The sequence below is a fragment of the Kangiella japonica genome, assembly GCF_039523535.1.
Classification (GTDB): domain Bacteria; phylum Pseudomonadota; class Gammaproteobacteria; order Enterobacterales; family Kangiellaceae; genus Kangiella; species Kangiella japonica.
On record NZ_BAAAFM010000001.1, the window covers coordinates 115343 to 230685 of the forward strand.

At 42.2% G+C, this 115343-nt stretch carries 100 protein-coding genes, 2 tRNA genes and 1 pseudogene (2 of these 103 running past the window's edge); 34 read left to right on the forward strand and 69 right to left on the reverse strand.

The genetic code is table 11. The features are described 5' to 3' along the window. The 12 genes from ABD128_RS00520 to ribF form a co-directional block, all read right to left on the reverse strand. Nucleotides 1-618, reverse strand: the 5' portion of a protein-coding gene (locus tag ABD128_RS00520; protein WP_343985149.1) for an AAA family ATPase. 93 nt of this gene lie to the left of the window's left edge; only the first 618 of its 711 coding nucleotides appear in the window; it begins with the start codon at nt 616-618; the stop codon falls past the left edge of the window. A 126-nt stretch (nt 619-744) separates the two neighbouring features. Continuing rightward, nucleotides 745-1164: a type IV pilin protein gene (locus ABD128_RS00525; protein ID WP_343985151.1), complete on the reverse strand. Its 420-nt coding sequence runs from the start codon at nt 1162-1164 to the stop codon at nt 745-747. Between the two features lie 3 nt (nt 1165-1167). Next, nucleotides 1168-4371, reverse strand: coding sequence for a PilC/PilY family type IV pilus protein (locus ABD128_RS00530; protein WP_343985153.1), 3204 nt, complete (start codon nt 4369-4371; stop codon nt 1168-1170). Between the two features lie 15 nt (nt 4372-4386). Next, the gene (locus tag ABD128_RS00535) at nt 4387-4932 is read right to left on the reverse strand and encodes a PilX N-terminal domain-containing pilus assembly protein (protein ID WP_343985155.1); all 546 of its coding nucleotides are present in this window, start codon (nt 4930-4932) and stop codon (nt 4387-4389) included. A gap of 2 nt (nt 4933-4934) precedes the next feature. Next, the gene (locus ABD128_RS00540) at nt 4935-5669 is read right to left on the reverse strand and encodes a PilW family protein (protein WP_343985157.1); all 735 of its coding nucleotides are present in this window, start codon (nt 5667-5669) and stop codon (nt 4935-4937) included. Nucleotides 5670-5681: 12 nt separating this feature from the next. Beyond that, nucleotides 5682-6293, reverse strand: coding sequence for a type IV pilus modification protein PilV (pilV, locus tag ABD128_RS00545; RefSeq protein ID WP_343985159.1), 612 nt, complete (start codon nt 6291-6293; stop codon nt 5682-5684). After that, nucleotides 6293-6772 carry a GspH/FimT family pseudopilin gene (locus ABD128_RS00550; protein ID WP_343985161.1) on the reverse strand — a complete coding sequence of 160 codons (480 nt, stop codon included), beginning with the start codon at nt 6770-6772 and terminating at the stop codon, nt 6293-6295. Before ABD128_RS00550 ends, pilV begins: the two co-directional genes overlap by 1 nt. Before the next feature lie 139 nt (nt 6773-6911). After that, nucleotides 6912-7862, reverse strand: coding sequence for a 4-hydroxy-3-methylbut-2-enyl diphosphate reductase (ispH, locus tag ABD128_RS00555; protein WP_343985163.1), 951 nt, complete (start codon nt 7860-7862; stop codon nt 6912-6914). Nucleotides 7863-7990: 128 nt separating this feature from the next. After that, nucleotides 7991-8434: an FKBP-type peptidyl-prolyl cis-trans isomerase gene (gene fkpB / locus ABD128_RS00560; protein WP_343985165.1), complete on the reverse strand. Its 444-nt coding sequence runs from the start codon at nt 8432-8434 to the stop codon at nt 7991-7993. A gap of 34 nt (nt 8435-8468) precedes the next feature. After that, nucleotides 8469-8990 (reverse strand): signal peptidase II, encoded by a 522-nt coding sequence (lspA, locus tag ABD128_RS00565; protein ID WP_343985166.1) that lies wholly within the window; start codon nt 8988-8990, stop codon nt 8469-8471. Between the two features lie 163 nt (nt 8991-9153). Continuing rightward, a complete protein-coding gene (ileS, locus tag ABD128_RS00570) occupies nt 9154-11961 on the reverse strand; it encodes an isoleucine--tRNA ligase (protein WP_343985168.1) in 2808 nt (935 codons plus the stop codon). A gap of 35 nt (nt 11962-11996) precedes the next feature. Further along, the gene (ribF, locus tag ABD128_RS00575; protein WP_343985170.1) at nt 11997-12965 is read right to left on the reverse strand and encodes a bifunctional riboflavin kinase/FAD synthetase; all 969 of its coding nucleotides are present in this window, start codon (nt 12963-12965) and stop codon (nt 11997-11999) included. Between the two features lie 189 nt (nt 12966-13154). Here ribF and ABD128_RS00580 point away from each other — a divergent pair, with 189 nt between their 5' ends. Further along, nucleotides 13155-13742, forward strand: a complete 588-nt coding sequence (locus ABD128_RS00580) for a hypothetical protein (RefSeq protein ID WP_343985172.1) — start codon at nt 13155-13157, stop codon at nt 13740-13742. A 44-nt stretch (nt 13743-13786) separates the two neighbouring features. On the opposite strand, the gene murJ is transcribed toward ABD128_RS00580, so the two are convergent. After that, a complete protein-coding gene (murJ, locus tag ABD128_RS00585; RefSeq protein WP_343985174.1) occupies nt 13787-15322 on the reverse strand; it encodes a murein biosynthesis integral membrane protein MurJ in 1536 nt (511 codons plus the stop codon). 225 nt (nt 15323-15547) lie between these two features. Here murJ and rpsT point away from each other — a divergent pair, with 225 nt between their 5' ends. Beyond that, the gene (gene rpsT, locus ABD128_RS00590) at nt 15548-15808 is read left to right on the forward strand and encodes a 30S ribosomal protein S20 (protein WP_110200786.1); all 261 of its coding nucleotides are present in this window, start codon (nt 15548-15550) and stop codon (nt 15806-15808) included. Nucleotides 15809-15870: 62 nt separating this feature from the next. On the opposite strand, the gene ABD128_RS00595 is transcribed toward rpsT, so the two are convergent. Next, nucleotides 15871-16302, reverse strand: a complete 432-nt coding sequence (locus ABD128_RS00595) for a MarR family winged helix-turn-helix transcriptional regulator (protein WP_343985177.1) — start codon at nt 16300-16302, stop codon at nt 15871-15873. A 202-nt stretch (nt 16303-16504) separates the two neighbouring features. On the opposite strand from ABD128_RS00595, the pseudogene ABD128_RS00600 reads away from it, so the two are divergent. Next, a pseudogene (locus ABD128_RS00600) lies at nt 16505-17844 on the forward strand (DUF1329 domain-containing protein). Between the two features lie 96 nt (nt 17845-17940). On the opposite strand, the gene cgtA reads toward ABD128_RS00600, so the two are convergent. The 3 genes from cgtA to rplU all read right to left on the reverse strand — a co-directional run bounded on the left by cgtA (nt 17941) and on the right by rplU (nt 20232). Further along, nucleotides 17941-19149 carry an Obg family GTPase CgtA gene (gene cgtA, locus ABD128_RS00605; RefSeq protein WP_343985179.1) on the reverse strand — a complete coding sequence of 403 codons (1209 nt, stop codon included), beginning with the start codon at nt 19147-19149 and terminating at the stop codon, nt 17941-17943. A 255-nt stretch (nt 19150-19404) separates the two neighbouring features. Beyond that, complete coding sequence (gene rpmA / locus ABD128_RS00610) at nt 19405-19659, reverse strand: 50S ribosomal protein L27 (RefSeq protein WP_110200791.1); 255 nt, start codon at nt 19657-19659, stop codon at nt 19405-19407. A 3-nt stretch (nt 19660-19662) separates the two neighbouring features. After that, complete coding sequence (gene rplU, locus ABD128_RS00615) at nt 19663-20232, reverse strand: 50S ribosomal protein L21 (RefSeq protein ID WP_110200792.1); 570 nt, start codon at nt 20230-20232, stop codon at nt 19663-19665. Between the two features lie 389 nt (nt 20233-20621). Between rplU and ispB the strand changes: the two genes are divergently transcribed. Together ispB and pckA are read left to right on the forward strand one after the other, a co-directional pair. Continuing rightward, on the forward strand, nt 20622-21590 hold the full coding sequence (ispB, locus tag ABD128_RS00620; RefSeq protein WP_343985182.1) for an octaprenyl diphosphate synthase: 969 nt from the start codon (nt 20622-20624) through the stop codon (nt 21588-21590). Between the two features lie 313 nt (nt 21591-21903). Then, the gene (gene pckA, locus ABD128_RS00625; protein ID WP_343985184.1) at nt 21904-23505 is read left to right on the forward strand and encodes a phosphoenolpyruvate carboxykinase (ATP); all 1602 of its coding nucleotides are present in this window, start codon (nt 21904-21906) and stop codon (nt 23503-23505) included. A 107-nt stretch (nt 23506-23612) separates the two neighbouring features. Here the strand turns inward: pckA and ABD128_RS00630 are convergent, their stop codons facing one another. Then, nucleotides 23613-24518, reverse strand: a complete 906-nt coding sequence (locus tag ABD128_RS00630) for a TolB-like translocation protein (RefSeq protein ID WP_343985186.1) — start codon at nt 24516-24518, stop codon at nt 23613-23615. After that, nucleotides 24519-26249, reverse strand: coding sequence for a pentapeptide repeat-containing protein (locus ABD128_RS00635; protein ID WP_343985188.1), 1731 nt, complete (start codon nt 26247-26249; stop codon nt 24519-24521). Between the two features lie 140 nt (nt 26250-26389). Here ABD128_RS00635 and ABD128_RS00640 point away from each other — a divergent pair, with 140 nt between their 5' ends. Then, nucleotides 26390-26758, forward strand: coding sequence for a carboxymuconolactone decarboxylase family protein (locus ABD128_RS00640; protein ID WP_343985190.1), 369 nt, complete (start codon nt 26390-26392; stop codon nt 26756-26758). An 18-nt stretch (nt 26759-26776) separates the two neighbouring features. Here the strand turns inward: ABD128_RS00640 and hda are convergent, their stop codons facing one another. The 3 genes from hda to ABD128_RS00655 form a co-directional block, all read right to left on the reverse strand. Next, a complete protein-coding gene (hda, locus tag ABD128_RS00645) occupies nt 26777-27472 on the reverse strand; it encodes a DnaA regulatory inactivator Hda (protein ID WP_343985192.1) in 696 nt (231 codons plus the stop codon). A gap of 76 nt (nt 27473-27548) precedes the next feature. After that, nucleotides 27549-28166: a CDP-alcohol phosphatidyltransferase family protein gene (locus tag ABD128_RS00650; protein WP_343985194.1), complete on the reverse strand. Its 618-nt coding sequence runs from the start codon at nt 28164-28166 to the stop codon at nt 27549-27551. Nucleotides 28167-28188: 22 nt separating this feature from the next. Further along, on the reverse strand, nt 28189-29310 hold the full coding sequence (locus ABD128_RS00655) for a DUF2066 domain-containing protein (protein ID WP_343985196.1): 1122 nt from the start codon (nt 29308-29310) through the stop codon (nt 28189-28191). A 307-nt stretch (nt 29311-29617) separates the two neighbouring features. Between ABD128_RS00655 and ABD128_RS00660 the strand changes: the two genes are divergently transcribed. From ABD128_RS00660 to ABD128_RS00695, 8 genes are all read left to right on the forward strand, one after another. Beyond that, nucleotides 29618-30184 carry a hypoxanthine-guanine phosphoribosyltransferase gene (locus ABD128_RS00660; protein ID WP_343985198.1) on the forward strand — a complete coding sequence of 189 codons (567 nt, stop codon included), beginning with the start codon at nt 29618-29620 and terminating at the stop codon, nt 30182-30184. Between the two features lie 171 nt (nt 30185-30355). Further along, nucleotides 30356-31021, forward strand: coding sequence for a YiaD family glycine zipper/OmpA-like lipoprotein (locus ABD128_RS00665; protein ID WP_343985200.1), 666 nt, complete (start codon nt 30356-30358; stop codon nt 31019-31021). A gap of 187 nt (nt 31022-31208) precedes the next feature. Beyond that, nucleotides 31209-32246 (forward strand): phosphoribosylformylglycinamidine cyclo-ligase, encoded by a 1038-nt coding sequence (purM, locus tag ABD128_RS00670; protein ID WP_343986529.1) that lies wholly within the window; start codon nt 31209-31211, stop codon nt 32244-32246. Nucleotides 32247-32287: 41 nt separating this feature from the next. Then, on the forward strand, nt 32288-32902 hold the full coding sequence (gene purN, locus ABD128_RS00675; RefSeq protein ID WP_343986532.1) for a phosphoribosylglycinamide formyltransferase: 615 nt from the start codon (nt 32288-32290) through the stop codon (nt 32900-32902). Beyond that, on the forward strand, nt 32847-33641 hold the full coding sequence (locus tag ABD128_RS00680; RefSeq protein WP_343985203.1) for a DUF3108 domain-containing protein: 795 nt from the start codon (nt 32847-32849) through the stop codon (nt 33639-33641). Before purN ends, ABD128_RS00680 begins: the two co-directional genes overlap by 56 nt. Before the next feature lie 42 nt (nt 33642-33683). After that, nucleotides 33684-34091, forward strand: a complete 408-nt coding sequence (locus tag ABD128_RS00685) for a hypothetical protein (protein WP_343985205.1) — start codon at nt 33684-33686, stop codon at nt 34089-34091. Nucleotides 34092-34172: 81 nt separating this feature from the next. Continuing rightward, the gene (locus ABD128_RS00690; protein ID WP_343985207.1) at nt 34173-34721 is read left to right on the forward strand and encodes a LemA family protein; all 549 of its coding nucleotides are present in this window, start codon (nt 34173-34175) and stop codon (nt 34719-34721) included. Beyond that, a complete protein-coding gene (locus tag ABD128_RS00695) occupies nt 34714-36504 on the forward strand; it encodes a DUF2207 domain-containing protein (protein ID WP_343985209.1) in 1791 nt (596 codons plus the stop codon). Before ABD128_RS00690 ends, ABD128_RS00695 begins: the two co-directional genes overlap by 8 nt. A 75-nt stretch (nt 36505-36579) precedes the next feature. Here the strand turns inward: ABD128_RS00695 and ABD128_RS00700 are convergent, their stop codons facing one another. The 4 genes from ABD128_RS00700 to apbC all read right to left on the reverse strand — a co-directional run bounded on the left by ABD128_RS00700 (nt 36580) and on the right by apbC (nt 39757). Beyond that, nucleotides 36580-37167: an outer membrane beta-barrel protein gene (locus tag ABD128_RS00700; protein ID WP_343985211.1), complete on the reverse strand. Its 588-nt coding sequence runs from the start codon at nt 37165-37167 to the stop codon at nt 36580-36582. Nucleotides 37168-37613: 446 nt separating this feature from the next. Then, nucleotides 37614-37907 carry a hypothetical protein gene (locus ABD128_RS00705; protein ID WP_343985213.1) on the reverse strand — a complete coding sequence of 98 codons (294 nt, stop codon included), beginning with the start codon at nt 37905-37907 and terminating at the stop codon, nt 37614-37616. Nucleotides 37908-38039: 132 nt separating this feature from the next. Then, nucleotides 38040-38606, reverse strand: a complete 567-nt coding sequence (gene dcd, locus ABD128_RS00710) for a dCTP deaminase (protein ID WP_343985215.1) — start codon at nt 38604-38606, stop codon at nt 38040-38042. Between the two features lie 62 nt (nt 38607-38668). Further along, nucleotides 38669-39757 (reverse strand): iron-sulfur cluster carrier protein ApbC, encoded by a 1089-nt coding sequence (apbC, locus tag ABD128_RS00715; RefSeq protein ID WP_343985217.1) that lies wholly within the window; start codon nt 39755-39757, stop codon nt 38669-38671. A 184-nt stretch (nt 39758-39941) separates the two neighbouring features. On the opposite strand from apbC, the gene metG reads away from it, so the two are divergent. Next, complete coding sequence (gene metG, locus ABD128_RS00720; protein ID WP_343985219.1) at nt 39942-41999, forward strand: methionine--tRNA ligase; 2058 nt, start codon at nt 39942-39944, stop codon at nt 41997-41999. Nucleotides 42000-42104: 105 nt separating this feature from the next. Beyond that, a complete protein-coding gene (locus ABD128_RS00725; protein WP_343985221.1) occupies nt 42105-42617 on the forward strand; it encodes a hypothetical protein in 513 nt (170 codons plus the stop codon). Between the two features lie 87 nt (nt 42618-42704). Here the strand turns inward: ABD128_RS00725 and ggt are convergent, their stop codons facing one another. Beyond that, nucleotides 42705-44429 carry a gamma-glutamyltransferase gene (gene ggt / locus ABD128_RS00730; RefSeq protein WP_343985223.1) on the reverse strand — a complete coding sequence of 575 codons (1725 nt, stop codon included), beginning with the start codon at nt 44427-44429 and terminating at the stop codon, nt 42705-42707. A 210-nt stretch (nt 44430-44639) separates the two neighbouring features. Between ggt and rsxA the strand changes: the two genes are divergently transcribed. The 8 genes from rsxA (at nt 44640) to ABD128_RS00770 (ending at nt 52797) form a co-directional block, all read left to right on the forward strand. Further along, nucleotides 44640-45221: an electron transport complex subunit RsxA gene (rsxA, locus tag ABD128_RS00735; RefSeq protein ID WP_343985225.1), complete on the forward strand. Its 582-nt coding sequence runs from the start codon at nt 44640-44642 to the stop codon at nt 45219-45221. A gap of 9 nt (nt 45222-45230) precedes the next feature. Beyond that, complete coding sequence (gene rsxB, locus ABD128_RS00740; protein ID WP_343985227.1) at nt 45231-45797, forward strand: electron transport complex subunit RsxB; 567 nt, start codon at nt 45231-45233, stop codon at nt 45795-45797. Then, the gene (rsxC, locus tag ABD128_RS00745) at nt 45797-47392 is read left to right on the forward strand and encodes an electron transport complex subunit RsxC (RefSeq protein ID WP_343985229.1); all 1596 of its coding nucleotides are present in this window, start codon (nt 45797-45799) and stop codon (nt 47390-47392) included. The genes rsxB and rsxC overlap by 1 nt, the downstream gene beginning before the upstream one ends. 9 nt (nt 47393-47401) lie before the next feature. Then, complete coding sequence (rsxD, locus tag ABD128_RS00750) at nt 47402-48517, forward strand: electron transport complex subunit RsxD (RefSeq protein ID WP_343985231.1); 1116 nt, start codon at nt 47402-47404, stop codon at nt 48515-48517. Further along, entirely contained in the window at nt 48517-49167 is a 651-nt protein-coding gene (gene rsxG, locus ABD128_RS00755; protein WP_343985233.1) for an electron transport complex subunit RsxG, read from the forward strand. The genes rsxD and rsxG overlap by 1 nt, the downstream gene beginning before the upstream one ends. A gap of 165 nt (nt 49168-49332) precedes the next feature. Then, entirely contained in the window at nt 49333-50034 is a 702-nt protein-coding gene (locus tag ABD128_RS00760) for an electron transport complex subunit E (protein WP_343985235.1), read from the forward strand. Next, the gene (nth, locus tag ABD128_RS00765) at nt 50027-50662 is read left to right on the forward strand and encodes an endonuclease III (protein WP_343985237.1); all 636 of its coding nucleotides are present in this window, start codon (nt 50027-50029) and stop codon (nt 50660-50662) included. Before ABD128_RS00760 ends, nth begins: the two co-directional genes overlap by 8 nt. A gap of 263 nt (nt 50663-50925) precedes the next feature. Beyond that, a complete protein-coding gene (locus tag ABD128_RS00770; RefSeq protein WP_343985239.1) occupies nt 50926-52797 on the forward strand; it encodes a M6 family metalloprotease domain-containing protein in 1872 nt (623 codons plus the stop codon). Between the two features lie 461 nt (nt 52798-53258). Here the strand turns inward: ABD128_RS00770 and ABD128_RS00775 are convergent. The 23 genes from ABD128_RS00775 to uvrB form a co-directional block, all read right to left on the reverse strand. Further along, nucleotides 53259-53335 (reverse strand) — tRNA-Val (locus ABD128_RS00775). A gap of 175 nt (nt 53336-53510) precedes the next feature. Further along, entirely contained in the window at nt 53511-54749 is a 1239-nt protein-coding gene (locus ABD128_RS00780; protein ID WP_343985241.1) for a glycosyltransferase family 4 protein, read from the reverse strand. A gap of 1 nt (nt 54750) precedes the next feature. Next, entirely contained in the window at nt 54751-56382 is a 1632-nt protein-coding gene (locus ABD128_RS00785) for a heparinase II/III family protein (RefSeq protein ID WP_343985243.1), read from the reverse strand. A gap of 49 nt (nt 56383-56431) precedes the next feature. Further along, nucleotides 56432-58543 (reverse strand): bi-domain-containing oxidoreductase, encoded by a 2112-nt coding sequence (locus tag ABD128_RS00790; RefSeq protein WP_343985244.1) that lies wholly within the window; start codon nt 58541-58543, stop codon nt 56432-56434. 17 nt (nt 58544-58560) lie between these two features. Continuing rightward, the gene (locus ABD128_RS00795; protein ID WP_343985246.1) at nt 58561-59700 is read right to left on the reverse strand and encodes a glycosyltransferase family 4 protein; all 1140 of its coding nucleotides are present in this window, start codon (nt 59698-59700) and stop codon (nt 58561-58563) included. Further along, nucleotides 59697-60314 carry a CatB-related O-acetyltransferase gene (locus ABD128_RS00800; RefSeq protein ID WP_343985248.1) on the reverse strand — a complete coding sequence of 206 codons (618 nt, stop codon included), beginning with the start codon at nt 60312-60314 and terminating at the stop codon, nt 59697-59699. The genes ABD128_RS00795 and ABD128_RS00800 overlap by 4 nt, the downstream gene beginning before the upstream one ends. After that, on the reverse strand, nt 60311-61504 hold the full coding sequence (locus ABD128_RS00805; protein WP_343985250.1) for a hypothetical protein: 1194 nt from the start codon (nt 61502-61504) through the stop codon (nt 60311-60313). Before ABD128_RS00805 ends, ABD128_RS00800 begins: the two co-directional genes overlap by 4 nt. A gap of 131 nt (nt 61505-61635) precedes the next feature. Continuing rightward, complete coding sequence (gene asnB / locus ABD128_RS00810) at nt 61636-63528, reverse strand: asparagine synthase (glutamine-hydrolyzing) (RefSeq protein ID WP_343985252.1); 1893 nt, start codon at nt 63526-63528, stop codon at nt 61636-61638. A gap of 1 nt (nt 63529) precedes the next feature. Continuing rightward, complete coding sequence (locus ABD128_RS00815) at nt 63530-64765, reverse strand: oligosaccharide flippase family protein (RefSeq protein ID WP_343985254.1); 1236 nt, start codon at nt 64763-64765, stop codon at nt 63530-63532. 9 nt (nt 64766-64774) lie between these two features. Then, nucleotides 64775-65839, reverse strand: coding sequence for a DegT/DnrJ/EryC1/StrS family aminotransferase (locus ABD128_RS00820; protein WP_343985256.1), 1065 nt, complete (start codon nt 65837-65839; stop codon nt 64775-64777). Between the two features lies 1 nt (nt 65840). Beyond that, nucleotides 65841-66431 carry an acyltransferase gene (locus ABD128_RS00825; protein ID WP_343985258.1) on the reverse strand — a complete coding sequence of 197 codons (591 nt, stop codon included), beginning with the start codon at nt 66429-66431 and terminating at the stop codon, nt 65841-65843. 2 nt (nt 66432-66433) lie between these two features. Then, the gene (locus ABD128_RS00830; RefSeq protein WP_343986535.1) at nt 66434-67378 is read right to left on the reverse strand and encodes a Gfo/Idh/MocA family oxidoreductase; all 945 of its coding nucleotides are present in this window, start codon (nt 67376-67378) and stop codon (nt 66434-66436) included. A 10-nt stretch (nt 67379-67388) separates the two neighbouring features. Further along, nucleotides 67389-68669: a Vi polysaccharide biosynthesis UDP-N-acetylglucosamine C-6 dehydrogenase TviB gene (tviB, locus tag ABD128_RS00835; RefSeq protein WP_343985260.1), complete on the reverse strand. Its 1281-nt coding sequence runs from the start codon at nt 68667-68669 to the stop codon at nt 67389-67391. After that, nucleotides 68669-69955 (reverse strand): UDP-N-acetyl-D-mannosamine dehydrogenase, encoded by a 1287-nt coding sequence (wecC, locus tag ABD128_RS00840; RefSeq protein WP_343985262.1) that lies wholly within the window; start codon nt 69953-69955, stop codon nt 68669-68671. Before wecC ends, tviB begins: the two co-directional genes overlap by 1 nt. 95 nt (nt 69956-70050) lie before the next feature. Beyond that, complete coding sequence (wecB, locus tag ABD128_RS00845; protein WP_343985264.1) at nt 70051-71172, reverse strand: non-hydrolyzing UDP-N-acetylglucosamine 2-epimerase; 1122 nt, start codon at nt 71170-71172, stop codon at nt 70051-70053. A 10-nt stretch (nt 71173-71182) separates the two neighbouring features. Further along, nucleotides 71183-72202, reverse strand: a complete 1020-nt coding sequence (gene wecA, locus ABD128_RS00850; RefSeq protein ID WP_343985266.1) for a UDP-N-acetylglucosamine--undecaprenyl-phosphate N-acetylglucosaminephosphotransferase — start codon at nt 72200-72202, stop codon at nt 71183-71185. A gap of 2 nt (nt 72203-72204) precedes the next feature. Next, on the reverse strand, nt 72205-73170 hold the full coding sequence (locus ABD128_RS00855; protein ID WP_343985268.1) for a Wzz/FepE/Etk N-terminal domain-containing protein: 966 nt from the start codon (nt 73168-73170) through the stop codon (nt 72205-72207). Between the two features lie 89 nt (nt 73171-73259). Continuing rightward, nucleotides 73260-74717, reverse strand: coding sequence for a capsule assembly Wzi family protein (locus ABD128_RS00860; RefSeq protein WP_343985270.1), 1458 nt, complete (start codon nt 74715-74717; stop codon nt 73260-73262). 126 nt (nt 74718-74843) lie between these two features. Continuing rightward, the gene (locus ABD128_RS00865; RefSeq protein WP_343985272.1) at nt 74844-77552 is read right to left on the reverse strand and encodes an SLBB domain-containing protein; all 2709 of its coding nucleotides are present in this window, start codon (nt 77550-77552) and stop codon (nt 74844-74846) included. After that, entirely contained in the window at nt 77549-78358 is an 810-nt protein-coding gene (gene cysQ, locus ABD128_RS00870) for a 3'(2'),5'-bisphosphate nucleotidase CysQ (protein ID WP_343985274.1), read from the reverse strand. Before cysQ ends, ABD128_RS00865 begins: the two co-directional genes overlap by 4 nt. Nucleotides 78359-78541: 183 nt before the next feature. Beyond that, nucleotides 78542-79048, reverse strand: coding sequence for a transcription/translation regulatory transformer protein RfaH (rfaH, locus tag ABD128_RS00875; protein ID WP_343985276.1), 507 nt, complete (start codon nt 79046-79048; stop codon nt 78542-78544). Further along, nucleotides 79041-79676 carry an MlaC/ttg2D family ABC transporter substrate-binding protein gene (locus tag ABD128_RS00880; protein WP_343985278.1) on the reverse strand — a complete coding sequence of 212 codons (636 nt, stop codon included), beginning with the start codon at nt 79674-79676 and terminating at the stop codon, nt 79041-79043. The genes rfaH and ABD128_RS00880 overlap by 8 nt, the downstream gene beginning before the upstream one ends. Nucleotides 79677-79859: 183 nt before the next feature. Beyond that, nucleotides 79860-81848, reverse strand: a complete 1989-nt coding sequence (gene uvrB, locus ABD128_RS00885; RefSeq protein ID WP_343985280.1) for an excinuclease ABC subunit UvrB — start codon at nt 81846-81848, stop codon at nt 79860-79862. A gap of 125 nt (nt 81849-81973) precedes the next feature. Between uvrB and ABD128_RS00890 the strand changes: the two genes are divergently transcribed. The 4 genes from ABD128_RS00890 to ABD128_RS00905 all read left to right on the forward strand — a co-directional run bounded on the left by ABD128_RS00890 (nt 81974) and on the right by ABD128_RS00905 (nt 84804). After that, complete coding sequence (locus ABD128_RS00890; protein ID WP_343985282.1) at nt 81974-83155, forward strand: pyridoxal phosphate-dependent aminotransferase; 1182 nt, start codon at nt 81974-81976, stop codon at nt 83153-83155. A gap of 85 nt (nt 83156-83240) precedes the next feature. After that, nucleotides 83241-83316, forward strand: a tRNA-Asn gene (locus ABD128_RS00895). A gap of 75 nt (nt 83317-83391) precedes the next feature. Further along, complete coding sequence (locus ABD128_RS00900) at nt 83392-84165, forward strand: hypothetical protein (RefSeq protein ID WP_343985284.1); 774 nt, start codon at nt 83392-83394, stop codon at nt 84163-84165. Between the two features lie 249 nt (nt 84166-84414). Then, the gene (locus tag ABD128_RS00905; protein WP_343985286.1) at nt 84415-84804 is read left to right on the forward strand and encodes a helix-turn-helix domain-containing protein; all 390 of its coding nucleotides are present in this window, start codon (nt 84415-84417) and stop codon (nt 84802-84804) included. Nucleotides 84805-85024: 220 nt separating this feature from the next. On the opposite strand, the gene ABD128_RS00910 is transcribed toward ABD128_RS00905, so the two are convergent. The 4 genes from ABD128_RS00910 to ABD128_RS00925 form a co-directional block, all read right to left on the reverse strand. Continuing rightward, nucleotides 85025-85417, reverse strand: a complete 393-nt coding sequence (locus ABD128_RS00910) for a hypothetical protein (protein ID WP_343985288.1) — start codon at nt 85415-85417, stop codon at nt 85025-85027. A gap of 648 nt (nt 85418-86065) precedes the next feature. Further along, nucleotides 86066-86224 carry a hypothetical protein gene (locus ABD128_RS00915; protein WP_343985290.1) on the reverse strand — a complete coding sequence of 53 codons (159 nt, stop codon included), beginning with the start codon at nt 86222-86224 and terminating at the stop codon, nt 86066-86068. Nucleotides 86225-86621: 397 nt separating this feature from the next. After that, nucleotides 86622-87014, reverse strand: a complete 393-nt coding sequence (locus ABD128_RS00920; RefSeq protein ID WP_343985292.1) for a hypothetical protein — start codon at nt 87012-87014, stop codon at nt 86622-86624. Nucleotides 87015-87507: 493 nt separating this feature from the next. Further along, the gene (locus tag ABD128_RS00925; RefSeq protein WP_343985294.1) at nt 87508-87666 is read right to left on the reverse strand and encodes a hypothetical protein; all 159 of its coding nucleotides are present in this window, start codon (nt 87664-87666) and stop codon (nt 87508-87510) included. Between the two features lie 223 nt (nt 87667-87889). On the opposite strand from ABD128_RS00925, the gene rrtA reads away from it, so the two are divergent. Then, nucleotides 87890-88507 carry a rhombosortase gene (rrtA, locus tag ABD128_RS00930; RefSeq protein ID WP_343985296.1) on the forward strand — a complete coding sequence of 206 codons (618 nt, stop codon included), beginning with the start codon at nt 87890-87892 and terminating at the stop codon, nt 88505-88507. On the opposite strand, the gene ABD128_RS00935 is transcribed toward rrtA, so the two are convergent. The 11 genes from ABD128_RS00935 to gyrA form a co-directional block, all read right to left on the reverse strand. Further along, a complete protein-coding gene (locus tag ABD128_RS00935) occupies nt 88504-88803 on the reverse strand; it encodes a ComEA family DNA-binding protein (protein WP_343985298.1) in 300 nt (99 codons plus the stop codon). The two genes, rrtA and ABD128_RS00935, sit on opposite strands and share 4 nt — an antisense overlap. A gap of 86 nt (nt 88804-88889) precedes the next feature. Next, a complete protein-coding gene (gene pyrF, locus ABD128_RS00940; RefSeq protein ID WP_343985300.1) occupies nt 88890-89585 on the reverse strand; it encodes an orotidine-5'-phosphate decarboxylase in 696 nt (231 codons plus the stop codon). 22 nt (nt 89586-89607) lie between these two features. Then, nucleotides 89608-90777, reverse strand: a complete 1170-nt coding sequence (gene lapB / locus ABD128_RS00945; protein WP_343985302.1) for a lipopolysaccharide assembly protein LapB — start codon at nt 90775-90777, stop codon at nt 89608-89610. Further along, on the reverse strand, nt 90778-91077 hold the full coding sequence (locus tag ABD128_RS00950; protein WP_343985304.1) for a LapA family protein: 300 nt from the start codon (nt 91075-91077) through the stop codon (nt 90778-90780). A 71-nt stretch (nt 91078-91148) separates the two neighbouring features. Continuing rightward, complete coding sequence (locus tag ABD128_RS00955) at nt 91149-91451, reverse strand: integration host factor subunit beta (protein WP_343985306.1); 303 nt, start codon at nt 91449-91451, stop codon at nt 91149-91151. 174 nt (nt 91452-91625) lie between these two features. Then, complete coding sequence (rpsA, locus tag ABD128_RS00960) at nt 91626-93299, reverse strand: 30S ribosomal protein S1 (RefSeq protein WP_343985308.1); 1674 nt, start codon at nt 93297-93299, stop codon at nt 91626-91628. Nucleotides 93300-93430: 131 nt separating this feature from the next. Next, entirely contained in the window at nt 93431-94123 is a 693-nt protein-coding gene (cmk, locus tag ABD128_RS00965; RefSeq protein WP_343985310.1) for a (d)CMP kinase, read from the reverse strand. A gap of 48 nt (nt 94124-94171) precedes the next feature. Then, complete coding sequence (gene hisC, locus ABD128_RS00970) at nt 94172-95272, reverse strand: histidinol-phosphate transaminase (protein WP_343985311.1); 1101 nt, start codon at nt 95270-95272, stop codon at nt 94172-94174. 202 nt (nt 95273-95474) lie between these two features. Next, entirely contained in the window at nt 95475-98330 is a 2856-nt protein-coding gene (locus tag ABD128_RS00975; protein WP_343985312.1) for a TonB-dependent receptor, read from the reverse strand. A gap of 622 nt (nt 98331-98952) precedes the next feature. Beyond that, nucleotides 98953-100038: a 3-phosphoserine/phosphohydroxythreonine transaminase gene (gene serC, locus ABD128_RS00980; RefSeq protein ID WP_343985314.1), complete on the reverse strand. Its 1086-nt coding sequence runs from the start codon at nt 100036-100038 to the stop codon at nt 98953-98955. A gap of 47 nt (nt 100039-100085) precedes the next feature. Then, on the reverse strand, nt 100086-102695 hold the full coding sequence (gene gyrA / locus ABD128_RS00985; RefSeq protein ID WP_343985316.1) for a DNA gyrase subunit A: 2610 nt from the start codon (nt 102693-102695) through the stop codon (nt 100086-100088). Between the two features lie 228 nt (nt 102696-102923). Here gyrA and ABD128_RS00990 point away from each other — a divergent pair, with 228 nt between their 5' ends. Genes ABD128_RS00990 through ABD128_RS01000 form a run of 3 tightly spaced genes read left to right on the forward strand, consistent with a single transcriptional unit; the run spans nt 102924 to nt 105677 of the window. Beyond that, nucleotides 102924-104279 (forward strand): TRZ/ATZ family hydrolase, encoded by a 1356-nt coding sequence (locus tag ABD128_RS00990; protein ID WP_343985318.1) that lies wholly within the window; start codon nt 102924-102926, stop codon nt 104277-104279. A gap of 10 nt (nt 104280-104289) precedes the next feature. Then, on the forward strand, nt 104290-105018 hold the full coding sequence (gene ubiG / locus ABD128_RS00995; RefSeq protein WP_343985320.1) for a bifunctional 2-polyprenyl-6-hydroxyphenol methylase/3-demethylubiquinol 3-O-methyltransferase UbiG: 729 nt from the start codon (nt 104290-104292) through the stop codon (nt 105016-105018). 2 nt (nt 105019-105020) lie between these two features. Then, nucleotides 105021-105677: an HAD family hydrolase gene (locus ABD128_RS01000; RefSeq protein WP_343985322.1), complete on the forward strand. Its 657-nt coding sequence runs from the start codon at nt 105021-105023 to the stop codon at nt 105675-105677. Here ABD128_RS01000 and ABD128_RS01005 read toward each other — a convergent pair. Genes ABD128_RS01005 through pdsR form a run of 3 tightly spaced genes read right to left on the reverse strand, consistent with a single transcriptional unit; the run spans nt 105674 to nt 111415 of the window. Next, nucleotides 105674-108676, reverse strand: coding sequence for an EAL domain-containing protein (locus tag ABD128_RS01005; protein WP_343985324.1), 3003 nt, complete (start codon nt 108674-108676; stop codon nt 105674-105676). The genes ABD128_RS01000 and ABD128_RS01005 overlap by 4 nt on opposite strands. Nucleotides 108677-108709: 33 nt before the next feature. Next, nucleotides 108710-110710, reverse strand: a complete 2001-nt coding sequence (locus tag ABD128_RS01010; protein ID WP_343985326.1) for an ATP-binding protein — start codon at nt 110708-110710, stop codon at nt 108710-108712. 12 nt (nt 110711-110722) lie between these two features. Further along, nucleotides 110723-111415 carry a proteobacterial dedicated sortase system response regulator gene (gene pdsR, locus ABD128_RS01015; RefSeq protein ID WP_343985328.1) on the reverse strand — a complete coding sequence of 231 codons (693 nt, stop codon included), beginning with the start codon at nt 111413-111415 and terminating at the stop codon, nt 110723-110725. Nucleotides 111416-111540: 125 nt separating this feature from the next. Between pdsR and ABD128_RS01020 the strand changes: the two genes are divergently transcribed. After that, on the forward strand, nt 111541-112296 hold the full coding sequence (locus ABD128_RS01020) for a YciK family oxidoreductase (protein ID WP_343985330.1): 756 nt from the start codon (nt 111541-111543) through the stop codon (nt 112294-112296). A 22-nt stretch (nt 112297-112318) separates the two neighbouring features. Next, nucleotides 112319-113872 carry a Ppx/GppA phosphatase family protein gene (locus ABD128_RS01025; protein ID WP_343985332.1) on the forward strand — a complete coding sequence of 518 codons (1554 nt, stop codon included), beginning with the start codon at nt 112319-112321 and terminating at the stop codon, nt 113870-113872. Here ABD128_RS01025 and ppk1 read toward each other — a convergent pair. Then, a protein-coding gene (gene ppk1, locus ABD128_RS01030) for a polyphosphate kinase 1 (protein WP_343985334.1) crosses the window boundary here: on the reverse strand, nt 113866-115343 show its 3' portion. Its footprint extends 583 nt past the window's final position; 1478 of the gene's 2061 nt are visible here — the last part of the coding sequence; its start codon lies off the right edge, out of view; its stop codon occupies nt 113866-113868. The genes ABD128_RS01025 and ppk1 overlap by 7 nt on opposite strands.

Sequence of the window (115343 nt, forward strand, 5' to 3'; positions counted from 1 at the left end):
TGCCCAAATTTCAAGCTTAGCAGCGGGATCATGCCATTCGGCAACCGTTAAGCCATCAGCAAAAGAGTCCAAATAGGCTACTCTGTTCCCAAGCTTGGTGGAGAAATCATCTAATCCCAGCTCTTTTTTAGCATTGGAAACAACATCCTCAGCAGAATTGGTTCTAACTCGGTAACGATTCCAACAAATTTTAGCATCTAAGTATTTATTAACTTGCTTAGCTTCCTGAACGATGTCCGAAAGGTGTTTAGTTGACCAAACTTCAACTTGTGAAGGCGCCATAGGAATAATTGCTAAATCAGATAATAAGACGACTGCACGACTTAGGTTCGTGATCCGAGGATGTCCATCAATCAGTATGAATTCGTAATTCGATGTGTTGTCACGCACAAGCTTTTGTAAGTGTGCTACATTCTTAGCTACACAAACATCTAGGTTTTCAATGACATAGAGTTCATTACGAATATCAAACCATGTTTTGAGGGAACATTGAGGAACATCAGTATCGATCATCAGAACACGACCGGACTCCGATAAGGTTGAAGCAATATTAGCGCATAAGGTCGTTTTCCCCGCCCCACCCTTCATCTGGACAAAACTTAATACTTTTGCTCGCATGACAGCCCCAAGTTCCTTTATTTAGATAGCAATATTCTACATGAGGTAGACTATTGATTCTAGTGGCTTGATTTTCAAGGCGAAACGACAAAAAAGAAGCCGCATGTAGCGGCTTCATATTTGCTGTTAACAAGAATCTCCCGACTCGGGCCAACATGGATTCCCCTTCCAACTTTTCACTCCATTTTGGTTAATAGTTAGAGTACCATCGGAAGCTGGTTGCGAACCTGTTGGAGTAGCCACAAGTGTATAAGTGGTAACTGTTGGGTCTGCCTGAAAATCAATCGTATAATAAGCATCCCCACCATCGGCAGGTACCTGAGCAGGGATAATGCCTGCGGCTCTAGCCCCTTCATAACTAAAATTATTATTAGACTTGTAACGCTCTACGGCTTGTACAGCAGTAATCAATGTTCCCATCGCATCGGCACGTTTAGAGCGTACTACATAACGGTTATAGGAAGGAATCGCTATAGCTGCAATAATTGCAACTATAGCTACTACTATCATTACTTCAATTAATGTAAAACCTTTATTTTTCTTCATATTTTACTCGTGCTGTTTCCATTTAATGATTCTTGCATTTTTGCGGAAGAAATCACACTCATCGCCAGTACAGATGGTCTGTGTACCAACGAGCAATGCTGCATCCGTATCTTCAGGGAATAATACCGAAACCCCTGGAGCAATACCAACATACTTTACATTGGTATATCTATCTTCCATATCTGCAATATCACCCACTGCGAATCGGTCATAGTTTGGCTTACCATCCAACAACCCAACCCCGTATAGACGGTTTACACCTGAGGTTACACCACACCCTGGAGGGCCTGGTATATAAGTTGTAAACAAGGTTGTAAAGTCAATGGTAGTGGCCCCAGCTAGTACTTTCTCTTTTGGTTCTAAGTTAAAGTACCACCCTTTCTTTTGTTCGCCTTCTTTAAAGACATCTGCAACAGTTGCAAATCTAGTTTCACCGGTATCTGGGTCTGTCATTGCGTTAGTGACGTCTAATAGGTCGCTAACTTTTAGTGGATCATAGTCACCAGATTTTTCATGGCCGCCAACTTCTAAATCAAAGAACGCGTAATATCTATCGCTGGTAGTCGTTGCTTTTGGGTTTGGTCTATGACCACTACCTAAATTGACAACTGCAAATGGAATACCGTTGTATACCGCAAACGCTACATCAGGCTTGCTATAAAAGCGGTACGGACCATCTATGTCACTACTCGAAACATCTGCAAGTAACTCTACGCTTGCGCTAGTTGAGTTCTTTTTAAAGTCGACACGGTAAATTTTACCACCGACATCAGCAGCGTAAATATGGTCCAGTATCGAGTCATTATCAATATCAATAAAAGTAAGGTCTCCAGCAAAGCTGTTATAAATATCACTCTCACCTGCTACCGTGTTGTAGCCACTTGAGCCCTTGTAAGGTATAGAGTAAATTGCATCGCCTTTGATTACATTACTAGCAGGGTCTATTGGATTATTTCTATCGTCATAATAAGTATCATAACCACCCGCTATTACCAGTCGTTTCTCATAACCCTTAGCATTTGTTGAGTGCATTTTTACTACAACTGGCTTTGTCCAACTCTGACCTAGGTTTGGTATTTCAGTTCTAACTTCATCGTTATAACCAAGCTCTGCTTTCGTGAACTCAAAATCATCAGCAACCGTAAACATCATGCTCGGCTTGTTAACATTGGTAATATCTAGGGCATACACATTACTACCACCACGACGCGAAGCTACATATAGATAATGCTTTTTGTCGCCGTTTGAATCTACTTCGGAGTGGATAGTAATACTTCCATCAACACCGTACTCTCTAGATTCAGTTTCATGGTTAACGCCTTCGTTGTTATACCACTCGGGAACATTCTTCATCATCTGACGAGGGAAGAAAGCCCAGCGCTCTTTACCAGTCGCTATGTCAATAGCGTGTATGTAACCTTGGTTTGTGGCAACAAACGCAGTAGCATTGCCACTACCATATTCTAAAATTTCTGGCTTCGAGTGTAATACATCTCCAAATCGTTTAATCTCTTTACCGTCAAGCTCAGTAACTCGATGTTTGATCCACTCATAATAGTTTCTTAAAGTATCAGGTAATATATCTGGAGCAGCTGTAGTTCTGTTCTCACCAAACAAACGATCTTGATGGTCAAGCTTTAATGCGTGGTCAGCAATATACCCTGCAATAAAATCTTCAGTTAACTGATTAAGACTATTTGAGTTCAAGTTCGTGTAAACCACGGGCTCCGGTCCTACCGAAATGTGTGGTAAAGCTCCACCGGCTTCTACTTTATTGCCGTCTTCAACATCGCCCCAGAAACTTTTCGTCTCCTTAATAAAGGTACCCGTATCCGCATCAACTGCTAAAACCCCGTCTTTATCTACAATACGGCCTTGTGAAAGTTGATACTTTTTGAGATTACCAAACCACGTCTCTTTAGCCGCCGGCTTGAACATCCCCATGTAAAGGTTATTACTATGACGTAAGCGGTTTGATTGACTTAATGGAATACTAGGCGCAACAAACGAGGTTGTGTCTTGTACGGCATTTAGAGACTCATCAAAAGAACGAACCAATGAGTCAACATCAGTTGGTTGATAATAAAGCTTCTTACCGTCAACTGTTGAAGCTGTATTCTTTAAAAAGTCTGTAGCAACCTTGTCGTCAAGAGCAAATGCAACTGTTGATGTTTGAATCGTAGAGCCAGGGAAGTTGCTTTTTACATCATTGACAAAGTAATAAGCTGACAGTTTCTCCGTACACTGCTTACCGTTATTCGTTGAATTTTGTGTATTCGAAGTTGAGGCATCACAACTATCTACAACTTTATCCATGTCATTGTATGTACCTGTTTCAAATACAGTGGGCAGACCATCTGTTAGCAATAATACTGAACTGTTATAACCACAGGCACCTTCTAATATAGGAGATGGTTGCGCACTACCATTTTGTGTATAGGCCCCCCCCATGTACTGAGTCGCTTGATAATAAGCCTCAGCAGTTGGTGTGCCATAACTCGGATGGAGATCGTAAATTTTTTCAATCAACCACTCACGGTGAGTTTTGCCACCAGTTACCTTGTCCAAGCGTCTAACATTCTCATGTAAGATAGTCGTATTTTTTCGACCACTGGAATAAGACATCATACCTATTTGGTTGTTATCTTTAGTTTTCTCAGAAGTGAAAAAAGTATACAAAGCCTCTTTCAGGCGAGTCATTCTGTTGTCTATATGTACCCAGCGATAATAATAACCACCCGCTAAAGTTGTTCTAATGTCCTCATTCCAACCATAAAGGTAGTTTTGAGTGTGGAATGGAATATAGTTTACCCAATAATAATCATCAGACCTATCTCGGCACCTACCACCCCAAGCTTGCCAACACGGTTTCATATATACCTGTAAAGTTGGGAATCGAGCCTTTGACGTTGTATCTTCATAAGGTAGCGGCGGTAACCTTTTTCTGGCATCAGAACGCTTGCCTTTATTTCTTTGCCACCAATGACTCACAATTAAAGTATCTTCATCTGCGCCGTCATCTTTAAAGCTCATCGAGCCCGATTCATCAAGCACAAATAACATATTTGCGGTTTTTGCTTCACCAAAGAAAATCTCTGTGTCATCTGCATAGACATTACTCGGAGCAGCTGACAATCCTAAACCAATGGCTAAAACCGTCATTAAAGACGTTCCAGCAACTTTTAGTTTTTTATTCAATATATTCACACTATTCTCCTCGAATTAACTATTGCCACATGCAGCGACAAGCAAAGACCATTGTTCGATCTCTGTTTTTGCTTCATTTGCATCTTCAATACCGTCACGATTTGAGTCTACCCAAGCTTCACCATAATGTTGGAAGACATTACAACCGACAGTATTTTTGTTGTTCATTCCCGATGAATTTCCTACGCATTTAAAAGCTGAAGGACATCCTCTATATGTTGTATCCGTACCACCCTTTAATACCCCTGTTGAGCTATCAATAGTCGGTGTAACGTCACAATCTGTTGTGACGTTACCGGTATAGTCGACACAAGTTTTAATGGTTAAATCTTTTGCGTTTAAAGTTTGAGCCAGAATTGCTTGATCATAACGGTACGACTCTACGATACTATTGTTTGTCGTTTGCGCTCCATGGAACGAAACACTTTTTTCCTGAACGTTCGAAGCTTGCTTCTCGGACAGAATACTGGATCGCATTATTGCCAGACCAATAATGGTTAAGGTCATCAACAATAACAAAGATATAATTAAAGAGAAGCCTGACTGTTTATTTCTATTCATGATCAAATCCCACTTGGGCGGTTGTGCAATACAACCGTCGTTTCATACTTAAAATGTAACTTTTTATCGTTAACGCTAATGTCTTTACCCAGCAAATTAATATTCCTCGCAATAGTTGCATCAGAAGTATTTTGCTCGGATGTAAGTAGTAAACCAAAACGGATACTACGCACGTTTGTCGCATTAGTAATATTATCTGCCGTGACATAGTTTAAGTTAGTACCTACAAGTTCACCGTATAGAACCTGAAAGTCTTCTACATTACTAATTAACGGCTCACCATTACAGGTTAGAACACCATCGGTGACTTGGTATATGTTCTCAATAATATCCCCTGGTGTGACCGCTTGTCCGTTGCAGTCAGCGTCATCAATTCCAGCACCAACGCAGTCATTATCAGGCTGCGAGCTGTCACATGATTCAAAGTGAATTTTTAAAATGTCAGGGCCTGCTCCACCTTCGTAAGTACTATAATCCAACGGTACTGGACTTGGTAAACTATAGCCTAAAGATGAGTTGTTTACCCAACCGGCTTTAGCGATATCTTCTTTCATAAAGCTTAGAGCTAACTGAGCATCGCTCTGTGCTCCTAAAACGCCTTGAGATGTGTTATTCGTCTTTTTGCTAGATAAATACACGGTGAACACGCCAGCAATTAAAATTAATCCCAGCACCATACCCACCATCAATTCAACTAACGTAAAACCTTGTGTTCTTTTTTGAATACTAGCTTTCATTATGATTCAGTCCTATGGAATAATTTCAACAATAGCGCACGAATAACCTAAGTCTAGATCTGTTCCTGGTGGCAAAACCTCTTGGCACCTTGCTGTGGTTACCAGTTGATCGCCACTATCGGCTCGTTCTATTTGAGGCCATGCTGCGTAAAGTGTTAGTTTTGAACCTGCGCTACAGGCGTCACCATCTCCTATGTCTCGATCATTACATGTAATCCCTGCTTGAGCACCTTGAATCCCAGAACTGCTCATACTCATGCAGATCGCATCGATATCAGCTTGAGCAAGCTGTTCACCAGAACACGAGCCTGAAGTGCAGGTGTTCTTTTCTTCATAAGGAGTTGCGCCGACCTCACACCATTGATTGATTTCACCAGAAGCTTTTTGTCCGGTGTAAAATGAACCAGGATCATCAGCAAAAAACTCTCTGTTAGCCATAATTCTTGAACTGGCATCATTAAGCCATGCTACAGCTTGTGATCTAGCGTAGCTTTCTTGAGTTGAAGTTAATGTTTTCATCTGCAATGCGGCCATCCCTAACATCCCAATTGCAATTACTAGGATAGTGATGAGAACTTCTATCAAGGTCAAACCTTCAATTTTTTGTTTATTTTTGATCATCATTAGCACTCAACCTTTTCCACCTTAGAAGAGCCCGATGGAGCTACATCAATCTTACGCCCAACATTATTTTTATCGCAAAAAACCACGCCACTGGCTCCCCAGTGATTATTTTTACTATAACCTGTTCTATCGAAGATAACTGAGTCGCTTGATGAGCTTCCGCTTAAACTAATATTCTTGGCGATTTTCCCCTCATTCAAAAGCTCAACAGTAGAACCACCATCAACATAACTAACAACCCACCCATTGGCCCAGGAACCACTGACTGGCGCCACGGTCACATCCGTTTTTAACTTTACGGCTTCCGCTCTTGCACTGGTCAAAGTTGCATTCAAGTTATTCGCAATTCCCGTTAATCGGTTGCTATTGATGAAGTTACTGAGAGATGGGACTGCTATTGCAGCAACGATCGCTAGAATGGCAATGGTGATCATTAATTCAATCAGCGTCATACCTTTGTTAAATTTTGAACCGAGCATTTATCTTTTTACCTTAATTTTTGTCGACTCATAACTTATACGATATGTACAAATCAATTGCATACTATCTCGGACAAACGGTACAAAAAAGCCGATAAGCGGTAACTTATCGGCTTTAAGTGGTTAATTTTTAAGAATTTTAATGCAAATTTGACTCGCTAGGACGGAGTTCACTGGGTAGGACAAAAACGATGTTTTCTTCGACACCATCAGATTCTTGGGTGTTGGTGCCGCCTTGAGACTCTAAGTATTGAATAACGTCTTTAACCAAGACTTCTGGTGCTGAAGCTCCTGCTGTGACACCCACTTTTTCTACGCCTTCAAGCCACGCCGGGTCAATTTCACCGGCATTGTTGATTAAGTATGAACGCGTGCCTTCGTTTTCCGACAGTTCCTGCAAACGACTTGAGTTTGAGCTGTTTTGCGCGCCTACTACTAAGATTAAGTCACACACCGCAGCTAGTTGTTTAACAGCATCTTGACGGTTCTGGGTGGCGTAACAAATGTCGTCTTTTTTAGGGCCTTGGATATTTGGAAACTTATCTTTTAAGACTTCAACGAGACGCTGAGTATCGTCAACCGACAAAGTGGTTTGAGTGACGTAAAACAATGCGTCTGGATTCTTTACCTTTAGTTTTGCTACGTCTTCTTCGTCTTCGACTAGGTAAATTCCTGACTCTGGATTGTCATACTGTCCCATGGTGCCTTCAACTTCTGGGTGGCCTTTATGACCAATCAGGATACATTCTTCATTGCGACGGCTATGGCGTGCCACTTCCATATGCACCTTGGTGACTAACGGGCAAGTAGCATCAAAAACCTTTAAGTTACGAGCTTCTGCGTCACGACGAACTTGTTGTGAAACGCCATGCGCGCTAAAAATAAGCGTTGAATCTTTCGGCACATCGTTGAGATCTTCAATAAAGATGGCGCCTTTTTCTCGTAAACCATCAACCACAAACTTGTTATGCACCACTTCATGTTTGACATAAATCGGTGCTCCGAAAATTTCAATGGCACGATTAACGATCTCAATGGCGCGGTCAACACCGGCACAAAAGCCACGAGGGTTTGCTAATATGATTTCCAAGATAATACCTGCTAAATACTTAAGTTGTGGATACCAGATAATTTTAGCGTTTGCTAAAGTCAGTTAGAAAACTAATACTTTAATCTCTATAACTCAACCTAGTATCACAAACATAGTGTGGTTACTGACTATTGTCTCACTTCGACAATTTCGATTTCAAGGATTATATCCTGATCGGCCAACGGGTGATTAAAGTCTACTTTAACAGAATGCCCCTGAATTTCACGGATCATGCCCGGAATTGTGCCCCCCATCATATCCTCGAAAGCTATGATAGAGCCTTCTTCAAGCTTAACGTCTGCGGAGAACTGGTTAATATCCATAAAATGAACATCATCAGGGTTTGCTGGCCCGAAGAACTCAGAACCATGAACTTCCAGTTTTTTCTCATCACCCGCCTTTAAGCCCATCAGAGACTTCTCAATAACCTCAGTTAAACTACCATCACCAAAAACAAACCACACAGGTTTGCCGTTGACTCGGGTACTGTCAGCCGCTGAGCCGTCTTTTAGTAAGACGTTAAAATGTACTAATGCTTTCGAATCAGCATTAATTTGTAAATCAGTAGTCATAAAGTCACTAGAATTAAGAAGTTGATGACGAAAATTAAGATGTTTTCTTTTCGTCTTTATTGTCTGGATTCTTGAAGGTATCAATAACTAATAGACCAACACCCATCAAAATAACGCTGTCTGCGATATTAAATGTAGGCCAATGATAACCGTCCTTCGACACATACCAATCAATAAAATCAATCACATAGCCATAGGCTAGGCGGTCATAAAGATTTCCAATAGCGCCACTTAAAATAAGCGCCATGCCAACGTTGGCCAGCTTTTGACTCTTAGGCGTTTTATACATCCAAACTAACAAAACGACACTAATTGCAGCTGCGATTGCCGTAAAAAGCCAACGCTGCCAGCCGCCAGCATCACCAAGGAAGCTGAAAGCTGCGCCATAGTTATAGGCTAGGTTCAAGTCAAAGTGTGGCATGACTTCAATAATAGGCCCGCCATAAACTGGTGCTAAGTTATTATCGGCCCAAATTTTTGTTGCTTGGTCGAGGATCAATAAAGTTACAGTGATCCACAGCCATACCAAACCCGATTCTTTTATTTTATTCAACATTTATACTCTATGTTTATCTGTCATTGTAAGCATAGCGAAGCAGTCTTATTCTCCATATACCCCTAAGAGAATATCCCTAAGAGAATCCCCCTAAGAGAAGACCGCGTCGCATTTCATGCTCTTAATAATGACGCCTTATTACTATTAAGTGTTAAAGTATCTATTAAGCGTAATGGCGGGTTTCACCATCACCAACCACGTTTTCCACACAGCGACTACAAATCGTCGGGTGGTCGCTATTAGAGCCCACATCTTCACGGTGATGCCAGCAACGCTCACACTTTTCAGCGTCAGACGCACTAATGGTAAGTTTTAAGCCCTCTACATCAGTCGCTTCACCAGCTTCGTCTTTCGCTAGCTTGGCTTGAGAAGTAATAAAGACAAATCGTAATTCGTCTTCTAACTTGCTTAACACGGCGTATAACTTTTCATCAGCATGAATTGTCACTTCCGCTTGCAATGAACCACCAATAGATCCGTCTTTACGTTTTACTTCAATGGCTTTGTTAATAGCGTTTTTAACCGTTGAGATTAGCTCCCAATCTTGCGCGGTGATCTCAGCATTCTCCATAGGGAACAAGCCTTGATACCACTCTGAAATAAAGACGCTCTTCTCACGCTCACCATTGGCTGGTTTTGGCAATAATGGCCAAATTTCGTTAGCCGTAAAGCTTAAGATTGGCGCCATCCAGCGCACGAGCGCTTCAACAATATGGTATAAAGCCGTCTGACAAGAGCGCTGTGCTTTTGAGCCACGCTTAGCCGTGTACTGACGATCTTTAATGATGTCTAAATAGAAGCTTCCCATGTCGATCGAGCAGAAATGGTGAATCTTTTGCGCCACGATCCAGAAATTATAGTTTTCATAGGCATCGATAATCGCTTCTTGCGCTTGGTAAGCAGCGTCAACAGCCCAGCGATCTAGCGGTAAAAGGTCTTCTTTTGCAATCATGTCATCTGCTGGTTCAAAACCTTCCAAATTCGCCAATAAGAAGCGTGAGGTATTACGCAAACGTCGATATGTATCGCCGGTACGTTTTAAGATTTCCTCTGAAACCGCCATCTCACCGCGGTAATCTGACGATGAAACCCACAAGCGAAGTACATCAGCACCTAGCTTATTAATCACATCGTTAGGCGCCATGACGTTGCCTTTCGACTTCGACATCTTCTCGCCTTTACCATCAACCACAAAACCGTGTGTTAGACAGTGCTTATAAGGCGCATGGCCATGAATACCGACTGACGTTAATAGCGACGACTGGAACCAACCGCGATGCTGATCCGAGCCTTCTAAATACAAGTCTGCTGGCTGGCGTAAATAATCACGCGCCGACAAAACACAATAATGTGTCACACCAGAATCAAACCAAACGTCTAGGGTATCATCAATTTTTTCATACTTATCAGCATCAACAAGCTCAGAAGCATCCAGGTCATACCATGCCTGAATACCCTTCTCCTCAATCAATACTGCTACTTTTTCCATTAGTTCAGCTGCGTCTGGGTGTGGCTGACCATCTTTTTTATCGATAAATAAGCAAAGTGGCACGCCCCAGGTGCGTTGACGTGAGATACACCAATCTGGACGGTTGCCGACCATTGATTCGATTCGCGCCTCGCCCCACTCAGGAACCCACTTAACCTTTTTAATCTCCTCCATCGCCTGTGGCTGCAAGTTATTTTGCTTCATCGAAATGAACCACTGCGGCGTTGCACGGTAGATCAATGGCGTCTTAGTTCTCCAACAATGCGGATAGCTGTGACGAATTTTATCTTGGTGTAACAAGCGACCTTTTTCGATCAAATGCTCAACCACAGGTTGATCGACTTTATACACATGCTGTCCGGCAAATACCGGCGTATCATCAGAGAAAACACCGTTCGCCATAACATAGTTTAAAAGGCCAATGCCGTATTTCTTAACCACCTGGAAATCGTCTGGGCCATGGTCTGGTGCGGTATGAACTAAGCCGGTACCCGCATCAGTCGTCACATGCTCACCAACAATGATCGGTAGCTTTTTATCGTAGAACGGGTGATTTAGACTTAAGTTTTCTAAAGTGTCACCAGTGGTTGTAGCGACTACTTCGTAATCGGTAATTTCAGATTCAGCCATGACTTGTTTATACAAGTCTTCGGCTAAAATAAACTGTTCTTCGCCAGCCTCAGTTTTAGCTTTTACCAAAACGTAATTAAATTCAGCATGTACCGTGACCGCTTGGCTTGAAGGCAGGGTCCAAGGGGTTGTGGTCCAGATAACCACCGAGGTGTTATCACAAGAAGCGCCATCGAAGGCCTTTTCAAACGCAGCCACATCCGCTAAAGGATAACGCACATAAATCGAGTAAGATGTTTTATCTTGATACTCGACTTCCGCTTCCGCCAGCGAGGAACCACCAACCACACTCCAATAAACCGGCTTTTCGCCTTTGAACATGTGACCGTTTTTAACCAACTTAGATAACGCACGTACAATGTTCGCTTCAAAGCTGAAATTCATGGTTTTATAAGGATTGCCCCATTCCCCCAAGACACCTAGACGTACGAAATCCTTCATCTGCCCCTGAACTTGCTTTTCTGCGTAATCACGACATTTTTGACGGAATTCCGCATGCGAAATCTTTTGCCCAGCTTTACCGACTTTTTTCTCAACTACGTTTTCAATCGGCAAGCCGTGACAATCCCACCCAGGCACATAAGGACTGTCAAAACCGCTAATGGTTTTACTCTTAACCACGATGTCCTTAAGGATTTTATTTACAGAGTGACCAATATGAATATTGCCGTTGGCATAAGGAGGGCCATCGTGCAAAATAAACTGCTCACGGCCAGCTCGTGCTTTGCGGATCTCACCATATAAATCGTTCTTTTCCCACTCGGCCAACATTTTTGGCTCACGATTAGGCAGGTTACCGCGCATTTCAAATTTAGTTTTCGGTAAGTTTAAGGTGTCTTTATAGTCACTCATCCAAATGATTACTCTGTTGTAGTTAATTCAATCGATTAAAATTCATTAAAATGGTCTTTAGCAGACTCGGTATCGGCTGCAATTTGCGCTTTCAGCTCGTCTAACGACGCAAATTTCTTCTCGTCTCGCAATTTAGCGATGGGCTCAACGCGTAGGCGCTCTCCGTAAAGGTCACCAGCGAAGTCTAAAAGATGTACTTCAAGTCGCTCAGGGCTTTGCTTTAACGTCGGCTTATTGCCGATATTCGCTACCGCTGCCCAGCGTTTATGGCCTTTACCATGCACCAAGCTAGCACTTATACCATACACCCAAACCGCATACACCCCCTTTAAAGGACTTTTCAATCTTTTCAGTGGGATATTGGCGGTGGCAAAGCCAATTTGTCGGCCTTGTTTATCGCCGTGACTTACTTTGCCCTCGATCTGAAAGGGTTTATTGAGGTAACGTTCGGCTAGCTGAAACTGGTTATTAGCCACCGCTTCTCGCACCAGACTGCTACTGACCCGAAGAGACTTGTCATTGACTTCTAGCGTGACGGACTGATTCGCTTCGACCGAAAAGCGCCCTGAACCACGACTTTTCAGCATTTCAAAATCGCCTTGACGCTTATAACCAAAGCGGAAGTCATCGCCTATAAATAGATGTTGTACATTGAGTACATCGATCAAAACGCGCTGAATAAATGCCTCAGCAGTCAATTCAGCAAACTCTTGGTTAAAGCGAAAACATAAGACGTAATCAACGCCCAATGCTTCTAGGGCTTTGACTTTATCAGTCAATTTAAAGAGTCGTGCAGGAGCCTTTTCAGGACGGAAATATTCTTGCGGATGTGGCTCAAAAACAATGACCACACTGGGCAAATTAAAGTCCTTTGCCTTGCGGGTTAAGCGCTCAATAATGGTTTGATGACCCAAGTGTACGCCATCGAAATTACCAATAGTCGCCACGCAGCCCTGCTGAAACAGTGCTTTCGGACAATTATAGAGACCACGCAATAGACGCATTTTGTACTAAGATTCCAGTGAGGCTGAGGCCAAAGCCGGCAATTATAGCGGACTATGGGCCAAGAATTAACCACAAATCGTTGATTGGGCTAATAGAAACTCTAAATCCCAACTGAATCACCTGCATGTGGCTTGCTAACCGTCTTCAAATCGGTGACTATATCTCAAATCAATAACATAGAGAGCGACATGAAAAACACCTTAAAACTCTTAACCAGTTTCGTTTTAGCCACTTTAATTACCGCTTGTGCCTGTAGCAGTTGTGCGCCTGCACCGAACTTTGATGAGATTTTATCCCCTCAAGAATCTGAGTTTTTCAGTTTAATCCAATCGATGTGTGGCAAAACATTCGTTGGCGAGTCTGTATATCCTGAAGATCCAGGTCATGATTTCGCCGGTAAAAAGTTAGTAGCTACGATTGATTACTGTGATAACCAACATATCGCAATTCCCTTCACGGTAGGAGAAGACGAGTCTAGAACCTGGCACTTGAACAAAACATACCAAGGTTTATTATTTAAACACGAACACCGCCTAAAAGACGGTTCACCTGATCCGGTGACTAATTATGGTGGCTACTCAGCAAGCTACAAGGGCGAAGCCGTTACGGCAACTAAGCATTTCTTCCATGCTGACGACTTTACCGCAGAGCTCATTCCTGATGCTAAGACAAACGTGTGGATGTTAGAAGTTGATCCTGAGAATCAAGAACTGACTTATTACTTAGAAAGACATGGTAAGCCACGTTATAAAGCAGTCTTACAATTAAAAGAATAAATTACTATCAAACATCCCTGCTTTCGCGGGGATTTTTCTTCCAGCTATCGTTGAATTTTAAAGTCTCTAGGTCTTAACCCCATCAAGACCAACAAAATCCCATACACAGCTACAGTGGCGACAATAATAACGCTTATCATGCCAATCGCTTCGAAACGCGTCCACGACTGCCACTGTTCAATACTAAAGTCTGTGTACCACAAGCCTAAGAGCAACAAGCTACTAGCAACGACTAATTTTAGAATCCAAATCTTACTTTTGCGCGACAGCTGCAACTGACCGTTTTTGTGCAAATAGCGGTACAAAAATATCGCATTGATAAAGGCTGAAACACTCGTAGCAATAGCTAATCCAACATGTCCAAACGGCTTAAATAACGCCAAGTTCAAAATAATGTTGCTAGCGATGGCAAACAAAGCAATTTTGACAGGAGTTTTAGTATCTTGGCGCGAGTAATAGCCAGTTAAAAAGACTTTTACCATCATAAAACCGATTAAACCAATCGAATACGCCTGTAGACTTTGACCTGCTTTAAACGAATCATCAGCAGTAAAGGCACCATGTTGAAAGACGCTAATCATGATTGGTTCAGCGAGCCAGAAAAGGCCAATACCCGCAGGAATACCGATCATTAATACCATGCGCAAGCCCCAATCTAGGGTGCCTGAAAAGTGCTTCATATCTTTTTTCGAGAAGTACTTAGATAGAGTTGGTAATAAAACTGTGGCAATGGCGATGCCGAAAATACCTAGAGGAAACTCCATCATACGATCTGAGTAATACAACCAAGCGATACTGCCCTCTTCCAGGAATGATGCGATCTGAGTATCAATCAACAAGTTGATTTGACTGGCTGAGGCGCCAACTATGACAGGAACCATTAACTTAATGATGCGCTGAACTGCTGAATCTTTCCATGCCCATTGCGGTTTTGGCAGATATCCCGCTTTCCACAAAAACGGAAAGTGTAAGAGTAACTGTAAAGCACCAGCTATAAATATAGCCCAAGCCAAAGCAACGGTTGGACGCTCCATAGTCGGCGCCCACACAATCGCCGCCGCAATTATTGATAGATTTAACAAGATAGGCGCGAATGCTGGAACCGCGAACTTATCCAAAGTGTTTAGCACCGAGCTGTACATCGCCACTAGGGATATAAAAAAGATGTAAGGGAAGGTGATTTTTAAAAGGTCGCTGGCTAACTGAAACTTTTCAGGAGCGTTTATAAAGCCTGCGCCAAACAACGCAATAACGCCTTGCGAGCCAAGTACACCTATAACCGTAATAATGGCTAAGAAGCCGCCCAGCGTTCCTGAGACCTTACTCAGCAAAGAAACCGTCTCGGCCTTGGTCCGGTTCGAATAATATTCGGAAAACACAGGCACAAACGCTGTGGCGAAGGCACCTTCACCGAACAGGCGCCTCAGGAAATTAGGGATTTTCTGTGCAACAAGGAAAACATCAGCCTGGCCACTGGCACCTAGTAAATTCGCCAAAACCACGTCTCTGGCGAGCCCCATAAAGCGCGAAATCATGGTCCAAAAACTGACGATGGTGCTGGATCGTAAAAGACTGCCCATATTGCTGAAGTATCTTCCTAAAAGGTGTTATAATGTCGCTCTTATTGTGCGCAAGTTTAAGCGATTAAAGGCTTAGTCACCATAGAAAAGACTAAAAAGCCTTAATTTTGACAGAATTATACTGATTTTAGCTGTTTTCGCTTGATACAAAACTCGAAAACAGGTATATTTCGCGACCTTAAATTTGTGATTATTGTTTTATTAACCAGTTGTTAGGAGTTCACCTTGGCTAACATTAAATCTGCCAAAAAACGTGCTCGTCAAGCTGAAGCTCGTCGCAAGCACAACGCAAGCCGCCGCTCAATGATGCGTAGCTACCTTAAGAAAGTCGTATACGCTATTGAAGCAGGCAACAAGAAGGATGCACAAGCTGCATTTGAACGTGCTATTCCAGTGATTGATGCGGCCACTACTAAAGGCCTTATCCACAAGAACAAAGCTGCACGTCATAAGAGCCGTTTAAACGCTCGAATTCAAGCCCTATAATTTAGAACTTGAAGTAGCAAAGATTCTTGAAGCCGCTATCGCAAGGTAGCGGCTTTTCTTTGTTATGCTGACTTTTCATCTTTGTATAGCATCGTTAGAGTCGTAACGCCATTAGCAATCAACTCAAGTTCGTCCTTACTCGCAAGCTCTAGAATCTCACTAATTAACTTTTGTTGCTGTATTCTCACGGCATCCACTACTTGTTGGCTTTTTCGCGTAGGCGCAACAAAAACCACCCTTTGATCCGTTTTCGAGCGTGATTTAATCACAAACCCCTGCTTCTCTAAGGCTTTGATTGTACGCGTAATCGCTGGTGCGCTGACCGATTCATACTCGGCTAATTGATTGATGGTCTTAGGTCCCTGCATAACGAGCTGAGTGATAATACCGAGTCGCTCTTGAGTTAAGCCTATCGATTTTTCGACCTTCTTAGACTTATCATGAAACATTGATAACAAATCATATAATTGTTGTGCGGTATCTTGTTGAAACAAAACGCTTTTGTCCTTATTCAAACTGACTAATTTCACCTTAGTTATTTTATTTAACCATAGTTAACTATGTTCGTCATTAATAAAAACAACTTGCTTGTTCAAATTATAGGTTTGTTCAATTAGCGCGCTGTGGTCTAACCAGTTGGCAGCGGTTGTTTCTCCAGTAAAATGCGCACCACTTAACACCATTTATAGCACCTATATGGGAATTTCCATCTTAATATTGCTTATTGCCAGTCTGGCAGTAACCACTCAAACACAGGCCAAAGTTGCTGCCGAGCAAGCAGCTAGGTTGACTCAAGATCTAACGCCAATGGGCGCGGAGCGTGCTGGCAACGCGGAAGGCACAATCCCAGCCTGGACAGGCGGAATACAGCAGGTTCCAGAAGATTACGAGCCTGGTGAGCATCATGTAGACCCTTATGCTGACGAAGAGCCACTTTTGGTTATTACCAGTAATAACTACCAAGATTATGCAGTAAACTTGTCCAGTGGACAGATCGCACTGTTAAAACAATACCCTGACTATAAAATCAAGGTATTCCCAAGCCATAGAAGCGCCTCATTCCCTAAAAAAATCTATGACTTTAGTATTAAGAATCCTTCAAGAGCAGAGCTAACGCCAGATGGCGCTGGACTAAAGAATGCTGGTGTTGGCGTCCCCTTCCCTATACCAACGAGTGGTTTAGAAGCGATTTGGAACCACTTAACCCGTTACCGTGGTGAATCCATTAACGCCAGTACATCCAGGTTACTCCACAGGTTGACGGAAGCTACAACCCTGTAAAGTTTGAACAGGAGTCTTTGCAGTACTATGCGCAAGAGCATCCTGAGAAAGATAATTTCCTATTCCTTTACAAACAGCGTATTACCTCGCCTTCTAGCATGGCTGGTGAAGTGTTATTGGTGCACGAAACCGCGAACCAAGTTAAAGACCCACGTCGCGCATGGCGCTATGATCCAGGTCGTCGTCGCGCTTTTAGAACGCCCACTGTAGCCTATGACGCACCTGCATTAGCTTCTGACGGCTTATCGACCATTGATAACTTTGACATGTTCAGTGGTTCGCCAGACAAGTACAACTGGGAGCTTAAGGGCAAAAAGGAGTTGTTTGTTCCTTACAACGCATACCATTTACATAGCGATCAGCTGAGTTATGACGATATTGTTCGACCTGGCCACATCAACCAAGAAATTGCACGCTATGAACTCCACCGTGTATGGGTAGTGGAAGCAACACTTAAAGAAACTAAAGACAACATCTATAGTCGCCGTACCTTCTATCTTGACGAAGACAGTTGGCAAGCACTTTTAGTAGATCACTATGACGAACAGGGTGAGCTATGGCGCGTCGCTGAAGCGCATGCTCTTAACTACTATGAAGTGCCGGTACTTTGGACAACGTTAGACGTTATTCACGACCTAAAAGCAAAACGATACATCGCTTTTGGTCTAGATAACCAAGAAAGTATGTACGACTTCTCAAAAAGCATGAACTATCGCCAGTTCACCTCTTCAGCATTACGCCGAGAAGGACGCTAAAAAAAGAAATCCAAGATACAAAAAAGCCACTCTGATGAGTGGCTTTTTTTATGATTCAAGATTAAATCGCTAGAATAAACGCTAAGTAATCTAGCCTTAACTATTTTTATCCTCTGGTACATCGCTAGGATCGACGTATACAACTTCAACGCCATCATCTTCAAAGTCTTCAACCCATTCAGGCTCCAAACCTTCAAATGGGTCAACTTGAACTTCATCCATTGAACCAGGTTCAGGCCAGTGGAATTTAGTTTGGGTCTTCTCAGCTTCAAACTTACGGATCTGAGGATGCTCAATTAAATAATCCATAATCGCATTACAAATTTCACGAGTACCTTCTTTTTGGATTGCCGACATCTTAAACACAGGGCCATCCCACTGAAGGCGCTCCAGCATATCGTTCATCTTAGCTTGATTTTCTTCTTCACTCATCAAGTCCGTTTTGTTAAAGACTAACCAAACCGGCTTATCCTTAAGAGAGATATCTTTGCTCTCACTGTATTTATATAGCTCGTTCATAATATCATTGAAGTTCTCGACAGGATCGGACTGATCAAACGGTAGTAAATCAACGATATGCAATAAAATACGTGTTCGCGCTAAGTGGCGTAAAAAGCGAATGCCAAGACCCGCACCTTCTGCGGCTCCTTCGATAACACCAGGGATATCAGCGACAACAAAACTTGACTCAGTATCAATACGCACAACACCAAGATTAGGAATGAGCGTGGTGAAAGGATAATCAGCAACTTTAGGTTTAGCAGATGATACCGCACGAATAAAGGTCGACTTACCAGCATTTGGTAATCCAAGAAGTCCCACATCGGCAAGTACTTTGAGCTCCATCCTTAGCTCACGAAGCTCGCCAGGAGTACCGTGAGTGGCTTTTCGAGGAGCACGATTTATCGAGCTCTTGAAACGAGTATTGCCCAGACCGTGGAATCCGCCCTTCGCTACCAGTAGCTGTTCTCCGTGCTTGGTTAAATCACCAACAATTTCGCCAGTTTCTTTATCCGTGATCTGGGTACCAACAGGTGCTTTTAGGATTAAATCTTCACCTTTAGAGCCAGTCATATTACGGCCTTGACCATTCTCACCACGTGTCGCTTGATAAAAACGCACATAACGATAGTCGACTAGCGTGTTCATTTCTTCATCAGCAACAATGTATACATTACCACCATCGCCGCCATCACCGCCGTCCGGGCCACCCCGAGCAACGTATTTTTCACGGCGGAAACTGACGATACCGTTACCGCCATCGCCTGCTTTAACTTTAATGGTTACTTCATCTACAAATTTCATAAGACTATTTCATCGTATTACTGAGAGTCATTGTCTATTGACTCAGAAAGTGAACAGCTAACAGATCTTTTAACAATCAAAAGCAATCAAGTTAACCTATATCATATCAGTTTAAGCCGTCGCACCCTTTGAGTTCAATCATTGGGGAGAAAACTTAACAATACTTAAACTTCAACATTGTTAAAGAGACTTTAACGTTTCTTTAACAAAAAAGCCCCAGCGATGGCTGAGGCTTTTCCTAAAACTCAAGTTTGATTAAGCTTCGATAGAAACAGTACGACGATTGTTTTTACCTTTAACTTCAAACTTAACTTTACCATCAACTTTTGCAAAGATTGTATGGTCACGGCCAAGACCTACACCGTTACCAGGGTGGAACTTAGTACCACGCTGACGAACAATGATGCTACCCGCGCTTACTTGCTCACCACCAAAGCGCTTAACACCAAGGCGTTTACTTTCGGAATCGCGGCCGTTACGAGTACTACCACCAGCTTTCTTATGAGCCATCGTTTACTCTCCTTTCATCAATTCTTTAGCTTGATCGATCCAGTTTTCACGCTCGATACGACCTTTGAAGCTTAATTCTTCGTCAAAGTGCTCTACGTCTTTCGCAGTCCACTCAGCGATTTGTTTAAATGTAGTGATACCAGCTTCGTTTAATTTCTTAACGATAACTGGGCCTACGCCTGATAATTTAGTTAAATCATCACCGTCAGTTTTTGCTGCAGCTTTTTTCGCTGGAGCTTTCTTAGCTGGCTTTTTCGCGCCATCTAGAGCAATACCGTTAATTTTCACTTCTGTGAACCATTGACGGTGGCCTTGACGTTTCATGTGATGTTTACGACGCTTGAACTTAATGATGTTCACTTTCTTAGCACGACCGTGGTTAACGACTTCGCCTGAAACCACAGCACCAGCTACAACTGGAGTGCCTAGAGTTACATTATCGCCGTCAGCGACCATTAAAACGTCTTCAAAATCGATTGTTGCACCAGTTTCCGCCTCGATTTTCTCAAGACGCACTACCTGGCCTTCTTTTACGCGGTGTTGCTTACCACCACTTTTAATTACTGCGTACATATTGATTCTCCGGTTATAGACCCTCTTATATATCTCAACAAGAAGGTTAATATGTATTGCTCAATGGCTTTCATATTTGAGGGCGCGAATTTTAAGCGAAATACGCCCGTAAAGCAAGGATTTAAGCCGATAAAACCTTGAATAATGGATTTAAAGCCTAAATCGGGCTGAATCATACCAAAAGCCTAACGGTTCAGCGACTCTTATCCCAAAATATCGCCATAAAAGCTTGACCCAAGGCGCTAGCCTCACTAGGATTGCCAAGCAATTATTGTAAAGCCGTTGGCAGTATTGCTGTGATAGATGTCCGATTGGTTACCACTACGACCTCTATGTTTTTAAGGCAATCATTAAAAAATACCAGCTACAATTTAATTTTAAGGTAGACAATGACACTCGACAATATCCGTGCCTTGGTAGAATCGGACTTCCAAGCAACTAACCAAATGATTCTTGATCGCCTCAAGTCGGACGTGGTTTTGGTGGATCAAGTGGGACATTATATTGTTGCAGCCGGTGGCAAGCGATTGCGCCCTATGCTGGTACTTTTAGCTGCGAAGTCAATGGGTTATACAGGTACCGACCACTCAAAGTTAGCCGCTGTCATCGAGCTAATTCATACTTCTACCCTGCTCCATGACGACGTTGTTGACGAGTCAAGTATGCGCCGTGGTCGCGAAACGGCAAACGAGCTGTTTGGCAACCAAGCGTCGGTACTTGTTGGAGACTTCCTTTATAGTCGCTCATTCCAGATGATGGTTGAAGTGGACAATATGAAGGTTCTTAATATTCTTGCAGATACCACTAACGAAGTGGCGGCTGGCGAAGTCTTGCAGCTGATGAATATTAACGACCCAAAAGTCAGCGAAGAGTCTTACTATCAAGTCATTAAACGTAAAACCGCGATTCTTTTTGCGGCAGCCACCCAGCTTGGAGCGGTTCTCTGTGATGCCTCAGATGATATCGAACAGGGCCTTCGCGAATATGGCTTACAGCTAGGCATAGCATTCCAATTGATTGATGATGCACTCGATTATGCTTCCGATGCTGATGATATGGGTAAAAATGTGGGTGATGATTTAGCCGAAGGCAAGCCGACTCTGCCGCTAATTTATGCACTCGCACAGTCTGATGAATCTGATCAAGCGCTTATCCGCAAAGCGATCGAACAAGGCGGTTTAGACGACTTAGATGAAATTTTGAGCGTCGTTAAAGCTACTAATGCTATTGAATATACCTACCAAGCGGCTGAGAAAGCGGTTGAACGTGCTATCAATGCATTAGTACCTCTGCCGGATTCTGAATATAAAACAGCTTTAATAGAGTTAGCAAAGCTTTCACTGGCGAGAAACTCTTAGTGTATAAGAGCAAACTAGTTATTAAGCACGAGTCTCTGATAGCAGAGGCTCGAGTATTTTCCAGCAGACCTGAACAAGCACCTATCTTTCCCTAAGACCCGACAAACTTGGATTAAATGAATTCATCAATTCACTGCAAGTTTGTCAGAAAAATCAATCCCGTAAAAATTTCTGACGAAATAATTCAAATAAGTTTCATTTAGCCTCGCCACTACCAATATTTTTTGGCATAATTACGTGCAATTTTCAAATAGCAAATTGTTATTAACTACTGCACTGCAAAGTAGAGCTTTGCGAACGAGGAGTAACTCACATGTCCCGCGATGTTGACCTGAGCCAATACGGCATTCATTCAGTCCACGAAATCGTTTATAACCCGTCCTACGATACTTTATTCGAAGAAGAAACCCGAGATGACATTAGCGGCTACGAGCGCGGCACTGTCACCAACATGGGCGCTGTTTCGGTAGACACTGGTATTTTCACTGGTCGTTCACCAAAAGATAAGTATATCGTCGAGGATGATATCACTCGTGATACTGTTTGGTGGTCAAAAAACGGCGTTAACGATAACAAACCCATCTCTCCAGCCATTTGGAGCGACTTAAAAGAAACGGTTACTGAACAATTATCAGGCAGTCGTTTATTCGTTGTCGATACGTTCTGTGGCGCAAACGAAGATACCCGCTTAAAAGTTCGCTTTATTACACAAGTTGCTTGGCAGGCTCACTTTGTTAAAAATATGTTTATCCGCCCTACTGACGAAGAGCTACAGGACTTTGAACCTGACTTCGTAGTCATGAACGGCTCTAAAGCTGTAAATGAGAAGTGGCAAGAACATGGCCTAAACTCTGAAAACTTTGTTGCTTTCAACCTTACTGAAAAAATTCAGTTGATTGGCGGTACTTGGTATGGCGGCGAGATGAAGAAAGGTATGTTCTCAATGATGAACTACTTATTGCCGCTAAAAGGCATTGCTTCAATGCACTGTTCAGCGAACGTTGGCAAAGATGGCGACGTTGCAATCTTCTTCGGTCTTTCTGGTACAGGTAAAACAACTCTTTCTACGGATCCAAAGCGTGCACTAATTGGTGACGACGAGCATGGTTGGGATGACAACGGCGTCTTTAACTTCGAAGGTGGTTGTTACGCAAAAACCATTAACCTTTCTGAAGAAAACGAGCCAGACATCTTTAGAGCTATCCGTCGTGATGCTTTGCTTGAAAATGTTGTGGTCGATAAGAAAGGCAATATCGACTTCGATGATAACAGCAAAACTGAAAACACTCGTGTTTCATACCCAATTTATCACATCGATAACATTGTTAAGCCAGTATCTAAAGCTGGTCACGCAAACAAAGTGATCTTCTTAAGTGCTGATGCTTTTGGTGTGTTACCGCCTGTTTCTAAACTAACGCCTGAGCAAACTCAATACTACTTCTTGTCGGGCTTTACCGCTAAGCTAGCCGGTACTGAGCGCGGCGTTACTGAGCCGACTCCAACTTTCTCATCGTGCTTTGGTGAAGCTTTCCTAAGCTTACACCCAACTCAATACGCAGAAGTTCTAGAGAAGCGTATTAGTGACGCTGGCGCGGAAGTTTACTTGGTGAACACGGGTTGGAACGGTACTGGTAAGCGTATTTCTATCAAAGATACTCGCGGTATCATCGATGCCATCATGGATGGCTCTATCGAAAACTGTGAATTCGCTAACTTGCCTTACTTTAACCTAGCGATCCCAACTAAGCTTAACGGTGTAGACACAGGCATCTTAAACCCTCAGGATACTTACAAAGATCCTGCTGAGTGGGAAACTAAGGCGAAAGAACTAGCAGCAATGTTTATCAAAAACTTCAATCGTTTTGCTGATAACGAAAAAGCTGAAGAGCTGATTAAAGCAGGTCCTAAAATTTAAAGGCTGTAATAATCTAAAGCTTGATATTAAAAAAGCCGCTATTTAGCGGCTTTTTTAATGCTTCGATAACAATAACAAAATGCTAACGAGTCAATTGCCCATAACCTTTAAGGGCGCTGGTAGACCAACGCTAAACGGGATTTATCAGGGCTTAGGGCGAGTCGAGTGATGCCATCAACATCGAGTGATGATAAATCTGCTAATTCTCTTGTTTCAGCAGAGCTTACCATTAACAACTTAGAGCCTTTACCAACGATAAGACGCTGGCTATCAACCCATACATAATCTTGCACGCCTTCTGGCAAACTAAGCTCTAAAGAGCTAATAGCACCCTCAGAGGTTAGGGCGTATAACTGATGGATTCCATCTTCTTCTTTTGAAAAGGTGATGACGTTATTAGCAACGGTTTCAAAACAGCGACCAATATGCTCTTCTAAAACCAGTGGTTGCTGCTCTGACTCAGTGTCCAAGATCTGCAAAGTCATAACATCACCTAAGACAAAAACTGCAGCTTTAGTCGGCTGAAGCCATGAAAAATAGCCAACAGGCTCAATATCGCTTCGTAAGACTTCGTGAACTTTTGCTTCAGTATTAAACAAACTTAAGTGCTGCTCACCTTCTGGGTTTACTCTAACGGTAGACAAAAAGTCGGCATTGTAAGGCGTTGGAGAATACTCGCTAAAATCTTCAGTCTGAGTGACGTTAATTACATCCTTACTGTCGATATCGAATTTAAAAATATCCGTCTGCTGTCCTTCGCCATCGGCCTTATCTAACTGGCGCGTAAAATAGAGACTGTTTCCATCAGGCCCAAATTTTGGCTGATTATCATAACCATCACGCTGAGTAACATGCGAAGGCTTGAGCTCGATTCGATATTTCGCATCGATGCCTTTATGTAACGGCAACATCATTATGTCTTCAGAGTAAGCATTACTGGCTCCCGCAAGAGCCAAGCTGACTGTTATTCCAAGAGACAAGCCGATTGTTTTTTTGAATTTCGTACTAAACATTTAGCTCTCCTCAAGCGCACTGCTTGAGCTATAACACACAATAGTATCGCCCGCCTGCTTGTCGCCGACTGCTTTTTGTAAAGCCAATCTATGCTCTGTAAAGTTGAATGGAGCGTCTGATTGAATGGCATAATGGCGAACATTTTCAGAGACTAAAACTTGGCCGGAGTCCGCCATCGCCTCTAAGCGCGCTGCAAAATTAATGGCATCACCTTCAATGTCCAGCTGTTCGGTAATTTCATTGTGAGTAATTTTAACTTCACCAATATCTAAACCGATACGCAGAGTAAAGCCAGCTCCAGCCAATACACGTTGCATCATAGCTGCGCAGTGTAGCGACTGCTCAACAGTCTGGAAGGTTGCTCTTAAAGAGTCGCCTTCCATGTTTGGATAACTGGCATTCCACTTTTTAAGCACTGGCTTTAGAAGCCCTCTGAACAATGATAATTTATCGGTACGTTCCTCTTCACTCCAGTTGGAGAACCCTTTTAAATCGGTGAACAATACCGCCAAACGGCGTGTTTTTGCGTCACTATCGATCTCCGAGAGCTCTAATAATTTCGGCCAGTATTTATCTTTTATCGCCTGCAAAGACTCTCGAATTTCAAATTGAAGGCGGCGCTCTGACTGCAAGCTGATTTGTATCGACTGCAGTTTATCGGCTTCTTGTTGCAGGCTGGACTCGAGCACGGATGGATTTAAGCCACCTGTATCTTCTACCACTAGTATCGCTCGAGTGTCACCGGGTTCATTGCGAATGTCACGAATACGAAGCTTACAGCCCCAGTAACTCGCTTCAAGATGTTCAATAAGGAATGGTAAAGTCGCTAAGTCTTGGTAGGACAACATTCGTTGGTATCGTAAAGTAAAGGTTATCTTGTCAGAAAATAGCTTCTCAAATTGGTGCGCCGAATAGTGAGTAAAGTCTCGGCCACGTTGATCCCAGCTAGCGTGTGAGCACTCAATATTTCGAATTGACCAGCCCTTAGTTTGGACTTGCCATAACTTACTTGAACTAAGCTTGGCACCATCTAAATTTGCTTTGCTCAAATTGGCGCCACGCAAGTCAGCACCTTGGAAGTTGACTTTCGAGAGGTTAAATCCAGTAAGATTCTGTGAGGCTAAATTCACATTACTAAGGTTTGCGCCTTTCAACGCCACCCCATCGATACTGCAACTAGAGAGATCCACATCAGAAAGGTTCGCCCCAATAAGGTTTGTATCACGCAAATTAACTCGCTCCATCTTTGAGCCAATTAGCTTTGCCCCCTGCATATCAAGACCTTCCAGATTTTGACCACGTAAATCGGCGCCACTTAGGTTTGCTTCACGCAAATCCTGACCTCTGAGGTCATGATCGCGCAAGTCCACGTTCGACAAATCGGTTCTGTAACAGATAGCTGTCAGTAAATTGGCATGCAACAAGTTAGCATGACTAAGGTTTGCTTGGTTTAAATTCGCAGCGATTAACTTTGCATTCGATAAATTACAATAACAAAGGTTTGCATCAGTTAGATTACTGGCGATAAGAACGGCGTTTTTTAGATCCGCATAGGCAAGGTTTGTTCCAACAAAACTCGCTTCCGACAAGTCACAATCAGACAAGTCTAGACCGCGCAAATCTAAACCATCAAAAACAACACTTTCTTTGGGGTTATCTTTGCGCCAGCGATTCCAAGCATCGGCGCCTTGCACCAATACATCATAGAGTTCTTCGTTTGCTTCACCCATACGAGCATTATCCTCATAGCTCTTCAGACCACTCTTCTTTATACCATAGTTAAGTCATTGAAAACAGTACACCTGAGGCTTTTGCTTGTACTTCAGAATCTTATTTGTACAATAACTTTTTTAGCACAGGATTAGGAATTATGACAGATCAAAATAAACACCCGTTTGAGCAGTTTCGGGCTGAGCGTGAAGCGGGAAATGCCAAAGCTTTAGACACCGACAGTTTGCTCATCAAGCGCTTTTTTGGCTTAGACAAAACGGCCTACGGTGAAGGCAAACTTGATAGTAAAACGAAGGAGTTACTAGGCTTAGTCGCGTCAATGGTTTTGCGTTGTAACGACTGTATCGATTACCACTTAGAGCAAGCGGTTAAACAGGGCTGGAATAAAGCAGAAATTGATGAGGCTATGGGCGTTGCCATGCTAGTTGGTGGCTCGATTGTTATTCCCCACCTGCGTCACGCTAAAACAAGCTTAGAGTTTCTGTTTAACGAACAAGCTCAACAATAAGCTCGAATTAATAGTCCATTATAATTCTAACACCTGCTTAACGAAGGGAATCGTTAGGCGACGTTTCGCTTGCAACGAAGCGTGATCCAATTGCTCAAGTAGCTCAATCAAGTGAGGCAAATCTCGCTGTTGACGTGACAACAAATAAGTCGCAACATCTTCACTAAGTTCCAAACCTCGTTCTTTGGCTTTGGTTTGTAAGAAGCGCCTCTTGTCATCGTCCGATAAAGGCTGAATCGCATGAATCAACATAGCACTAAGGCGAGACTTCAAATCAGCCAAAGTAAACTCAAGATTTTGTGGAGATTGATTGGCAGCAATGAGAAACGTCTTTCCTTGTTCTTTCAATTGGTTGTAGAGATTAAAAAAAGCGGTTTCCCACTCCTTATCACCTAAACAGTGCTCAATACCATCAAGACACACAGCGTCAAAGCCCGCAAGACCATCTACCATTGTTGGCACAAGCTGTTGGTTATCTAATGGTAAGTAGGCAACCAGTTTTTGCGGGAAAGCTTCAGAAAAGTTGTGGGTAAAGGCTTGTAGCAAGTGTGTACGACCGGTACCCGGCTCACCATACACATAGATAAAATCGCTCTGCCCCTGCGCAGTTTGCTGTAATATTGATACTAATTGCGAGTTGGCCTCACCACCAGCAACAAAATTACCAAACGTTGATTCAGCTTTAATTTCGATATCGAGAGGTAATTGCTGCATTTAATCGTTATTATTCCGTTGTCAAATTAAAATCTAGACGTTTAATGGTTAAGAAAGCTTGTTGTTAGCTACATAATTAACTTTTTTCAGCGGCGCCTTTATCCGTCACTTTGCCCGATTTAGTGCCATGCGACTCCGAGCCCACCGCTTTATTTCGAGCTCTGTAATGACAAACGCCCAACCAAGAATAGTGAAGGCCACTGATAATACAGGTCAGTATTACAGAAATCTCAAGCGTATCAATCAAAGCGAGGGGTAATTTAAACCAAGCCAAGTGAACCAGCACTAAAAGTACTAGCAAAATCATTAATGCTGTGTTCCATTTAGAAATAATGCTTGGGCGCATTTCATAAGGCCCTACGAGATAATGATAACTCGTGGCACCGCCCACAATGAACAAGTCACGAGCAGTAGATACCCAGAACAAGGTCCAAGAAAGCTGCCCTTTCATTACCAGTAGCAATAACGCCACGAATAATAATATTTTATCAGCTAACGGATCGGTTATAGAGCCAAAACGACTCTGCCAGTCAAAACGCTTCGCTAACAAGCCATCCAACCCATCAGAAATACCCGCAATCAAAAAAATCACGAGTGCCGCAACATAGTCTTGGTGCCATGCAAAGTATGCGAATGGGATGATTAACACCACCCGCATCACAGTAATAATGTTCGGAATCGTACTTAAGCTCATGTTTTATTAACTTATTGTTATATTACGGCGTGCCCCACACAAAGTGGAAATCACCCCTTAATTGTCGGGCATTATTCTCATTATAACCGTCACCGTATCCCTCGTCATAACCAAAGCTAGACTCAGACCGCTGCAGATTATTCCCTATTTTTATTGCTTCGATCAAGTTTTGCGGCGAAGTTAATGACTCAACCTTAAATAACACCGTATCTCTAGAAACCTCAACCGCACTAGCAGACTTCACCATGCTCAATGAATTAAGGTGTTTTTGGATTCGTGCAAAAGTCGCAAAATCCGTAATATTTTCAACAGAAACAAAGACTTCCTGAGCCTCTTCGGAAAGCACAACGGCCAGCTTAGAGGATAAAGAGTCTGCCACACGGTTTACCGCGGCTTGAATAGCCTCGAAAGACGTAAGACCACTGGTCGAAAAGCTCTCAGTACGACCATTCATACTCAACAACCACCGACCTTGCCACTTATTGCTCGTTTCCTGTAACTGACCAGCAACCCAGTAATCTCTTGCATAACGTTTGCTTGCTTCGGTAATAGGTGTTTCAAACCTCCCCCAGACGTCAGAGATTTCTATGGCCATCTGATCATCGATGTCCATCATCGGCAAAGTCACCGGCAAGCCTCGACTTTCAGCAGCGATCATTAAGCCTGCTTTAATAAATTGACTTTCTTCGTTAGCAATTTGGCGGTTAGACTCGTCACCAAATGCAATCCAAAATAAACCCGACGGCCTTTCCTCTCCCCAAATAGGCAGTGACGCTGACTTTAAAAGACTTAATATCGACTGACGGTCAAAAGTGGCCTTCAATAATAGCGGCTTCTCATAAATCATCTGCTCAGCGGCTGACAGTCTTTGGTACGAGTAACGACGCAGATAATCCTCGGCATTGGCTAAAGCCGACTGAATGACGGGCGAGCGAGAAACATCACGACTGCCACTGGCTCTAACCAGGGCTTGCAAAAGGCTTTCAGCGATCGCCTGATGTCGAGCGGCGCTAGATTGATCTTGCACAGGCCATGAGCCTGTATATAAATTTTGTACTCTCTCAGCCTTGGCTGGAACAATAAGCCCCATCACGGCGACAGCCAAAAGCACAGCAATTATCGCTTTAATGCGCGAATTCAACATGTTCGTTTCCTACTGATGATTATTGAATTATTATCTATTGTGTAGAAATTGGGTTGGCCCAATTTTCTCGATGCTTTGTTAGACTATTCCTAGGAGCACTAACACCTAGAAGCTCTAATCACTTGAAAATCCTATAAAACTTACTTACGACATTCTTAAATCTGGCTATTTTATCAGCTTTTGAGCCAGAGGCTACATGTTGCTACTCAATCTTTAACTTTATTACGCTTATCTAACAAATTGCACTCGAAGCCATCACCATGATTAATTATACTTTCAGTACATTAACCAGCGACGAATAATAACAATGTCACTTATGACTCTTGATGATATTAAGCAACAAACTGACTTATTGATTGGTGAATCTCACATCGATCAAGCAATCCAGGCTCTTGCACAACGACTGAATCAATTCTATTCAAATGAAAAATTCGCCGGAAAATCCATAACCGCCTACTGTGTGATGAATGGTGGCTTGTATTTTACAGGGCAATTAATGCGCAACCTCACCTTTCCGCTCTCTCTTAAGTACTTACACGCTAGTCGCTATGGTGATGAAACACAGGGAGCAGAGCTTAACTGGCGAGTTCGCCCATCTCCAGCCGAACTTCAAGGAAAAGACATCCTTTTAATCGATGATATATTCGATGAAGGCTTAACTCTAGAAGCCATCTACCAAGAATGTACGGAACACAAACCCAATAGTATTAATTCTGTAGTCCTCGTAGACAAGCAGCACCTGCGCAAACCGAAAAGTGGCTTTACCCCCAACTTTATCGGCTTAGAAGTAGAGGATAGATACATTTTTGGTTGTGGCATGGACTACAAAGGATTATGGCGAAACCTCCCTGCTATCTACGCTTTCAAACGATAACTTATTGAAATTCTGTAAATTATGCCGATCTAAGTGTGACATAAATCACATAAAGTCAGCTACCTGCCAGAAATCATATAATATATTGTTATGATGTTTTCAATTCAGTTTGTATTCAAGTTCAGTACTTATAATACAAAAACACTTTGGGGAAATTTGAGGATTTTAAACATGAAATCATTAACATCAATTAAGAAAACGTTTACTGTCGCAGCGTTAGCGGCATTAGTTGCATCAGGTTGTACCGTACTAGACCCTTATACTGGCGAAGAAAAAACCAGTAAAGCTGTTAAATATGGTGCCGTAGGCGCTGTGGTGTGTGGTCTTATTGGCGCAACAGAAAACAGTAAGCACGCTCGTAACGCCGCCTTAGGTTGTGGTGCTATCGGTGCTGGTGTTGGTGCCTATATGGACCACCAAGAAGCAGAACTACGTGAAGAACTGGCAGGAACTGGTGTTGGCGTTCAACGTGATGGCGACAAGATTCAATTAATCATGCCTGGCGATATTACTTTTGATACCGACCGACACGATGTAAGCGCGAGCTTCTATCCTGTGTTAGATTCGGTTGCGAAGGTTTTGTATAAATACGTCGACACAGATTTGGAAGTTGCAGGCTTTACTGACTCAGTTGGTGCAGAAGCATACAACCAGGGTCTATCAGAGAAGCGTGCTGCAAGCGTAGCGAGCTACTTACGTCAACGCGATATCCAAGCCAGCAGATTACACGTTAAAGGTTTTGGTGAGCGTTACCCAATCGCATCCAACGAATCCGCTAGTGGTCGCGCAAAAAACCGTCGTGTTGAGCTAACCATTATTCCACAAGAGCCTCGTTAATCGAGCTTGAGCGTCGATATTCCATAAGAAAGTCTCTCCTACCCCTGACTTTCACCCCTAAAAGCGGCTTCGGCCGCTTTTTTCTTGTATCTTTCTTCTTATCTGGCTTTCTATAGTTGCCTGCATCTAGTAAAATTCGGCTTTAACTATTAAGCCATCAGTTTTAGGAAATTCCATGAGTGACAACATGAGCGATAAAAAGTCCCTTAGTTACAAAGATGCCGGTGTTGATATCGACGCGGGTAACGCCCTTGTTGACCGCATCAAAGATGTTTGTAAGAAAACACACCGCCCAGAAGTATTAGGAAACATTGGCGGCTTTGGCGCTCTATTTGATCTACCACAAGGCTACGAAGAGCCTGCGTTAGTTGCCGGAACTGATGGTGTCGGTACAAAACTGCGTTTAGCACTAGATTTGCAAAAACACGATACAGTCGGTATTGACCTGGTTGCCATGTGTGTCAACGACTTGATTGTACAAGGTGCTGAGCCACTATTTTTCCTAGACTATTATGCTACAGGTAAGCTTGACGTGGATGTTGCAAGCGATGTGGTGACAGGTATTGCGGAAGGCTGCCTACAGTCGGGTTGCTCATTGATTGGCGGTGAAACTGCTGAAATGCCGGGTATGTACGAAGGCGATGATTACGACTTAGCAGGCTTCTGTGTCGGTATCGTCGATAAAAAGAAAATTATTGATGGTAGTAGAGTAAAAGCAGGAGACGTATTACTTGGCTTAGCCTCAAGCGGCCCGCACTCTAACGGCTACTCCCTAATTCGCAAAATCCTTGAAGTGAGTGGTGCAGATGTCAATCAAGAGTTTGAAAACGGTAAAACTCTTGGCGAAACCTTGTTAGAGCCTACCAAAATTTACGTTAAACCGTTACTCCGCCTATTTAAAGAGGTCGAGATTAAAGCGCTGTCACACATTACTGGCGGTGGTTTACAGGAAAATCTACCGCGCGTATTACCAAAGAGCGCTAAAGCAGTGGTCAACACTAACGCTTGGAGCATGCCAAAAGTATTCCAATGGTTACAGCAAGAAGGCAATGTCGACCGTTTAGAAATGTATCGCACTTTTAACTGCGGTATAGGCATGATCCTTGTGGTCAGTGAAGATAATGCTGAAAAAGCTAAAGACATGCTCGAGATGATGGGTGAAACGGTTTACACCGTCGGTCACATTGAATCTCGAGTCGATAACGAAGATCAAGTCATTCTATAACGGACAAGCTCTTGTCAGAAAACACTACTCAAGCACCAGAAATGAAGCGCATCGTCGTTCTCATTTCTGGTAGCGGATCAAACCTTCAAGCCTTGATTGATGCTGCCGAAATGGGCGGCATCAACGGTCATATAGTCGCAGTCATCAGCAATAAACCCGATGTATATGGACTGACTCGCGCACAAAATGCCAAGATTCCAACTGAGGTTGTGGATCATACCGCCTTCGACGGTCGCCAAGCCTTTGAAGTAGAGTTAAGCAATGTTATTAACCGTTACTCCCCAGATCTCATCGTCCTCGCCGGGTTCATGAGAATCTTGAATTCAGAGTTTGTTCAGCCTTACGAAGGTAAGATGCTCAATATCCACCCTTCTCTACTTCCTAAATATAAAGGCTTGCATACCCATAGGCGTGCGTTAGAGAATGGTGACACAGAACATGGAGTTAGCGTACATTTTGTCACCTCTGAACTAGACGGTGGCCCAGTGATCGCACAACGAACGGTAAAGGTGGAAAAAAGTGATACTGAGCAAAGCTTACAAGCAAAAGTCCAACAACAAGAGCACCAACTCTACCCAGAAGTGGTCGCTCGATTCTGTAATGATCGTCTCGAATACAAAGACGGCAAAGCCTATATGGACAAGAAACCTCTATAAAGCCTTCTTGTTACCCTTTGTAGCCCTTGTCTTATTATTAACTAACTCCGCTCAAGCCGCTGAAAGCTCGTTCTCTGAAGCAAAGACTGCTGAGCAAAGCTTGGCCGCTTTACAACCCTACTCTATTCAATACGAAGTTATTCATGATGGCGATAATGTCGGCACAGCCTCACGCAACCTGATTCAACTCAGTAATGGTCAGTGGCAACTGGCAATGGAATCTGATATTAGTTATTACTTCTTATCTGACAAGCGACAAGAAACCAGTCGTTTTACGGTTGAAGATAAGCAAATTTTACCTTTAGTTTACCAGCGTTATTCACAAACCAGCATGCGCTCGGACTCTACCTTAATGCAGAACTTTGACTGGATTAACAAGGTTGAACACGGTTCATACAAGAAAAAAGAGTGGAGTCAGCCTCTTAAGCCAGGCTATCTCGATCAACTGACTCAATTAACCCTAGTCAGGGAGAACCTGCTGACGCAAAAGCCAATACCAGCTATCGACATTAGCTATCGCGGTAGTGTGCGCCATCATGAGTTTAAAGTCCTTGGGCAAGAAACCCTTAACACCAAAAAAGGGCCAATAAAAACGGCTAAAGTTCAGCTAAAAGAAACACAACGTGAGCGCCAGACAAACTTCTGGTTTGCCCTAGAACACAATATGATTCCGATACAGATCCAACGTATAAAGGAAGGCGAAGAACAAGCGAAACTTGTCGCCACCGACTGGAAATAGCATTACAAATAACACCAAGTTGAAATACAAGGAGATAAGGAAATGAAAAAATTGCTACTGCTAACCACTTTATTATTGGCTAGCCAAGCCAGTCAACTTAGCGCTAACGACCGCAATGCGCTCAGCATTGACCGAGCGATCAGCAGTGATATCGAGTTTAACTTTCCCAATGACGATAATATTTACCCGGACAAAAGTGACTTTAAAGTGGTCAACTATGTGACCATGAGCAACGAATACGGACAGCGCAAAGTCACGGTTACGCTTCAAAACACTTCATCTGGGGATCGCATATTCGTCAGTGAGCAAATCATGGCGCTTTACGCAAACGGCCACCGAAGCTCTCCTTTGGAAAAGAAGATTAGATTTAAAGGCAGAGAAGTTCAAACCTTAACTTTGAGCTTTAGTACTAGCGAGTTTCCCATCCTACAGGTCTACACCCGCCAATAATTAGTTAGGGCTGATTCAACAAGATTGAAATCAGCCCTATATCGCCCTATGATAATTTCAAATAATTAGGGATATATAATAGTGGTCATTACCTTTAGCATCATCGCAGCAATCTTACTGTGGGGTTTATTCACATATAACAAAATTATCGGTCTCAAAAACCAAGTTAGTTCGGCTTGGAGTGATGTAGATGTGCAGTTAACCCGCCGTCACGATCTCATACCACAACTGGTAAAAACTGTAAAAGCTTATAGAGACTACGAAAAGGAAACCCTAGAGTTAACAACTCTCCTCCGTAGCGCAGAAGCCAATATCTCGCCTTCTTCTCAGGAGTCGATTGAAAAACAAATCAACCAAAAACTGGGTAAGCTACTGCTTTTACAAGAAAGGTACCCAGAGCTAAAAGCCAACCAGTCTTTTCTTAAATTAATGCAGGCACTCGCTGAAACTGAAGACAAACTTCAATATGCACGTCGATATTACAATGGCAGCGTCAAGGTTTATAACATTAAGATCCAGCAGTTCCCCGATAGCCTCGTTGCAACAATATTCAAATTTCAAGAAGCCGACTTCTTTAAAGTGGTGTCACCCAATATTCGATCAGCGATTAAGGTTAACACCAATGCTTAAACAGATAATCTTGGCGCTAGTAGCCTGCTCAGCACTCATTACATTACCAGCGCAATCGGCTGAAGAAATTCTAAGCTACCATAGCGATATTGATATCCATAAAGACTCGAGCCTAACCATCACAGAAACCATAACCGTTAAAGCAGAAGGTCAGAACATAAAAAGAGGAATCTATCGTGAGTTCCCGACGAATTACCGTGACAGGTTTGGAAATAATTATGAGGTGGATTTCGATATTGAGTCAGTCACCCAAGACGGAGAGCCTGTTGACTGGATGACCAAGGATTTGCGTAATGGCGTCAGGCTCTATATCGGCGACTCTGATCAATACCTCAAGCCAGGTGTTTACGAATACAGCATACGCTATAAGACCAACAATCAGCTCGGCTTCTATGAGGATGTTGACGAACTCTATTGGAATGTCACCGGAAACGACTGGAAGTTCACCATTATAGACGCTTCCGCAACTGTGAATTTCCCTGAGACAATCCCTCAGAATGAAGTTAAGTATCAAGCATTTACAGGCTATTACGGCAGCAGGAGCAGCCATGTTGCGCTCAGCTCTTTGAGCGATAACAGTATTAGCTTGAAAACCACAAAAGTACTTTATCCGAGTCAAGGTTTTACCATTCAAATCGGTCTACCAAAGGGCTACATAGAGCCACCAACCAAGCTCGATAAGTTCATTACACTGCTTTCTCATAATAGACACTTACTGGTTTTTCTAATCGGCATTCTTATTACTTTCGCTTATTACTACTACTTTTGGTCAAAGTATGGGCGTGATCCAAAACCAGGAGTCATCATCCCGCTTTACGATCCGCCGACAAAAGAATCGCCAGCTGCCATGCGTTTTGTTTTGAACCATAGCTATGACTCAAAAACCTTTACCACAGCCCTGTTATCACTCGCTGTTAAAGGCTACCTGACGATTGAAGAAGTCAAAGATAACCACTATTTAATCAAGCGGCACAAAAAGAACCGTTATGTAAAGTTTGCTGCTGGTGAGTCTCGATTAGAGCAAACGCTCTTTAGAAATAGAGATACATTGAGTACACAATCAGACAATGATAAACCAGAGTTTAGAGCGGCTATGGTTGCCCATAAAAGCTCTTTAGAAGCAGACTATAAGTCAGAATACTTTAAAACAAACAGCCAATACATTACTTGGGGGGTTATCTTATCCGCAGTGACGATTTTACTCGGGATTAACCTTAAACACCCTTTTGCATCAATTGGCGTTTCGTTCTTTATTGCTGGTGCGATTCTTATGGTATTGAATATCGTGTTTGGCATACTCCTTAAAGCCCCTACCGCTTTGGGTAGGAAATTTATGGATAAAGCCGAAGGCCTAAAACAGTATTTAACCATTGCCGAAGGCGATGCACTTAGAAGTCGTTACCCTTTGACCAAAACCCCTGAAACTTTCGAGCGCTACCTACCCTACGCTTTCGCACTTGATATCGAAAAAACTTGGGGCGACATGTTTAATCATGTGCTTTCACCTCAATTGGCGAAAGACACGCCGCAAAGCACCATGACCAACATGATACCCGCTTGGTATCTTGCTTCCTCTAGCAGTAACGGACTCAGCTTCAGTGGTCTAACACAAAACTTAGGGGAAAGCTTCACCAGCAGCGTGTCTTCTGCAGCAACACCACCAGGCTCTAATTCGAGTAGTGGATTCTCTGGAGGCGGCGGTTTCTCTGGAGGCGGTGGTTTTTCTGGGGGTGGCGGCTTCTCCGGTGGCGGCGGAGGTGGCGGTGGTGGTGGCGGTTGGTAAACCCACCCACTGGCTACGATCGTTAAGTACAAAAAAAGCGGCAATTAAGCCGCTTTTTTGTTATCAATATACTAATTAGAAGTCGAAACGAGCTTCAAGTGCATAAATGTTGATATCGCTTTCAAACTTACCCGTTAAACCTAAAGAGAAGTTATCAGCTAGGTAATAGCGACCTTCTAAGTTTAAGAACGTAGTCGAGTCATCAAAATCCATGTGTTGAACAGATGCGCCCCACTCAAAGCTATCAGTTGCCATACCTCGGAAACCTAATACTAAGTTTGCAGCAGACTCATCATCCGATACTGTGACACCAGCAAATGTTGCTTCACTATCAGCTTTAGCGTAACCAAGTTCAGCGATAAAGTCCGTGTTGTTTGAAATCGGGTTGTGGAAACCAAAGTTTACTGTTGAGATATCCAAATCTGCGTCAACACCACCTTCGTTACCACTTAACATGGTTGTATCTAGAGCCATGTACCAGTTCTTGTTCAAGCTGAATGATACACCAGCGCCAAAACCGTCAAGATCTAAATCGCTACCACCATCACCATCAATCGTAGCGTCGTTCCAGCTTAAAGTAAGGTTGTCATACGACACATCACTCGCCGATACAGAACCAACTAATGATGCAGCCACTAAACCAGCAATAATTCTTAATTTCATTCTTATCTCCATTTGTTTAAATTTTTAATAACTGAGTGATTGTTATTATGCAGATCTAAGATGAACAAGAACTGAATTTCACTCTAGTGAAACTACATCAGTACTAAAGCCAGAATTAAGCCTAAAACTAGAAATACAGCGACAATTAAGACAAAGGCTAAAACAAGGTTCCCCAAAGTAACCCAAGAGGAGAACCCTTGAACTTGAGCAATCCCTTTAATGAGTATGACAAGAGCCCAAATTGCAAGTGTTAGCTCAAGTAGCATAAACCCCATAAATGAATAATACATCGGATAACTAGAGACAATCGAGCTCATTTCCGTAGTGAACAAATCTGGGCCGTAAATCAAAAGTTTAGGAATGAAGAGAACCAAAACCATGATGACTGGAACATTAGCCCAGGCAATCGCTGTCCTTAAGTGCTCGGTGCTCGCTTGCCCACCTAACTACTTACCAGTCAGTCCAATGAGCCACGCTCCAAGATACAGTCCAATCACTCCAAATATCGGCCCCAGAATCACGGCCAATATAAGTAACAGTGTTACATCGTAGGTATCTCCTAAGCTCTTATTACTATACTCTCCAATTAGATTAACAATCCCCGCCAAACAAGTAATCAATAAAACTTTGTGTTCAGGATCATGATCGACAATACGCTTTATGGTATCTCGTGGGCTTGTCCAGATTGAAACAAACGGGTTAGGAACCAACACTCCCTCGTTAGATTTAATAGCTTCCATAGCTCTTCCTTTTTATCTTGTGTGGTACGTTAAATATTATTTAATAACTTATAGTGTTTTATTAAAACAGGTTGTCGGGAAAGTGGCGGAAAAAGCCACCACTTATCACAAAGACTAAAAACTGTGCTGACCTTATGTTTTAGGCAATGTAACACCGCGCTGACCTTGGTATTTACCACCACGATCTTTATACGAGGTTTCGCAAACTTCATCTGATTCATAGAACAACATTTGCGCAACGCCTTCATTTGCATATATTTTTGCTGGTAATGGCGTTGTATTCGAAAACTCTAGGGTGACGTGCCCTTCCCACTCAGGCTCAAGTGGTGTTACGTTGACGATAATGCCGCAACGTGCATAAGTGGATTTACCTAAACAAACGGTTAACACACTGCGTGGGATTCTGAAGTATTCGACCGTACTCGCGAGCGCGAAAGAGTTTGGTGGGATAATACAAACGTCGCTTTGCACATCGACAAAACTTTTTTCATCAAAGTTTTTAGGATCAACAATACTAGAGTGAACGTTTGTGAAGATCTTAAAATGCTCCGAACAGCGAACGTCATAACCATAGCTTGATGTGCCGTAAGACACGATTTTTTGATCGTTGATATGTCGAACCTGACCAGGTTCAAACGGATCGATCATCCCCTCATTCTCCGCCATGCGGCGAATCCATTTATCTGATTTTATGCTCATAATGTATGTTCTCTATTTCTAATATTATCTTTTTAAACGCTTTGCAAAAAAATGCGCTTTCCCTACGTATTCTCAATCGAGATTGACGGAAAACTAGCCTTAAAATCTTTCGCTTCTAACGACAATTTGGCAGCCATTCGTTGCGCTATATCCAAGTATCGCTGTGTAATCTCCGACTCCGGCTCTTTAGCTACTGTCGGCTCACCAGCATCAGTCTGCTCACGAATATTAAGCGATAATGGCAAACTGCCGAGCAGCTCGACACCAATCTCTTTAGCCAGAATATCACCACCACCTTGCCCAAAAATATGCTCTTCGTGGCCACAGTTTGAACAGGTGTGCATCGCCATATTTTCCACAACGCCTAACACCGGCACAGATACTTTATTAAACATGGTTACCGCTTTTCTAGCATCCGCCAGAGCGATATCTTGTGGCGTCGTCACCACAACCGCTGCGGTAACAGGAATCTTCTGCGCCATGGTCAACTGAATATCACCAGTTCCTGGAGGTAAGTCAATGATCAGGTAGTCTAAATCTTTCCACTGCGTATCATTAATCAGCTGTTGTAAAGCACCGCTAGCCATCGGGCCGCGCCACACCATGGCTTGCTCAGGCTTAACTAAATAGCCTATCGACATAGATTGTAAACCATGGCTAGTAATTGGCAATATCGACTTCTTATCGATGGTTTCAGGATTCTTACCCTGCATCCCAAGCATAATCGGCATACTAGGACCGTAAATATCCGCATCCAAAATACCGACATTAGCGCCCAAAGCTCTTAGTGCTAACGCTAAATTTACCGATGTCGTCGATTTCCCGACACCACCTTTACCAGAAGCCACCGCGATGATGTTCTTAATATTCGGCATCGCTTTAACTTTCGCCGGGTGAACATGGGCGTCCACGCGCCAGCTGATATTTAGCTCAACTTTTAACGATGGCGCTTTACTGTTTAAGAATTCCGTCAGTTCTTTCTTCAATAGTTCTTGATATTGACCAAGAGGGAAGCCAAGTTTCAATGAAATAATGGCGACATCACCTTTTATTTCAATATTTTTCAATACCTTAGCATCGACTAAGTCTTGTTTAAGAAAGGGATCTCGGTATTCAGAAAGGTATTCGCGAATCTGTTCTTCAGTGACCATATAATTTAGAAATTAGAGGTTTCTAGGGGATGCCTCAAAGTCTAAGTCTTTTAGCGCATAAAACCAAGGGCTGATTGCCCTTGACCCAACTTAAAGCTTAATTAGTTAATGAAAAATTGGGCCAAAACCAGTAAGATTCACCGCTATAACTGAAATAAACCTCTCTAACCACGAAGTATTGTTCATGACTGCTGAAAATCAACAGACCCAACGCAAAATTTTAGTCACAAGTGCCCTGCCTTACGCCAACGGCGACATTCATATTGGCCACTTGTTAGAATACGTTCAGACCGATATTTGGGTTCGCTTCCAAAAGTCACGAGGTCATCAGTGTTTCTACGTATGCGCTGATGATACCCACGGTACGCCAGTGATGTTGCGTGCGCAAAAAGAAGGCAAAACACCTGAAGCCTTTATTCAAGAAAGCCAAGAAGCGCACGAAAAAGACTTCGCCGATGCTTTGATTGGTTTCGATAATTACTACACGACACACAGCCAAGAATCTAAAGAGCTGACCCAGAGCATTTACCTTAAGCTCAAAGAAAAAGGTCATATCAGCTCGAAAACTATTAACCAGCTATATGATCCAGAAAAGAACATGTTCCTGCCGGATCGTTTTGTTAAAGGCACTTGCCCAAAATGTAAGTCTGACGATCAGTACGGCGACAACTGCGATAACTGTGGCGCCACTTACACCACCACCGAGTTGATTAATCCTAAATCTGCAGTTTCGGGTGCGACGCCTATCACAAAGGAGTCTGAGCACTTCTTTTTTGACTTAAAAGGCTTCGAAGGCTTTTTGCGCGATTGGTTAAGTTCTGGAACCATAGAGGGCACACCTCACGTTCAACCTGAAGTTCAAAACAAAATGAACGAATGGCTGGATGATTTACGTCAATGGGACATTTCACGCGACGCGCCTTACTTTGGCTGGGAAATCCCAGGCGAAAAGGACAAATACTTCTACGTCTGGCTAGACGCGCCGATTGGCTACATGGCGAGCTTTAAGAATTTGTGCGACAAACGCGACGATATTAGCTTCGATGACTTCTGGGGCAAAGATAGCGACGCCGAGGTTTACCACTTTATCGGTAAAGACATTATTTACTTCCACACTCTATTCTGGCCATCAGTTTTAAATGGTGCTGGCTTCCGCACTCCTAGCGCTGTTTGGGCTCATGGTTTTGTCACAGTCAATGGCAATAAGATGTCAAAGTCTAAGGGCACCTTCATTAAAGCCAGAACCTATTTAGAGCACTTCCGCCCTGAATTCTTGCGTTATTATTATGCGGCCAAGCTATCAAGCCGTATCGATGATTTTGACTTGAATTTGGAAGACTTTGTACAGCGTGTAAACTCAGATCTAGTCGGCAAATTAGTTAATATTGCGAGCCGTTGCGCAGGCTTTATCACCAAGCAGTTCGATGGCAAGCTAAGCGATACAGTTATCAAGCCAGCATTGATGCAAGAGTTTACAGAAGCGTCTGAAGTACTTGCTCAACATTATGAAAACCGTGATTTTGGCCGTGCTGTTAAACACATTATGATGCTTGCCGACAAAGCTAACGCCTACATCGCTAGCGAAGAGCCTTGGAAGCTGGTTAAGAACGACGATACTAAAGAACGCGCACACCAAGTGTGTAGCCTTGGCATCAATATGTTTAAAGCCCTGACCACTTACTTAGCGCCAGTGTTACCAGAGCTTGCAGGTAAAGTTCAGGACTTCCTAAAGCTCGACAGTCTTAACTGGGCGAGTGCTCAAGAAGTGCTCACCGGCCACGAAATCAATAAGTTCAAACCCATGATGCAGCGCATCGACATGAAACAGGTTGAAGCCATGATTGAAGATTCTAAAGAAGACTTGCAAGAAGAAGCAAAGTTGGACGAACCTCAATTGGATGATCCAATTAAAGATGAAATTGAATTTGGAGATTTCGATAAAATTGATTTAAGAATTGCTAAAATTGCTAAAGCTGAACATGTTGAAGGCGCTGACAAGCTTCTAAAATTACAGCTAGACCTTGGCAAAGGCGTGACGAAACAAGTATTCGCCGGTATTAAATCTGCCTACAACCCAGAAGACCTAGAGGGTAAGATAACCGTTATGGTTGCTAACCTAGCGCCACGCAAAATGCGTTTTGGTATGTCGGAGGGCATGGTACTGGCAGCAGGTCCAGGCGGCAAAGACCTGTGGATCATGAATCCAGACGAAGGCGCTCAACCAGGTATGCGCGTAAAGTAAGCTCGCTAAAGCGTTAGCAGCCTAATGATTAAGATATTGATTTAATTAGCCTGCTAACGCACAATACCTAAACATATCAATAAGTTAGCAAGAAGATAAATAACCATGATTACTGATTCAACCGAACCCATGCAGCTTGAAGCTGACGCCGTTATTTCTACTTTCGAGAATTACGGAGCAGCTTGGGGGCTTTATATTGGCTTAACACTATTGCTGGCAGGTTTGGTCTGGTTTACCTTTAGGAAGCAACACTTCCTACTGAAATGGTTTTTATCTTCTGTAGTACTTGCTGGCGCTTTATGCTTCGGTCATCCTGCTGAAAATATCGATACCTACTCCCCCCTTATCCTTAACACCATGGTCGAACTGTTCGATGGCAATAAAGAGCAATTCTTCAGCGACGTTAAGTTTATTGCCCTTGTCTGGGGAATTTTGTTTATCACTGGTGTCGCTATCTGGCTACTCATCCGCTTTTTACGAAAAGACAAAGCAGACACGAAAAAACCCCAGAACAAACAGAACAAGCCAGCAACAGAGGAAAAAGAAAAGCCCTCAAAGGTTAACAACAAACCTCGTGGTGCTACACCTGTCGAACCGACCATGGGTGATGATCTTTAAAAACGCTTAATACTGAGGAGCGTGTACGCAGTAATCTCTTGTATCAGACCACTCCTCTCTATTTCAAAACATCGAACGATAGCAACTTTAAAACCCCGCAGCCTCTGCGTTTGGTCTCCTTGGATCCGCTGAACCGTAAATATAGTCTTCAATTTGTATCGACTGAGTAGCACCAATAGTTCCGCTGCGTTTGACTTTGTAGCCCATGTTTTGTAAAAGCTCTACCGTATCTTGATTTAATTCTGGCTCGACAAATAAAACGTCTGGTAGCCATTGATGATGAAATCTTGGGCTGTGGGTGGCTGAAGCGATGTTCATATCATGATCAATGACGTTAACTAGAATTTGCAAAACAGCGGTAATGATTCTGCTTCCCCCTGGACTACCAGTTAATAACTTTAACTGCCCATCTTTAAACACCATAACTGGAGTCATCGAGCTTAGTGGACGCTTATAGGCTTCAATGGCATTGGCTTCACCACCAATCAAACCATAGCCGTTAGGCGCACCAGGCTTGGCTGAGAAGTCATCCATCTCATTATTGAGTAAAATGCCAGTGCCCTCCGCCACTAAACCGGAGCCAAATGAGTAATTCAGAGTATAAGTATTAGAGACTGCATTACCCCACTGATCGACCACAGAGATTTGCGTGGTTTCTGGGCTTTCTGGCGCAACTGGGGTGCCGGGCTGAATTTCAGTAGAAGGTGTGACGGTGTCTAAACGGATCCTTTTGGCAATTTTTGCGCCATACTCTTTACTGATCAGCCACTCCACTGGAGCATCATAAAAATCACTATCCCCTAAATGCTTACTTCGATCAGCATAGGCATACTTCATGGCCTCAGCCATCAGATGAATGGTTTTTGCAGTATTTGCTCCAAAATCAGCAAGCGGAAAATGTTCTAAAACATTGAGCATTTGAATAATATGTAAGCCACCCGAACTCGGTAGCGGCATCGCTACAATGTCATAACCACGGTAAGTTCCTTTAACAGCTTCACGCACTTTTGGCTGGTAATCCTTTAAATCCTGCATAGAAATTATGCCACCATGTCTTTCCATAGCAGCAATGATTTTTTTACCGACCTCACCGTGATAGAAAGCTTTAGCCCCATGAGCCTGAATCTGCTTGAGCGACCAAGCTAAGTCTTTTTGCACAAACAATTCGCCTAACTGATAGCTTGAGCCATCCTTTTTATAATATGCCTTCTTAGTTGCTTCAGACTGGCTTAGATGTGTGCGACGCTGCTCAAGCTTGCTCGCTAAGTCCCAGTTCATGACAAAGCCATCTTCGGCTAGACGAATTGCTGGCTCAACCAAGTCTTTCCAAGGCAGCTTGCCATATTTTTTATGCGCTAGTTCAAAACCAGCAACCGTTCCAGGTACACCTACGGACAAATAGCTAAAACGTGCTTTTTGTCGGTCGACATTCCCTTCTGAGTCCAAGTACATATCTTTGTGAGCTTTGGCGGGCGCTTTTTCACGGTAATCAATGGCAATAGTTTCACCCGACTCAGCATCGTGAACCAACATAAAGCCGCCGCCACCGATATTACCCGCTACAGGTAGCACCACCGATAAAGCAAAGCCGGTAGCGATTGTTGCATCGACCGCACTACCACCCTTTTTTAAAATATCTCTACCGACACGACTAGCCAAGTATTGTCTCGACACAACCATACCATTCTTGGCTACGGTTGGGTGATGACTGCTTTTGTAGTCAATAATGCTTGGCAAGCTGCTTTCTGCCACCGCTTGAGAGCTGGCGAAAACGAACATAGCACTGCTTAAACAAAGTAATAGCTTTTTCATAAAAATATCGTTGGCTTCAGTTTTGACCTTAGTCTAACGAGCGTACTGAAAAAATTCATCCCTAATATTCGTAATCCGAATATTCGACGTAACCCGCTTTAGATACGGTTGTTTATACCCCCGCTATCTAGCATAATATAGGGAAGTTTGAGACCTCTAAATTTTTAGTAAAATTCTTGCTAAAACAAGACTTTAAGGCGATCACTTTTCATGGGCGACTATTTACTGCTCTTTATTGGTACCGTTTTGGTAAACAATTTTGTGTTGGTTAAGTTTTTAGGACTTTGCCCATTCATGGGCGTGTCTGGAAAACTCGAAACCGCCATCGGTATGTCTGTCGCCACCACTTTTGTTCTGACCCTAGCTTCCGCTCTGAGTTATATCGTCAATACTTATATTTTGGCGCCAATGAATATGGAGTATTTGCAGACACTGTCCTTTATTCTGGTTATCGCCGTGATGGTGCAATTAACCGAAATGGTGATTCATAAAACCAGTCCTATTCTGTATCGCCTACTTGGAATATTTTTGCCTTTAATCACCACCAATTGTGCGGTTTTGGGCGTTGCCCTACTTAACGTCAACGAACAGCATAATTTCATACAGTCAGTTGTTTATGGCTTTGGTGCAGCAGTTGGCTTTTCTTTAGTTTTAGTTCTTTTCGCAGCCATGCGCGAGCGCTTAGCTGCGGCCGACGTGCCAGTTCCGTTTAAAGGCGCCTCTATTGCGATGATTACCGCTGGCCTAATGTCACTTGCCTTTATGGGCTTTTCTGGCTTGGTTAAGTTGTAAGGGGTTGGCGTGGACTTAATAACCGCAGTTATCATTCTCGCTGTACTTGGCCTTATATTTGGCGGGGTGCTCGGTTTCGCCTCGATTAAATTCAAAGTCGAAGGCGATCCAATTGTCGAGCAAATCGACGATATTTTACCGCAAACCCAGTGTGGTCAGTGTGGTTATCCTGGCTGTAAACCTTACGCAGAAGCAATCGCCAATGGCGATGAAATTAACAAGTGTCCTCCTGGTGGCGAAGCGGGCGTTAAAGCCTTGGCTGACTTGTTAGGTCGAGAAGTAATTCCGCTTGATGAAGAGCGCGGCGAAGAAAAACCACCAAGCGTAGCTTACATACGAGAAGACGAATGTATCGGCTGCACTAAATGCATTCAGGCTTGCCCTGTAGACGCGATTCTTGGCGCACCAAAATTAATGCACACGGTTATAATTGACGAATGCACTGGCTGTGATTTGTGCGTCGAACCTTGCCCGGTAGACTGCATCGATATGATTGAACTGCCGCAAACTATTTCTACTTGGAAGTGGCAACAACCCGAGCAAATGATCCCGATCAAACAAGTGGAGGCGAACTAATGGAACGTTCAAACTTCACGTCTGAAATACCAATTTTTGAGATTCCGGGTGGAATACATCCTGAAGAACACAAACTTCAATCCAATCAAGCAGAAATACGTCGCATACCTTTGGCTGATGAGCTCGTTATCAACTTAAAAGGCCAAGCAGGCAATCGTTCTTTACCCGTAGTTAATGTTGGCGACAAAGTTCTCAAGGGCCAAATGATCGCTGAGTGTGACGGTGTTTTTAGTGCCTATCAACACGCTCCAACATCCGGCGAAGTGATCGCTATTGAAGAGCGTACCATTGCTCACCCCTCTGGCCTCGACGATTTATGCATCGTGATAAAGCCAGACGGCGAAGACACATGGACAGAGTTATCGCCTGTTGAAAATTTAGAAGGTTTATCAGGTAAAGAGCTGTCTCGTGAAAAAATCCTAGCGCAAATATTCGAAAAAGGTATCGTCGGCCTTGGCGGAGCTTCCTTCCCAAGCCATATCAAGCTTAAGCAAAAAGACAATATTCATACGCTAATCATCAACGCAGCTGAGTGTGAGCCTTACGTCACTTGCGACGATAAGCTACTGCAGGAACACGCCGAGGAAGTCTTGAAAGGCGCAGAAATCATCAGCAAGCTTTACCATGATATTAAAATCATTGTCGGTATCGAAGATAACAAACCTAAAGCCATCGAAGCCTTAGATTTAGCTCGAAAAAACTTAGAGCTCGACAATATTAAGTTAGCCGTTGTGCCGACGAAGTACCCCAGCGGCGGTGAAAAACAACTGATTCAATTATTAACCGGCCAAGAAGTACCTCATGGAAAACTTCCTGTAGACCTCGGCTTGGTCATGCATAACGTTGGAACTTGCTTTGCGATATACCAAGCACTAGCCTTAGGAAAGCCCTTGGTCGAGCGCCTTGTAACATTAACCGGTGAAGCATGCCAACAACCTGGTAACTACTGGATACCCTTTGGCACTCCGATTCATCACTTAGTAAAAGCAACCGGCTCTACACAGCCAAAACGCTTAATCATGGGTGGCCCCATGATGGGTTATGAATTACCGAGCGACCAAGTGGGTATCGTCAAGGCGACTAATTGCATCATCATGTCGGCTGACGGTGAGCTCGGCATGGACCAAACTGCTTTGCCATGCATCCGCTGTGGCAAATGTATGGATGCTTGTCCTGCGTCATTACTGCCGCAACAGCTTTACTGGCACGCTCAAGCAGACGAATTCGATAAAGCGGAAGAGTATGACTTGTTCGACTGTATCGAGTGTGGAGCTTGTGCCTATGTTTGCCCGAGCCACATTCCGCTGGTGCAATATTATCGTTACGCCAAATCGACTATTCGTAATAACAGAATAGAAAAAATTAAAGCTGAAAAGGCTCGTGAGCGTCACGAGGCACGCCAAGAACGCTTAGAACGTGTAAAGCGTGAAAAAGCAGAGCGTCATCGCAAGGCTGCCGAAGCACGCAAAAAAGTCGCCGCCGAAGCAGGTAAAAAAGATGCCAAGAAAGCCGCAGTACAAGCTGCACTTGCTCGCGTTAAAGCTAAAAAAGAAGCACAAAAATCGACTGATGATAATCAAGAAGGGGAGCTATAAGAAAACGCTATGAGTATATTATCATCACCATTTGCTAAGAAGCCAAATTCAGTTACCCAGATGATGCTGTGGGTTGTCATCGCTACCCTGCCAGGCCTTTTCGCCTTACTGTATTTTTTCGGCTATGGCGTACTTATTAACTTAATAATAGCCTGCTCTGTCGCATTATTAACCGAAGCGTTTATCCTAAAGATACGCAAAAGACCAATCGCCCCCATTTTGTGGGATGGCAGTGCTTTCGTTACAGCTTGGCTCTTAGCTTTAGCCCTGCCGCCATTGTTACCCTGGTGGATGACGGTGTTAGGCACAAGTTTTGCCATCGTCTTCGCTAAGCACGTTTACGGTGGTCTTGGTAACAACATCTTTAACCCTGCTATGGTTGGGTATGTTTTATTACTGATCTCCTTCCCACTTGAGATGACGACGTGGTTACCGCCACAAGAGCTAGCAGCAAACCCTGTAGGATTTATTGAAACTATCGCTATTATTTTTACAGGTGCGGCATCCGACCCAACGACGGTGGATTCGTTAAAACAAGGGGTCGACGGCTTCACTATGGCGACGCCACTCGATCACGTTAAAACTGAACTAGCCCAAGGCTACCGCATCCCCGAGGCGGAATCTGCCGCTATTATTACGGGACTTTCTGGCGTCGGTTGGCAGTGGGTCAATCTAGGCTTTCTAGCGGGCGGTTTAGTGTTGTTATTTAAGCGTATCATCGGCTGGCAAATTCCGATCGCGGTTTTACTTGGCATGGGACTAGTATCGCTTCCGCTATTTTTTGCCAACAGCGATCACTACTTGTTCCCTATGTTCCATGGCTTCGCTGGCGCGACCATGCTCGGCGCTTTCTTTATCGCCACAGATCCTGTAACCGCTTCGACCACACCAAAAGGCCGTTGGATTTTTGGTCTTGGCATTGGGGTTATCACCGTTTTAATTCGCACCTTTGGCGGCTACCCTGATGCCATCGCTTTTGCAGTACTCCTTATGAATATGACGGTACCGATGATCGACTATTACACAAAGCCTAGAGTCTATGGCCATAAAGCAAATAAGGGTCATGGAACAAAAAAAGGTCATGACGAGAAAGTACACGTAATCAAAGCAAAAGGAGCCAACTAATGTTAGGTAAAGTCATTAGTAAAAACGCTTTGATTCTTGCTGCTTTTGCCGCTGTCTGCGTAGGGCTTATTGCCATCACTTATTATATTACTCGTGACACTATTGAAGGCGAAATGAAAGCTGCGCTCGCTCGCACTTTAGATCAGTTAGTCCCTGCCGATAAATATAATAATGACGTGCACCACGACTGCACACTAATCCCAGCCAACTCGAATCTCGATAATAAAAGCCCGCTGCAAGTCTATAGAATGTTTTATGATGACAAGCCAGTAGCACTGGTCATGGAAACGGTCGCTCCAAATGGTTACAGTGGCAAAATCAGTATGGTACTCGGTGTTTACTATGATGGTACCATTGCTGGGCTTAGGGTCACTGACCACAAAGAAACCCCTGGGCTTGGCGATAAAGTCGATGTGAATAAAAGTGACTGGATTCTCGCCTTTGAAGGAAAGTCGCTCTCTAATCCGGCGATTGAGCAGTGGAGTGTCAAAAAAGACGGTGGCAACTTTGAAGCGTTTACGGGCGCAACCATCACACCGAGAGCCGTCGTCGGCCAAGTATCGAAAACCTTGCAGTATTTCGATAAACACAAAGACGAACTGTTTGGCGCACCTAAGAACTGTACAGCTAATGATGAGGACGACAAATGATGCTGAATCTTACAATCAACTCGTCATTACGAGGAGTGCGGAAGCAAGACGTGGTAATCTCACAAGGTAAGTTAAACACTCTATGCCGAAAAATGTCTTCATCAAACCTGTTTTATAAGAATGGTTGCTTCGCACTTAGAAAAAGTATTTGGGTAAGCTAGTATTATGACCGATATAGATAACAAAACGATTATTAAAAACGGTTTATGGGACAATAACCCAGCATTAGTGCAACTGCTAGGTCTGTGCCCTCTTCTTGCCGTTAGTAATACCTTCATCAACGGCTTAGGACTTGGTCTTGCGACATTATTGGTATTAGCTGGCTCAAATGCTTCAGTTTCACTGGTTAGAAACTACACTCCTAAGGATATCCGTATTCCTATCTTTGTCATGATGATCGCGAGTTTTGTGACAAACGTTGGCCTTTTGATGCACGCCTTCACCTACGATTTATACCTAACGCTTGGTATTTTTATCCCACTTATCGTAACCAACTGTGCCATTATTGGACGCGCTGAAGCGTTTGCTTCCAAAAATGCTTTCTTCCCATCCTTGCTCGATGGCTTGATGCAGGGTTTAGGCTTTACCGCGGTACTCTGTACGCTAGGGGCGTTACGCGAAATCGTGGGGCAAGGCACGCTTTTTTCAGGCGCGGAGCAATTGCTCGGTAGCTGGGCCAGTAGCCTCGAATTATCATTCTACATTACGGACGCTAAATTCCTTTTTGCCATATTACCACCAGGCGCTTTCGTCGCTTTAGGCGTGTTGATAGCCCTAAAGAACATTATCGATAGCAGAGCAGCCGAGAAAGCCAAACAGCGAACCAATAATCAAAACATTAGCGGAGACGTAGTCACTAATGAATAAAGCTAAGCGCCAAGAAATATTTCAACGTTTGCATGACCAAAACCCAAACCCAGAAACCGAATTAGAATATAACTCAACTTTCGAATTGCTGATCGCTGTAATCTTATCGGCGCAAGCAACAGACGTTGGCGTTAATAAAGCGACGCGTAAACTATTCCCTGTGGCGAACACGCCAGAAGCAATTTACGCGCTTGGAGAAGAAGGCTTAAAGGAATACATCAAAACCATTGGGCTTTTTAATAGTAAAGCCAAGAACGTCATCTCCTGCTGCAAAGACCTCATTGAAAAGCATAACTCGATCGTCCCAGATAATCGTGAGGATTTAGTGGCTTTAGCGGGCGTCGGCCGAAAAACCGCGAACGTAGTGCTGAATACTGCATTTCGCCAGCCTGCCATGGCTGTCGATACTCATATCTTCCGCGTTTCAAACCGCACCAAAGTTGCAACTGGAAAAACGGTGCGCCAAGTAGAGGATGCATTATTAAAGTTCGTACCTAAAGAGTTCTTATTAGACGCACACCACTGGCTTATTTTGCATGGTCGCTACACCTGTGTGGCTCGAAAGCCTCGCTGTGGCTCTTGTATTATCGAAGATTTGTGCGAGTTTAAGGAAAAAACATCAGACTAAAGCACCCCATATCAAAGCGATCAAAACTGTACAAATTGATACATAATGCCTCACAAACAAAAACGATTGATTAATTAATAATCAATCCGTGATCTTTCCGAATCGTCTGATATACTAAGGCGCTTAATGTGATAAATCTCACATAATTTGACCGGTATTAGTTACGTATAGCTTGCGTAAAAACAAAGATAAAGTGAATCAAAATTCGCTATAACACTGGTCAAATCGTACTGAATTCATATTCTAACGATAGGAATGACATAATGATTAGAAGCATGCTACTGGGGGTAGGCTTTCTGGCATGGAGCTTGGGAGCTATAGCAAGCAAACCCTATATCGAACATAAATATCAATATACACAGCCAAATGGCAACGTCGTTACCATTATTCTTAATGGCGATGATTACTTCGGTGAGCAACACAGTCTTACCGGCGAACTGGTCATGTATGACCCAGCCGTAGGTGGCATGGTCTACGCCGACACAAACGCCGATCGGACCCAGCTCATATCCACGGGCGAACTGGTAAAGTCGAATGACTTTAACCCATCCTCCGATCGCTATATTCGACGAAAAGGCCTAACACCACCCACAAAAGAAGAAGGATCAGGCGAAAATAAAGAAAACAAGATGGGTGAAGAAACACAACAGCAAAGCATCATCTTAAAAACTCGAGAGCAAGAACTACAAGAAAGAGCCGCACAAATCACAGGCTCAGTTAAAGGGTTAACCCTAATCATCCAATTTCCTGATGAACTAGGTACAATCACACAGACCCAAGTCGACAACTTCCTAAATGGCACCAATTATTCTGAGTTCGGTAATGCAACATCTGTCCGCGGATATTTCAGCGACATCTCTAACGGACAACTTGATTACACCAACACAGTCACTCAGTATTACACAGCACAACACAACAAAGCCTATTACACCGATGATAATTTTAACTCAACAGTTCGCTCAAGAGAGCTTATCACTGAGGCTTTAAACTGGTTAGAGAGCAGCCAAAACTTCGACTTCTCAATGCTTAGTACAGAAGCCAATGGCAAAATCATCGGCTTAAATATTCTCTATGCTGGTGGCATAGATAGTTCATGGGACAAAGGGTTGTGGCCACACATGGGTAAGCTCATCCCCTCTTTCTGTGCTGATGGCGTTTGCACCGACAAATACCAAATCAATAACATGGGCGAACAATTAGCACTAGGTCCATTTGTTCACGAAACAGCCCACCAGCTCTTCCACTGGCCTGATTTGTTCGACTACGACGGCTCGTCTTATGGCTCAGTTGCGGGTTTTGGCCTTATGGGACTCGGTATTGCCGAAGCTGAAACAAAGCTAAATCCAGTACAACCTAATGGTTATTTCCGTTATTTAGCTGGCTGGCTATCTCCGATCGAATTAAACACACAGTCAAACCCGGATGCAGTGAGCGGCACTCTTACTCATAATCCCAACGACAGTTTTATTTATCGCTGGTCGAACCCAAGCAATCCAGGCGAAGCTTTCTATTTAGAAAGCGTTCAACAGTCAGGACAAAACCAACAGATGCCTGGTTCTGGCTTAGCCATTTGGCATATAAATCCAGACGGAAATAACAATGATGAAACCCTACCCTTCGTTCAGCTTGAACACGCTGATGGAAATAGAGATCCAGAAAACAAAGTAAATACGGGTGATGCAGGAGACTTGTTTACATCTGGCTTATTTGACTTTAATGCCCCCAACACAAGCGCAACCAATGCACGCTGGGTAGATGGCACTGACTCCTCGCTAATAGTTAAAGATATTAGCATTAACGGAGATACAGCTAACTTCACGATAGGCAACGAAGAACAGCAAACTAACCAGTATCAGTACTCTGGCTATATCAGCCACCAAGACGTGAAAATAGAGCCAAATGGAAGCTGGTTTTACACCTACGGCGGTAACTTTACCTTCGAACTCGAAGGCTCAGCCTACACCGACTTCGACCTCTACTTACAGTATTGGAATGGCCAACAGTGGATTTATATCGCAGCCTCACAAAGCTACTCCTCCAGCGAAAGCATCCTATACAACCTCTCGGCCGGTTACTACCGACTTCTAGTCCACGCCTATCAAGGCTCTGGATACTACGAAGTAACCATCTACTAAACCAATACCTTAACCAAATAAAAAGCCTGCAACCGCAGGCTTTTTTTTATGAATATTGCAGATGTTTTTATCACCGCACCACCTCAAGAGTTTAAACACTTAATGGCATGTCATACTTCATTTAACTCAGCATCTTATCGAGACTAGATAACATATAAAGCAAACGCCCGATCAACAGCAAACGGCAGGAGATTACTTCGTCGTGCTCCGCACTCCACGTAATGGCGTGTACCTCTTAATTACTAACTAGAAAACTTCTAGCAACCTCGAACGACTATCAAAAGTCACATTATGGAGAACGCCCTTGAATGCCCCCTACTCGTCGTTGCGAGACTACGCAGTAGTCGAAGCAATCTCGCTCTTCATTACGCCAACGACAAGTTCTCGAACAACATAAGTACTTTGCTGCTCTATTTCCTGTAGACACAAAAAAAGCCGCACAAGTGCGACTTTTTTAAAACTGGTAGTCGCGAGTGGATTCGAACCACCGACCCCCACCATGTCAAGGTGGTGCTCTAACCAACTGAGCTACGCGACTATTTTGAGTTCGGGAATTCTACCACAAGCTTATTCACTTGCAAGTACTAATTTATATCATATTTAATGTTCCCTATTCTTTTTTAGCGTACACATTAAAAGAGTAAAAAGTACGCCCTTGAAAGGTTCGATCGCTTTAGCTTAGAGCCTAGGCTCTCCTTGAGAATCACACATTTTTATGCCACTTGGTTATTGTCTAGGAGTTTTTCCAAAACACTTAGCATATCTGCCGCTTGCTTTTCTCTAGAATAATAAGTTGCATTTTCGGTTGAGCTATCACTATATGCTTTCAAAACCTTACGATTTTGTTTTAGGAACTGAATGGCCTCAACCAAACGTTTAGGGCTTTCTGGGGGTATGACCACACCTGCTTCTTTACTTTCAACAAGTTTAGTTGCCTCACCTTCTGGTGCGGAAATAATCAGTGGCAGCCCCATCCCCATAGATTCGAATATTTTTGATGGGATAACAGTTTTAAACAAGGGTGTATTTTTCAAATGAACAAGTGAAATATCGCACAAACTCCAAAGTTGAGGCATTTTTTCCTTTGGTTGGCGCGAGATCAAAGCTATATTTTTCAGGCCTTTTTCTTGCACCAAACGTTCAATCCGAGGTTTATCCGCTCCTCCTCCCGCAAATACAAATTTTATTTCATCATTGTCAATAAGCAGTTCTGCTGCCTCAACGACTTTATCAAGTGCATGAGCTAAACCGTGCGTACCGATGTAGCCAATAACGAATTTATCCTTTAAGCCATAAGCTTTAGCTAACCTTGTATCCTTATGTGTCACCGGTTTGTAGGTAGTAAGATCAACCCCATTCAGCACAACTTCAATTTTTCGCTTGTCAACGCCACGGTGTATAAGTTCTTTTTTGAAACTGTGAGTAACTGAAACAATGGAGTCAGCTTGACGATAAAGAAACATTTCCACTTTCTCTAAAACAGAAATAACTCTGCTTTTTTGCATAGCTCCTACAGCCGTTATTGATGCGGGCCAAATATCTCTTAGCTCAAAGACAAAAGGAGCACGCTTTAGCTTGGCGAGCGCCCACGCAGAAATAACAGTAAAAAATTGTGGGGATGTACCAATCACAACATCTACTTTTTTAGTAAATAATCCGAAAAAGAAACTGCTTATCATAAAGGACAAAAAATCGAGAGTACGCTTGAAAAAACCCTCATTTGCCGTAATGTAAGTTTTGACTCGCCACACATTGATGCCATCTAACACTTCCTTTGAAATCCATTTATTCTTATAGCCATTGAACACTTTCCCATCTGGGAAATTAGGAGCACAGGTTATAATAGTCACCTGATGCCCTTGTTTCACCCATTCACGCGTATGCTCGTAGGTTCGAGTTGCAGGAGCGTTGCCTTCTGGAGGGAAATTGTCAGTTAAAAATAAAATATGCATACTACTTTTCAGTCCATTTAAATTCGATTGTACTCTCAGAGGTGGTAAACCACACTTCTAGGCATTTGTTATTTAAGGAAAGTCCAAACCCAGGATGCCAAGTGCTATCAACCAACGCGATGTGTAGCTCAGTAATGTCTGCAATGAGCTCAAATGCCTCACCTTTTAGCATTAATAAGTTTTCCTTAAGTTTCACATCAATGGCCGGATGAATGTAAAAGCGAGCAACGGCTTGATTGAATCGTCCGGTCAGGGTGTCGGTTACTTTTAGCGTATTGTTTGTAAGTGTAAGCGCACGCTGGTGGATAGGGCCATTAAATATCTTTTTAAAACCGTTATGTGCAGCACTAAGTTCAACTCGGTTATCAACTACCTGACAATTTCTGTTCAAAACGCGAGCGCGTTTAGCAACGCGAAAGCCACTCCATACTTGTGAGGAATCGGTTTGATCAACCTCGACGGTGTTATGCGATACCGTTTTACGCTCAGTTAAACGCTTTTCACCCAAGCCATATTGTGATGTGCCTGAGTTCACAAATACGCGCTCAAGACCAATTGATAACTCAAAGGATAAGGTATCTGCGTGAGCATGCCCTGGAATATAGTCAGGACCAACATTGGCAGCATCAAATATCAGTTTACTGCTACTATGCGTAGCAACCATATAGCCACTAGGATTTGAATCAATAGTTTGCGCTACATCTATGTTCATCGGCTGAAACTCAAACCCGAGTCGTAGAGCATAACAAATAATGCGTTGTTTAGTTGGTGCAATGCCATCCACTGAGTCATTAAAAAAGCTCACGCCACCATCGTTATGCGACATTAACTCCATAAACGATAGCATTTTAGGTAGGTAATGTGCCAATATATTGAGCAAGTCGCTCGACACGCTATCTTGGTATGCTTGGCATAGGTTGTACATGTCTAGCATATCAACCAGAATCAACGCATGGTACATTGGGGACAGTTCAAAGTTGGCACCATCATCCAATGTTTGTTCAGGAATCTCCTGCAGCAACCCCTTTGTCGCAATTGTAAGCCAACGTTTATTGTTAAGTAAGACACCGGCAAATAACAGTGCTTTTAAATTGACAAAGTAGTGATTACCTAACAGGTGCCTTTCTAAGTCTTTTGATAAAAAACTTGCTTGCGCATACAAACTTTCAAAATGTCTTTGTTCTAGCGGCAAGCCCGCTTGCCATGCTTTTAATACATTCGAAATCCGCAAAGACAATGGGTATGGTTCCCAACCATTACCATGCCCCACGGGGTTTTGATCTATCCATTTATTCAACAACTCAATATGAAACGCTTGTTTCCCTTGAGCGTTATCAGCGAGTAGATCTTCAAAGTAGTGAAGGTTGTAGGCCCATAGCTTGCTATGAGACTCATCATTCCAATCTGCAGGTAAATGCAATTGCTTACTATGATTTAGAAAGATAGCAAAAAGATCAGTCGTTATCTTCTCACTGTACAAAGTGCAGCTGACCCACTTTTTGCTACGCGGCGCAAGTGTTCCAGCAAACACCTCGGTTACGGTAGGTTTACGAATCTTGTGGTACAAGCGATAATAAAACTGCGGCCAACGCAGATATTTGAGCGTATGGAAGAGTAAAAGTAGCTTTTTCATAATCACAAAAGGGGGCAATGCCCCCTTAATGCATCCTTATTAGTGTGGGTTAATTGCGTAATTGCTCAGCAATATCCACTGATACACGTGCAACTTCAAAAATTTCATATTGAGGAATTGGGCTCACACCTCCCGCTTTTACTGCGTTAATAAAGGCTTGTGAGCAGGCAGCTTGGCCTTTGTCTTGCGACCATAGATTCATTTTTGAGAAACCTTTCCAGCCAAAGCCCGTTAGTTTACGGAAGTTGTCTAGTTGTAACACTGCATCATCACAGAACACTTCAACGCGCTCTTTCGGAAATGATTTACCACCATTAGCAAAGTAGTGAATCGAGCCAACAGAGCCATCCTCAAACGTAATAGTAATAATGGCTTTGTCTTCAGTGACTGCAACATAATCATTCTCACCCATTTTAATCGCTGAGAATGACTTAATCTTAGAACCGGCTAAAAAGCGCATTAAATCAATATAGTGGCAAGCTTCACCTATAATACGGCCACCACCCACTGCAGGGTCTTGCGTCCAATGATCAGCAGGGATATCACCTGCATTCATGGTCATAATAAAGGTTTTAGGTGCTGCTTTTTTCTCTAGCAATGCTTTCATCTTTTGCACGTGTGGCGCAAAACGACGATTGTAGCCAACCATTACCATAGTGTTTGCGGCTTGTTGCGCCGCTTCTATCGCATCAATTTCAACATGATTAAGCGCAAGAGGCTTTTCAACAAACACATGCTTGCCCTTTTCAAGAGCTGCGATGGCTTGAGACGCATGCAAGTTATGCTGCGTAGCAATCACAACTGTATCTGTATTGTTATCAAGCGCCTGTTCCATCTCTGTGGACGCATTGGCAAAACCATTCTTCTTACCATGGTGTACCGCACTGATACCGCCACTAGTAACAATAGATGTTAAATTAGCGCCTGCATTTTTGAACGCCGGTATTAATACACGTGATGCATAGTTGCCACCACCAATAAAGGCAACGTTACCTTTACTAGTAGCAAAGCTCGCTTGCTCATTAAGTGCAACTGTTGCCTTGGTTAGATCAGCGGCATTGGTTTTGCTGTAATCTAAAACAATACCAAGGGATGCTCTATCATCTAGTTTTTCGTATGCGGCTTTTGCATCATCAATTGCAAAACGGTGGCTGACAAGCGGCTTGACATTCACAGCACCCGATGCCATTAAATCAAGAATCGCTTCAAAGTTGCGCTGCTCAGTCCAACGTACAAAAGCAAACGGGTAATCCTTGCCTTTATCTTCGTACTCTTCGTCATAACGGCCTGGGCCATAAGAGCAAGATACCTGGAAAGTTAGCTCTTTCTCATAAAAATCAGCACGGCTTAGCTCTAAACCAACCACTCCCACCAAGACTATACGGCCTCGCTTGCGGCACATAGTGGCAGCTTGGTGCATGATGTCATTGCTCTTTGAGCTAGCAGTAATTAGCACAGCATCAACGCCACGACCGCGAGAAAATGCTTCCGCAGCTACAAGAGCGTCTTCACCTTTTGAAAGGTCAACAACCTCTGCACCAAATTGTTTTGCTAACTCACACTTAGCAGAATCAAAATCAATACCTAGTACGCGGCAACCATTTGCTTTTAAAATCTGAACAGCAAGTAAACCAATTAAACCTAAACCTGTTACCACAACGGTTTCACCAAGTGTTGGTTTAATTAGACGTATACCTTGCATAGCAATAGCACCTAATACCGTAAACGAGGCTGACTCGTCATCTACCTCATCAGGTATAGCCGCAACTAGGTTTTTTGGTACACGCACTACTTCAGCATGATTTCCGTTTGAAACCACACGAGTGCCCACTTCAAACCCAGTATCACTGCCATCAAGCACAGTGCCTACGTTGCAATAACCGAGAGGTAAGGGCTGATCAAGTTTAGACTTTACTGCATCATAGGTTGCTGAAAGGCCATCTGTTTTCACCTTCTCAAGCACCATCTTAACCTTGTCTGGTTGCGAGCGTGCTTTTTCAATCCAACCTGCCTTACCAAAATCTACCAGCATTCGCTCAGTGCCGACCGATACTAATGATTTTGTAGTTTTAATTAACACATTGCCATTTTTAGCTTTAGGGCATGGCACATCAACTAAAGACGTTTCGCCATTGGCGAGGTTTTGTAAAATTTGTTTCAAAACATAATCCTAGATATTTAATCTTCAATTAATTTTCTTGCCATTTTAGAATAATCTAAAAGTTGCTCGGCAATTTCAAAAGAACGAGCTTGCATTATTGGCAGTTGATTGGATTCACTTGCGCTATTCAACGCTTCATATAGGCTGAGAGACTCATTCAATAACCACCCGTTACCTTTAACATAAGGTTCATGGCTTGGTACATCATCAATAATTACTGCGCAGCGCATACACATGCTCATTTGCATCGTAGCTGATTGCGTACCTGGTTGAACATACACATCAGCAGCACAAAGCAACGCCTCTAATTGTTCATTATCACACCATCCTAGATAGGTAATACGCTCATCTCTCTCTATTAATTCGAGTGCCTGCTGTTCGTTTTCATCAACTAAAATACCAGCTATCACAAGCCTAATATCATTTCTATCAATTTTTGAGAAAGCAGTTAAAGTATCGATTAATTTTTTTCGTGGTGTAAATTTACCTGTTTGAACAAATAACTTTTGCTGACTATCTAAGTTAAATTCTGCTCGCTTATTAGCTCTCAAAGAAAGAAACCTTTCATTACTGATGATATCACCACCCAATGGGAAAAAAACACACCTATCTCTAGGGTATTGGTACTCTTCGACAATAAAGTTTTCAGTTTCTTTTGATATACAGAGTATTTTAGCTATATCTTTAGCAACGCTTTTGAAAATTGGTTTATAAAAAACGTTATGCAAAATTTTGGATGGCAAGTTAAGCATGCTGTTATTTGAGTCAGTATGAGTGTCATACCATATCTTTACATTTTGATAATTTTTTCCATATTTAACCATTGTCCGTATTTCCCAGGTGCAAACACCGTGAAAAACAACCACATCCGGTTTAAAAACTACCAAACTATCGTAAAAACCATCATGTACTCTTAACTTGCGCCCAAGACTTTTAGGTAGCTTTTTTGTATATGCTAGTCTGATTACTTGTGCGCCATCGTCACCTAAATATTTATCTGGCCGAACATAGCTAATCTTACCATTAATATAATTTTCAGTAGATGCTATAACTATTACATCATGGCCCTGTTTTACATGCTGACGAACTAGCTGATTTTCTTGATAGTTAAACCCGTCAATATAGAAGCATGATAAGCAAACGTGTGCGACTTTCATAGCAAACCTCGCTCTAATAAAATACTCGCTGGGTTATCAACATTATCTGCTATCATCTTTATTTCTTCATCACCTAAATCCCACCAGTTAAGCTTTAACAAAGCTTTTATAGTTGGCTCATCAAATCTATATTTAATTATTTTCGCTGGATTGCCTGCAACTATTGAGTATGGTGGTACATCTTTAGTTACCACAGATCCCATACCAATCACTGCACCATGACCAACTGCTACTCCCGCTTTGATTAGTACCGATTCACCGATCCAAACGTCAGAGCCTATGTAAGTTTTATCAAAGTTTTTAAATGGTTTATTACCAAACAAACCACCACATCTGGCACCATTATTAGCAAGAAACGCTGGGCTAGTTGATAAGAATTGCGTGGGGTGAGAAGCGCCACCAATTACTACATTGTTCGCGATAGAACAAAACTTACCAATAGAAACGTAGTTGAAATTACAATTATAGCCGCAGTATGAATAATCATTAATTTCAACGCTATTCAATGAGCTACTTGAACCTAAATATACACCAACACCAATACAAGAGTTTTTTACAGAAGGAATATTGAGTTTTTTTATGAGTTTAGAGAATATATATTTTATATTAATCACAAACTATCCTTGCTAATGTATTTCTTATTTCTGAAAAGAATGAGTATAAACATCGATATTAACAAACCATGAGTTAGTAACGATGTAAATAAATCACTGGAAATCACCAAGTCCCTAAATGGTATAATTGTGAGGGAAATAGAAATCCATATTGGCACACCATTTTTCGCTAGGGAGTCAAAAATCTTTAAGATATACCCGAAAATTAATGAGTAAAACAAGACCCCAATAAATCCAGCATGGAGGTAACCTGAGCTTAAAAAACCGTTGTTTGCACCCAAATACGACTGTGCACTTCTTGCCCCTAATATGTAATCACCTATGACATAAGTAATTGGCTTATCATATTGATACTCTAAAACACTAGTTAAGATTGAGTTACTCCAGTAAATATGCCCAAAGTTATCAGCAAACTCAAAATACGTAAACGTTGTAGAGGCAGGAACATAAAACAACCTTCTAACCATAATCGAAGTTATTAAGTTACTATCAAATACTGTAGTTAGCATAAACGCAAACAAACAAGTTAATGAAAATGCAAATGGTATGAAAAGTAAGGAGTTCCTCTTCCTAAAGTAAAAGTAAGAAAACAAAACCAGAAACGGGAAAAAGAACACAGCCTTATGTGCTGAAACACCGAAAAATAATATTTGTACCAAAAAAAGACAGCAAAAAACAAAATACCTGCGTTTTAACAAAAAATATGACATTGCAAATATGTTAAATACCTTATAAGTCCAGACATTTAAATATGCCAAGATACCTATATTGGTTGTAGCAGAGTTTTCATCCCTGAATTCATAAACGCGCCCCATATCAAAGTTCATATTAAATATAGCGCCAGACAAAACATACCACAAAACAAGATATAGAACAGCGATCAAACAAACGGAAATGGTTACCAACTCAGAATTCTTAAAGTACGGGAATGAAATAGGTTTTATTGACTTTAGATTCACAATTAAATATGAAACTAAATAACCAAAGAGAACATAAATCAATGCCTTTGATTCTAAGCTTGGATCCAACCCCCAAATTGATAACAATGGAATCAAGACAGACAAATAAAACATCAAGAATACAAAGTCACTGAACTTTCTAAGCTTTGCACTTAATGTGAAAACAAATAAAAAAGTCAAAAACAATGAAGCCGCGTAGCGAAACGGCTGCATTTCATAATTAAACCCCATATAGTTATTACCATAAAATGGGATAATAAAATTCACATAAAGATAATCAAGTGTCAACCTAAAGAATATTATATTCAAAAATAAGACTAAAAATGATTTTGAGCGAAACAAATTAAATACCTTAATAATTTCTACTTCTTGAAATACATTTCATACCAAGAGATGTAATTAACCCAACGCCATACTTGCCAATCGAAGTGGCTACCACCCGAACTCATAGCAAGATAAGCGGCCTTTATTTCTTCCAGGTTAAGAAATGGTATGCTTGATCTTTCAATAAGCTCAATTACGTCGCTCTCTATCTGCTTTAGCCAAACTTTTTGTGGTGTTTCAAAACCTATCTTATCTTTCCTATATAATACTTCATTAGGAACAATCCCCACCATTGCTTTGCGGAATACACACTTTGTTTCACCATTGTTTGAAATTAAATAGTGTTCTGGTAAGGAAAGTAAATATTCCACAAGGGGGATAGTAAGAAAGGGTACGCGGCTTTCGATTGAAAAGCGCATTGAGTTACGGTCGCCATGCCTTAATAAGGCTGGTAATGTTCGCTTGTTCAGAAATTGTTTTAAATATTCGCTTAGCACACCTTCTTTACCTGACTGAACTGTTCTTCTATTCTCTTTAAAATGTACATTATGCTGGCGCATGTAACGACTATTCAGCCAACTAGGTTGAGAAGGCTTGCCTGTAAGTCGCCTGATAAAAGGATAGATAAAATCAGGTAACTGCGATTGGATTAGCAGTTTTATTGCATTACTCTTTGACCTATTTGGCCATTTTGCCCATTGATTCAAAAAATGTATAGCACTGGTAATTTTACCTGCTTTAAGTAACGATGCTAGTCGCTGCTCTGGATAACCATTATACCCTGCAAGTATCTCATCAGCACCTTGTCCGTCTAGGTTTACCGTGATACCAGCTTCACGTACTTTTTTAAATACTTGATATTGAGCATAAATACTTGTGCTACCAAAAGGCTCTGCATGAGTTTTAATCATGTCCATAAGTTCTGCGCTTAAGTCATTTGAACGTGGATAGACTTTGTGCGGGATAGCATTAACGTATTCATTTACCTTATCCACCCAAACTTCCTCTGAACGCTTTACATCTTCAGAAATGTAACTAAAAGTGTGTAAATCTGAAGTGGGTAGCACTTCCCTAACAGCACAAGCTACTGCTGATGAGTCTAAACCTCCGGATAAAGCTACACCTAATGGCACATCACTTCTCAAATGTAACTTTATGCTTTGTAGAAATAGCTCTCTTACCTGTTCAGCAGCCTCATCAAAACTGACATCTCTTGGTTGTATTTTTTCAGGGCTCCACCAAGTTTTTTTCTCAAAAATTAGCTTATTATTACTGTCAAAAGAAATTGTTACTAACTCCGCAGGTCTCAATTGCTCTATGCCTTTGAAAAAAGTTTGCTCGTTGCTATCATATTCATTAAAAACTAGATAGTCATAACTTCTTTGCAAATTTGGTTCAGCTTGATCGACCGCCAATTCTAATAAAGGCGGAATCTCAGAACAGTATGTAAAGTCATTTTCCGTTATGGAAAAATAAAATGGCTTTATCCCAAATGCATCTCTTGCGCAATATACTTTGTTCTTTACAAAATCATATAGCGCAAATGAAAACATACCTATGAATCGCTTTAATGCATGTTCACCCCAAGCTATCCATGCAGTTAACAGCACTTCTGTATCGGTTTTAGTATTGAAGTTATAACCTTCTTTTTCTAACTCAGCTTTCAACTCTAAATAATTATAAATTTCACCATTAAAGACCAAACCAAAGCGTTCATCTCGAGAGTACATTGGTTGGTGCCCTGCTGTGGTCAAATCAATAATTGATAAGCGCGTGTGTCCTAGCAATGCGCTTTTATTATGGAGTGATTTGATTTCCATGCCCTGATCATCTGGGCCGCGATGATTGATTAAAGAAAGCGCTTTATCAATTTTATCTTTTTTATTATGCAGTTTACCTGCTGACCAAACACCGCCTAAAATTCCACACATATTATATTCGCTTCGCCCCAATTAATATAAAATAAAAATACAGAAAATACATTAAAACATCCGCAATTACATACGCATGCAAAAAAGCATCAAAATCACCATTATGAAATAAGAAATACAATGAGACTATTACAAACAAATAAATCGCTTGCCATAAAAATCCAAGCTTTAAATTTTTCTCGATAGCCATCACCATACTTAATGGCGTAACCATAAACCTTATTGCAACAGAAAAGCTGATAACAGCTGCATAACTCCCAGCCACACGCCACTCTTCACCAAATACAAATCCGAATATAAACTCACCATAAAAGTTTAAAAGTAACACAGTGAAAAGTGCTGGTATTAAAAGCACTCTTACCAACTTCAAAAGCTGATTGACAGTATTATTCTTTTCAGCTGTAATTTTTTGAAGTAGTACTTGTGAAATTGCAGCAGATACCAACGCGAGAGGCCCGCCAATAATTCTGTATATAAAGCTGAAATAACCAGCTGCTGTGCTGTCAAATATCTTATTGACAAAAATCACTGGTGATTGGAGGCTGACAGTATCAACTAACGCACCAGGAGCCGATATGAGCGGGTATTTTTTATACATCTTAATCAGTGAATAGGTCCTTAATAAGTTATATTTTAAAGAAGTTTTCCCCTTTAGCCATTGAATATAAGTTTTTGACATAATGGTTAGATGAACTGCCTGTCCTATTACATGGCCTAAAACTAATCCTAGCGAGCCGCTACCGTAACTTGCATAAGTTATTGAAGTGGAAACATTACCAACTGACTGAAACACTTTACCTTGTGCGATCAATTTAAATTTTATAAACCTGTTATTGAGATAGTTAAGCGACTGACATACGCCCATAAGTGCCACAGATACTGGTATTAGATAGATCATATTCAGAATTGCATCGTCTAAATACATTTCTAATTTATCATTCAGTAAAACTAAGAAAACAAAAATCAACATAGCATTAAAAATAGAGAGCGCCATCGTTAATGAGCATATCCTAAATGCATCATTTTCTGACTTTGGTTGCATTATCGCAAATTCCATTCGCCAGCCAGCGACAATGCCAAATATTGCTGTAATCGCGACCACGACACCAAGTTGACCAAATTCAGCTGGCGTATAAAGCCTAGTTAAAATTGGACTTAATAATATAGGTAACGCTTGAGCTAATGTTGTTCCTGTTAGTAAGGTTAAAACCCGTTTAACAAATATGTTCTTTAGCAAATTAATAACCTACAGATACCCATGCATAGGCAAACTAAATACAGTTTTAGCCAGTTTCTCAGCAATAGGGAAGTCTCCTGGTTGGTACTCCAGTCCTTTAAAAGCACTCTGCTGATGCATGCAGGTACCATAGTAAATCATAGTAGGTACGCCTTGCTCTTTGTACTTGGCCATTGCCGCATCTCTATCATCCGAGACCAATGTATATTGCGCCCATGAGCTTAGATACCCTTCTGGTACCACAGGAGTTATAAAGGTCGTAGCAAGATTTTTATCATAGTTAGCTGCTGCAGCATTCCTTGCAATCAGCTCTGTCGGAAACTCTGCCAACTTCTCTAATAATACAGCAGCCTGTATGGTGTCTAAGCGACTATTCATGCCAATACGGACATTGTCGTACTTGTCCTTGCCTTTTCCGTGCACTCGATACGACTTTATTAACTCGGCATACTCGTCATTGTTCGTAAAAACAGCGCCACCATCGCCATAGCACCCTAACGGCTTTGCTGGGAAAAAGCTCGTGGTAGCAATATCACCAAAGCTTCCCGCTCTCTGACCATTAATCGCGCCACCAAAACCTTGCGCGGCATCTTCCACAAGCTTCAGGTCATACTTTTTAGCAATATTCTCAAGCTCTGGGTAGTTTGCGGGTAAGCCAAAGAGATCTACAGCTATAATGGCTTTAGGAGTTAAACTCCCCTCGGCTATGACTGCCTGTATGCGCCGCTCTAGGTCAATAGGGCAGATATTGAAAGTTGATTCGTCGGAATCAACAAATACTGGTGTAGCACCTTCAAAAGCAATAACTTCTGCAGTTGCAAAAAAGGTAAAGGTCGGGCAGAACACGGCATCACCCGGCTTAACATCGAGCACCATCATGGCAAGCGTTAATGCATCTGTACCGTTACCACAGGTAATGGCGTGTTTTACACCAACGTATTCAGCAAGTTTCTCTTCAAGCTCCTGTACCTCTGGCCCCATGATATAGTGACCATGTTCTAATACGGCTTGAATGCGTTTGTCTATTTTTGATTTTAAATGTTGATATTGTGCTTTTAAGTCAATGAACTGCATATTATGTCTCGTCAACCAGCGTTAATGTACGACCTGAGAGTTGATAAACATCGCCAGTATGAGGACAGGTCACTTGCCCTTCTCCTTCTAGCGGTAGCTCAAGCCTTTCACCATACTTACTTATCCAGCCAATGTGTTTTGCCGGTACGCCAACCATCAATGCAAAGGGCTTAACATCGCTGTTCACGACAGCGCCAGCCCCAACTAAAGAATAACAACCAATGGTTACTCCGCAAACAATGGTACAGTTCGCGCCTAAAGTAGCGCCTTTTTTTACCAGAGTATCGCGGTACTCCGTTTTACGTTCAATAAAAGAGCGGGGGTTATAGACATTAGTGAACACCATGCTAGGGCCACAGAATACATCATCCTCCAAGTGTACATTGTCGTATACCGAGACGTTATTCTGAATTTTGACGTTATTTCCTACCGTTACTCGGTTGCCAATAAAAACGTTCTGACCTAACGAGCACCCTTCCCCAATCTTTGCACCGCCACAGACGTGAACGAAGTGCCATACTCGTGTGTTGTCACCTATTTCAGCACCCTCATCAATAATCGCCGAAGGGTGTACTTGATATCCCTTACTCACGATTATAGAACCTTGCTTAATAATGGGTGGGCCTTATCGCCTGCTTCGGCTATGGGTTGAACGCGTATTTTTTCAACGGTCTCAATAGCAGCACGATTCTCTTCGACACCAAAACCATGGTCATTTAAAATATTCTGGTAACTTTGCGTATGCAAATCGGTGAAACCTCCCGAGAACTCAAGCTCTTCATCACCGATTGTGATGCTGCGGTAGGTTAGCTTTTCTCCAGCTACCGCATTCTCAGGTAGGTTATTGGCATCAATCGATAGGAACCAACGAACGCGGGCTCGATCATACTGCAAATAACCACTCGCCGTTTTGTCATCACGGTAATGCACTTCATTTGCTAAAAGCTTTCCAAAAACAAAATGCAACATGTCATAAAAATGAACACCTATGTTAGTCGCCACACCGCCTGACTTTTGGTCAAAACCTTTCCATGACTTCATGTACCACTTCCCGCGAGAGGTCATATAGGTTAAATCCACGTCAAATACATGTCCCGCAGGAGCCGCATCAACCTTTTCTTTTAACGCAATAATTGATGGATGCAAACGTAACTGCAATATGGAGTTTACTCGTGCGCCATATTTTTCTTCATATGCTTTGAGTTCATCGAGGTGTTTGCTCTCTAACACCAATGGCTTCTCGCAAATAACATCAATGCCATTTTTGAGCGCATACTTTATATGAGCAATGTGCAAATAGTTAGGCGTACAGATAGAGATATAATCCAGTTTTTTTCCCAGAATAGTTTGATCGTCAACGAATGCTGAAAAGTCTTCGAATTCTGTAAAGAACTCAGCATTTGGAAAGTGACTATCCATAATGCCCACAGAGTCATTCACATCCATGGCGGCAACCAGTTCATGGCCAGTATCCTTTATCGCTCTTAGGTGACGAGGGGCGATATAACCAGCGGCTCCAATAAGCGCAAATTTCTTCATCATTCGTTTCCTATAACCTTAAATCTGACTCGTGAATATCTAAAACATGCTTGACGTCATACAGCACATGTTCAGTCTTACCTAGCTTACGAATAGCTTCAGCACCCATCTTTTTGATATCGCTGTGATCAACAGCAAGAACAATCGCATCATAGCTATTAGGAGACAGCTCGGATATTAGCTCCACACCATATTCATGCTTAACTTCATCCTTATCTGCCCAACAATCATAAACATCAACCGACATGTTGAAATCTTTTAATTCTGTAACGACATCGATAATCTTGGTATTTCTCACATCAGGACAATCACCTTTAAAGGTAAAGCCTAAGACCAAGACCCTTGCATCATCAACATGAATCTTTTCTCGAAGGAGCTTTTTCACTAACTGAGTAGCTACGTATTCACCCATGCCATCATTAATTCGGCGACCGGCAAGAATAACCTCTGGTCGGTAACCAACTTCCTGAGCTTTGTAGGTCAAGTAGTAAGGGTCAACGCTGATACAGTGCCCACCAACAAGCCCAGGTTTAAATCGTAAGAAATTCCACTTAGTCCCAGCGGCATTTAGGACTTCTTCAGTATCAATACCGAGTTTATTAAAGATTTTTGCAAACTCATTAATAACGGCAATATTTAAGTCACGCTGAGTATTTTCGATAACCTTCGCCGCCTCAGCAACTTTGATAGAGCTCGCTAAATGAGTGCCTGCGGAAATGATGGATGCATAAAGACTATCGACAAACTGCCCAACCTCAGGCGTGGAACCTGAGGTCACCTTCATGATTTTAGTTAAGGTATTAACCTTATCACCTGGGTTAATGCGCTCAGGTGAATAACCTGCAAAGAAGTCTTTATTGAACTCAAGCCCTGACACCTTTTCAATAATCGGAATACAGACCTCTTCGGTAGCCCCTGGATAAACTGTTGACTCATAAATCACAACATCGTCTTTCTTAACAAACTGACCAAGCAACTCAGAAGCTTTTCGTAACGGAGTTAAGTCCGGAGCATGGCTGTCATCAATTGGCGTGGGTACCGTCACAATGTAAACATTGCATTCAGATAAATCTTGTTTGTTACTGGAAAAAGACAAATGTTTAGCACTCAAAAGCTGCTCACTTGAAACTTCCAGAGTCGAGTCACGCCCCTTCTCAAGCTCCGCAACACGAGTCTGATTAATATCAAAACCCAATACTGAGTACTTTTTACCAAATTCTACCGCTAGAGGTAGGCCTACATACCCCAGGCCTATTACTGCTATTCTTTTATCTGTAAAGTTATTACTCATTACCAAATACCTTTAGTATCGATTAGATAGTCAGACTCGAGGGCAGTCCGTTTAAACTCTTTGTGGTCGACTAGCATTAGATGAATATCCGCGCTGTCCTTTGCTTCCTCAAGAGACGTAAGACTTAATCCCTCTAAGCTTTCTGGTAAGGTTTCTATATTCGGCTCAACGGCTAATACAGGTCCAGAGTGTAACTCCTCAACTTGCTTAGCGATATTTAAGGCAGGGCTCTCTCGAAGGTCATCAATATCTGGTTTGAACGCTAAGCCATAACAAGCCACTGTCACGTCTTTTGCCGTTTTCGTGGGGTTAGCCTGCAAGAAGTCTGCGATAGCGAGTTTCACTTTTTCAACCACCCATTGAGGTTTGTCATCGTTAATGCGGCGAGCGGCATGAATCAATTCAGCCTCTTCTGGTGTCTTGCTGATAATAAACCATGGATCAACGGCTATACAGTGACCACCAACACCCGGCCCAGGTTGCAAAATATTAATTCGAGGATGACGGTTAGCAAGCGATATTAGCTCCCAAACATTGATATCCAACTTGTCACAAATCACTGAAAGCTCATTGGCAAAAGCAATTTGTACGTCACGGCATGAGTTTTCAGTTAGCTTAGCCATTTCTGCAGTACGAGCATTAGTCACAACACACTCGCCTTCAACAAAGATTTTATACAGTTCTATTGCTCTAGTTGAGCAGGCTTCGGTCATTCCACCTATCACTCGGTCATTAGATACGAGCTCTTCAACAACACGCCCTGGTAATACTCGCTCTGGACAGTGTGCGATATTCACATCAACGTCCGCCGTAAATTCGCTAGTCAACGATGGGAACACGAGGTCAGGACGAGCTGACGCTAGCCAATCGGCCATCTGCTCGGTCGCACCTACCGGCGAAGTTGACTCGAGAATCACTAAGTCACCTTTTTTTAAGACAGGTGCAATCGACTCACTGGCTGCTTTGATATAACTTAGGTCAGGTTCAGGGATTACGGAGTCCCTTTGGTTTTTATTAGAGCTTTTAAAAGGCGTCGGCACTGCAATTAAAAAAGCATCCGCAGGCTCGGGCTTAGTCGTCGCCTTGAAGTAACCGTCTTTAACCGCGGTGCTAACGATGGTTTCTAGGCCTGGCTCAACAATATGAATTCTGCCTTGGTTTATGGTGTCGACGGCTTTTTGGTTAACGTCGACACCGATAACGGTTTTCTTGCGTGATGCAAACATGGCTGCCGTAGGTAGGCCAATATAGCCAAGCCCTACTACTGATATTGTGTTGAATGACATCGTTTTCCTTGCTTCTAAATTGATGGTTCTGATTCAATCAGTTCTAATTAAACTTTTCATTGGCTGACTTTAAAGTCAGTCATTCATAGTAAGCGCTAATTTGAACTCGCTAAAGCATCACAGATACGCTGGCAAGCCTTACCGTCACCATAAGGGTTATGCGCTCGACTCATCGAAACATAAGCCGCTTCATCCGTCAGTAATTCGTTTAGTGAAGAGGTAATCTTTTCTACGTCAGTCCCTACAAGCTTGACCGTACCAGCATCAACCGCTTCAGGGCGCTCAGTCGTGTCGCGCATAACAAGAACTGGTTTACCCAAACTTGGTGCTTCTTCTTGAATACCACCCGAATCCGTAAGGATAATATGTGAGCGATTCATAAGGTACACAAAAGGTAAATACTGTTGTGGCTCGATGAGAGACACATTATCTACATCTTTAAGGATACGGTTAACGGGCTCCTGAACATTCGGATTTAGATGTACCGGATAGAGAATCCGTACGTCTGGATGTGCTTTTGCTGTTTGAGCAAGGGCTTCGCAGATACGCTCAAAGCCGCCACCAAAGCTTTCACGGCGGTGCCCCGTCACTAAAATCAGCTTTTTGCTCTCGTCAAGCATCGGGAATTGAGCCGCTAGCTCTTGGCTTAGCGACGCATCACCTTCAATCTGCTCTTTAACCATTAAAAGCGCATCAATCACGGTGTTACCTGTTATGTAAATATGCTCTAGTGGGAAGTTTTCCTTGATGAGGTTCTGTTTTGAGTTTTCGGTTGGCGCAAAATGATATTTGGTCAACTGCCCCGTTAATTTGCGGTTTGCTTCTTCTGGCCAAGGCGAATAAATATTACCTGTGCGTAGGCCAGCTTCTACGTGACCGACGGCAGTTTGCTGATAATACGCAGTTAAGCTCGCCGCGAACGTCGTCGCAGTATCGCCATGAACCAGTACCACGTCCGGCTTGAACTCTTCTAGAACAGGCGTCAGCTCTAATAAAATACGGCTAGTCAGCTGTGGCAACGTCTGTCCTGCCTGCATCAAGTCTAGGTCATAATCCGGTGTCAGCTTAAAAAGTTCTAACACTTGGTCAAGCATCTCTCGGTGCTGCGCAGTCACACAAACCTTAGACTCAAAACGGCTATCATTATTTAGCGCATGCACTAAAGGAGCCATTTTTATTGCTTCGGGACGTGTCCCAAAAACAGATAAGACCTTCATATATAAGTACTCACTTATTAAATTTAAGTTTGTGTCGATTAGTCAAAACAATATTGTAAACTATAAATATTAGTACAAAAGATATTAACGAAATATACTCTGGTATATTGTAGGTGGAGCTCAAGTATCCTGTTAGGCCGAATAACAAAGATATGAAGGAAATGATTAATAGTGCTTGCTTCGGTGTAAACCCCATATCCATAAAGACATGATGTAAATGTTCTCTGTCGGCCACAAGGGGCGACTGCCCCCTTCTAACTCTTCTGTACATAACTGCTATCATGTCAACAAGTGGTACAGCTATAAACCAGAGAACATTAACAGGTTTTATTGACATTTCCTCAGACTGACTGATAACAATCAATAACCATGATACGGTAAGGCCAAGCATCATACTTCCAGCATCACCCATAAAGATTTTGTATTTCTTACTAAAGAGACCTAAGTTAAATGAAAGAAATACTAATAGAGCTGATGACATCACTCCGACTATGAGCTTAATACTACCATCCAAAACGACTAGACCAATCGCTAATAAGCTTATTAGAGATAAGGTTCCGGCCAAACCATCAATCCCGTCAGTCATATTAAAGGCATTTATACCGGCAATAATTGCTAATACTGTAATAACCTCTGAGAATGGGCCAGTAGTAACTTCTCCTAAACCGAACAGATTACCTAAAGAATCAATCTTAATACCAGTACCAAAGACTAATATTAAAGCAATAAGTGTTTGAGCAATCAGGCGTAATTTAGCACTTAAGTCATATTTATCATCTATTGAGCCAATGAAAACCATTATCGATATTGAAACTAAAAGCAGATTTATGTGTTGGCTTAAATCTACAAACAAGCTAACTGAGGTTATGGTTGAAATATATATAGCTACCCCCCCCGTAAGAGGGATATTTCCTACATGCCGTTTTCTATTATCAGGAGTATCAACTAGTCCCCAATTAACTGCAATAGGCCTTAAAACAAGAATTGATGCAAAACAGACTATTATCGCCACAACCCAACTTATATTCATCCTTATCCCTTCTTGTTTTTGTTATTCCTAGTAGCGCTAATAATTAAAACTATTAGTACTGATAAGATACCACCCAAAATTGCACCTAATATGGCTATAATTGCTCTTTTGGGTTTGTATTTCTCTTCTGGTACTTTACCTTCGCTAATAGTTTTAAATACATACTCATCAGAAACCTGTGCAAGCATTTTCGATTTGTGTTGCTCTTGGATTAACTCACTAAACATTGCTCTTAGCTCTGCATAGGATGTACTTTTGAATTGCTCTTCAAGATATTGAATATTTTGGTTGGCTTCTTCTAGAGCACGTTCTTTCATCAATTGGTTGATATCTTTAGTAAGCAAGTCTACCCACTCTTTTGCAATTTCTGGAGAATAGTGTGTGACCGACACGCTAACTAAACCGGTATCTTTATCCTGACTGATAGACAAACGTTCTTTGAATTCCTCGAATAATTCCCAACTACTGGGCTCCACAGTTTTGCCTTTGGGTGCCTCACGGACCCAGGTTTCAGTTGCTTCATTATAAAGTCCATCTTCGATGATCAACTTGTTCTTAGATTGGTCCCACCCTTTAGCTGCAAACAGTTCAACTGCAATATTATGTTTATTGATAAATTCTTCTGCGAAGCCCCAACTTTTCATTATTTCCATTGCAATGACAGCATCTGTTGATTCGCCGGCACCCAAGTTAATTCCAGCCATTGATGCAAGTCCGCCAAACTGTCCTGCTAGAGATGCTAATTTCCCACCAGATCCACTTTCATTAGGCTGCAAAACTGCTGTTGCTTTATATTCATTAGGCAGGTAAAGCGCGTACCCAACGGATGCAATGGCAAAAATGAAGGTTATCCCAATGATAATCCACTTTCCTTTCCAGAGAATAGAAAAGAGTTCGCGCAAGTCGATTTCGTCTTCGTGATGTGGCGACTGAGTTTGATTTAATTGTTGATTGTTTTCACTTTTCATAATTTTCTAATTTTGTATAGAGATTGCTTCGGCCTAAAGGCCTCGCAATGACGATTGTTAGGAGGCTTGGTTAAACTAACATTGACGACTTATAACTCCATTGTCCATGAAAGCCCTACATTATATTTATCAGTATTAACTCCTGATATTTCAAAAGCTTTATCTTGATAGTCAATGGAAGCCGATAATAGACCATGCTTAAAAGGTTTTTGGTATTTAAGCGAGAGCCTGTTGAAGCTAAGTTCATTAGCCGCAACAGTATGATTATCTCCGACACCACCTTTATTCATGTCAATTTTTGAAACTGATACTTTATAACGAGAACCTGATGTTGTTGATGCAAGTAACCCCAATGTTAGACTTTCAGTATCTGCGTCGTATGTGGAACCAATACTTCTGCCTTCTGTGCGGTAACCTGTTCGATATATCCCGTGCTCATAAGTTACATTTTTTGCGTATTCATTTTCAGTGTCTGCATACTCAATATAAGTAGTAACGAAAATATCGTTTGTAGCAAAGTTATTTTTATAACCTAATTGATAAAATTTTCTAGAGGGGGCGTACCCTGCTTCATCTTCACCAACCAGCTGACCGTAAATTGAACCAATATATTTTTTAGTAGGCAGTCTCCAATCAAAGTCTACCCCAGCTAATTGGTTGCCAGCTTCATTAGAGTTAAGGCGATCATCACAACCATCTGCAATTTGATCACAATTGGTTCTACCTATTGCGAGATCGACCAAACTGGATAATGACTCAGGTCTCCCCTCGCCTCCCCACTGCGCGGTTCGTCTTAAACCAATTTCTAATGAGTCAAATGGTTTAAAAGTGACTGACATGCCGAGTAGTTTTGCGTGAGGTATAAAGCGATCACTTTCAAGTTGCCCAGCAAAGGCTGAGACTGACCAAGGTCCTATCCACGAAAGCCACTCGCTTTCAAAAGGATCTGCGTAATTTCGCTGTACTGATAAGCTCGGCACGGGTCTAGCGTTATTACTCAATATTAGGGAACTATCCCAACCAGGACCATACCAACGTTCCTGTGCTCCCGCAGAGAAGATCCAGTTGCCCCAAATACCCGCAACATAACTATTATCCAGGCGCTCTTCTTCACCATCAAGAGGGCTGAAAGCCTTGGTAGCCTCAATGTTCCAAGCAAAGTTTTTAGTCATGCCTTTGTTGCTTGAAGTGATCTCAGCTTTTTCTCGTCGGTTATCACCAAAGTGTCGTAATAACTTTCCTTCATTGCCCGCTTTTAGTGATAGTTCACTACGTGTATCTGTTGAAGTCTCAATCCGAGCCTTTCGCTTCACTCGCATTAAAGCGGGCACTAACGACTCAGGAACTTCACTTAAGTCGGCATTATCTATTTCTTTTACTACCCTAGCCCAAGGAAGTGGCCAAGTTGTTATTGGCGTATTAATAACGCCGTGAGCAGATAATGCTTCGATGTCCGCTCTCAACCAAGCGTCATGCGTATCTAGCCAAGGCTCTGCCTTAACTACTGACCCGCTGAGTATTAACAATGCTATTAGAGTTTTTTTCATTTGTTTCTTATATTCGCTATGTCGTAACTGAATGAGATTGCTTCGTTAAACTCGCAATGACGTAATAATCAGTTACGTCATGGTGCACTCCATAAGTCACTACGTCACCCTACGTACGACTAGATCTTAGAAGCTATTAACCGCAGCCGCACCTAGAGCTAACTGATATACGATCTGGCTCACTTTACTCCAGAGCTCTAAGCCATCTACACGTGTAGTATCTAGTGGGACTACGATAGTATCGCCAGGTTCGACATTACTTGCGTTATGGCTTAGCCATGATGACTGGTTGGGTAGAACCACCGAGCCATCGGCTTTTACTATATAAATAGCATCTGAGTTCGCGGTATCTTTTTCGCCACCACTACGATCTATGTAATCTTGATAATCAAGTTTTTCGCTGTAAAGATGAGATGTAGCGACTTGTACTTCACCAACAACCGTAACTTCTTGACGGAAACTTGGCACAATTAACTTATCACCAGACTTTAGAATGATGTCTTCACTGTTATCGGCCAATATTGAATCAATATCTATAACAAGACGCCCTGTAGCTTCTGTTGAGCTTAATATGTTTAGCAGTGATTGTGCAGACTCAATGTCTGCTGATTTGCCGATGTTAGTATCTTCTAGTTCAGAAATTGCTATATCCTGACGAAGCTTAGCTTGGAGTTGCTCTAACTTCTTCTGTTCGTGTTGACGAAGAGTTTTTCGTGAAAATACTGTTGCTTTAGGATGAGCATACTTTGTAAAGCCCCCAACACGATTGATTAGCTGGCTTAGAGTTTCCCCTCTTGCCACTCTGTAGCGTCCCGGATACTTCACTTCCCCAGTGACATCAACATAGATTTCCTCAGTAATATCAGGAGAGATTTTAATATTTACTTCATCAAAAGGAGATAATGTTGTTCCCGACTCGCCTAAAAATTCTTCCTGCAAACTAATATTTTTATGTCTTATATTGACGCCTCCATCAATAGAGAAAGTGCGTGTAGTTAACTCTGCCTTCGCCAAATGAGCCACTTCTGTTAGGCCACCGGCCAACTGAATTAACTGTAAAACACTCATGTTATTTTCGTATGGGTATTGACCAGGAAACTTCACCCCTCCGCTGATTTTTACAAGTTTAGCTACACTTTGGTTCGTTGCTTGAGATTTTAGTTGGGTAATAAAGTTTGCAAGTGGTTCATTACGAATTTCTTGCTTTATCTGTGCAAGTTTTAGTTCATCATATTCCACGCTCTCAGAATTAAGGACACGACTTTCTAAATTTTCTTTTTGTTTTTTTCTTTGGATTTTACTTTCCAGTCCTGCATAGTCGGCAATATTTGTTGTTAACTCATCTTTGTTTGTAATTAACTCTAGTTCTTTTTGGAAATCAGCTCTTTCGAGCTGAGTGTTTTTGGCTCGGTCCAAATACAAACTAATGTCCTTTTTAGTAATTTGGTTTGATAATACAACCACTTTATCGCGGGAGTGTAATTTAAACTCATTATCCCCAGCCCAAATAGTTCGCAAGTTCACAATATATGGCTCTATATTGCCAAGGGCATCCGTTTCTCTGAACACAATCACAGCATCAATGTTTGCATGAGGCCTTAATTTTAATTCGCTCTTTAATACATCACTAAGCTTTAATCCACTTGTCCACTTTATTAGGCCTGGGCGATAAACATGTCCAATTAACTCAATAACATTTTCTTCCCTTTCCACGGCTGGAAAGATCTTTAATAAATCACCACTTTTAATTTTTGTATTAAGCCCTGTCCTTGTGTTCAGGTTTAGATCTACGACTGTTTGCTGTCCTGATGTACTTACCCTTTCTATTCGAGCATCACTTTTATACGCATTAGGTAGTAATCCTCCCGCTAATTCGATAAGACTGCTGACCGTTTTTTCATCTTTGAGCTCATAAATAGCTGGTCTAGCAACTTCTCCAGCAACCGATGCAGTTTTCCTAACCGATGGTATAAAGATTACATCTCCAGACTGTAATCGTTGATCATCGCTAGTATCGCCTTTTAACAATAAGTCGTATAAATCAACCGTCGAAATAACTTTACCATTACGCTTTAGCTGAATATTTCTCAAAGAGCCAATATCTGTTAGGCCGCCACTAACGTATAAAGCATTCATCACAGTGGATAATGAAGATACCGTATAAGCCCCTGGCTTGAATGACTCGCCTAATACAAAAACTTGAATAGAACGCAGCTCACCTAAACTTATATTAGACTGAACACCAATGTATTGCTCAGTAATCCTTTGATTCAGTGATTGCTTTAGCTCGGTATACGACAACCCTGCGACATTAATAGGGCCAAGTTGAGGAAACTGAATTGTGCCATCTCTTTCTACTGTTAATTCGTAGCTGTTATTCTCTTTCCCGAACAGCTGTACCTTCACCGTATCGCCCGGGCCAACAATATAGTTAGAAGGTACTGGAATATTGCTAACTGGTGTGTAAGTCGTAGGGACACCCGCGAATAGATCGTACCCAAACCTTTTCAGTTCACGCTCTACTTTGGGTAGCTTTTCCTGCTCTTCTTTTTCTTTTATTTCTTTGGCGTTATCTTGCTGGTTTGGAAAGTCTACCAACTCTCTCGGCATGATTGAACCAGCTGACTGATTATCAGTATTTACACTTGCGCTCTGTTGTTTCAACGAAGCACACATAGAGTCAACGTCATAGCCAGCGGCTCGCGCCATTTGTCTTTGTTGCTCAGTGGCATTTTGACACAGCTGTTTTGCCTGTGACATATCGTTGGCTGCACTGTCATTAACCATAACCAGTGTAAGAATGCTTAAAAACAATCCAAGAGTTTTTTTCATCATAGTTGTGGGCCTTGTACTATAAAGTAAGGGTTTAGCAATGATTCTTTAGTGTTATACATTAATTCGTCGTGTTTTTCATAGGTGACACAGCTGCCGCCTGCGGCCAGTAATATCGCGTGGGCAGCGGCAGTGTCCCACTCTGAAGTAGGGCCGAGCCTTGGATAGAGGTCTGCTTTGCCCTCTGCTACTAAACATATTTTTAACGAGCTACCCATTGGAACAAGTTCATAGTCATTAAATTTAGTTAGATAGGACTGCATTTCATCCGATTGATGCGAGCGACTACCTACGACTCGAATAGGTTTACGTGGCTGTGACGAAACTGATATAGGCTCTTTATTATGACCAACCTGTTTCCAGGCCCCCAAACTCTCACCATTTGCACCAATACCGCCGAAATATAGAATTTCTTTTACCGGGGCATAAACCACTCCAAAAATAGGTTTACCATTAGAAACTAAAGCAATATTGACTGTGAACTCGCCATTTCTCTTAATAAATTCCTTGGTACCGTCTAGGGGATCTATTAGCCAATAATGTTCCCAAGACTGGCGTTCAGTCCAAGGAATATCCGCTGACTCTTCAGACAAGATGGGGATTGATGGGGTTAGTTTCTGTAAAGCGTGAACAATACAACGGTGTGAAGCTAAATCTGCTTCAGTCAAAGGAGAGTGATCAGACTTTTCATGTACATCAAAGTCTTTTTCATAAATCGACATGACCGAGCGGCCTGCCTCAACAGCTATATTGTTAACGTCACGAATTAAATCGTTGTTTAGTAGTCTATCTTCCATCCAATTATCCATGATTATTTCTTTTCTCCGTCACCCAGATGCGCTACCGCCCGTGGGTTCCGGCTCCCAAAGTGCCTATCTTATTGTTTTTATTTGTAATATTTTTGTTAGGCCTCGCCTAAGCGTGCGCTATTATATAGGCTTTACACTCGTCTCGAAACCTTTCAAAAGTAATATTATTTTCTTTTTATAATGTTATATTTTTTCAAATTCGTCGTTTGAAACTTCAAGTACAGTGAGCTTACCCAGCATATTTAATAGAACTATGGAGCGCTGCTCACCGTCTGGCATCTTAAATATGCCTTCAAGATCTTTAAAAGGGCCTGCTGTGACTCGTACTCGATCACCCTCTTTAGGCGTTGAGTCGACCACTTTTGTGACAAAATCATGATCAATAACTTTCAACTGCTCCAAAAGTTGCGGCGAAATCTTTGCAGGAACACCACCAAAGCGTACAAAGTCTCGGACTCCTCGCGTCGAGCGAATCTTTGACCAATACTCACCAGTTTCTAATAACTCCACAAATAAATAGCCTGGAAACATGGCTTCTTCTACCTGCTTACGTTTCCCTCGGACTATTTTCTCTAATGAAATTATTGGAAAAAAGCTATTAATTGATTGATTTTCAAGATTTTCTTGCGCTCTTTTCTCTTGGCGAGGCTTACATTGTACTAAATACCAGGCACTTTGATCGCTACTCATCGCTTGCCACCGCCATCGCTTGGTTAAACTCTTTGTTCTTTTCTCTAAGTTCTGCCACAACACCTACGACACCATTTTTATCGAAAGTATCTCTAAAAAAGCCTCGCTTCATTTTGACAAAGCTTATGCCCTGGAAACTGAAATCGTACACAGTCCACTGTTCCTGCTCTTTATAAATCTTCAAGTCGACATTAAGAGTTGGGAATGACGGGCTTTCAAGGCGCACCCTCAGCCAACCCTTATTTCCTTTATCATTAAGTCTTACGCTTTCTACGCTAGCCTTTTGCCCTTGATATTGCTGCAATACCTCAAATAAATAGCGGCGAATAGTATTTTCGTAGGTTTTAATAAGAACATTGGCTTCAGAATCAGTAAGTTGCTTCCAGCGAGAAGTTCCTAGCATGGCTCGGATTGTATTTCTGGCTGACCATACCTCAAGCAACTCTTGGTTTACAAAGCCTATAAGAAGGTTTGGCTCTTGAAGTGCTTGTTTATGATTTTCTTCTAGAAAGACATTGATTTTATTGAGTTTATTATTGAACTCAGTTGCAATTTTCTCATCCGCATTGGAGGTTGGCGCAATAACTACGCACAAGCACATAAGAAAAGCTTTTAAACAACGGTACATTATTATTCTTAGACTCCACGATTTTTTGTCAACATCATAAAAAAGCTCAACTTAACGCTAACTTAATGTAAGGTTTAGTGACTGAATACTTAAAAAATTACCAGCAATACTTACAAACCTCCGAATTTTAGCATCAGAAGGCTATCTGACCAATTAATTCCAAAGGATTATAAAATTTGTGACCTAGACTAAACTTTGCTCGCGAATCTTTTCTATTTGATCACGAACTTGAGCCGCCTTCTCAAACTCCAAGTTCTTAGCTAAATCGAGCATTTCTTTCTCAAGCTTCTCAATTTGCTCCACACTCTCCGCCAAGCTTCGAACTACATACTGACCTTTTTTCTCAGCAACACGCTTTTTACCACGACCGGAGCCGCCGGTATCCATCACATCGCCAATTTTTTTCTTAATTCCCTGAGGGGTAATTCCATGCTCTTTGTTGTAAGCCTGTTGAATAGCGCGACGACGCTCCGTCTCGTCAATAGCCTTTTTCATCGAGCCTGTAATTCGATCGCCATACAAAATGGCCCGCCCGTTTAAGTTACGAGCTGCACGACCAATGGTTTGAATGAGAGAACGCTCCGATCGCAAAAACCCTTCTTTATCGGCATCTAAAATTGCTACAAGCGACACTTCCGGCATATCCAAACCTTCACGTAACAAGTTAATCCCAACCAAGACATCAAACTCGCCGAGTCTTAAGTCACGAATAATTTCCATTCGTTCCACAGTATCAATATCGGAATGCAAGTAACGAACTCTTACACCATGTTCAGCAAGATAATCGGTTAAATCCTCTGACATCTTTTTAGTTAAGGTCGTTACGAGTACACGCTCATTAACACCAACTCGGAGATTGATCTCCGACAGTAAATCGTCAACCTGCGTTCCTACGGGTCGCACTTCGATTTGAGGATCAACTAGGCCTGTTGGGCGTACTACCTGTTCTACCACTTGCCCAGAGTGCTCAGCCTCATAATTACCAGGCGTTGCAGATATAAAGATCGTCTGCGGTGCCGTCCGTTCAAACTCGTCGAACTTCAAAGGGCGGTTATCTAATGCTGATGGTAAGCGGAAACCAAACTCGACCAAGGTTTCCTTACGTGAGCGGTCACCCTTATACATGGCACCAATTTGCGACACCGTTACGTGGGACTCATCAATAATCATCAGCGCATCTGGTGGCAGATAATCGAGCAAACATGGCGGTGGCTCACCCGGCTCAGCGCCCGACAAGTAGCGTGAATAGTTCTCAATCCCTGAACAGTACCCAAGCTCCTGCATCATCTCGATATCAAATTTAACCCGCTGCTCTAAACGTTGCGCCTCGACCAACTTGTTCATGTCATACAATTGTGCCAAACGATCTTTTAGCTCAACTTTAATCTGTTCAATGGCGTCTAAAATGGTCTGACGAGACGTGACATAGTGACTTTTTGGGAAAACCGTCACTCGGGTTAGGTTCTTTAAAACTTCGCCAGTAAGCGGATCAAAAGTCTGGATGGTTTCAACTTCATCATCAAACAGCTCGATTCGTATGGCATTTTTGTCTGACTCAGCAGGATAAATATCAATCAGATCACCGCGCACTCGATAAGTCGCACGCTGAAGCTCCATGTCGTTGCGCGTATATTGAAGCTCAGCCAAGCGGCGCAAAATATAACGCTGGTCAATCGGATCGCCAATCTTCAAGTGCATTACCATGCTATGAAATGCTTTGGGATCACCTAGACCATAAATCGCGGACACCGAAGCTACAATTATTGCATCACGGCGTTCTAATAAGGCTCTCGTCGCCGATAGTCGCATTTGCTCGATATGTTCGTTTATCGATGCGTCTTTCTCAATAAAAGTGTCAGAAGCAGGGACATAAGCTTCGGGCTGGTAATAATCGTAATAAGAAACAAAATACTCTACTGCATTATTCGGAAAGAACTCCTTCATTTCGCCGTATAACTGAGCCGCTAGAGTTTTGTTATGAGCCATAATAATCGTTGGACGCCCACTACGCGCCACAACGTTGGCCATCGTGAATGTCTTACCAGAACCGGTAACACCAAGCAGCGTTTGATGCGAAAGACCATCTTCCAAGCCCTCTAATAGACTCTCAATAGCCTTTGGCTGATCGCCCGCTGGCTCGAATTGCGATTTCAAATCAAATATCTGGCTCATTCACTTCTATCGTTTAGTTGTATAACACGGCGTTGTAATCGCTTTAACTACTTGGGTAGCGATCTAACTTGGAGTATGATTGAGGCTTATTGTCTCATACTTTGCAAAAAAATCGAGGGATCAAAGTGGCAATCGAATTATCAAAAAGAGTACAGCTGATTAAACCTTCACCAACCTTAGCGGTGGCAGCAAAAGCTAAGGAATTAAAAGCCCAAGGGCGGGATATCGTCGGTCTTGGAACTGGCGAGCCGGACTTTGACACTCCTGAGCATATTAAGGAAGCAGCAATTGCCGCCATAAACGATGGCGCAACAAAGTACACGGCTGTAGACGGTACGCCGGAGCTCAAAGAAGCCGTGATTCAAAAGTTCAAACGTGATAACCAACTTAGTTACGAGCCTAACCAGATCCTTGTTTCTTCGGGCGGAAAGCAGAGCTTTTATAACCTCTGCCAAGCCTTGCTGAACCCGGGCGATGAAGTCATTATCCCAGCTCCATACTGGGTTTCTTATCCCGATATGGCGCTTTTAGCCGAAGCTCAGCCAATCATCATCGAAACTAATATTGAGCAGCACCTAAAGATCACGCCACAACAACTAGAAAATGCAATTACTGAGAACACTCGACTGTTTGTTATTAACAGCCCAAGCAATCCGACTGGTGTTGCTTATTCTATGGATGAATTAAAAGCGCTAGGTGATGTTCTGAAGCAATACCCAGACATCATCATTGCCACCGATGATATGTACGAACATATTTTGTGGAAAGAAGGCTCTTTCGTGAACATCCTTAACGCTTGCCCTGAATTGTACGATAGAACTATCGTACTCAACGGTGTTTCTAAGGCATACGCTATGACTGGGTGGCGTATCGGCTATGCAGGTGGTCCAGCAGACCTAATCGCTGCCATGAAAAAGATCCAGTCACAGAGCACCTCAAACCCAGCGGCGCCAAGTCAAGCAGCAGCGCAAGAAGCTTTAAGCGGCGATCAAAGTTGCATAAAGCCTATGTTAGAAGCATTCAAGCGACGCCATGACTATTTGCTCGAAGAATTAAATGCAATCGACGGCATTACTTGTTTGCCAAGTGACGGAACTTTCTACGCCTTCCCTAATGTTGAAGGGTTGATAAAAAAGTTAGGCTGCAAGTCAGATTTAGATCTAGCTGAACTTTTAATCGAAAAAGTAGACCTTGCACTGGTTCCCGGTTCGGCCTTCGGAGCACCTGGCCACATGCGACTTTCTTATGCTGCCAGCATGGAAACTTTAGAAAAAGCAGTAGAAAGGCTCAAAAAAGTAGCAAATTAAAATTTTTTTCACATAAGGTGTTGACCAAAGGGCGAAATATGTCTATTATCTCGCCCCGTTCAGGACACAACATTGAACGCACAATTCCCCCTTAGTTCAGTCGGTAGAACGGTGGACTGTTAATCCATATGTCGCTGGTTCGAATCCAGCAGGGGGAGCCATATTTTAAAGGCCTTGCAGCGATGCGAGGCCTTTTTTTATGTCCTCACATTACTGAAAAATTAAAAGGAGTTGCCGTGATTAGTTTCGCTAGGATTGTCTTGCTTGTATTATCACTTTTTACTGCCGTAAGCTGTGAAGAAAAATCTACTCTAGTCAATGAGCTCACGCTGTTCGGTCTAAAAGGTACGGTAGAAACAGTCCTAATCGAAATGGACTATGAGCATACGAATGTCAATGAAGAAGGCTACCTAGTCAATAGTGTAAAGCTAACGTTTAATGATAAAGGCTTTATGAATAATGAAACCCGTGTCTACACAAAACCATCAAACCCAGACTCAAAACCAAGGCTATCTTCTGAAAGCTATCAGTTTGACAACTTAGGAAGAATCCAAAAGCAAATTTCTCATAATCAATCCGGCGATCCGACAGAAACGATATTTCTATATAAAGAAGATGCAAAACTTCCTTATGCAGGGCTTAGTGGCGATAAGGACTACCCATACATGAGTACTTTGAATTACGATGATAGAGGAAGGTTAATCTCTGTCAGTTTGGATGATAAAGATTGGAATAACATTTTTAGTATGCAAACAACATACAATGACAATGATCAAAAAACCTCTTACAAGCACTTTTATGAGTCAGAGCTCATTTCTGAAAGGCACTTTTTCTATAATGAGCAGGGGTTTATCTCTAAAGTCACGGAAATTGACCAAGACCAAAACAAGTCATTATTAACTTACGAATATATAAAAATGGACGACTACGGCAACTGGCTAGTGCGGAAAGAAATATCAGGTCAAAAACCAGGCTATGTTATTGAAAAACGTACTATTAATTACTATTAAGCTAAACGATAGGCAAAAAAAAGCCGAGAAATGATTCTCGGCCAAATCCCACCATATAGCTGAAGGAAATCTGTATCAGATCTAATCTGATTTTTACTTTAATCTTAATACCTTATCTATTTTTACTAGTTTGCTTTATTTGTTCGCAAGACTGTGCTAAAAGTAGATATCAAGTTAAGTAAACTTAGAATCCATATTAATGCACAAATGCATTGGAATCAAGTCATATTTGCATTGCTGGGACACGATATGAGCGAAATAATAAATCAACTAAAGCAGTTAATGAATAATTTTGGTGAAACAGACTATTCAATGCAGCGTAAATCCAATATTAGTCAATCCACGATTTACCGAATCCTAGAAAGAAAAACGACTGACCCGGGTGTTCATAAAATAGATACTCTAGCTAGAGCGCTTGGATTTAGATTATCTCTTGTTCCTATTCATGAAGCAGATAATCAAATTGATTACACTTCCGAGGTAGATACTTTAAAGCGTATCATCACCTTAGTTGAGTCCCTTGCCAATGCACGAGGTATTGAGCTTACGCCGGAAGAAAAAGCAGAAATGATACTCTCTAATTATCGTGCTAATAGCTCAAAAGAAGAGCTAGGTATGCGGATAGTGAACCTTAAGTAGCTTTTATATCCCCTACCCAACTTAGATTTACTCTAAGCGCTTGCTTATAAGTCTATATGTAAGCGCTTTAACAACTCTACAATTCCCAAACTAATATATATACCCCATGCCAATGACACGGCTATATTGATATTCATGGGGATAATTATTGTTGAGCAAGAAAATAGATGAAAGATAAATAAAAAGCGCCAGTAGGCGCTTTGTTGGTGCTACAGGAGCTTTAAATTTTGCTCAACGGCGTCGTCACGCTACTTAGGTGAGTTTTAGCTTGTACAGGTCTTAAAAAGCCCTTAGATTGAATTATCTTTCTGTGATTCTTTTCAAAGTTTTCTAACTTTTGGTTCCAAGCCAAAATTTCCCTTAATTTATCCTTTTCAGATAAGTTACTCGTTTCAATATAAGAGTACTCTTGAAGTAGGCGTAATGCACAAATATCCGCTCTTCGAAAAGCAGACAGATCAACAACATTCTCTTCGTCATCGAAGAGCCCGCTGACAGATGTAGAATCAAACGATTCGCTGGTTTTGCTTCGATATGCCTTGAGAATTAGCCAAAACAGTGTTGCTGCGAACGCTGCTAAAACTAAACCGTAGGCCAAAAATAGTGATGCCATTAAGTTGTCTACCTATTAAGTGAACCAATTCTTTCATTACCGGTGCCAAAAGCACCAACACAATGCAAACGTTAACGGCCTGTAAGGCGTATGATTGCATATTCCCTATAAAGTCTAATTCAGTGAAGTGACGCTCGACATAACGCCCAATACTGAACAAGATTGCTACGACTGTTAGCACGCATATTGCAAACTCTTCTTTCAGGACTTTACCAGAGGTAACCGCCCGGAAGGCAACATAAAGCAATATGAGAGCGTCCGTGATCATCCAAGTGATATACCAAATATAGATAGCTATCTCGTGCGATCTTAAAGCAGGACTTATGGACCAATTCAGAAATTGAACAAGCACTAAGAACATACAGAATGTCACCAAACGTTTGCGTTTAGTGAATATAAGATGCAAAAACAGGCAAACCACTAAAGATAAAGTAAAAACATCCTTTAGTGGCTGCCAGAGATTAAGTTCTAAAACAAAGTTAAACAAGCGAGTTTCTTCCTCTATTCTCGATTTAACTTAACTACTCTATATTTAAGCAGGTTAAGCTATATATCGTGATTAACTGAAACAATATGAAAAATTATCGCCTGATGACTTCTACGCTCACATTTGAGCATTAATCTCAATTAGCCATAAAATGGTTAATGTTAATCACGTTTCTTTTTAGTGGGATCCTCTTCAGGCTCCCCGCCTCCATTTCCAGTGAATACCTCTAATGTACTTGCCTCTGGCAAAATCACTGGTTCTTGAATTTCTTGAGGTTGTACCATAGATAAATAGCAGATCATTGCGATAGATTCAAACATAATAATTTTCTCCAACGGTGTTGAGTTACGTAATTAATGAAAAGTAGCATTAAAATTAATGAATATGCGGAGGTGTATTTCGCCAAAGGTTTGCCGTAACTTATTGCTTTTGCAGATATAATTTTTATAAAGAACCAACGCCACGGGCTTTTCTGTATAAATATTAACCAATATAAATAAAATTTAACGTGATGTAAATTTTACATTTGATAAATTTAATTAATGCTTAACTCGAACTCGCAAAAGCATCTAAGGCATTGAATAACATAGTCATTCCTGCATTACCAGCGATGCAAAAGTGACTTAATGGAGTAAAAATCATTACCCACACTTATGATTTATAGGGTGCATAAAAAAAGCGCCAAGAAGGCGCTTTGATGAATAAGTTTTTAGAGGATTAGATTCTAGATAATGGTGTGACGTTACTTGAACTAATTTTATGCTGAACGGGTCTCAAGAAGCTTTTTGATTGAATTATTTTCCGATTTTTCTTCTCAAACTCTTCAAGTTTTTGATTCCATAACAGGATCTCTCTTAACTTGTCTTTTTCAGACAAATCACTGGTTTCAATTTGAGAGTACTCTTGTAACAGACGTAAAGCCATCATATCTGCTCTGCGGTATGCAGACAGATCAACTATGTTCTCTTCGTCATCAAAGAGGCTAGCAACCGTTCGCCCAGAATCAAAGGACTCTACGGTTTTGTTTCGATATGCCTTTAGGATCAGCCAAAACAGCATTGCTGCGAACGCTGCTAACACTAAACCGTAGGCCAAAAATAGTAATGCCATTTAGTTGTTTCCCTGCTATAAGCACTAACTGCTTTAGTATAGGTGTGATTAATACTAAAATGATACAAATATTTACTGCGGGTAATGCATACGCTTGAAGGCCTTTAATCAAACTAAAATCTGTAAAATGCCTTTCTATATAGCGACCAATATAAAATACGACGGCAATAAATGTAAAAATGCTAACTGCTAACTCTTCTTTTGATACTTTTTTAGTAATGACAGCCTGAAGCGCGACATATAATAAAATTACAATATCGGTAATCATCCAGGTTATGTACCATAGGTATTTTCCCTGGGTATGCTCCATCAGCCATGGAGACAAATTCCAGTTTATGAACTGAACGATAACTAGTAAGGCACAAAAATTCACCAAGCGCTTTCGCTTGGTGAACAAAAGATGCAAAAATAGACAAGCTACTAAACACAATGTAAATACATTAGTTATAAAGCCTGTTAAATTTAATTCATTTACAAAATTTGCTATCAAATACTAATCTCTCTTATCGGTTGTTGGATCCTCTTCTGGCTCACCGCCGGACCCTCCCGTGTATACTTCAGCTATAACTTCATTAGGATCAAACAAAGGTTGTTCGATATTTTGTGGTTCTGTAATAGATAAATAGCAGATCATTGCGATAGATTCAAACATAATATATTTCTCCAGCGGTAGTTATTTATAAGAAAATACGATATAAACAAAAAGCATTTAGGCTTAACCAAATAAAGTCACTGGTTAACGCACCCATAACTCATTGCTTTTTAAAGATTTATTCAAAAGCGAAACCATGTTAACGGCTTCTCTTTGTATAAATAGTAAACAATTTAAACGAATAAAAGCGTGAAGTAAATTTTACATTTGATAAATAATTTTTATGATGCCACTTCTAACAAAATACGCTATCCCTTTGATTTTAAGTCATATTTGCATTGCTCTCATATTTGCATTGCCTGAATCTAGCTTATGGTTATCATACGATCGAGGGGCTGTTGCTAGCGGGGAACTGTGGCGCTTTTTCACGCCCAATTTTGTCCACTTAGGCCTGACTCATACCTTTCTGAACTTAGCAGGCCTCTGGTTCACCATGTTCTTGTTTATTCACTTATTAAATTTTAAAGACTGGTTATCCTGGTTTCTTATTCTTTTTATAGCCAATATTGTGGGCTTACACTTATGGGTTCCTGAGTTACACAACTATGTAGGTATGTCTGGTGCGCTTTATGGATTGATAGCGGCGGCGGCAGCTGCAGAATTACGCTTAGGGGTAAAATTAAGTGGTTTATTGTTATTAATTGTTGGTGTTAAGATTTTTGCTCCACAAATCTTTGGTGTGGAATCTAGCTATAATGAGTGGTTAGGGGGTAATGTGATAGAGGAAGCTCACGTTATTGGCTTCATTGAAGGGATAATTTTAGGTTTGACTTGGCCAAAAGGACGTTTGCTAAAACCAAAATCCATTTTGGCCAATCAAAATACTGAAGACGCTCCTTAAATGGAAATTTTCTGACGGTTATTCTGCAGTGTTTTTTGTCCAATTCCTTTAACGGCAGTTAGCTCATCAATGGTTTTAAAGTCACCAAACTTTTTTCGATAATCGACAATAGCTTGTGCTTTCTTTAACCCAATACCTTTTAAGGCGGCTGCAATTTCTGCGGCACTCGCTTTATTAATGTTGACTTTTGAAATACTTTGTTGACTCTGTTGTTGGCTTTTAGAGCTGTCTTTTGCCATAACACCTTGGCTCAATGCTAGGGTCAGTGCTAAAGCAATTGCTGTTATAATTTTCATACGTTATCTCCTTGATTTAATTGTCCTTATCGACAAGTTTGCCCTGCCGATAAGGGGAGATTATTAAAATAAATGAAAGTTTACAACTAGCTCACAAGAGATTCAGAGATATCGCACAAGGCTTGGTAAGGATCGTCTGCTTTAGTAATCGGCCTTCCAATCACTAGGTAGTCAGAGCCAGCGTTGATTGCTTGCTGAGGTGTCATAATTCGGCTTTGATCACCCTGGTCAGCACCTGCTGGACGGATGCCCGGGGTAATAAGTTTAAAATTTTTCCCACATTGCTGTTTTAATTGCTCAGCTTCCCAAGAGGAACAAACGACCCCATCAAGCCCCGAATCTAGCGTCATTTGAGCAAGGTGACTCACTTGATCGGCTAGGCTTCTTTCGTAACCTAACTCGGAATAGACCTGCTCGTTCATGCTTGTCAGCATAGTTACAGCGATCAAGAGAGGCTTATTATCGGTCTCCAGAAGGGCCTCTCTTGCTTTCTCCATCATGATACGACCACCAGAAGCATGGACATTAATCATCCACACACCAAGCTCAGCCGCAGCCTGACAAGCCTTGGCAACAGTATTAGGAATGTCATGGAATTTGAGGTCTAGAAATACATTATAATTTTTCTCAACCAACTCTCTAACGAAACTGGGCCCAAATAAGGTAAACATTTCTTTACCCACTTTTAAACCACAAAGCTGGGGGTTAAGTTGTTCAATCAGCTCAAGAGCTTTGTTTTTATCATGATAATCAAGTGCTACTAAAATTTTAGGGTCGGACATGGTTCACCTATGTAAATAAAACTTACTCGCCTTCGATGCCTTTGATCGGTTTTACAGAACTCCACTCTTTGCAGCTCGGGCACTGCCAATAAATACTTTTAGTTTCGAAGCCGCAGTTATGACAAGCATATCGAGGCTTCTTAGCAATGAGTTTAGCGACAATATCATCCAGAAGTTGAAGGCTTGGTTTAGCAGAGTCTTGGGCATGCTCAATATGTAAGGAAATTAGTCGTCGGAGCCCTTTTAATGAAGGACGCTCCTGTAAAAAATCACCGATTAAATGCGCGGCAGCTTTGTCACCTTTGTCTTGTTGAACAATTTTGGATAACTCAACTAAAACTGATACACCCGCACCTTTTTCGAGACTTTTATCGAGAAACTGTTTATAACCATTACGATCTTTTGATTGACTATAAGCTTCAGCTATTTTTGGCAATGCCTCTGGTAAGAATGCAATATCTTGTTGAAGTATTCGTTGATAGGATTTAATTGCTTGTTTATAGCTCTTTTGCTTAAGCAGAATATCGCCCTGCAGAAGACTAGCACGCACAGAGTCGGGGTTGATGCTTAATGCTTTCTTTAGGTTTATTAGCGCGGCTTTTGTATCGCCTTCTTGGGATTTTTGATTAGCTAGCTCACAATAGAAGTGTGCAATAGGTTTACTCTGCTCAACCCCAATACTGGATTGTAACTGCTCCGCAACTTTTGCGGCATCGTCCCAGTCACGAGTAAGCTGATGAATATTTAGTAGCTGCACTAAAGACTCATCCTTGTGCTCAGGGTCATCAAGTAACTCTAAGAAAAGCTTCTCAGAACGATCGTACATGCCCACAGCGTTATAATCTAAGCCTAACTGATACAAGGCAATATTTCGCTCCTTTGAGGATAGCTGAGGACGTGCTATAAGGTTTTGATGCAAGCGAATGGCTCTATCTACTTCGCCACGTTTGCGGAAAAGATTTCCAAGCGCGAGATGTGTTTCTACGGTGTCGGTATCGACCTTCAGTAAATCTATAAAAGCATCTACCGCCTTGTCGGGTTGTTCATTAAGTAAGTAGTTTAGTCCTTTGATGTAATTACTCGATAAACTCTCACTTTCCTTTCCTTTGCGGTGCTTTCGCCCCATTATGAATCCTGACATGGCAGCAAGAGGTAATAGTGCTAAAACCCCATACAGAATCCACTGGTCCATTTAGAACGGGTCCTTACTTGAGAGAGGCTGCTGCCTGAGCAAATTCAATTCTTTTTCGGCATTTGCGAGCTTTTTGTTGGCGCGTTTTAAGCGATGACGGTATTTATATACAGCAAAAAGCATACCCAAAATCCCTAAAATCAGACCACAAAGTCCTGCCCAAAAAACCACCAACGACAAAGGTAATTCACTTGAGTTGAATAAATAATTTACTGATATTGTTTGGTCATTATTTAGAGCAAACACTGTGCTCATAACCAAAACAACCACAAAAAGAATAATGGCAATGATCTTTCGCAAAAATCGCTCCAAGCCTAAAAATTTATTGCAGAATTACTGCATACGCAATAAATGTATTAATGGGTGAATAATTATGGCTTTATCGGTTGGTCTTTCCCACCATCAACCCTTTCACGCAATTCTTTGCCAGGCTTAAAGTGTGGGACATGTTTACCCTGTAACGTTACTGACTCACCAGTCTTAGGGTTTCTACCAACTCGGGGTGCTCTATAGTGCAGTGAAAAGCTGCCAAATCCACGGATCTCAATACGCCCACCATCGGAAAGCATGTCCGACATTTGGTCGATCAAAGATTTTACAACCAGTTCTACGTCACGAACCGATAACTGAGGGTTTTTATCCACTAGACACTCAATCAATTGTGATTTCGTCATTGGCCTAGACCTCCATTTAATTGAATACCCAATAGTATGGGGTATTTCAGTACAAAAATCATCTAACTATTTTAATTATATGATCTTTTTTACAAAATTCCATTAATGTTCTAATCAAAAAAAAGCCCAGCATTCGCTGGGCTTTGATGATTTTAGAAAAATCAGCAGGTCAAATTACTCTTCGTCACCTAACTGTTCTTTCAATAAATCGCCAAGAGTTGCAGGAGAAGAACTCTTCTCGTTGCTGAACTCTTTGATTGCTTCAGCTTCTTCAGCCGCGTCTTTTGCTTTAATAGACAAAGTTAAGTTGCGGTTTTTCTTGTCTACGCCAACAAATTTAGCGTCGATAGTATCGCCGATGCTCAAGTGTTTGCTTGCATCTTCAACACGCTCATTACTGATATCAGAAGCACGAACATACCCTTCAATGTTATCAGCTAACTCGACTGTTGCGCCTTTTGCGTCAACATCGATAATTTTGCCTTTAACAACTGTACCTTTAGGGTGCTCGCTTAAGTACTCTGCAAACGGATCTGAATCAACTTGCTTAATACCTAATGAGATACGCTCACGCTCAGCATCTACAGACAATACAACAGCTTCAACTTCGTCGCCCTTCTTGAAGTCACGTACCGCTTCTTCACCAGAAACAGTCCAAGAGATGTCAGAAAGGTGAACCAAACCATCAATACCACCGTCAAGACCGATGAAGATACCGAAGTCAGTGATCGATTTGATTTTACCAGAAACTTTGTCGTTCTTGTTGTGAGTAGCTGCGAACTCGTTCCAAGGATTAGGCACACATTGCTTAATACCAAGAGAAATACGACGACGCTCTTCATCAATATCAAGAACCATAACTTCAACTTCGTCACCCAAGTTAACAACTTTAGATGGGTGGATGTTTTTGTTAGTCCAATCCATTTCAGAAACGTGTACTAGACCTTCAACACCGTCTTCGATTTCAACGAAACAACCGTAGTCAGTAAGGTTAGTAACGCGGCCTTGTAGGCGTGCGCCTTCAGGGTAACGATCGTTGATGTCAACCCATGGATCAGAACCAAGTTGCTTAATACCTAGAGATACACGGTTACGCTCACGATCAAACTTCAATACTTTAACGTCGATTTCGTCGCCAACTTGCACCACTTCGCTTGGGTGCTTAATACGCTTCCACGCCATATCTGTGATGTGTAGAAGACCGTCAACACCACCCAAATCAACGAATGCACCGTAATCAGTAAGGTTCTTAACGATACCTTTAAGCTCTGAACCTTCCTCAAGGTTAGCCAGAAGCTCTTCACGCTCAGCACTGTTTTCAGACTCGATAACAGCACGACGAGAAACTACTACGTTGTTACGTTTTTGGTCAAGCTTGATAACTTTAAACTCAAGATCAACACCTTCAAGGTGTGATGTATCACGAACTGGACGAACGTCAACTAATGAACCAGGTAGGAAAGCACGGATAGATTGTACTTCCACAGTGAAACCACCTTTAACTTTACCAGTGATAACACCTGTAATTGTTTCTTCTGCTTCGTGGGCTTTCTCAAGCACACCCCAAGCAGCGAAGCGCTTAGCACGCTCACGTGATAGACGAGTTTCACCGAAACCGTCTTCAACTGCGTCTAGTGCTACTTCAACTTCGTCGCCGACGTTAACTTCTAGCTCACCCTTGTCGCTCATAAATTGGCTACGCGGGATAACGCCTTCTGACTTTAGGCCAGCGTTAACAACAACAACTTCATTATCAATATCAACCACCGTACCGGTGATGATGGCGCCTGGACGCATTTCTACGTTTTGTAGGCTCTGTTCAAATAGTTCTGCGAAATTTTCGCTCATTCGTTAATACCTGATACACCCTACCAAGACAATCTTAGTAGAGACTTAGTTAAAATCACCATGCGACTTTCCCGTTGCCATGGGTCAATGAGTTATATTAGTTCATCATCCATGCGAACTAACTTTTCCAATTACTTCTCAGAAAACCCTATAAAATCAAAGATTTGCTGAACAACTTCATCGATAGAAATAGTCGAGCTATCAACAACAAATGCACCCTCTGCTGGCACCAATGGGGCCACAGTACGAGTGCGATCACGCTCATCTCTTTCGATGATGCCTTTAAGAAGGTGCGAAATATTAGCATCTACGCCCTTTTCGATCAACTGTTTGTGTCGTCTTTCTGCCCGTACTTCGGGGCTTGCAGTCAAAAACACCTTATGTTTTGCGTTAGGGAAAACCACTGTTCCCATGTCGCGTCCGTCGGCGACCAAACCTGGTAACTGACGAAATCTTTTCTGACGAATTAAAAGCGCATCACGAACTTCGGGGATAGCAGCCACTTTAGAAGCCATCTCACTGGTTTCATCAAGTCGTAGCTCCACACCTACATCTTGCTCATTTAGAAGCACTTTTTGCTCGCCATCAGTTTGAGGCTCAAACACAACATCGAGAGCTAAAGCGGCTTTTGCGACTGCTTCCGTATCGTTAACGTTAATATTGTTATTGATAACCGCTAGTGCAGTAAGTCGATATAAGGCGCCACTATCCAATAGATGATAGCCTAGTTTAGACGCTATAATCTGGCTGATAGTTCCTTTTCCTGAGCCGCTCGGGCCATCAATGGTGATTACCGGAATACTCTCTGCGCTATGTCCACTCATAAATGCTCTCTTGTTTTTTAACTATAGAATGCTGTTCCTGACCAACGACTACTTGGTCATATCACGTAATACACGGATAAACTTAGCATTTTCTTCTTCAAGGCCAATACTCACGCGTAAGTGATTAGGCATTTCGTAATTAGCCACCGGACGAACAATGACACCTTGCTCTAGCATGTGCTGATAGATTGGGCCCGCAGGTTTTCCCATGTCAACAGTAATAAAGTTGGTTACCGAAGGGATATAATCATAGTTTAGTTCTTTAAATACCGCTTCTAATTGCTCCATGCCTGCTTTATTAACGTCTAGCGCCTTTTGTAAGTAAGCATGATCATCTAACACAGCTTCCGCAGCCGCTAAAGCCAATGAATTCATATTGAATGGCTGACGTGGGCGATTAATAAGTCCCGTAATTTCTTCATTTGCAACCGCATAGCCCGCTCTAACCCCTGCCAAACCATAAGCTTTAGAGAAAGTACGAGTCACGATAAGATTCGGGTATTCTTTAATCCATGGGATTGTTTGTGGGTAGTCTTTGTCTTCCACATACTCGTAATAAGCCTCATCCAGTATCACTAAAACGTCTTCAGGCACCTTGTCCATAAAGGCTTTAAGCTCTGCAGACTTAACCCAAGTACCCGTTGGGTTATTAGGGTTCGCAATAAAGATCATGCGCGTATTTGGCGTAATCGCTGCGGCTGTAGCTTCTAGATCATGGCCCCAGTCTTTAGCCGGAATTACTACTTTTTTAGCGCCAATAGCTTGCGTGACGATTGGATACACCACAAAAGCGTGTTGTGAGAAAATCACTTCATGTTCAGGGGCCACGAAAACTCGAGCAATCAGTTCAAGTACGTCGTTTGAACCATTACCAAGCGTTATTTGATTAATACCAACGCCAACACGCTCAGCGATTTTAGCCTTAAGATAGTATCCGTTCGCATCAGGATAACGTGCTAGTTCGGAAAATTCTTTCTCCATAGCAGCCTGCGCCATTGAACTTATGCCAATTGGGTTCTCGTTACTCGCCAACTTAACAATATTGGTAATACCTAGCTCTCTTTCTAACTCAGAGATTGGTTTACCTGGTTGGTATGGGTGTAACTCTTGCACACCAGAATTCGCTAACTGTATAAAATCACAACTCATAAGAAACTCCGTTACTATCCTTTATAGCCTACCCCTTAATCGCCTTATCTAACGATTTGCTCGGCTATACAAATTTGCGCCACATTATCCAAGAAAATGCTTCAACTTTCATCCTATATACTAAGAATTCGAGATTTTATGTGGAAATATAAAAAAGGCCGCACAAGGCGGCCTAAGTATCTATAGGTTTTACTTCTTTATATTAGAAGTTTACTGAGAACCCTACACGAACCGTACTAGGACTCTGGTAGCTAGTAGGAGTAAGGTAGTTAGGGTTAGGATTGCCTGAATCAGTTTCAGCAGTTTCAACAACTTCGCGGTAAGTATCTGTAGTCCAAGCATTGAACATATCTAAACGGAATGTTAACGCATAGTCTTCACCCCAGTGAGGCTGGTACTGTAAACCTAAATCAAGCTCTTTAATGGAAGGAGTTCTACCACGGCTACCACGAGGTACCAAAACGCCGTTGTCATAGAACGATTCAGCTCCATAAGCAGCTGCAAATGCATCTGTTGGGTGAACACCAAACGCATTGACAGGACGACCAGACTGCCACAAGAAGTTATAGCTAAGCTGCCACTCATCCGCTAAACCAAAGCGACCGAATAACTTCAAAGTATGGCGGCGGTCGTTTGGTAGGTAACCGTAAGCACCGTCTAGTAGCCCTGGCTGGTCAAACAAGGTGGTTAAACCTGCATCGTCTTGACCATTATCGCTTCGTACAAAGCCTTCATTGTTACCATAGCTTTGAGACCATACGTATGAACCTTGCAATGCCCAATCTCCATCCCAAGGACGCTGGAAGTCAAACTTAATCGCGTTATATTTTCGAGTAGATTCAGGGTAACCTAATTGTTCTGCAGATAGATCTGCGAATTGCTCAAACTCAGGAAGATAAATTCTCATATCTTGACCAGGGTTTGTTAGCACGTACTGGTGAAAGCCGCCCCAAACATCAGCAGGGTCTTCACCGTCCACAGTTTGAGTTAAACCATTTTCAGCAGCCCAATCCAATACTGCAGCATCGATAGCAACATCTTCAAGCGTAGACTTTAGATCACGTCGAATGAACTGTACGCCTGCCGTAACGTTGTTTTCAAATGCCATCTCATAGCCAATTGAGTATTCGTCCTGATACATAGGATCTAAGTTCTGATTAACGATTGAACGCTCATCAGCCACTTCACCATTACCAAATACAGATACAGGGCCTAAAGGAGCGCCTATTATTGGACTATCATCAGCATTTAAACCTTCCAATTCTAGATATTGCTCAGTGAAGAATTCCGAACCTGCTAAACGAACATTTGTGTTAGTAGCGACAGGTAAATGATAACGACCATAGTTAGCAAATAACTTTGCAGAACCATCGCCATGGATATCCCAAGCCATACCTAATCGCGGTGCCAGCTGATCATCGATCTTAGTAAACGTATTACCATTAGCGTTTTTATTATCGAAGTATTCGTTACGTAAGCCTAAGGATAATGTTACGTCTCCAAGAGTCCAAATGTCTTCTATATATAACGCTCGAGATTTTGTGTCGAAATCACCGCCGTTGAAGTAGAAGCGCTCACGAACATTTTCTCCTGTGCTACTACCGGCATCATCGTTATATAACCAGTAAACACCACCAGAATACTGCTGAAGGTCAGATGCAGTATAGTTTTCCTCATCGAAGCCAAAACGCAGTTGATGATCGCCTAGATACCAATCGAAATCTAAACGGAATGCGTCCTTTTCGTCTTTAGATGTACCAACCAAGCCATTTGCCCAGTTACCTAAGTCACGACGAACGCCACCGCGGATATCAATAATTAACGGGTTACCATCGAGCGCACTATATGCTGTACGATCATACTCACTTTCACCATATAGTGCTCTAACACCTAGGTCACCAAACTGGCCGGTATAGCTTAAAATATGGTTGTCACCACCAGCATTCTGGAAAGCTATTCGAGGGTTACTACCATCTAAATCGGTTGTTACAAACTCAGAACTACTGCCATCAGAGAACCCTGTATATTCTAATAAATGATTCGCAGAAATTTGCCAATCTAGCTTCGCACCCCAGAAGGCATCATCGTTCGTACCTCTTTGAATTTGGCTACCACCACTTACAAGATCCTGAGTTTCATTATCGTTTGGGTTGTAAAGCGCATAGAAGAACAAAGTATCTTCAACAATTGCACCACTAGCATGTATTACTGCATTTTTAAAATCATCTTCATCTTGGCTATTATCAGTTAACACTGTGCCATCGCTTGGACGAACGATATCTCTACGGCCCTCACGTAAGCTATCTGGCTGCCAATAAAAATCAACGCCCCATTCAAACTCATTGGTACCTGACTTGGTTACAGCGTTGACAACACCACCTGTAGATCGGCCAAACTCAGCGCTATAACCACCGGTTTTCACTTGGAATGCTTCATAAAACTCAAAGGGAATAGTGCTTCCACCTAAGCCATTACGGAAGTTTGTAACGTTGAAACCGTTGATATAATATGCATTTTCACCAACCGTTGCACCACCAAACGACGGTAAGTTACCAAATGCTGAGTCTCCCTGTAGTGTACCTGGAGCTAATAAAGCTACCGCAGTAACATTTCGACCTACAGGCAAAACATCAAGTTCAGCTTCAGTAATGTTTAAAGCTGACTCTGATGTAGAGGTATCTAAACGAACTCTGCTTGAAGTAACAGTGACCGTCTCAACTCCCTCTTCAACAAGGTTTGCATCAATGTTTGCTCTTGTACCTATTGCTACACGAACTTCTCTCGTATACGTCTGGTAACCATCTTTAGAAATAGTTACCTTATACTGTCCGACTGGCAATGATGGGATCACATAATCTCCATCAGCATTAGTTTGAACTGTACGTACAAAGCCTGTGCTTTCATTAGTAACCGTTACGGTAGCGTTACCAACGGATACATCACCAGCAATCACACCATTAACATTACTAGCAGCATAAAGATTACTGCCTCCAAAGCCCAGCGCAACAACAACAGCTGTATGCGCAATAGCCTTTTTAAAGGAAATTGATTTCCCCATAGAATTGTCTCCTTGTTATTTGACAATGTTTTTTTATATCGCTTAGATTTTATAATCCTTAAAACCTAACCCCGTAACAAAACTAATGCTTTTAAGGAGTGAATGCAATAGGCAAAAAATACCCTTTTTCAGAATTTTAATAAGACACTGTAGTTGAAGTTAAAGATATAGATTTCAAAACCTTAGAGTTGTATCAGATCAGTGCACTTTGGATTTTCTCTTTGCCCCATATATAACAGCTTATAAGGATTTTTAAACAATTGTTTCAACACTGAATGAGCTGTGGAGTGCGTTTGTACTTTTATCCTTAACAAATACAAAAGATTTTAAAACCAATCTCAAAAGCGTGACGCGCGTCACACTTATTTTTGTGTTTATATTGAACTAAATTGTCCAGTTGAAAATTCCAAGCTGTTTATACTACTCAGTATGTACACCTGAGTTATTTGACTAACCCATAAACAGTTAAATTTATATAAGAAATAAAGAGCTGATTGAAGAAAGGAGTATTCGTATGAATATAAGTGTGGTTTTAAATAAGACGCGACTAACCAGCGGCTTAGGCTCACTTTTTACCTTTTGAACTCATCAAAAGATTACTTGATGTTAGCAGAGCGCAGGGCTAACTACGCTCAAACCGTTCCATAAACCGAATTAGTGTTTTGACGCCATCAAGCGTCATAGCGTTATAAATACTGGCACGTAGGCCACCGAAGGTTTTATGGCCTTTTAGTGCGATGAGGTGCTGTTCTCTGGCTTCTGCGAGGAACTGTTCTTCTTTGCTTCTGTCTTTCATCTGAATGGCGACATTCATAAATGAACGGGAGCCTTTGGCCACTGGCGAATGATAAAAATCAGATTGATCCACGAAATCATAGAGCAAGTTGGCTTTTTCTAGATTCTGACGATGCATTTCTTCAACGCCGCCCCGTTCCAATAACCACTCAAAAACTAAGCCGGCAAAATAAATACCGAAGCTTGGAGGAGTGTTAGGCATCGAACCTTTTTCCGAAACGTAAGGGTATTGGAATAAAGCTGGGACTCGCTCGGTCTGAAAACTTTCGAACAGGTCTTCACGAACAATCACCACCGTCATGCCAGATGGCCCTATATTCTTTTGGGCACCAGCATAAATTAAGGCATATTTTTCAATGTCGATAGGTCGAGACAGGATGTCAGAGCACATATCACTAACTAATTTGCCAGCAAAACGATTCGGATCATCTTGGAATTGAATGCCTACAATTGTTTCGTTTGATGTAAAGTGTAGATACTTTCCTTTTTCGTCTAACTTCCACTCATCTTCTGGGATCAGCTCCAATTGACCATCAGAGTTAGTACGAACGCCTTGCTCAACATGAATATCGTTAAAGCGCTTTGCTTCTTTGATACACATTTTTGACCAATGATCCATCTCAAGATAATTAGCCGTCTCGCCAGGGGCAAGAAAATTCATCGGCACCATAGAAAACTGATGCGATGCGCTACCATGCATGAATAACACTTTATAGTTAGCGGGGATCTTTAATAGCTTCCTAAAATTTGCTTCAGTGTTATCTAAAATCCCTTGGAAGTCTGGAGTACGGTGGCCCAGTTCCATCACTGAGCAACCGTAATTATTCCAATTGAGTAGTTCTTTTTGAGCCCGCTCTAATACTTCGGTTGGTATCGCGGCAGGCCCAGCACTAAAGTTAAATGCGCGAGTCATCTTCTCTCCAGTTATTAACTTTTAGCAAATTTAATCAATATTTAAGCTTATTCGTCTGTAGAGCTTTCGTCTGATTCAGATGCCTGGCTTTGCTCTTCAGCCTGTTCGCCCTCTTCATCATCCTCAACATCAAGCTCAACGATGCGCTGTAGTCCCACTAGGTCTTCGCCTTCATCCAATCGAATTAAGCGAACCCCTTGCGTATTACGGCCCATCACACGAATATCATCAACGCCAGTTCTGATTAGTGTGCCACCTTTACTGATCAGCATGACTTCGTCACCATCAATAACAGGAACAGCAGAGACTACCTGACCATTTCTTTCGCTCATCTGGATAGAAATCACACCTTGACCGCCACGTCCACGTAATGGGTGATCATCTACTGCTGTACGCTTTCCGTAACCATTTTCGGTTGCCGTTAAGATTGAGCAGTTGTCTTCCGCTACTAGCATTTGAATGACTTTAGCGCCATCAGGGAGCTTCATACCGCGAACACCACGTGCTGTTCTACCCATGGCACGAACAGCATCTTCGCCAAAGCGAATCACTTTGCCAGCATCACTGAATAACATGATTTCATCATCACCAGTGGTTTCCGCCACACCGATCAGCTCGTCATCATCAGCAATCGTCAAGGCGATAATTCCGTTGGCTCGAGGTCGCGAGAATTGCTCCAACGAAGTTTTCTTAACCGTACCGTTCGCAGTCGCCATAAATACAAATTTATCTTCTGAGTATTCACGAACCGGCAAAATTGCACTGATTTTTTCATCTTTTTCTAGTGGTAATACGTTAACAATCGGTTTACCACGCGAACCGCGACCAGCATTTGGCAACTCAAAAACTTTCAGCCAATAGACTTTTCCGCGTGTAGAGAAACACAAAATAGTATCGTGTGTCGAAGCAACAAGCAGGCGATCGATAAAGTCTTCGTCTTTCATTTTAGTTGCTGACTTACCACGACCACCACGTCTCTGAGCTTTATAATCAGAAAGTGATTGATACTTCACATAGCCCTCATGTGACAGTGTCACCACTACATCTTCTTCAGTAATCAAGTCGGCAATCGTTAAGTCTAGCTTACTATCCAGAATTTCAGAGCGGCGCTCATCACCATAAGCTTCTTTAACTTCTTCTAGCTCTTCACAAATCACTTCCAACAAACGTTCTTTGCTCATTAGGATATGTAGTAGCTCTTCGATCAAGCCTAGCAAGTCTTTGTATTCACTAATAATTTTATCGTGCTCAAGACCTGTCAGCTTATGTAGGCGTAACTCTAGAATTGCTTTGGCTTGCTCTTCAGATAGCTTGTAGAAGCCATCGTGGAAACCAAAATCAGCCGGCAAGTGCTCCGGACGGCAGGCTTCTGTTCCGGCTCGAGCTAACATATCCGCAACCTGACCAGGCGCCCAGTTACGGGTCATTAATTCTTCTTTAGCTTCCTTAGGTGTTGGTGATTGCTTGATCAGCTCAATAATTTCGTCAATATTGGCCAAAGCAATGGCTAATCCCTCTAATACATGAGCTTTTTCACGAGCTTTACGCAAGTCATAAATCGTACGACGTGTGACAACTTCTCGGCGGTGTGTCACAAAAGCATCGATAGCATCTTTAAGGTTAAACAGTCGTGGTTGACCATTATCTAGCGCAACCATGTTAATACCGAAGACATTCTGCATTTGCGACTGTGCATAAAGGTTATTCAAAACCACTTCTGGCACTTCACCTTTACGCAGTTCAATCACCATTCGCATACCGTCTTTATCCGACTCATCGCGAAGACCAGTAATACCTTCAATTTTTTTGTCTTTAACTAAATCAGCGATTTTTTCAATCAATCGAGCTTTATTTACCTGATATGGAAGCTCAGTCACGACAATCGAGTCTTTACCATTTTTAGGATCCGTTTCAACATGGCTACGGGCACGTAAGTAAATCTTGCCTCGGCCAGTATGGTAAGCATCAACGATACCAGCACGGCCGTTAATAATAGCTGCTGTTGGGAAGTCTGGGCCTTTCACGTATTCCATCAACTCGGTAATGGTAATGTCAGGATTTTCAATAAGCGCCAAACAGCCATCGATAACTTCATTTAAGTTATGTGGCGGAATGTTGGTCGCCATTCCAACCGCGATACCTGAAGAACCGTTAACCAATAAATTAGGGACTTTAGTTGGCAGTACCGTTGGCTCAGACTCGGAACCATCATAGTTATCTTCGAAATCGACAGTCTCTTTATCCAGATCTGCTAATAGCTCATGGGCCAATTTCATCATGCGAACTTCGGTATAACGCATGGCAGCCGCTGAGTCGCCGTCAATCGAACCGAAGTTACCTTGACCATCAACTAACATATAACGCAGGGAGAACGGTTGCGCCATACGCACAATGGTGTCATAAACCGCGGAATCGCCGTGGGGGTGATATTTACCAATCACGTCACCGACAACACGTGCCGACTTTTTGTAAGGCTTGTTAAAATCATTACCGAGTACATTCATGGCGTACAAGACACGTCTGTGTACAGGCTTAAGTCCATCACGAACATCTGGCAGTGCACGACCAACGATTACGCTCATGGCGTAATCCAAATAGGACATTTTTAATTCATCTTCAATGTTGACCGGCAGGATCTCTTTGGCAAGTTCACCCATTCTGAAAAACCCTTTAAATTCTGATAGTTATAGTTAGTAGCTCAAAGACATTATGCTTCGATTTAAGCAGAGAATTCTAACACAGACCTCTATTTTTCGCTAATTTTTATGATTAACTCCGTATGTTTTTTGAACGATTCAGCAATATATTTTTGATTGGTTAGGAATTAGGCTTTTGTTGAGTATAATGGCCTCTGATAACTCATTGATTATTGAAGTGAGAACGCTTTGAGCCAGACCGCGGAGCAAACAACCTTGAATCAAGTTGAACAGATCATTAGTCCAGAGTGGATTATCCCTATTAGTCATAATGGCCGATCACAACCGAAGCCATTAAAGCAACACTCCATAGCCATCAATAAGCAAAAAATCGTTGCTATTGCGCCAACCGATTCGCTATTGAAGAATTATCAAACTAAACATCACTTATCACTTCCAGGGCAAGCTCTATTACCAGGGTTTGTAAACTGCCACACCCACGCAGCCATGAGTTTGTTTAAAGGGTTGTCAGATGACTTGCCGCTGATGATGTGGCTTGAGAATCATATTTGGCCGGCAGAGAAAAAGTGGGTTGATGACAAGTTTTGTGAAGACGGCGTGACTTTAGCCATTGCTGAGATGTTGCTGTCTGGTACCACTTGCTTCAATGATATGTACTTTCAACCCAACATGACGGCCAAGGTTAGCCAAGATCTTGGTATGCGAGCCATGGTTGGCATGCTAATTTTTGATTTCCCTTCTGTATGGGGATCGGGCTGGGAAGCCTATCTCAAAAAAGGCTTGAGTTTACGTGATGACTATAAGCACAGTGATTTATTAAGCTTTGCTTTCGCGCCACACGCGCCTTACACCGTTTCTGACGAGCCGTTAAGCAAAGTCTCAACGCTAAGCAATGAACTATCGATTCCAGTTCACATGCACATCCATGAAACGCCGCATGAAATTAAAGAAAGCTTGTCGCAATATGGCAAACGGCCTTTAAAACGCTTACAAGAATTAGGGCTGGTAAACCCAAATCTAATTGCTGTGCACATGACTCAGCTACAACGCAACGAGATCGAAACCATAGCCAGTCATGGCGTTTCTGTGGTTCACTGCCCACAATCCAACATGAAGCTTGCGAGTGGAATCAGTCCGGTTCAAGATCTGATGACAGCTGGGATTAACGTGGCGCTAGGAACGGACGGTAACGCTAGCAACAATGACCTTAATATGTTCTCAGAAATGAAAACCGCCTCATTGTTAAGCAAAGTTTATACTGGCTCTGCACAGGCCTGCTCCGCCACCGATATTTTATACAGCGCAACCATGGGCGGTGCCAAAGCCCTTGGCTTAGAGGAAACCTGTGGTTCACTAGAAGTAGGCAAGGCTGCCGATATGGTGGCGATTAATCTCAACACTATTCAGTCACAACCGCTCTATGATCCTGTTTCACAAATCGTATATACTGCTGGGCGCGAACAAGTATCCCACGTTTGGGTTAATGGTAAACTACAGGTTAAAGATGGCCAGCTAACCCAGTTGGATCACGGCACACTCATTGCCATGGCAAAAAAGTGGCGCAACAAAATTCAAGACTCATAAGGCAAACCTCATGTCCGAAGCACAAGACAATCACAATCAGCCAAATGTTGATCCTCACGAAATCAACAAATTCGAACAAATGGCGTCTCGCTGGTGGGATAAAGAAGGCGACTTCAAGCCATTGCATGACATTAACCCATTACGTCTAAAGTTTATTAGAGATCGTGTTGGAAACTTAAGTGGCAAAAGAATCTTAGACGTGGGCTGCGGCGGTGGTATTTTATCCGAGGCTTTGGCCAAAGAAGGCGCAATTGTTACCGGTATTGATATGGGCGAGATGCCGCTGCAAGTGGCCAAGCTACATAAATTAGAGTCCGGCGTTGAAATTGATTACTTACAGTCCACTGCAGAAGATTTCGCCGAGCAACACCCTGGCGAGTTCGATGTAATTACTTGTTTAGAAATGCTAGAGCATGTGCCACAGCCCGACTCGATCATTAAAGCTTGTCGTAAGCTAGTGAAAAGCGATGGTGATGTTTTCTTCTCTACCATCAACCGTAATCCTAAAAGCTTTTTATTCGCAATTGTTGGCGCTGAATATGTACTGCAAATGTTGCCTAAGGGAACACACGATTTCAAAAAGTTTATTCGCCCTTCAGAGCTCGAAGCTTGGAGTCGCCCGAATGGATTGGCGTTTAAAAGTATCGAAGGCATGCACTACAATCCATTAACAAAAAAATACTGGATGAGTGATAATGTTGACGTGAACTATATTGTTCATACTCAACCTAGTTCATAAAGATGAAACAGACGATTACAGGGGTGTTGTTTGATTTAGACGGCACCTTGCTTGATACCGCTCCGGACATGGCGCTCGCACTTAATATTCAGCGTGAGCTGCATGACTTACCCCCGCTTCCTTATTCAGAAATACGCCCGTATGTATCTCATGGCGCTTTAGCTATGCTAAGAATTGGTTTTGCCATTGGCACTGACGATCAGAATTTTCAGGGCATGAGAGAGCAGTATTTACAGATTTACTCTGAGAATATTGCCGTGAAGACTCGACTTTTTGATGGCTTAGAGAATGTTCTCCAGACACTTGAAGAACGATCAATAATATGGGGCGTAGCTACAAACAAACCCGAGTTTCTAACACAGCCGCTACTAACACAATTGAAACTTGATAGAAGAGCATCGACGGTGATTAGTGGCGATACCATTGAGCCAAGAAAACCTAACCCAACGCCTCTGTTTGCGGCCTGTAAAGAAGCTGGATTAATACCTTCGCAGTGTATTTATGTTGGAGATGCTGAGCGCGATATCGCCGCAGGGCGTGGCGCTGGTATGAAAACAGTACTCGCTAACTGGGGCTATATTACTCCAGAGGATAACACTCAAAGCTGGGGGGCAGATGTCATTTTTGAAAGCCCGAAGGAGTTGCTTGAATTGCTTTAGTCAATGACTTGGTTAAATTTATGACTATTTAAATAATTTACCAAATCCTCTGGATAAAGCGGCTTTGAATACAAATACCCTTGTACATAGTCACAACCATACTTCATAAGTAACTTAATTTGCTCCATAGTTTCTACTCCTTCAACCACAGAGTTAAGCTTAAAGCTTTTTGCCAAACGCAAAATATTCTGAACAATGACTTTGTTATCAACGCCCCCATCAAGCGGTCTTTCTTCACCTAACGTGGTGATAAAAGACTTATCAATTTTAACTTTCGCAACAGGTAAGCTTGCTAAAAGGCTAATCGATGAGTAACCGGTACCGAAGTCATCAAGCGCACAGGTTACACCAATATTGGTCAATTGCTCGAGCAAGCTTTTCGATTTATCCAGGTCGATCATTGCTGCAGTTTCTGTTACTTCAATACCTATATGACTAGAAGAAACATCGTATTTATCCAACAATGACTCTAATACACTTAAAAAGTCATCCCTCAATAAATCTTTTGGGGAAACGTTAATCGATACTTTCAAAAAGTATTCTTGTGTTTTCCATTCTGCAACTTGCTTGATTGCAGACTCTAGCACCCAATTTGTTAAAGCATGTATTAAGTTTGTTTCTTCAGCTATATCAACAATAACATCAGGAGGAATATAGCCTCTTTCTGGATGCTCCCAGCGTAGCAAGCTCTCCATATATTGTACTTTCCCTGTGTAAGGCGAAAGAATCGGCTGATAAGCAAGTTTGAACTGATTAAACTCTATTGCTCGAATAATGTCTTTTTCAATTTGGTAGCGCTCTTTTGTGTTGACCGACTCACTTTTCTTATGAAACGCATAATTCTGCGTAGAGTTCTTTAGATGCTTGACAGTATTTTCAGCTAACCTAAGTAACTCTTCAGCCGTTTCACTATCTTCTGGATAAGAAACGATACCAGCTCTAAGCGTTACTTTTAAGTCGATTCCGTCAATCGTCACAATGTTACTGTATGCAAATAAAATATCTTCTACAAGTTTCGTAACTTTTAGATTATCGACATTATGTAGAACCCCAGCGAACTCGTCATCGCCCGCACGAGCAATGAAGCTGAACACTTTATTATATTTTTCTAGGGAGTTGGCGACTCGTTGGATGACCTTGTCACCAACCCAGTTGCCATGTGCACTATTGATGAGATGTAGTTTGTATATGTCGAAATATACTAGGGTTACCTGATCAATACTGCCCACATCTCCTGTTAACGATTGCTCAAGATATTTGAATAATGAATTTCGGTTAGGGAGCTCGGTCAATTCATCAAAATACGACAGTTTGTGCAGAGACATTTCTGAGTGCTTCTTGAGGCTTATATCACGAAAATTACTAACCACACCGTTGACATTTTCATCATGCACCAAATTAACTAAGGTGTTTTCAATCCAAATTGGCTCACCTGACTTTGTGAGGATCCTATACTCCGGGATTCTTACAACATTGCCTGGCTTTGATAGCAGCTTTTGCCAAGCTTTTTTTGCAATGTCTCTATCTTCTGGGAAGATAAAGTCAGCGCCTTTTAACCCAATAGCCTCATCTTCTAGATAACCGAGCAATTTATGTGCGCTGGCCGTTGCGAACTTCAAAACCCCCGCTTCATCATAAAGCGCAATACCCTCAAAGGCATTTTCCACCAGTGAGCGATAATAGTGTTCTTTTCGCTTAACCTCTGCTTTAAGCTCCCTGCGCTCAGTCACATCTCGAATAGTACCGATTTCCGATGACGGAGTACCATCGTCATTTCTCCTGAAAGCGACAGCATAGTTTTGGATATGTCTATATTTCCCAGACTTGTGCATAAGTCGAGCTTCTGAAAATATCACCTCACCTTTCGCTGAATTGACAATTTTCAATACCCGCTCTTTAAGTAAATGCTGATCATCGGGATGCACTATCGGTAAAAAACTTCGCCAATTTGTGAAAGTGTTTTCAGGATAACCTAATAGCCTGGATAGTCGCTCACGCCCCAAAATAAAATCTTCTCGATCAATATCAAAAGCATAGACAATGTCTGGAGTTGTTTTGAGGACTTCCCTTAAAAAGTCTTGGCTGCTTTTTAGCTCCAAAAACGTGTCTTCTCGGGTCTGTAACTCTCTAGCCGTGGTTATGAAAGAACCATCAAACTGGCGACTTATCGCGAGCTCATAGTCTTTGGCAGGCCCCACAATGGGAACATAGCTTACTTTTACCATTGTAGGAGTCTGTAAGCTGGAATTTTTATAAAATGGTAAAGTACTGTCGCCATTTGTGGCCTGTTCAAACTCTTGAATTCGCTTACCGATTAAGCCGCTTTTCGAAGCTCCAAGCAGTAGTGATGCGCTATGATTGATATCGAGAATCTTACATGACTGATCAAGCAAAAAAACCGGATCAGGCAAATTATTTAAAATTGTGCGACTTCGACTTTCTGTGTTTTTTAAAACTTTGATTTGATATTTAAGCTGCTCAATTTGATTTTCTAACCGCTCGGTATGTAATAATTGATTCAGTTGGGGGGCTATGAGTAGTGCAACATCCTCAATAACAGACTGATGTTGTTCGGTGAAGAAGCCTACATTCTCATCTTCGAAATCAATGACTCCTAACAGCTTACCGTCGTGAACTACAGGAACTGAGAGCTCAGAATAGGCGTTCTCTATATGTTCTAGCCAATAGTTGCACTCGGTTCGGTCCTTTATAATAAAAGTCTTTTGCTCCTCAGCCGCTCGACCTACTACGCCTGTACCTAAAGCAATTGGTTTTAATTTAAAAACTTCACTGGTAGAACTATTGATATAAGAGGTGCAGAGTAGTTGATTGTGAGATTTCTCAAAACGGAAAAAGGCACAGTCAAAGCTTTTTATACGAGAGTATAAAACCTTGACTAGTGTATCAGTTGCCTGCTGAAAGCTCTCGCAACTGAGTAACTTTTGAGCGATATCAAGCAGCATATCTTGATGGTTTGAGTATTCTATAACTTTTTCCATTAAGCCCTTTTATACCATCCTAATGCAGAACTCTTAGTGGGTAAAATGTTTATTCTTCCAACTTATTACAATACTAACTCCACCTTGATCTATGTGATTTTTGGCTACTATATGACCATTATGGAAATTAGCAATTAGTTTCGCTAAATATAACCCTAAACCAAGGTGTCCCCCTGAGTTCTTACGGCTAGAGTGCATTAAGCTAAAAACTGATTTCAGAGACTTCCTTTCAATCATAGCGCCTCTGTTGGATACTTCAAATACCAGACGCGAATCTTCTTTTTTAAGAATCAGCGTTATAGGTTCCGATTTATCATCAAAATCCACCGCATTTGTAATGAGCTTATCAACCATTTGAACGAATAAGTCCCTTGACCCGGTTATCTCAACCTCATCAAGGCTAGTCCTAAATTCAAAGCGGTGCTGAGGCCAGTTAGTGGCATAGGCATGTGTCAAATCTTTCACAATATTGACAACATCAAATATATCTTTTTCCGCACTCTTAATCGCCTGCTCTAATCGTGTCGCCTCGCTTAACCGGCTTAACGTTTGGCTCATTCTGCTCGCTCCTGACTGAGCCGTATGCAACATTTGAGCGTCTAGCTCAGATAAATTATCAATACTTAGGTTATCTAACGAGCTCCGAATTATTGCGATGGGTGTACGCAACTCATGATTCAGTCGGGCCACCAGCTTTTCTTGATAATCGTGATGTTGCTTCAATCTGGTGGTCAGCTGCGAGAAGGTGTTGTTTAAATCAGCGACTTCATCATCATAAGATTCTTCGCGCTGAATCACGTGGCGAATCTGCCCTTGCTCTGTCACTGCTTCTTCAGTGATATCTCTAAGCTCAACAATCCTGCGACTGTAATCTTTACTTGATTGATAAAGCCACCAAACCATTAACACCCAGAATAACAGCATTAATAGCAACATCCTTAACCAGAAATCACGCAAGTAAAGCTTATGGTTAATTGCGGAGGATTCAATAATCATAGCTCCAATGACTTGGTCACCGTCATATAAGGGCTTCAAAATACGAGAATATGCAAGCAGACTGCCCTCGTTGACCAACTGCTCTTGAGCTTGTCCCATTAGCGCCTTATCCAGCTCTTCGCTAGATAAACTCACTTTACTGCCTTTAGTTTCAATTGGGCTCAAGTCGCTCAACCATAAACGGTTACGCCAATGCCCTTTTATATCTTGATGTGGCTGTCCGTATCCATAAACAATATCACCATTTAAATTGGTCACCATGACACGGTAATCATCGGCGCTAAGCCTCGACAAGGCCCCTACGCTGAGCATGCTGTTGAGTGCAACCTGCTCAAAGTTTGTAAACGAATACAACCCCTGTAGTTTGGGTCCGGCTTCAGTTTGGTCAACGTCATGGACCTCTGCGCTGAACATGGTTCCGACTAAGTCGCGGGGGAGTCTAGCCTCCAACTGATAACCATTTGTAGTTTCTTGCCACACAGCATAAACCGAGTTTATTTCTATAACTCCGGTACTGGTTTGACGCAAAGCGGCGACTTTGCCTGGTGCGATCGGGACAAACTGTAGACGAAAACTATCTAATTGGAGTTCAATTTTGTCTGATTTCCCAGTGACGTCTAGGTTTTGCCGGTACACAATATCGTCGTCTTCAACCGACAATAAAATATAGAAATGTTGTTGATCTTCTACCAAACTAAGCTCGGCTTTCTGTCCAAAGTTCTGAATTCTTTTGGCAAAGCCATGGTAGGGATACCACTCATCAGAATAGCCATCAATTAATATGCCGGTTTCGCGCAGAGCGACATTTAGACCTGGCTTCACACCATCAGCGTCTAACTTGTGCCTAAAGTTATTATCGTGTTGGATTAATTGCTCAAAAAAACTACGTAGGTTGTTGGCCTGCTGAGTGGTTTGCTGGAAGTTATCACGCTCTAAGTCACTCTCAAACTTACTGTCAATAAGCCAACTTGCGAGCGGAATAAGCCAGAAAACGCAGCTGATTAACAGAATTCGCCATTTGAGGGATAAGGACTTCATAATTACTTAGGCTTAAGCCTGATTCCAGCGATAGCCCATACCATAGACGGTTTCAATTGAGTCAAACTCCTTATCAATTCGCTGAAACTTCTGTCGAATACGTTTGATGTGAGACGTAATGGTACTATCATCGACCACCGCTTTTACGGCTTGCATCAGCTGCTCTCGATTTTTCACATGCCCAGGACGTGATACCAGCGCATTGACAATCCAAAACTCGCTCACCGTCAGATCAACCAGTTGACCACTCCATTTTACGCTGAGTCTTTCATTATCAATCTCAAGTGAGCCAACCTCATGGATAGCATTTGCATTTGGTGTGGTCTGCAACGAATCAAGACGTCTAAACAGTGCGGAAATGCGGGCCAGCAAGTGTGGCAAACTGATATCTTTGGTTAAATAATCATCAGCCCCCAAGCGTAGTCCTGAAATAATATCCAGATCGCTGTCCAACGCTGTTAAAAAAATAATTGGCAATTGTGTCGACTTTTGACGCAAGCCACGACAAATTTCAAATCCCGCTTCCTGCTCATTACCTAAACCGATATCGAGCAAGACTAAGTCAGGCAAGCGGTTTGCAAACGCTTTTTCAGCTTCTTGCTTGCTTTCATAAACCACCACCTCATAGCCTGCTTTTTTCAGCGCCATACTGTAGTTTTGTTGTAATAAAGGTTCGTCTTCTACGACTGCAATTCGCTTAGCCATGGATTTTCCTAATGATTTACTGGTCTTTCAATCGACCCAACCTACTGGTAAATTGTCGATTGGGTATATGTCCTAAGTAAGGTAAAATAACTTCACCTAATAATCCACCGATTTAAGACTTTTTGATGCAAAACTACCAACCCAGTGATAATTTCCTTAAAGACAAGGTCATTCTTGTCACAGGCGCAACCGATGGAATCGGTAAAGAAGTTGCTTTTGAATACGCCAAACATGGCGCAACGGTTATCTTATTGTCGCGCGATACGCGTAAGCTAGAAAAGGTTTATGATGAGATTGAAGCTCTAGGCTACCCTCAGCCAGCTTACCTGCCGGTCAACTTACAGGACAACTCTCCTGAAACCTATCAAAAAGTCGCGGAAGTGATCGAAAAAGAGTTTGGCCGATTAGACGGATTATTGCATAACGCGGGCGATCTTGGGCTATTAAGCCCCTACGAGCACTTTGACGATGAAACTTGGTTCCGTGTAATGCAGATTAACGTCAACGCGCCATTCTTATTGACGAAATATTGTATCCCATTACTTAAAAAATCAAAAAGCTCATCATTGGTGTTCACTTCATCAGGTGTCGGCCGACAAGGCCGTGCTTACTGGGGAGCCTACGCCGCTTCGAAATTTGCTAATGAGGGCATGATGCAAACACTGGCGGATGAGTTGGAAACCAGTAGCGTTCGAGTAAATAGCCTTAACCCTGGCGCTACCCGTACAAAAATGCGTGCCAACGCTTATCCAGGCGAAGATCCGCAAACACTACCAACACCTCAAGACATTATGCCAGCTTACCTTTGGCTAATGGATGATGCCTCCGCGGAGGCTAACGGCGAAGCTATAGATGCGAGAGATTTTATAAAGAAGTCTTAACATGAAGAAAAGGGATTAATCGTTGAAAAGCGCTCTTACACAGCAGGTATTAACAACAGACTCTAACGGTCTAGAGCATGTCGCGCCTACGCAATTCGCTGCGATTGATCTCGGCTCAAATAGCTTCCACCTAGCGGTTGCAGAATTTGATGGGCACACATTAAGAGTCATCAGTCGATTGAAAGAGAAAGTACAGCTCGCCGCCGGTCTTGATAAAGATGGTCAGCTGTCCGCTGAAGCCATTGAACGTGGCTTAAATTGCCTGAAGCTTTTTTCTGACAGAATTCAGGATATCGATAAAGATTACATTACCATCGTAGGCACCTACACACTTCGTAAAGCTCAGAATGCTTCAACCTTTGTCAAACAAGCTGAGGCTATTCTCAACCATCCAATCGATATTCTTCCGGGCCGCGAAGAGGCTCGTCTTATCTATGATGGCGTATCACACAACCACCCCGACTTAAAGCGTGCTCTAGTGATCGATATCGGCGGGGGTAGCACTGAAATCATACTTGGTGAAAACTTCACTTCTGAGATACTGGATAGTTTGGAAGTGGGTTGTGTGACTACTAAGAAATGCTTCCCTGACAACCGTATTACCGAAGAGTATTTTAATCAAGCAGTAATCAATACTTCAATTGCCGTATCTGAGGTTAAGAAGTTTTATAAAAACGCCTCATGGGATCACTGCCTAGGATCTTCAGGCAGTATTGAATCTATTTATAATGTCCTCGAGAATTTAAATCTCACTCAGGGCTTCATAACTCTTGAGCATTTAAAGTACCTTAAGCAAAAGCTCATTGAAATAGGTGACTTTGAACAGGTTAACTTTTCCGTGTTGACTGAAAGCCGAAAAAGCACTTTTGCCTGTGGCGTCGCCATACTCTACGCCCTCTTCGAGACTTTGAATATCGATAAAATGCATGTAGCCAACGCCTCGTTGCGCGAAGGGATCCTGCTAGAACTGGCCGAAGAACTAAAAGGTAACGATATTCGCCATCAGACTGCAACAAGCCTGATGAATCGCTTCAACATCGATCAAGAACATGCCAAGCAAGTGCAGCAAAGCGCTCAATGTATTTTCGACCAGACCGCGGATCTCTGGGGCATCTACGACCCTATTTACAAGAATTATTTAGATTGGGCATGTCAGTTACACGAAATTGGACTGTCGATCAGTTTTTCAAAACTGCGCATGCACAGCGCCTATATTGTGCAATACGGTGATATGCCTGGATTCAGCCAGCAAACTAAAGACTCTTTAGCCGCCATTATTTCTAATCAAAAGAAAAAACTTCATATCGACCAACTCGATAATAAATACGATCCTAAACAGGCTTTATTATCAGTGGTTCAAATTTTAAGGTTAGCGATAATTTTTAACGTCAAACGCGACAGTCATAACATCCAAGACTTAGAATTTAAAGCCGGTGACAATCATCAGCTATTAATTCGTATTCCGAAAAGCTGGGCGGATGACCAGCAACTCATCATCGCAGAATTACAAAGAGAATCTGCATATTTGGACTATCACGGTATCAAGTTAGACATCGAGATTGTTCACTCTCAATAAGAAAGCTTGTCTAATAATAATTGCTGCACCTTTTCATTGGGCTTTCCTCTGCAGAATAACTGATAGTCTCCATCTGCTTTTAAAATCCAGCTCTGCTCAGAGTCATTCAACATCAACTCCAACTCATTCAGCACTCTACGCTTGATATTTTCTTGAAGAATGGGGAAGCATGTTTCTACACGATTATACAAATTACGTTCCATCCAGTCCGCGGAGGCTGCGTACAAATGCTCTTTCCCGTTATCATAAAAATAGTAAACACGAGAGTGCTCTAAAAAACGACCAATAATAGAGCGAACCTGAATATTTTCTGATAGTCCTTTGATGCCGGGTGATAAGCAGCATATTCCTCGCACGATAAGCTGTATTTCCACACCAGCATTGGAAGCTTTATAAAGTGCCTCAATCAGCGATTGATCAGTTAAAGAGTTCAATTTGATGATCATTCGTGCTTTCTTACCCGAAGCCGCATTGATAGTTTCACGCTCTATGGCCTTAAGAAGGTTGCTATGAAGAGTGAAAGGCGCGTGCCATAACTGATTTAATTGGTAAACTTTGCCCATACCTGTCAGCTGCTGAAATACCTTATGAACGTCTTCACAGATATCAACATTAGTCGTTAACAGACTGTAATCCGTATAAAGACGAGCATTTCCTGCATGATAGTTGCCGGTCCCAAGGTGCGCAAAACGCTGCAGCTTATTGTGTTTTTGATTCTTTCGCACCACCAGTGTCATTTTGGCGTGAGTTTTATAACCAACCACCCCATAAACAACCAAAACGCCAGCCTCTTGAAGCTTTTGTGCTAGCTCTATATTATCCGCTTCATCAAACCGCGCTCTAAGTTCAACTACAGCCGTGACTTCCTTACCCGCCTGTGATGCTTCAATTAAAGCTTCTACGATAGATGATTGACTACCGGTACGGTATAACGTTTGTTTTATTGCTAACACACTCGAATCTTTAGCTGCTTGCCGAACAAAATCAACTACTGGCAGGAAGCTTTCATAAGGATGGTGCAGCAAAATATCCTGCTCTAGCAAAACGTCCAAAATATCACGACGGTGCAATTCGCTAGGTATTTTTGGCGTAAAGCCATCGAACTTTAAGTCAGGTCGATCGACAAGGTCGGGCAGTAACATTAGGCGATTTAAATTCACCGGTCCATTAACACGATAAAGCTCTTCGGCCGTTAAATTGCACTTTTGTAGAAGGAAGCTCACAATTTTGTCAGGACATTGCTTTCCCACTTCGAGTCTAACGGCTGCTCCAAAATTTCTTGACTGTAGTTCACGTTTAAGGGCACTCGCCAGATCTTCGTTGGAGTTTTCTTCTAACAGTAAGTGACTGTCTCGGGTAAGTCGAAACTGGTAGCAACCATGGATATCCATACCCGGGAATAAGTCCTGTGCAAATTCTGACACTATCGATGATAGGTAAACAAAGTTATGCTGCTTAGAGCCACCAACGC

Excerpts from the sequence above, each read along its gene's own strand:
- ABD128_RS00540 (WP_343985157.1), bottom strand. The coding sequence starts at position 5,669 with ATGAAAGCTAGTATTCAAAAAAGAACACAAGGTTTTACGTTAGTTGAA.
- rfaH (WP_343985276.1), bottom strand. The coding sequence starts at position 79,048 with ATGAGTAGCGATCAAAGTGCCTGGTATTTAGTACAATGTAAGCCTCGC.
- ABD128_RS00705 (WP_343985213.1), bottom strand. The coding sequence starts at position 37,907 with ATGGAAGCTATTAAATCTAACGAGGGAGTGTTGGTTCCTAACCCGTTT.
- ABD128_RS00905 (WP_343985286.1), top strand. The coding sequence starts at position 84,415 with ATGAGCGAAATAATAAATCAACTAAAGCAGTTAATGAATAATTTTGGT.
- ABD128_RS00700 (WP_343985211.1), bottom strand. The coding sequence starts at position 37,167 with ATGAAATTAAGAATTATTGCTGGTTTAGTGGCTGCATCATTAGTTGGT.
- wecB (WP_343985264.1), bottom strand. The coding sequence starts at position 71,172 with ATGAAGGTCTTATCTGTTTTTGGGACACGTCCCGAAGCAATAAAAATG.
- rplU (WP_110200792.1), bottom strand. The coding sequence starts at position 20,232 with ATGTACGCAGTAATTAAAAGTGGTGGTAAGCAACACCGCGTAAAAGAA.
- ABD128_RS00665 (WP_343985200.1), top strand. The coding sequence starts at position 30,356 with ATGAAATCATTAACATCAATTAAGAAAACGTTTACTGTCGCAGCGTTA.
- ABD128_RS00655 (WP_343985196.1), bottom strand. The coding sequence starts at position 29,310 with ATGTTGAATTCGCGCATTAAAGCGATAATTGCTGTGCTTTTGGCTGTC.
- ispB (WP_343985182.1), top strand. The coding sequence starts at position 20,622 with ATGACACTCGACAATATCCGTGCCTTGGTAGAATCGGACTTCCAAGCA.
- rsxG (WP_343985233.1), top strand. The coding sequence starts at position 48,517 with ATGTTAGGTAAAGTCATTAGTAAAAACGCTTTGATTCTTGCTGCTTTT.
- ABD128_RS00915 (WP_343985290.1), bottom strand. The coding sequence starts at position 86,224 with ATGTTTGAATCTATCGCAATGATCTGCTATTTATCTATGGTACAACCT.
- rsxA (WP_343985225.1), top strand. The coding sequence starts at position 44,640 with ATGGGCGACTATTTACTGCTCTTTATTGGTACCGTTTTGGTAAACAAT.
- tviB (WP_343985260.1), bottom strand. The coding sequence starts at position 68,669 with ATGAGTAATAACTTTACAGATAAAAGAATAGCAGTAATAGGCCTGGGG.
- apbC (WP_343985217.1), bottom strand. The coding sequence starts at position 39,757 with ATGGTCACTGAAGAACAGATTCGCGAATACCTTTCTGAATACCGAGAT.
- ABD128_RS00795 (WP_343985246.1), bottom strand. The coding sequence starts at position 59,700 with ATGAAAGTCGCACACGTTTGCTTATCATGCTTCTATATTGACGGGTTT.
- lapB (WP_343985302.1), bottom strand. The coding sequence starts at position 90,777 with ATGGACCAGTGGATTCTGTATGGGGTTTTAGCACTATTACCTCTTGCT.
- ABD128_RS00635 (WP_343985188.1), bottom strand. The coding sequence starts at position 26,249 with ATGGGTGAAGCAAACGAAGAACTCTATGATGTATTGGTGCAAGGCGCC.
- asnB (WP_343985252.1), bottom strand. The coding sequence starts at position 63,528 with ATGTGTGGAATTTTAGGCGGTGTTTGGTCAGCAGGTAAACTGCATAAT.
- hisC (WP_343985311.1), bottom strand. The coding sequence starts at position 95,272 with ATGAGTTGTGATTTTATACAGTTAGCGAATTCTGGTGTGCAAGAGTTA.
- pckA (WP_343985184.1), top strand. The coding sequence starts at position 21,904 with ATGTCCCGCGATGTTGACCTGAGCCAATACGGCATTCATTCAGTCCAC.
- ABD128_RS00785 (WP_343985243.1), bottom strand. The coding sequence starts at position 56,382 with ATGAAAAAGCTACTTTTACTCTTCCATACGCTCAAATATCTGCGTTGG.
- ABD128_RS00925 (WP_343985294.1), bottom strand. The coding sequence starts at position 87,666 with ATGTTTGAATCTATCGCAATGATCTGCTATTTATCTATTACAGAACCA.
- ABD128_RS00550 (WP_343985161.1), bottom strand. The coding sequence starts at position 6,772 with ATGCTCGGTTCAAAATTTAACAAAGGTATGACGCTGATTGAATTAATG.
- ABD128_RS00865 (WP_343985272.1), bottom strand. The coding sequence starts at position 77,552 with ATGATGAAAAAAACTCTTGGATTGTTTTTAAGCATTCTTACACTGGTT.
- pdsR (WP_343985328.1), bottom strand. The coding sequence starts at position 111,415 with ATGGCTAAGCGAATTGCAGTCGTAGAAGACGAACCTTTATTACAACAA.
- ABD128_RS00975 (WP_343985312.1), bottom strand. The coding sequence starts at position 98,330 with ATGGGGAAATCAATTTCCTTTAAAAAGGCTATTGCGCATACAGCTGTT.
- ABD128_RS00725 (WP_343985221.1), top strand. The coding sequence starts at position 42,105 with ATGATTACTGATTCAACCGAACCCATGCAGCTTGAAGCTGACGCCGTT.
- ABD128_RS00580 (WP_343985172.1), top strand. The coding sequence starts at position 13,155 with ATGAAAAACACCTTAAAACTCTTAACCAGTTTCGTTTTAGCCACTTTA.
- ileS (WP_343985168.1), bottom strand. The coding sequence starts at position 11,961 with ATGAGTGACTATAAAGACACCTTAAACTTACCGAAAACTAAATTTGAA.
- ABD128_RS00855 (WP_343985268.1), bottom strand. The coding sequence starts at position 73,170 with ATGAAAAGTGAAAACAATCAACAATTAAATCAAACTCAGTCGCCACAT.
- rpmA (WP_110200791.1), bottom strand. The coding sequence starts at position 19,659 with ATGGCTCATAAGAAAGCTGGTGGTAGTACTCGTAACGGCCGCGATTCC.
- ABD128_RS00770 (WP_343985239.1), top strand. The coding sequence starts at position 50,926 with ATGATTAGAAGCATGCTACTGGGGGTAGGCTTTCTGGCATGGAGCTTG.
- ABD128_RS01010 (WP_343985326.1), bottom strand. The coding sequence starts at position 110,710 with ATGAAGTCCTTATCCCTCAAATGGCGAATTCTGTTAATCAGCTGCGTT.
- ggt (WP_343985223.1), bottom strand. The coding sequence starts at position 44,429 with ATGAAAAAGCTATTACTTTGTTTAAGCAGTGCTATGTTCGTTTTCGCC.
- cysQ (WP_343985274.1), bottom strand. The coding sequence starts at position 78,358 with ATGGATAATTGGATGGAAGATAGACTACTAAACAACGATTTAATTCGT.
- ABD128_RS00630 (WP_343985186.1), bottom strand. The coding sequence starts at position 24,518 with ATGTTTAGTACGAAATTCAAAAAAACAATCGGCTTGTCTCTTGGAATA.
- ABD128_RS00830 (WP_343986535.1), bottom strand. The coding sequence starts at position 67,378 with ATGAAGAAATTTGCGCTTATTGGAGCCGCTGGTTATATCGCCCCTCGT.
- ABD128_RS00920 (WP_343985292.1), bottom strand. The coding sequence starts at position 87,014 with ATGGCATTACTATTTTTGGCCTACGGTTTAGTGTTAGCAGCGTTCGCA.
- serC (WP_343985314.1), bottom strand. The coding sequence starts at position 100,038 with ATGACTCGCGCATTTAACTTTAGTGCTGGGCCTGCCGCGATACCAACC.
- rrtA (WP_343985296.1), top strand. The coding sequence starts at position 87,890 with ATGATGCCACTTCTAACAAAATACGCTATCCCTTTGATTTTAAGTCAT.
- ABD128_RS00525 (WP_343985151.1), bottom strand. The coding sequence starts at position 1,164 with ATGAAGAAAAATAAAGGTTTTACATTAATTGAAGTAATGATAGTAGTA.
- purN (WP_343986532.1), top strand. The coding sequence starts at position 32,288 with ATGAAGCGCATCGTCGTTCTCATTTCTGGTAGCGGATCAAACCTTCAA.
- cgtA (WP_343985179.1), bottom strand. The coding sequence starts at position 19,149 with ATGAAATTTGTAGATGAAGTAACCATTAAAGTTAAAGCAGGCGATGGC.
- rpsA (WP_343985308.1), bottom strand. The coding sequence starts at position 93,299 with ATGAGCGAAAATTTCGCAGAACTATTTGAACAGAGCCTACAAAACGTA.
- fkpB (WP_343985165.1), bottom strand. The coding sequence starts at position 8,434 with ATGACTACTGATTTACAAATTAATGCTGATTCGAAAGCATTAGTACAT.
- wecC (WP_343985262.1), bottom strand. The coding sequence starts at position 69,955 with ATGTCATTCAACACAATATCAGTAGTAGGGCTTGGCTATATTGGCCTA.
- ABD128_RS00685 (WP_343985205.1), top strand. The coding sequence starts at position 33,684 with ATGAAAAAATTGCTACTGCTAACCACTTTATTATTGGCTAGCCAAGCC.
- ABD128_RS00760 (WP_343985235.1), top strand. The coding sequence starts at position 49,333 with ATGACCGATATAGATAACAAAACGATTATTAAAAACGGTTTATGGGAC.
- ABD128_RS00650 (WP_343985194.1), bottom strand. The coding sequence starts at position 28,166 with ATGAGCTTAAGTACGATTCCGAACATTATTACTGTGATGCGGGTGGTG.
- ABD128_RS00640 (WP_343985190.1), top strand. The coding sequence starts at position 26,390 with ATGACAGATCAAAATAAACACCCGTTTGAGCAGTTTCGGGCTGAGCGT.
- ABD128_RS00935 (WP_343985298.1), bottom strand. The coding sequence starts at position 88,803 with ATGAAAATTATAACAGCAATTGCTTTAGCACTGACCCTAGCATTGAGC.
- metG (WP_343985219.1), top strand. The coding sequence starts at position 39,942 with ATGACTGCTGAAAATCAACAGACCCAACGCAAAATTTTAGTCACAAGT.
- ABD128_RS00660 (WP_343985198.1), top strand. The coding sequence starts at position 29,618 with ATGTCACTTATGACTCTTGATGATATTAAGCAACAAACTGACTTATTG.
- ABD128_RS00860 (WP_343985270.1), bottom strand. The coding sequence starts at position 74,717 with ATGAAAAAAACTCTAATAGCATTGTTAATACTCAGCGGGTCAGTAGTT.
- ABD128_RS00805 (WP_343985250.1), bottom strand. The coding sequence starts at position 61,504 with ATGGGGTTTAATTATGAAATGCAGCCGTTTCGCTACGCGGCTTCATTG.
- rsxC (WP_343985229.1), top strand. The coding sequence starts at position 45,797 with ATGGAACGTTCAAACTTCACGTCTGAAATACCAATTTTTGAGATTCCG.
- ABD128_RS00780 (WP_343985241.1), bottom strand. The coding sequence starts at position 54,749 with ATGCATATTTTATTTTTAACTGACAATTTCCCTCCAGAAGGCAACGCT.
- ABD128_RS00880 (WP_343985278.1), bottom strand. The coding sequence starts at position 79,676 with ATGTACCGTTGTTTAAAAGCTTTTCTTATGTGCTTGTGCGTAGTTATT.
- ABD128_RS01005 (WP_343985324.1), bottom strand. The coding sequence starts at position 108,676 with ATGGAAAAAGTTATAGAATACTCAAACCATCAAGATATGCTGCTTGAT.
- ABD128_RS00695 (WP_343985209.1), top strand. The coding sequence starts at position 34,714 with ATGCTTAAACAGATAATCTTGGCGCTAGTAGCCTGCTCAGCACTCATT.
- ABD128_RS00820 (WP_343985256.1), bottom strand. The coding sequence starts at position 65,839 with ATGCAGTTCATTGACTTAAAAGCACAATATCAACATTTAAAATCAAAA.
- ABD128_RS00955 (WP_343985306.1), bottom strand. The coding sequence starts at position 91,451 with ATGACGAAATCACAATTGATTGAGTGTCTAGTGGATAAAAACCCTCAG.
- pilV (WP_343985159.1), bottom strand. The coding sequence starts at position 6,293 with ATGATGATCAAAAATAAACAAAAAATTGAAGGTTTGACCTTGATAGAA.
- hda (WP_343985192.1), bottom strand. The coding sequence starts at position 27,472 with ATGCAGCAATTACCTCTCGATATCGAAATTAAAGCTGAATCAACGTTT.
- pyrF (WP_343985300.1), bottom strand. The coding sequence starts at position 89,585 with ATGTCCGACCCTAAAATTTTAGTAGCACTTGATTATCATGATAAAAAC.
- ABD128_RS00535 (WP_343985155.1), bottom strand. The coding sequence starts at position 4,932 with ATGAATAGAAATAAACAGTCAGGCTTCTCTTTAATTATATCTTTGTTA.
- ABD128_RS01000 (WP_343985322.1), top strand. The coding sequence starts at position 105,021 with ATGAAACAGACGATTACAGGGGTGTTGTTTGATTTAGACGGCACCTTG.
- gyrA (WP_343985316.1), bottom strand. The coding sequence starts at position 102,695 with ATGGGTGAACTTGCCAAAGAGATCCTGCCGGTCAACATTGAAGATGAA.
- dcd (WP_343985215.1), bottom strand. The coding sequence starts at position 38,606 with ATGAGCATAAAATCAGATAAATGGATTCGCCGCATGGCGGAGAATGAG.
- nth (WP_343985237.1), top strand. The coding sequence starts at position 50,027 with ATGAATAAAGCTAAGCGCCAAGAAATATTTCAACGTTTGCATGACCAA.
- murJ (WP_343985174.1), bottom strand. The coding sequence starts at position 15,322 with ATGGGCAGTCTTTTACGATCCAGCACCATCGTCAGTTTTTGGACCATG.
- lspA (WP_343985166.1), bottom strand. The coding sequence starts at position 8,990 with ATGTTGAATAAAATAAAAGAATCGGGTTTGGTATGGCTGTGGATCACT.
- ABD128_RS00680 (WP_343985203.1), top strand. The coding sequence starts at position 32,847 with ATGATCGTCTCGAATACAAAGACGGCAAAGCCTATATGGACAAGAAAC.
- cmk (WP_343985310.1), bottom strand. The coding sequence starts at position 94,123 with ATGAGTGGACATAGCGCAGAGAGTATTCCGGTAATCACCATTGATGGC.
- ribF (WP_343985170.1), bottom strand. The coding sequence starts at position 12,965 with ATGCGTCTATTGCGTGGTCTCTATAATTGTCCGAAAGCACTGTTTCAG.
- uvrB (WP_343985280.1), bottom strand. The coding sequence starts at position 81,848 with ATGAGCCAGATATTTGATTTGAAATCGCAATTCGAGCCAGCGGGCGAT.
- rsxD (WP_343985231.1), top strand. The coding sequence starts at position 47,402 with ATGAGTATATTATCATCACCATTTGCTAAGAAGCCAAATTCAGTTACC.
- purM (WP_343986529.1), top strand. The coding sequence starts at position 31,209 with ATGAGCGATAAAAAGTCCCTTAGTTACAAAGATGCCGGTGTTGATATC.
- wecA (WP_343985266.1), bottom strand. The coding sequence starts at position 72,202 with ATGAATATAAGTTGGGTTGTGGCGATAATAGTCTGTTTTGCATCAATT.
- ABD128_RS01020 (WP_343985330.1), top strand. The coding sequence starts at position 111,541 with ATGCAAAACTACCAACCCAGTGATAATTTCCTTAAAGACAAGGTCATT.
- ABD128_RS00910 (WP_343985288.1), bottom strand. The coding sequence starts at position 85,417 with ATGGCATCACTATTTTTGGCCTACGGTTTAGTTTTAGCAGCGTTCGCA.
- ubiG (WP_343985320.1), top strand. The coding sequence starts at position 104,290 with ATGTCCGAAGCACAAGACAATCACAATCAGCCAAATGTTGATCCTCAC.